The sequence below is a fragment of the Pseudonocardia sp. ZF1 genome, from assembly GCF_056835605.1.
On sequence record NZ_JAJNBY010000001.1, the window covers coordinates 4658628 to 4773970 of the forward strand.

Sequence of the window (115343 nt, forward strand, 5' to 3'; positions counted from 1 at the left end):
CGCCCCGTTCCAGCTCAGCGAGCGGACGTCGGCGCCGGACACCGGGGTGGCGGTGAGCTCCCCGCCCAGCGGGCCGGTGAGCAGCCGCTGGGTGCCCGTCGACTCCCGGGACACGACGGCGATCCGCCCGCTGCGCGCGGACGCGGCGGCCTCGGTGATGTCGAACGAGCCGTTCCCGGCCTGCCCGGCGACCGGTGCCGCCACGCCGGTCGCGCTGAGCTGACGGACCCGGCCGGCGTCGACGACGTAGGGGAACGCGGGGGCCCGGCCGGGGCCGGCGACGAGGTCGGCCTGGTCCGCGGCCGACACCGTCGGCGTGGCGGGGACCAGCGGTCCGCCGTCGGCCAGCAGCTCCACCCGCGGCACGCCCACACCGCCGAGGGTCTGCGCGACCTGCGCGGCGAGCAGCTCCCGGTCCTGCGGGGACAGCCCCGACACCCCGGTCAGCTCGATCGACGCGGTGCCCGCCGCGGGGTCGGTCGTGGCCGAGCGGATCCGCGCGGTCGCCGGGAACATCGTCACCGCCGCCCCGGCCAGGCCGGTGGACGGCCCGCGCAACAGCACGTCGACGGCGTCCATCGCGAGCTCACCGGGACGCCCGCCGCGGATGTAGTGCCCGTCGGGCAGCAGCATCCGGCGGACCGGGTCGACGAACCAGGCCTGCAGCTCGCGGTAGTGCGAGCGGAAGTCCGACAGCCGGACCATCACCCCGGGCGGTGGCCGGTCGATCCGCCAGCGCTCGCCCTCCCGGACGACGCCGACGTCGACCTCGACCCGCTGCGGGGAGGACTCGAACGCCCCGTTCGGCCCGACCGTGCCCAGCCGGGTGCCCCGCACCCGCACCGTCATCCGGTCCGGGCCCGGGGTGCCGTTGTCCGGGGACACGACGGTGTCGAACCGCTCGTCCAGGACGGTCAGCGACGCCGCGTCGTCCCAGCCCGACGCCGACGCCGACAGGTAGCGGCGGGCCTGCGCGTGCCGGTCGTCGGGCGAGCCGGAGCGGTAGACGAACCCGCGGACCAGGCCGAGCGGCTCGTCGTCCTCGATCGGGCCGCTCAGGTTCTGCTCGGCGGCCTGCTCGCCCTGGCGCAGCACCTGCACGTCGGACTGCTGGGGCACCGTCGCGCACCCGGCGACGACGGCGGCGGCGACCGTCACGACCAGCGCCGCCAGTGCACGGCGGGCGGTCACCGGTCGCCGCCCGGGTCGATGATGGCGCGCTCGGCGGGCTGCATCGGCGCGTGCTCCTCGGGGCGCAGCCGCCACAGGTCCTCCTCGCGCAGGTCGCGGCCGATCCCCTGCGGCGGGGTCGGCACCGAGCTGCCGTTGCGCCGGTCCCCGGCCGCGGCGGCGGGCGGGCCGAGCGGCAGTGGCGAGGCGCTGATGTGCCCGCCCACCTCGCGCGGCAGGGTCAGCCGGAACGCCGAGCCGTTGCCCGGCTCGCCCCAGGCCTGCAGCCAGCCGCCGTGCAGCCGGGCGTCCTCGATGCTGATCGACAGCCCGAGCCCGGTGCCGCCGCTGCGCCGGGCCCGCGACTCCTCGGCCCGCCAGAACCGGTTGAACACCAGGTCCGCCTCGCCGGGCCGCAGCCCGACGCCGTGGTCGCGCACGACGACGGCGACCGCGGCGTCGTCGCCGGCCACCGTCACCTCCACCGGGCGGCCCTCGCCGTGGTCGATCGCGTTCGCGACGAGGTTGCGCACGATGCGCTCCACCCGGCGCGGGTCGGCCTCGATCAGCTCGCCCGCCGGCAGGTCCAGGACGAGGTCGGTGCCGGCGTCGGCGGCGATGCCGCGCACCGCGTCGGTCGCCCGCCGCACCACCGCGGACAGGTCGACCCGTTCGGCACCCAGCTCGGCCACGCCGGCGTCGAGGCGGGAGATCTCCAGCAGGTCGGCGAGCAGCTCCTCGAACCGGTCGAGCTCGGTGACCAGCAGCTCGGAGCTGCGGCGCAGCGCCGGGAGCAGCTCGTCGCGGGAGGCGTAGAGGACGTCGGCGGCCATCCGCACGGTGGTCAGCGGCGTGCGCAGCTCGTGGCTGACGTCGGAGGTGAACCGCCGCTGCAGCGCCCCGAACTCCTCGAGCTGGGCGATCTGCGCGGCGAGGCTGCCCGCCATCTCGTTGTAGGACTCGGCGAGCCGGGCGACCTCGTCCTCGCCGCGCACGGCCATCCGCTCGTCGAGGTGTCCCCCGGCGAAGCGTTCGGCCACGTCGGCGGCGTGCCGGATCGGGCGGACCACCTGCCGGGTGACGAGACTGGCGATCGCGGCAAGCAGCACCAGCAGCACCAGCCCGCCGACGATCAGCGTGCTCTGCACCAGCCCGAGGGTCAGCTGCTCACCGTTGAGCGGGAACAGCAGGTAGAACTGCAGCTCCCGGCCCGCGGTGGCGATCTTCTGCCCGATGACGAGGTTCGGGACGCCGTCGACGGTCGTGTACTGGCGGTTCAGGCTGTCCAGCGACCCGCGGGCGGTGATGTCCTGCTGGCGCGCGGTGATCTGGCCGACGTCGCCGGCGGACACCTCGGGCCCGTTCGCCGACCCGGTGGTCAGCGCGGCGCTGAACTCCCCGGCCGTCCCGGCCCGGCCGGGGCCGGTGGTGTCGGTCAGCCGTTCCAGGGCGGTGTCCAGTGTCTCCTGCACGCCCTCGCGGTCCGGGTCGACGCTCGCCAGCTGCCCCTCGAGGACCTGCCGGTTCGCGTCCGACTGGGAGATCGCGGCGTCGAGCTTGCTCTGCAGCAGCCGTTCGGCGATCTCGCTCTGCAGCACCAGGCCGAGCACCAGCACGACCGCCGACGACAGCGCCAGCGTCGAGGTGACCACCCGCAGCTGCAGCGACCGCCGCCAGGCCGCGGCGATGAGCATGCCCAGCTCGTGCGCCTGCACCCGCAGCGGGCCCAGCCCTCGGGCGACCCGCCGGGCGCCGGGCAGCCGGGCGAGCCGGGTGCGGAGTCCGCGGCGCCGCGTCACCACGGCCGGTGCACCCGCGGCGCGCCGGTCACGGAGGACCGGCCTTGTACCCCACCCCGCGGACGGTCAGGACCACCTCGGGGCGCTCCGGGTCGCGCTCGACCTTCGACCGGAGACGCTGCACGTGCACGTTCACCAGACGGGTGTCCGCGGCGTGCCGGTAGCCCCACACCTGCTCGAGCAGGACCTCGCGGGTGAACACCTGGCGCGGCTTGCGGGCCAGCGCGACGAGCAGGTCGAACTCGAGCGGGGTCAGCGCGATCGGCCGGCCCTCCCGGGTGACCTGGTGCGCGGGCACGTCGATGTCGATCTCGCCGATGGACAGCTGCTCGGCGGGCTCGGCGTCGTTGCGGCGGACCCGGGCCCGGATCCGCGCGACGAGCTCCTTGGGCTTGAACGGCTTCACGACGTAGTCGTCGGCGCCGGACTCCAGCCCGAGCACGACGTCGACGGTGTCGCTCTTGGCCGTCAGCATGACGATCGGGACGCCGGACTCCGCCCGGATGGCCCGGCACACGTCGATGCCGTTCATGCCGGGCAGCATCAGGTCGAGCAGCACCACGTCCGGCTGGGTGTCCCGAACGGCGGGCAGTGCCCGCGTCCCGTCGGACACGACCGCTGTCTCGAAGCCCTCGCCCCGCAGCACGATGGTGAGCATCTCGGCCAGGGCCGGGTCGTCGTCGACCACCAGTACGCGCGACTTCATGGACGTCACTATCCCAGCCCCGTGATCAGCACCGGTGCAGCAGGGCGGGCACGAGGGCCGACGGTGCCGCGGCGGGGTCGTCGAGCACTGTCCAGCGGCTCAGCCAGGACCGCGCCGCCAGCTCCCGGTAGACGGCGTCGGTGCGGGCCTGCAGGCCGTCGTCGCTCTCGTAGGCGTCGCGGGCGCGGCCGGGCTCGGTGGCCGCGCGCGACCTCGCCCGCTCCGCGGCGACCTCCCGGGGCGGTGCCAGCAGCAGCTGGTGGCCGGGCAGCGGGATGCCGAACCGGTCGACCTCCAGCGCCCGGACCCAGCCGACGACCTCGCCGCCGGCGTCCTGGCCGAGCCGGGCGGCGCTGTAGGCGGCGTTGGAGGCGACGTAGCGGTCCACGAGCACGACGTCGTGTGCGGCGAGCGCCGCACGCAGCCCGGCCGCGGCGGCCCGGCGGTCGAGCGCGAACAGCACCGCCATCGCGTGCACCGAGGAGGCGAGGTCGCCCATCCGGCCGTAGAGCGCGTCGCGGGCCAGCTCGGCGTGCACGTCGTCGTCGTAGCGGGGGAAGGCCGTCGTGGTGACCGAGGCGCCGTGTGCGCGCAGCCCGGCGACGAGCTCCGTGGTGAACGTGTGCTTGCCCGCACCGTCCAGTCCCTCGACGACCACCAGTTCCCCCACGGCGGTCGAGCCTAGGTCAGGCACCCAGCTCCGAGACGGTGGGCCAGGTCGTCGCGAAGCCCGGGTGCAGGTCCAGCTCACCGAGCCGGTCGGTGCGCACCCAGCGCAGCTCGGTGCTCTCCGCGCCGCGCACCCGGACCGGCGGCGCGTCCGGCGTCCGCACGACGACCGTGGTGTAGCTCCAGCCGCCGTGGTCGTCGACGAACTCCTCCACCGGCGCCAGCCCGGCGACGGCGAGGGTGCTCTCCTCGGCCGCCTCGCGCAGCGCCGCCCGCACCGCGGACTCCCCCCGGTCCCGGGCACCGCCGGGGATCCCCCAGGTGCCGCCGTGGTGGCTCCAGGACGCCCGGTGCTGCAACAGCACCCGGTCGACGCCCGCCGGGTCGGCTTCGTCGCGGTGGCGCACGAGCAGCCCGGCCGCGCCGAACAGACCCCAGTGCCGGTGCCCCCGGGCGCAGTGCACCCAGCCGTCACCCGACCCGATCTCGATCGTCATCCCGACGGTGACCCCCTGGTACGCCGACGGCGCGGCGCCCCGGGAAGGGGCCACCGCGCCGTCGGAACGGAGAACGCGGTACCGATGCGCGATCCGCGAGCTTCTCGCTCAGTAGCGGTAGTGCTCCGGCTTGTACGGACCCTCGACGTCCACGCCGATGTACTCGGCCTGGTCCTTGGTGAGCTTGGTCAGCTCGCCACCGAGGGCCTGCACGTGGATCCGCGCGACCTTCTCGTCCAGGTGCTTCGGCAGCCGGTAGACGTCCTTGTTGTACTCCTCGTGCTTGGTGAACAGCTCGATCTGGGCGATCACCTGGTTCGAGAAGCTGTTGGACATCACGAACGACGGGTGGCCGGTCGCGTTGCCCAGGTTCATCAGGCGGCCCTCGGACAGCACGATGACCGAGTGGCCGTCCGGGAAGATCCACTCGTCGACCTGGGGCTTGATGTTGATCTTCTTGATGCCCTCGACGCGGGACAGGCCCGCCATGTCGATCTCGTTGTCGAAGTGACCGACGTTGGCGACGATCGCCTGGTGCTTGGCCCGCTTGAGCAGGTCGACCGTGAGGATGTCCTTGTTGCCGGTCGCCGTGACGATGATGTCGGCCTGCTCGATGACCGAGTCCAGGGTCGCGACCTGGTGGCCCTCCAGCAGCGCCTGCAGCGCGCAGATCGGGTCGACCTCGGCGACGATGACGCGCGCGCCCTGGCCCGCCAGCGCCTCGACCGAGCCCTTGCCGGTGTCGCCGTAGGCGGCCACGACGGCCACCTTGCCGCCGAGCAGCACGTCGGTGGCCCGGTTCAGGCCGTCGATCAGCGAGTGGCGGATGCCGTACTTGTTGTCGAACTTCGACTTGGTGACCGAGTCGTTGACGTTGATCGCCGGGAAGAGCAGCTCGCCGCGCTCGGCCAGCTGGTACAGCCGGTTGACGCCGGTGGTGGTCTCCTCGGTGACGCCGCGGATGTCGGAGTTGATCGTCGTCCAGCGCTGCGGGTCCTCGGCGAGGCTGCGGCGCAGGGTGTCGAACACGACCCGCTCCTCGTCGGAGACCGACAGGTCGTCGTCCTCGAAGCTCGGCACGACGCCGGTCTTCTCGAACTCGACGCCCTTGTGCACGAGCAGGGTGGCGTCACCGCCGTCGTCGAGGATCATGTTCGGGCCGACGACGTTGCCGTCGGCGTCACGGAACTTGAACAGCTGCTCGGTGCACCACCAGTAGTCCTCCAGCGACTCGCCCTTCCAGGCGAAGACCGGGACGCCCTGCGGGTTCTCCGCGGTGCCGTGCGGGCCGACGACGGTCGCGGCGGCCGCGTAGTCCTGGGTGGAGAAGATGTTGCAGGACACCCAGCGGACGTCGGCGCCGAGCGCGACGAGGGTCTCGATGAGGACCGCGGTCTGGGTGGTCATGTGCAGCGAGCCGGCGATCCGCGCGCCGGTCAGCGGCTTGGACTCCCCGTACTCACGGCGCAGGTCGATCAGGCCCGGCATCTCGTTCTCGGCGAGCCGGATGTCCTTGCGGCCGTACTCCGCCTCGGAGATGTCGGCGATCGCGAAGTCCAGGCCGCCGGCGTGCTGCAGCTTCGGGTGATCGGTCATGGGGTGGGTGCGCCTCCTCAGGCGTAAGAGTCGTACTCGTCGGCACGACGGGTGCGGTCCGGCCGGGAGGAGGAGCGGCGTACACGGGTCACGGCGTCCTCCCTCCTCGTCGGAGACAGGCGCCCTTTCTCGTCCGTGCCGGCCGGGCCCGAGCGTGGCGGCCGGTGACGGCCGCTGCAGCGCCTCTCGGCGCCCGGCGATGTCGCGACCTCCATGGTTCCGAGCCACCGCGGGGGTGTCAACTCAGGGGTGATCAGCCCGTCAGGTGCTCGGCGAGCAGCCCGCCCGCCGCGACCTCGCGGCCGTGCGCGGCCAGCAGCCCGGCCGGGGCCAGCACGGACTCGCTGTCGACCCGCACCTCCGCCCGGGCCAGCAGCGGGGCCAGGACGGCGTCGTGGCGCACCGTGCGGGCCGCCGCGGCCAGCCCGGCCGCGTCGCGCTGGCGGAACACGCCCCCGGTGAGCACGACGAGACCGATCTCACCCGCGTCGACGGGGGTGTCCGGGCCGGTCCCGGGGTGCGCGGGGTCGGCCAGGACGCCGGTGTGGCGCAGGTGCCTGCGCAGCGCGACCACCGCCGCGATCGCGGCCAGCCTGCGGTCCTCGGCGGCCGCGCCCCGGTCGGCGGGCACGGTGGCCCGCGACTCCTGCAGCGCGGCGACGGCCGGGCCGAGCAGGTCGGCCTCCACCGGGTCGACGACGCCCTCGGCCTGGGCCTCCGTCAGGACGCCGACGGCGCCGTCACGCACCCCGAGGTCGCCCTCCACGGTCGCGGCCCCCGGCCCGGGCCCGGGGCCGCCGCGGTGCACGTCGGTGGTCGCCGACCCGACGTCGACGACGAGCACCCCGGTCCCGGTCAGCCGGGCCAGTACCCCGGCCCCGGCGCCGACCGCGGCGTGCGTGGCGGAGTGGACCAGCGCGCCGAACCGGCCGGTGCCCGCACCGAGGACGTGCCGGGCGTAGAGCGCGGCGACGGCGTCCCGCGCGGGCCCGGCGACGATCCGGCCCGGCTGCGGCGTGACGTTGGGGCAGGTCGTGACGGCCCGCCCACCGGCCAGCAGCAGGCCGAGCGCGTCGGCGCGGGCGTCGTCGTCGTCGACCGAGAGCAGCACCGGCCAGTGCCCGCGGGTGCGGGCCAGCCTGCCCGCGTTGTGCAGCAGCACCGCCGGGTCGGCACCGTCGGCACCGCCGAGCAGCAGCACCGCCCCGGGGCGGCGGCTCGACAGCTCCAGCACCGCGTCGGTCTCCAGCGGTCCGGGGTGCACCCCGACCACCCGGGCCCCCGCGGAGCGGCAGACCCGATGCCCGGCCTCGGTGGCGATCAACGTCTCGGCCCCGACCACGGCCAGGCGCAGCGCCCCGCCCGCCGAGGAGCAGGCCAGCACCCGCGGCGCCGCACGCCTGCCCCGGCCCGCGGCGGCCGCCGCGGCGGCGACGGCCGCGTCGACCCCGGTGAGCACGTCGGGCGTGGTGGGGTGCTCGGCGAACCCCGCCGGGGTCCCGTCGGGCAGCACCAGCACGGCCTTGGTCCAGCAGGAGCCGACGTCGAGGCAGACCGCGGGCGAGTGCGGGTCGTCCGGCGACGCGTCGGTCATGGACGGCGAGCGTACCGAGGTCGGGCGGTCACAGGGAGTGTCCGCGGCAGATCCGTTGCGACCCGCACCTGCCCGAGAGGTGGGTGATCGCGGTCACCCCCGCCGGTAGGTTGATCGACGTGCTCGGACTGATGCAGGACCGCCCGCTGACCCTGCCGCACGTGTTCCACCGTGCGGAGCAGCTGTTCGCGCGCAAACGGATGGTGACCGCTCGGCCGGACGGCACCGAGGACGTCGTCACGGTGGCCCAGTGGGCCGAACGGGTACGGCGGCTCGCGACCGTCCTGGACACCCTGGGCGTCTCCGCGGACGGCCGGGTCGGCACGTTCTGCTGGAACACCTCGCGGCACCTGGAGCTCTACCTCGCCGCCCCGTGCACCGGCCGGGTGCTGCACACGCTCAACATCCGGCTGCACCCCGACCAGCTCGTCTACGTCGCCGAGCACGCCGGCGACGAGGTCGTCTTCGTCGACCGGTCCCTGCTGCCGCTGTTCTGGCCGCACGTCGACCGGCTGCCCGGCGTCGCGCACGTGGTGGTGCTCGACGACGGCGCCGACGTCGCGGTCCCCGACGACCCGCGGATCCGGTCCTACAAGGAGCTCCTGGCCGCGGCCGAGCCCTACGCGGGCCGGTTCGTCGTCGACGACGAGAACACCGCCGCCGCGATGTGCTACACGTCCGGGACCACCGGGAACCCGAAGGGCGTGGTCTACAGCCACCGCTCGACGATTCCGACGACGAGCTCGCCGCCGCCCGCGTCCGCCAGGGCAGGCCGATGCCGCTGGTGGAGATGCGGATCGCCGACCCCGAGACCGGCGAGGAGATGCCCTGGGACGACCACGCCACCGGTGAGGTGCAGGCATCCGGGCCGTGGATCGCGAAGGAGTACTACCGCGGTGAGGGCGGCGGCGCCCAGTTCACCGACGACGGAAGGCTGCGGACCGGCGACGTCGCCACCGTCGACCCGTACGGCTCGTTGCGCCTGGTCGACCGCACCAAGGACCTGATCAAGTCCGGCGGCAAGTGGATCGGCACCGTCGAGCTGGAGAACGAGATCATGGCGCACCCGAAGGTCGCCGAGGCCGCGGTGATCGGCGTCGCGCACCCGCAGTGGGTGGAACGGCCGCTCGCCTGCGTCGTCGTCGAGCCGGGCGCGACGCTGACCCTCGACGAGCTGCGGGACTTCCTCACCGACCGGGTGGCGAAGTGGTGGCTGCCCGACGCACTGGAGCTGGTCGACGAGGTGCCGAAGACCAGCGTCGGCAAGTTCTCCAAGAAGTCCCTGCGCGAGCGGTTCGCCGTCTACGAACTGCCCTCCTGAGGACCCTCCCCGGACACGACGACCTCCAGCCAGGTGTACTCGGTCGTCGAGTCGTGCACCGTGACGCGGGCACCGTCGGGCACCGCCAGCTCCCGGCCGGGGACGACGACGAGGCTCGCGGTGACGGTCGCGCCGTCGTCGTGCAGGCCGAGCACGATCTCCCGCGCCGGGATGCCCGCCAGCGCGGGACGCAGCAGCGCCGCGACGCGACCCGGTTCGACGCACAGCCCGGCCGACGGCTGCAGGACGACCCGGCAGCCCTCCGCGCGGGCGGCGTCGAGAGCGGAGCGCAGGCCGTCGTCGAGCACCTCGGGCAGGTGCAGCTCGTCCCGGATCGCGGCGTCCAGTCGCAACGCGGTGTCCCTCCGGGTCTCGGCCTTCTCGGTCCCCGCGGCGACCGCGGTCAGGAACGGGCGCACCTCGCGGTGCAGCGACTCGATCCGGCGGTCCCGCACCGCGCGCCGCACCCGGTCGACCACCGCGTCGGCCTCGACGCGGGTCCGCCGGTCGTTCGCCTCGATCGTCGCCCGGCCGAGTCGCCGGACCGTCCGCCCGATCAGCCACGCCATCAGCGTCCCCAGCGCGGGGGCGACGAGCATCGGCATCGCGAACAGGACGACCGTCACCAGCGGTTCGGCGGCCAGGGGTCCGACGGCGAGCGCGGCGACGATGCCGACCTGCGCGGCGACCACAGCGAGCAGCGCCTCGCCCGAGCGCCGCACCGTCACCAGAACCATGAGCAGCGGCGTGGTCGCACCGATCGGCCACGAGGCGAAGGTCAGCAGGTCCGCCACCGGTACCACGAGGACGGTGGCGACCGCTCCCGCGACCGCGACGAGGGCGGCGCTCGCCGAGAGGGCCGCCCCCACGCCTCGCGCGGCCCGGACCACCAGCACCGCCGCCAGTGCGCACACCACCGCGTACCACGCCAGGAACCATCGCGACTCCGGGACCTGGTCCGGCTGCAGGGCCGCCACCAGCGCGTTCATCGCGAGGTATCCGACCAGCAGCGCGTAGAGGGGCCGGCGCACGTCTCCCGTGGCGGCGGCGAAGGAGGCGATCCGGTCGACGGATACGGGAGCAGGTGGCGGGCCGACCGGCTCCGGGGGACGCTTCAGGCACACCGTGGTCCCGTGTCCGGGCACGCTCGTGAGCGTCGCCGTCCCGCCGACCGCCCGCATCCGCCCGACGATCGACTCGTCGATGCCGGCCGACCTGCCCAGCGCCCCGGGATCGAAACCACGGCCGTCGTCGACGACCGTCACCCGGATCCCCGGCCCGTCTGCGAGTTCGATCCGTGCCTCGTCCGCGGCGGCGTGCCGGTCGACGTTCCGCAGTGCCTCGCGGACCGCACCGCGGACGGCGGCGACCACCTCGACCGGGGCGACGACCGGCTCACCGGGCAGCTCGATCCGGCACGGGGTCCGACCGTCCAATCCATCGAGCGCCGAACGGACATCGGTCTCCCGACCGGTCGACGGTGTCGGCGCGGATCCGTCGAGCGCCGCCGCGGCGCGGCGAGCCGCCGCGCGCCGCTGCGTCCCGTCCACGCCCCTGGTGGCGGCTCCCCGCAGCGCGGCGGACACCTCGTCATGCAGGACCCGGGCGAACTCCGCGGCCGCCTCCCGTTCGGCTGCCGCGGCGTCGGCAGCGATCCGGGCGGCGCGTTCGGCCTCTGCCGCGGCGTCGGCCCGGGCACCCGCGGTCCGCAGCACCGGTGCCACGACCGCGGCGATCGCTCCGCTGACGACCAGCGACCACACCCCCAGCAGCGCGGCGGGCAGCCCGTCGGTCGGAGTGCTCGTCGCGACCTGCAGGACGACGAGACCGCCGGTCCCGGCAACCGCCCACCGCGGCGTGGCCAACGTCAGCAACGGGACGATCGCGGCCACGACCGGCTGGCTGCGGTAACCGACGACCAGCCCGGGCGGCGCCTCCAGGAGGTATCCGACCTGCACCAGCGCGGCGACCAGCACGACGACGGCGGCGTCGACCGGGCCGAGCCGGGTCCGGACGCCGCGGACCGCCAGGACCGTCGCCGTCGTCACGAAGGCGACCGCCGCCGCCGTCGACACGGGGGCCCCGGCGGTGGGACCGGTACCGGTCGCACCCCGGAACGCGATCGCCGCCCAGCCGACGGCGAAGAGCACCAGCAGCGCCGCATAGGCACGCTGCAGACCGACCTCGACCCCCGACCGGAAGCTCATCCCGGATCCAGGTCGAGGTGACCGTCCGCGTAGGCACGCCACGGCAGTTCGGTGGAGTCGTCGAACACGACCCCACGGGCCGCGTAAGCCGCCAGCGCCCGCTCGCGGTAGGTCTGCAGCGTCCCCGGCGTCACGAACAGCTGCTCGGCGATCGAGCGGCGCGGCACGCCGCGCGCCATCAGCCGCAGCACGTCGAGCTGGCGCTCGGACAGCCGGACCCGGCCGGCCGGATCGTTGACGATCTGATGGGCGAGCTCACTGGAGACGTAGGCCGTGCCGCTGCCGGCGCAGCGGACCGCCTCGACCAGCACGTCCTCCGGGTCGCCCTTGAGAACCAGTCCCGACGCCCCTGCCTCGATACCCCGGCGGATCGGCGCCGGGCGTCGCTCGGTGGTGAACAGCAGGACCGCCGCGCCCCACTCACGTAGGCGGGCGACGTTGTCGGCCACGTCGCTGCCGTCGGCGAGCCTGACGTCGAGCAGCACCACGTCCGACGGGTCACCGGCGGGCAGGTCGTCGACCGTCGACGCCGCCGCGGCCCAGACGATGTCGTCCCCCGCCGTTTCCAGGTGCGCTCGCAGCCCGGTGAGGACGATCGGGTGGTCGTCGACGCCGGAGACTGTGAGCGAGGTCATGGGCCGATCCTGCCAACCCCTCCGTGGCAGGACCGACCCGCCCGACACGCTCATCCCACGTCCGGTGCGAAGCGCTGGACCAGCCAGCCGCGGTCGACGTCGATGTCCCAGGTCAGGTAGAGGTCCGGGCCCTGGGCGGTCGTGATGTACCCGGCCGCCTCCCCCGACGACACCACGTCGTACCGGAGGTCGAACGCCTCTTCCGCCGGGGAGGAATCCAGGAGGTTCTCGACGAGCGGACGCCCGAACGTGTCGGTGGCGTCCGATGCGCTCAGCGCGCGCATCGCGGCCGCGTCGCGCGCCCGCCACGCCGCCAGGAACGCGGCCGCGCTCTCCCGGAAGTGCTGCTCCTGCAGGGCGTCGCGCCGGGCGCAGGACCCGCCGTCGTCGCCGGGGGTGCCGCGGCAGAGGTCGTTGGCCTCGTTGCGGGCCCGCCAGAGCGCGTCGAGGTCCCCTCCGGCAGCCGACGGCACGGTCTCGGTCGTGGTGAACAGGCTGATCTCGCGGGCTCCCCGGTCGAGCAGCAGGGTGGTGGTGAGGTCCGGCAGCACGAACCCGGCGTACTCGACGACGGCCAGGTGACGCATCCACTTCTTCAGATCGGTCGTGGCCCGCCGGACGCCCTCCGGAACACCGCCGGCCGCCGCACGCCACGGTGCCAGCACCGTCTCCGGGCTCTCCAGCACGCACCGGGCCGAGGCGGCGAGCACCGCCGCGAGGCCGTCGTCATCCGACGTCGGCAGGCACGCCATCGCGACGAGGTACTCCAGCCCGACGGGTCCGTCGTCGAGCAGCTCGATCGCGAGATTCGTGATCACCCCGAACGCCACCCCGGTCGTGGTGTAGGAACCGGACAGGGTGAACGGGATGTCGCCGGTACCGCGCACGGTGTCTTCGGTGAGTCCCAGGTGCAGCTGGTCGCCGGGCTGCACCAGCCAGGTCCGGTCCTGTTCGACCGGCCCCTCGGCGACGCGGTCGAGGACCTCGGCGACCAGCTCGGGGGCGATGTCCTGCATGGAGCCGTACCGCCGCTCGGAGTAGGCCCAGCTCGGGGCGGCCGGGGACCGGACCACCAAGGTCGCCCCCCGGTTGTTCGCGATCTTGACGACGGCGGTCGCGGCGTCGGCGGAGTCGGCACCGACGCAGGTCAGCAGCGGGGCGTTCGGATCCCCGTCGAGGAAGACCACGTCGTCGACCCACGGCGGTCGCTCGCCGGCGCAGGTGGGCGGGTCCGTGCGCTGGTCGAAGAACCTGCCGACCGCGGCGGTGGTCGCGCCGGTGAACTCCTCCAGCCACTTCCAGCTGAGGTGCCCCACCGGGAAGACCGCTTCGGTCCGGTCGGCATTCCACACCGCCGGGATCACGTCCTCGGCCGGGATCTCCCCGGGTGCGGCCGCGCGCTGGGAGACGAGCACGACGACACCGTCGTCGGGGCGCGGGGTCGGCGGTCGCCACACCAGCGTCCACGGGGCGGTCGGCTGCCCGGACGACAGACGGAGATCCAGCGCGGGTGAGACGAGGGTTCCGAGTGTGTCGACGGTGACCGGGGCGATGTCGAGCCGCGCCCCCTCCCGGGGGACGCCGTCGGCCGGGACCCGCAGCGTGAGGTCGTCGGCGAGCCGGACTTCGGTGGGGACTCCACCGGGCAGCTCGACGCTGCTCGATCCCGTCTCCTCCGGTGCCGATCCGCCGGACACGTACCACCAGCCGAGCGCCGAGCACCCGGCCAGCAGCACGGCGACGACGCCGACGAGCGCTGCACTGCGCGTTCGTGTCACGATCCCGGCCCGTTCACATCCGCCCGGGTGCCGAGCCCGCCTCGACGGCCTGCAACCGCCGGAGAGCGCCCTCCGCGATCGGGATGCCCTTGGAGCGCAGATGTGCGCGACGCAGGCTCACCCACATGATCACGTCGAACGGGGTGTGTCCGACGACGCGTAGCAGCACGTCGCGGACCGGGCCGCGGTCCTCGATGTGGATCTGCACCGCCCACCCGCCGAAGTGCCGCGTCACGCTCGCCACGGCGGCGAACGTCGGGTCCGTCTCGAACGGGTCCGTGGTCGGGTCCAGAGGCTCCAGGAGCACCTTGCGCGACTGTGCCGACACGTACTCGTGGAAGGCGCGCTTGATCACCTCCACCGGCAGCGGGGTGGTGAACGTGATGTCGTGGACACGTGCCTTGACCATCGCCATCGCTGCTCAGCGCCCGTCGAGCAGCCGTCGGGCCCGGTTGCCCCGGGAGCCGGACTCGCGCGCCATCCGGGCGAGCAGCAGCCGTTCGGCTGCGTTCAGCGAGCCCATCCCGGTGATCTCGCCCTTGTCCAGCACCCGCTCGTACTCGTCGGCGTTCGCCACGTCCCACCTCTGCTCGTCGCGCTGTCGATCATTCGAGGAGATCGTGTCGCGAACCGACCTCCGGTGGTGTCGGTGATCGATCGGACACCGGTCCGCGGCGACAGGTCCGGCCTCGTCGTCATGATCGATCTGCGCCACTGAACGTCTACGCCCGCAAACCACGAAGACCTTCCGCGGTCAGCTCATCTCCCGCAGGCGATCCCGCAGACGGTCCAGAGCCCGAACCCGGGCGGCATCCCCGCCGACACCGGCCACCAGACGAGGTCGCAGCTCGTCGAGCTCCTCGATCGCCCGGTCGTGTTCGCCCAGCCCACCGAGAAGCTGGGCGATGAGGAACCGCGCGTCGACGACGTCGGGTTCGGAGAGCGTGTCCGCCTGCCCCACCGCCAGCCGCAGGTGCGGGAGCGCCTCCGCCGCGCGGCCGAGTTCGGCGTAGACGTAGCCGGTCTGGAACGCGAGATCGACCAGGATGTGCGACGGGGTCTTCTCGAACCGGCGGTACTCCTGCGCGACGGCGACGAGCAGCGGGGCGGCCCGCGACAGCCGACCCGCTTCGACGAGTGCGCCGGCGAGCATGTGCCGCAACTGCAGGTGGTGATACGGACGGCCGACGCTGCGGACGACGCCCTCGTCCAGCGCGCGGACGGCCCGGTCCGGCTGGTCGGCGTCCAGGAGCGCCGCCGCGTTGCCGACGAGTTCCTCGTACTCGGCGTCGCCGAGCGGCGGCAGCTCGTCGCGTTCGGCCGCATCGGCCGACGGAGACAGCAGCGGGCTGCGGAACGGTCGGAGAGGGTCCCGATCCCCGCCGCCCGCGGTGTCATCCGGGCCTGCCGTGTGCGGCAGCAGTCCCGTGTAGACCTCCGCCGCGGTGGGGCGTTCGGTCGGTTCCTTCGCGAGCATCGCCTCGACGAGCCGGGCGAGTTCCTCGGGGATCTCGGGGCGGCGCTCACGAACCTGCGGCACGGGCGACTGGAGATGGTGCACGCGCAGCGGCCTGTCCGCGGTCGCGTGGAACGGCAGGTCGCCGGTCAACATCTCCACCAGGAGGCAACCGAGCGAGTACACGTCCGACGCGGCGGTGACGACGATCCCGAGGCACTGCTCGGGCGACATGTACGGCGGGGTGCCGATGGTGCGGTCGACCTGGGTGAGGCGGGGCAGTGCGCCGGCGCCACGCAGGATCGCGATGCCGAAGTCGAGCAGCTTGACCAGGCCGCCGTCGACCAGCATGACGTTGGCCGGCTTGAGATCGCGGTGGACGACGTCGACCCGGTGCACATCGGCCAGCACCGCGGCGAGCTGGGCGCCGATGGCCGCCGCCCACGCGACCGTCGGCGGATCGTGTTCGAAGTCGAGGGCGTCGATCACGGCTTCCAGCGTCGAACCGTGCAACAGCTGCATCACGACCCACAGCTCGTGCACGCCGTCCGGTCCGGGCTCGACGCCGGTGTCGTAGACCGCGGGGGCGCCGGCCAGCTCGAGGCGAGCCGTCGTGCGGATCTCGCGCAGGAACCGCTTGCGGTCCCGGTCGAGGTCCTCGGCGATGTCGGCTTCCTCCGGGGTCGTCGGCGGGTTCGGCACCGACCGGGACTGGCGGAGCACCTTGATCGCGACGCGGCGGTCGAGCCGTTCGTCGTAGCCGTGGAAGACCTGGCCCATACCGCCGCGGCCGAGGACGCCGTCGACGCGGTAGCGGCCGCCGAAGTACCGCGCACCGTCCGCCGTCAAGGGAGCTCCGCGAGACCGTCACGCATGGTCGGGATCGTCCCGCCCCCGTTCGATCTCCGTCAACGCCCGGAGATCGTCGATCTCCTGTTCGGTCGAACGGCGGGACTCCTGTGCTCGCCGTCGGGTGTCGAACTCGCCGTAGCGCTCGGCGCTGACCGCCTTCGCCTGCTCGGTGGACACGGTTCCGCTGCCGCGGAGCACCGTCTGCTCGTTGAACACGAGGAACCGGTCGGCCTGGGTGACCCAGTCCTGCATGAGCGTCTGCTTCCGCATCTCGGCGCGGTTCTCGGCGAAGTCGAGGAACATCGTCGTGAGCCGGTTGAGATGGGTGACCTCGGACTCGGTCAGGTAGTTCTTCGCGGTGTCGACGTCCTTCTTCCTGACCCGTGCACCGGACCAGGTCGTGAGCCCCAGGTTGACGGCAGCGGGATCGCAGCGTTGTAGGACCAGCTCACCTGCGGTCCGCCCGGTGACCGCGTAGATCAGCTTGTTCTGGATGGTCGCGAAGAAGACGCGGGCGGTGTCGGTGTCCTTGTCGTAGTCCGCGCTGGTGGCGGCGAACACGTCGCACACCTTCTGGTAGAAGCGCTTCTCCGACGCCCGGATCTCCCGGATCCGTTCGAGCAGCTCGTCGAAGTGGTCGAACCCGCTGGGGTTCTTCAGTCGGGGGGTATCGAGGACGAACCCCTTGACCAGGTACTCACGCAGGGTCGTGGTCGCCCACTGACGGAACTGCACGGCGCGGGAACTGGTCGCCCGGTATCCGACGGCGAGCACCATGTCGAGGTTGTAGACCTTCACATCCCGACGCACCTGGCGAGCACCTTCGGCGCGAACCATTGACTGTGAGTCAATAGTTGCCTGGGTCACCTCACCGTCGTCGAGCACCCTCCGCATGATGTGAGCGATGTTCGAGACCGAGGTGTCGTAAAGCTCGGCGATCTCAGCCTGAGTAAGCCAGATCGTGCCATCCACCGCCCGCAGCTGAACGTGCGATCGGCCGTCGTCACTGCGGTAGACGACGATCTCCCCGCCCGGCTCGATCATCCGCCGGTCTCCCGTTCCATCTCCGCCCGCAGCGCGGCCATCGCCTCGTCACGCGCCGGCTCCCGGATGATCCGGTAGGCGCGCTTGCGGGCCGCCTCCTTGATGGCCTTGGAGAACTGGTCGTTGTCGAAGTAGAGCTTCATGAAGTCGGTGTTGCGCTCGGCGTTCTCGGCGACGATGTCGTCGAGCCGGTCGTCGGCGACCTGACCGAAACGCTCCTCGTCGTTCATCAAGGCAATCTGTTGCATCCCGGTGTCGGCGACGAGGCCGAGGACCTGCTGGTAGACGAGCACCTGGTCGGACGTACCGAGTCCGAGCCCGAAGCGGTCGTTCAACTCGGCGATGACCTCAGCGAGCGGCACCATCTCCGGCTCCCGTGCGGTGGCCCCGTCGGCGGCATGTCCGCGCACGGTGTGGTCGCCGCCGTCGGACAGGGACACGTTGTGGGCGCCGGTGAACTCCAGCCGGAAGTGGGTCAGGTCGGAGTCGCCGATGTCGACGGTCACCACAGGCCGCCCGGGCAGGCGCAGCAGGAGCAGCCGGCCGTACTGGTAGAGCCGTTCGAGGTCGGGGTCGCCCCAGTCGATGACCTGGGCGAGCACGCTGTAGGCGTTGACGTAGCCCTGGAGGGCCTTGCGGAACAGCTCCTGCTCGTCGGTGTCGAGCGCAGCGAACCGGTCGAGCGCCGGGACGAGGTACCCGTGCAGCTTCGCGTGGAGCTTCTTCTCCGCCGCCGGCGCCTGCCGCCCGGGTGGGGCGTCGGCGAGCACCCGGACCAGGTTCTCCATCTCGGTGACGTCGAGCAGCCCGAAGTCCATCACCTCGCGCTGCTTGTCGTAGAGCAGGTTGGGGTCGCCCTCGGTGGTCAACGTCCGCTCGAACCAGGGCGCGAACGACTCACTTATCGCGTCGGCGGAGTTGGCAAAGTCGAGGATGCGGACGTCGTCCTGGGTCTTGAGCGGGTGGGTGCGGTTGAGCCGGGACAGCGTCTGTACCGCGGCGACACCGGTGAGCAGCTTGTCGACGTACATGCCGCAGAGCAGCGGCTGGTCGAAGCCCGTCTGGTACTTGTCGGCGACGACGAGCAGCCGGTACTCCTCCTGGCCGCGTGCGGCGGCGTTCGGGTCGTCGGCCCGGGTGTAGGCGAACCGCTCGGGCAGTCGGGCCTCCGGGAACCCGTTGAGCTGGGCCTCGGTGTACTCCAGTTCGGAGTCGGCGTCGGTCAGCTTCCCGGAGAACGCGACGAGCACACCGATGTCCGGGCGGTCGGCGACGTCCTGCACGAAGTGGATGATCGCCTGGTAGAGCGACAGCGCCTCCTGACGGCTGCCGGTCACCACCATCGCCTTGGCGCGGCCGCCGAGGCGCGGCGCGACGGACTCCAGGAAGTCCTCGACGATCAGCTTCGCCTTCTGCTTCACCGCGGTGGGGTGCTGCTCGGCGAGCTTGACCAGCGCGGCCTTGGCCTTGCGCTCGTCGACATCGGGATTGGACGTTCCGGACTGCTGTTCGACGGCGGCGTTGCGCAGCCGCCACTTGGTCTCGTAGGTGAGGTAGTTGGCGAGGACGTCGAGGATGTAGCCCTCCTCGATGGCCTGGCGCATCGAGTACACGTGGAACGGCTCGTAGACACCGGGCTCACCGGAGACGGGGTCGATCCCGCGCTCGTTCCACGTCCCGAACGTCTTCAGCGTCGGCGACTTCGGGGTGGCGGTGAAGGCGAAGTACGACAGATTCGGCTGCTTCCCCCGCGCCCGGGCCAGCGCGGCCACCGGGTCCTCGCCGTCTTCGGCGGTGGCGTTGGAGCCGAGCGCCTGCTTCAGCCGGGTGGCGGCGTCACCGCTCTGGGAGGTGTGCGCCTCGTCGATGATGACGGCGAAACGACGGTCGCCGAGGTTGCCGTCGGCGAGCTTCTGCAGGACGAACGGATACTTCTGCAGCGTCGAGATGACGATCTTCGACGACGAGTCGGTGAGCGCCTCGGCGAGCTGGGTCGTGTCGTCGTCGATCTTGCGTACGACGCCGGGGACATGGTCGAACTGGTAGATCGTGCGCTGCAGCTGCCGGTCGAGCACGACCCGGTCGGTAATGACGACGGTCTTGTCGAACACCGGCCGGTTGTCGGCGCCGTGCAGGTTCGACAGCCGGTGCGCGAGCCAGGCGATGGTGTTCGACTTCCCCGAGCCCGCCGAGTGCTGGACCAGGTAGTTGTTCCCGGCGCCGTGGGCGCGGGCGTGGTCGATCATCGTGGTGACGGCGTGCCACTGGTGGTAGCGCGGGAAGATCCGGTCCGCGGTGTGCGGGTTGAGCCGCTTCCCGGTCGAGTCGGCGCCCTGTACGTGCACGAACCTCTGGATGATCTCCAGCCAATTGTCGCGCTGCCAGATCTCGCGCCACAGATAGGCGACGGCGTACTCCCCCGCCGGCGGCCGCGGGTTGCCCGCCGAGCCGCTGACCCCGGGCCCGTTCGTGCCGATGTTGAACGGCAGGAACCGGGTGCTCCCGCCGGCGAGCCGGGTCGCAACCGCGGCCTGATCGGGGTCGACGGCGAAGTGGACGAACGCACGCTTGGCGAACAGCAGTTCGCGCGGGTCGCGATCACGGTACTGGGCCTTCGCGTGCTCGATGCCCTGGCCGGTGTTGGGGTTCTTCAGCTCGATCGTCGCGGTGGGCAGGCCGTTGACCAACAACACGACGTCGACCGACAGCGTCGCCTGCTTCGTGCTGAAGTGCACCTGCCGGGCGACGGTCAGGACGTTCGCCTCGTACTCGGCCAGGGCGTCCTTCGCGATGGTGTGACCGGGGCGGAAGAAGCACAGCTCGATCTGGACACCGCGGTCCTTCACGCCCTGGCGGAGCACGTCGAGCGTTCCGCGGGAATCGATCTCCATCGCGACGCGCTCGGCGAACTTGCGCTGTGTGGTGTTCTGGTCGCCGCCGTGCAGCTCGACGAGCCGATTCCAGGGCTTGATCTGCGTGGAGGCGATGAACTCGAACAACGCGCCGGTGTCCAGGCCGAGGTCGGGGCGGTAGAAGCCCTTCGACGCCCGCACCCAGCCGGAGTGGGTGGTCAGCTCGTGCTCGACGGCGTTCTCGAACGCCAGCTCGGTGTGGGCTCCGGGGTTCATAGATCGACACCTCGGGAAGTCGCGACGTCGAGCCGGCCGGTGACGGCAGCCGAGATCATAGCCTGACGCCGCTCCCCGATCAGACGAATCTGGCGTTCAACGGCCTCCCTGAGAACTGTCCGATCTCGACTCCGCGCATCAAGTTTCGCAATAATTCGATCCTGCATGACCGGATCCGGAAAGGGGAATCGTTGAGATTTGAGCTGCTCGCCAGTGAGATGCGCAATTGTGGTGAGATTCCCCTGTCCCGCAAAAACATTCATGTAGCTGGCCGCCTTCAGGCAGTAGTATAGCCACCTCTCCCGACTCCCACCTCGCGAGCGCACACGGTGTAGAGCCTTCTGGTAGTACATCTCAGTCGGACTGTCGCCCCAAATCGCTGCTCGCCCCGGTTCACCACCCTCACATACCAGAAGATCACCCGGTAGTACCCGATATCTACGACGCTCCGGTGGAGGAAAGTCCATCAGCAGAAGGTCGGTGGTATCTATGCGATCCCATTGGACATTCGTGTTTCGAAGATACTGACGAAGGTGTCGACCCTGAGTCCGAGCTGAGTTAAGCATCTTCCCTAATGCAACATCGTACTCGTAAGAAACTGCTGCAATTCGAGTTTCTGCTGCGACATCGCCGAGCCAGGCGAGACCACTCGGGCGCATGCCGACATCAAGATCCAAGCCACGGACGGATTCGACTATCTCAGCCGCTTCAAGTTCAGCGAGAGTGCTCAGTTGCGCCTCTCGCATCCGCAGAAAGGAGTCTATCTCAGCACAGTGACGGTCCAGGAAGTTCGCGATAGAATTCTGCTCGTCGAGCGGCGGCAGAACGATCGGAAGTCTTCGGAGTTCGTCGTTATCGATCTCCAACTGACCCGGCCGAACACCCCGCGATCGGCGAGCATACTCGTATCGGTATACGTCTGACCGCAAAAGCCAGTTCAAGAATCTTGAGCTCTCATGATGCTTCGGCCGAAAACAAACATAATGCCCAGAAACGATTCCCCGAAAAGGGGATACTCCCACAGAACCTTGCCATGCCTTCATTCGATTAAAAACAAGCCACGAATCATCAACGAGCTGGTAGATGCTCCGATCTTCGGCGGTCTTGTTCAGGTTATCCGAACGAGAATCCTTGACTACGACTCCGTAGTCCCGATAGACGCTGAGCATCTGCTCCGCTGGGTGATTGACATCCTTCACGCGATCGAACAGTGACCAGAGCGGAACGCTCCGCCAGCCCACCGGCCAACTCACTGAGGTGATCATGGAATGGCCGATCACCGAACAACCGCAGAGAGAAGTTCGCGGATCCGAGCTTCGATGCCCACGAGCTCCGCATCGATCTCCGCGAGCGGCCTAGGTGGGGTGTAGACGTGAAAACTTTGCAAGACCGGAATCTCGTACCCGACCTTAGTATTGCCCCGGTCAAACCATGCGTCCGGCGCGAACGGCATGACTTCTCGCTGAAGATACGAGTCGGGGTCCTCGTCAAGCGGCACGTTCTCGTAGTCCCGCAATTCCGGGTCCGGCACCCGTTCCCCCTTGACGAGCTGGTACTCGCCCTCCGGATCCGAGACCCCGACCGCACCCCAGATCGCCTTGAGAACCGACTGTGTGCTCGGCCAGAGCACCCGGGTCCCGGCGAGGATGTCCCGCAGCCCGACTCCGGCCTCCTTCTTCGTCGGCCACACCGTCCCGACATGGCCGCGCAGCGCCTCGATGAACGCGTCCCGATCCGCCCACTTCGCGAGCGGCTTCGCGTACTCCAGCGCGACGAGCGTGTCCTCGGTGATCTCGAAACGTTGCCGTAGCGGCCGCTCCACGGTGATCCGCTGGTACCCGAACTCACGGGTCCCGAAGACCTTCACCTTCGCGTGGTCGGGGTGCTCCGGATCGGCGGCGACGTCGACGGCCTTGTCGTACAGCTCGGTGATGTGCTTGATCTGGTCGGCGCTGATCTCCTTGCGCTTGTCCCCCAGAGACTTGCGCATCTTCACCCACTGGTCCCGGGCGTCGAGCAGGATGACCTTGTCCTTCAGCGCCGGGCGCTTGCGGTTGGACAGGATCCAGAAGTAGGTGGAGATCCCGGTGTTGTAGAACAGCTGGTCGGGCAAAGCGACGATGCCTTCGAGCAGGTCGCTCTCCAGGATCCACTGCCGGATTCTCGACTCCCCGGAACCGGCGGCGCCGGTGAACAGCGGGGACCCGTTGAACACGATCGCGAGCCGTGAGCCCTTGCCGTCGGCGGGCTCCATCTTCGAGATCATGTGCTGCAGGAACAGGAACGAGCCGTCGTTGATCCGGGGCAGGCCCGCCTCGAAGCGGCCGGCGGGGCCGAGCTCGGCCTCGACCTCGACGTCGTCCTTCACCTTCTTCCACTCCACGCCGAACGGCGGGTTCGCCAGCATGTAGTCGAACTTCCGGTCCGCGAACGCGGGCTGGGAGAACGTGTTCGCCAGGTCGATGCGGCCCGGACGATCGCTCATGAGCATGTCGGCCTGCCCGATCGCCCACGACTCGGGATTGACCTCCTGGCCGAAGAGGTAGACCTCGGCGCGCGTGTTCATCGAGCGGATCGCCTCGTCCGCGGCAGTCAGCATCCCGCCGGTCCCGCAGGCCGGGTCCAGGATGTTGATCACCTGGCCCTCCTCGCTGATCCGGTCGTCCGGGGCGAACAGCAGGTTCACCATCAGCTTGATGACCTCGCGCGGGGTGAAGTGCTCACCGGCCGTCTCGTTCGAGTCCTCCGCGAACTTGCGGATGAGGTGCTCGAAGACGTACCCCATCTCGTGGCTGTCGAGCTTCTCCAGGCCGTGGAACTCGTTGAACTTCGCGACGACCTGGTAGAGCAGCTTGTTCTCGGCAAGCTTGGTGATCTTGTTGTCGAAGTCGAACGCGGCCAGGATCTGCCGGATGTTCTCGGAGAACCCGTTGACGTAGTCGCGGACGTTCTTCGCGACCCCGGTCGCGTCACCGGACATCGTCGTGAAGTCCTGCTGCGAGACGTTGTAGTACGGCAACCCGGACGCCCGCACCAGCAGCGGCTGCTTGTTGCGCATGTCCCCGAGCTGCGCGTCGCGCTCGCGGACCTTGGCCCGGGTCGGGGCCAACTGCGCATCGAGGCGGCGCAGCAGCGTGAACGGCAGGATCACCCCGCCGTACTCGTGGCGCTTGTAATCACCACGCAGCAGATCGGCCACCTTCCAGATGGCGCCCGGCATATCGGTGAAGGTGAGTCCGGAGGTCACGGGGTCTCGCTTTCGCTCGGTTCGGTGACGATGGTCTCGCGGTCGGTGATGGCGGCGGGCAGCAGGGCTCCGGCGGTCAGGCCGTGCAGGGTCTGCTCCAGCACCCCCTGCCCGAGACCGGCCAGTGCGGCCATGGCGGCCTGCAGGTCGACGACGTGGCGGAAGTGCGCGCCGTAGCGGCGCTGCTCGGCCGACGGCATCCGGGGGATCCGACACCGGCGCAGGTCGTCGCGGCTGATCGCGCCGTGGGTGTTGGACACCGGGAGTGCGGCGACCTCGGCCCGCAGGAACAGCGCTAGGAAGTGCGCGTCGAGCTTCCCGGGCGCGATCTCCACGACCTGGGCGACGCCGCGGTCGTCGTCGGCCGTGCCGGTCGCGACGACCGGTGGGCGCCCGAGAACCCGCAGAAGCACGTCCCCGGCCCGCGGGGTGGTGTCCCGCGCGCGAACGCGTAGTGCCCCGGCCCGTTCGAGTTCGGCGATCGTGACCGTCGACCGCTCCCGGCCCCCGGGGGACCCCACGGGGTCGGGGATCGCGTCGCTCACACCGACGAATGCGGCACGCAGTCGTCGCACGATGTCGGTGAACTCGTCGGCGGGTCCGATCCCGACGTCGTCGACGTAGCGGCGCGGCGACAGGTCGACACCGTCATCGAGCAGGTCCAGCCGCGGGACCATTCGGACCCGCTCCGGGCCCGCATCGGCGATCAGGTGCTCCCACCCGCGGTCGTCGGTCGGCAGATCGGCCGGCTCGGCGAGGTGGTCGAGCGCAACCATCCGGACCGGACGGTCATCGACCGGGGGCCGACGCAGGACCCAGAGGTGCAGCATCGACCCGGTCGCACCGGTCAAGGTCGCCGGGAGCGCGACCACGGTCCGCAACGTCCCACTCCGGACCAGCTCGGCGCGGAGATCGCGCCCCGAGCCCAGGGCTGCGATCGTCGGAGGGACCGCGACCACGGCCGTCCCCCGGGGGCGCAGCAGGGACAGGGCGTAGCCGATCCAGCCGAGGTCGTGCCGCGGCGCGTCGTCCCGATCGTCGGTCGGCCGTGGAGCGGGTCGGGTCAGCGCCGGTCCCAGACAGAGGACACCGGCAGCCCGGCCCCGGTACGGGGCGAGCCGGTCGTCGCCACCGCGCTCGGCGGACAGGACCGCATAGGGCGGGGCGTGCGGGTGGGAGCGGAGCCGCTCGGCCGCCGTCCGCGCCACCGCCTCGTCGCCCTCATGGCCTACCAGCAGGGCATGGTCGCCGAAGCGGTCCGCGACGGCCGAGAGCAGCACCCCGCCGGCACACGACGGGTCCAGTACGACAGGGGGCTCGCCGGAGTCAGGGGTGCCACCTGCTCCGGGGTCACCGAGATCGTCGGGGAACGGGAGGAGCGCGGCCATCGTCCGTGCCAGCAGCTCGTGGTCACCGAGTCCGTCCACGGCCCGTTCCTGGGGGACGACGGCGACCCCCGCGATCGAACCGGCCACGACGCCGTCGAGCCGCTGAGTGCCGGTGTCGGTCTGCCCGGCGACGGCGAGCTGGTCGGCCTTGCCCGTCGCCCGCAACCACCGCAACACCTCCGGCCAGAAGTACAACCCGCCCCGGGGGCGGGGGAAGTCGGGGTACCGCTTCCGCCAGTTGGACACGGCAGCTCTGCCCACTCCGGCCCGGCGCGCGATGGCGGCGGCCGTGACGAGATCGTCCGTGTCGGTGCTCACGAACGAGACAGTAGCGTTCACAACATCACGAATCAAGTTTGTGAACACAGTGGCGAGCGCACACAAATGCCCTTACGGTTGCGCCACGTCCACCGTCAGGAGGCCAACCGTGCGCCACCACCGTCTCGCCCTCGCCGCCGAACGCGCGCTCTGCTCCCCGGTCGTCCGGGAGAGGTCCTGCGGAAAGCGCCGCTTCCGTGATCGGATCGCCGCCGACCTGGCCCTCGCCCGGATCCGCTGCTCGGGCGCCGCCCGGCACCGCGACCCGGTCCGCTCCTACGCCTGCCCGACCTGCGACGGTTGGCACCTGACCTCCCGCCGGACGTGGACCACCGTGCCCGTGCCCCGTCGCCCACGGGAGACCTGACATGACCTACGGACCCGACGAGCAGCGCACCCCGGTCGCCCCGCCGGACCCCCTGGAGATCGCGGCGGACCTGCCCGGCGGCCGGTGGTCGGCCGACGCCGACGCCGCTGTCGCGGCCGCGACGGACCTGCTGGACGTCCTCACCGGCACCGTCGTCGCCGACCTCGAAGCCGAGCGGTCCACCACGAACCCGGATCCGGTGCGCCTCGACGCGCTCCGGGCGGAGCTGGAGCACTACGCCGCCGAGCGACAGCGGCTGTCCCTGCGGGACCCCCGCCACGTCGAGCAGGTCCGGCGCCACTACGGCCCGATCGTCCGACAGCGGTCGGCCGAGCACCGGGACGACGCCCGGGACGGACACCCCGGACCGTCCTGACACCCCGACGGCGGCGGTGTCCCACGACCTCCGGTCCGCACCGTCGGCCGTCGCCGGGGACGGCCGGCACGGGTGGGGACGGCGTTCCGGGTCTCCGAACGGGAACGGCGGCGCCCCCGGACGATCCCGGGGACACCGCCGTCGTCGGGCAGGGTGGGGTGTCAGTCGGAGGACGTCGCCTGGGCGGGCAGGTCGCCGCGCTCGCGGCGGCCGAGGATCGAGTTCTTGCGCGAGTACGCGAAGTACACGATCACGCCGATGACCATCCAGATGACGAACCGCAGCCAGGTCTCGACGGACAGGTTCAGCATCAGCCAGACGCAGGCGAGCACGGCCAGGATCGGCACGAGCGGCACCAGCGGGGTGCGGAAGCCGCGGGGCAGCTCCGGCCGGGTCCGGCGCAGGACCACCACGCCGATCGAGACCAGCACGAACGCGAAGAGCGTGCCGATGTTGACCATCTGCTCGAGGTCCTGGGCCGGGAAGAACGTCGCGACCAGGGCGATGACGACGCCGATCAGCCAGGTGGCGCGGCCCGGGGTGCCGAAGCGGTTGGTCCTCGCCAGCGCGGTCGGCAGCAGCCCGTCGCGCGACATCGCGAAGATGACGCGGATCTGGCCGAGCATCAGCACCATGACGACCGTGGTGAGGCCGAGCAGCGCGCCGACGGCGATGATCGTCGCCGCCCAGTTGATGCCGAGCGAGGCGAACGCCGTGGCCAGGGTGGCGCGGGTGCCGTCGGGCTTCGTGGCCAGGTCGGTGTAGGGCACCATGCCGGTGATCACCAGCGCGACCGCGACGTAGAGCACGGTCACGATGGCGAGCGAGCCGAGGATGCCGCGCGGCAGCGCCTTCGACGGGTTCTTGGTCTCCTCCGCGGTGGTCGCGACGGCGTCGAAGCCGATGAAGGCGAAGAACACGATCGCGGCGGCGGCGAACACGCCGTAGACCCCGAACACGCTCGACGAGGCGCCACCGAAGAACGACAGCAGTGACTGCTGGATGCCGGTGCCGGTCTCGACGGTGCCGGGCGTGGGCTCCGGGACGAACGGGGTGTAGTTCGCCGCGTTGATGAAGAAGGCGCCCAGGATGATCACGAACAGCACGATCGCGACCTTGATCGTGGTGATCACCAGGCTGACCCTGCTGGACAGCTTCGTGCCGCGGTAGAGCAGGAACGCCAGGACGACGACGAGCAGCAGCGCACCCCAGTCGAAGGAGAAGAAGCTCCCCAGCTCGAACGAGGTCGAGACCTCGATGCCGATCAGGCCGAGGGTCTGGGCGAGGTACTCCGACCAGCCCTTCGACACGTAGGCCGAGCCGACCGCGAACTCCAGGACCAGGTCCCAGCCGATGATCCAGGCGATGAACTCGCCCAGGGTGGCGTAGGAGAAGGTGTAGGCGCTGCCGGCGACCGGCACCGTGGAGGCGAACTCCGCGTAACAGAGGGCCGCCAGACCGCACGCCACCGCGGCGAGCACGAACGACAGCGACACCGCGGGACCCGCGATGTTGCCGGCCGTGCTGGCCGCGAGGGTGAAGATGCCGGCGCCGATGACCACCGCGACCCCGAAGACGATCAGGTCGATCGTCCCCAGGTCCTTCTTCAGCCGGGTGTCCGGTTCGTCGGTGTCCCGGATGGATTGCTCGACCGTCTTGGTGCGGAACATGCCGCCACCACGGCTCGTGACCGTCATGGGCGGTGAAACTACGTCCGCGATGCGGTCTGCGTCACGCCATGCAACGCGGATTTGAGGTCACGATGCGGTTGCGCAAGGACACGTCCGGCCTCAGACGGTCCCGCGCTCCAGTCCGTGGGCCTGCGCGACCTCCTCGGAGAGCAGCACGCCGTGATGGGTCGACAGGCCCGCGGCGAGGTGCGGGTCGGCCTCGGTCGCGGCCCGCCAGCCCTGGTCGGCCAGGCGCAGCACGTGGGGCAGCGTCGCGTTGGTGAGGGCGCGGGTCGAGGTGTGCGGCACCGCACCGGGCATGTTCGCGACGCAGTAGAAGACGGTGTCGTGCACCCGGTAGGTCGGGTCGGCGTGGGTGGTGGGCCGCGAGTCCTCGAAGCATCCGCCCTGGTCGATCGCGATGTCGACGAGGACGGCGCCGGGCCGCATCTGCGAGACGAGCTCGTTCGACACCAGGGTGGGCGCCTTGGCCCCGGGCAGCAGGACCGCCCCGATCACCAGGTCGGCGGTGGTCACCGCCTCGCGCACGGACAGCGCGGTGGAGTACTGGGTGCGCACGGCTCCGGCGTACTGCTCGTCGATCACGCGGAGCTTGTCCACGTCGACGTCGAGCACCGTCAGCTTCGCGCGCATGCCGGCGGCGATGGCGATGGCGTTCGCCCCCGCGACCCCGGCACCGAGCACGACGACGTCGGCGCCCGGCGCGCCCGGGACGCCGCCCAGGAGCATGCCGCGCCCGCCCGCCGAGCGCATGAGGTGGTAACCGCCGGCCTGCGGGGCGAGCCGGCCCGCGACCTCGCTCATCGGGGCGAGCAGCGGCAGCCGGCCACGGGAGTCGGTGACGGTCTCGTAGGCGATGGAGGTCGTCCCCGCCGACAGCAGTGCGTCGGTGCAGGCGCGCGACGCGGCCAGGTGCAGGTAGGTGAACAGCGTCAGGTCCGGGCGCAGGTGGCCGTACTCCGAGGAGATCGGCTCCTTCACCTTGAGCAGCAGCTCGGCCGAGCCCCACACCTCGGCGGTGTCGGACACGATCTGCGCCCCGGCCTCCTTGAAGTCGGCGTCGGAGATCGCGGACCCGGCGCCGGCGTCGTGCTCGACGACGACCTCGTGCCCCCGCCCGACGAGCTCGTGCACCCCGGCGGGCGTGAGCGCCACCCGGAACTCGTTGTCCTTGGTCTCCTTCGGCACTGCGACGCGCATGTCGCTCTCCTCCACTCGGCCCGCCAACTGCGTCAATGGTGAAGAAACATCGATAGGCTGCCAACAGAACTGAACAAGATTCTCGGAGGGTTCTCATGAGCGATGATTCTTCGGAACCGCGGCGGATCAGGCCGTCACCGTCGAACCCTGTTCGGCTCGACGGGGTCGACCGGGCCCTGCTGCGCCAGCTGGAGCGGGATGCCCGCACACCGAACAACTCACTCGCCGCGGGCGCGGGGATCGCGCCGTCGACGTGCCTCGGCCGCATCCGGGCGCTGCGCGAGCGCGGGGTGATCCGCGGCTACCACGCCGACGTCGACCCGGCGGCGACCGGCCACCCCCTGCAGGCCATGATCTCGGTCCGCCTGCAGTCCGACGCCCGCGACCGGCTCGCCGAGTTCGTGACCCGGGTGTCCCGCCGCCCCGAGGTGCGCGACGTGTACTTCCTCGCCGGCGACGACGACTACATGATCCGGGTCGCGACCGCCGACACCGTGGCACTGCGTGACCTGGTCGGGACGCTCAACGCCTGGGCGGAGGTCGCGGGCACCCGGACATCGCTGATCTTCGAGCACCACCGGGCGCCCGACACCTACTGAGCCCCGTCGTAGCCGTGGCGGAGCAGGGCGAACGCCGCGTCGAGGTGCTCGCGGGCCCGGCCCGCCTGCTCGCGCAGCAGCGGCGGGATCCCGACGACGTGCGCCAGCACCCGGTCCGCCGGCGCCGGTGGGCTACAGCGCGTCGCCGGACAGGAAGACCGTGGCCCCGTCCTCACCGGTGGTCAGCACGGCGCCGCTGTCGGCCGCGGAGAGGAACACCGCCCGACCGCGGGGCAGCTCGACGGTGACACCGCCCGCGTCGACCGCGGCGTCACCGTCGACACACAGCAGGATGCGGGCGCCGGTGCCGGGGACGTCGAGCTTGTCCCGGCCGTCGGTGACCGCGCGGCGGAGCAGGAACTCCTCGACCGGCACGTCGTAGCGGTGCCAGCCGTCGGCGCCGGGGTCGGGGACCGGGGCGCGGACCGGCGGCGGCGGGGCGGTGAAGTCGAGGACGCGCAGCAGCTCCGGCACGTCGACGTGCTTGGGCGTCAGCCCGCCGCGCAGCACGTTGTCGGAGTTGGCCATCACCTCGATGCCCGCCCCGGACAGGTACGCGTGCAGGTTCCCGGCCGGCAGGTACAGCGCCTCGCCGGGGGCCAGGGTGATCCGGTTGAGCAGCAGCGCGGCGAGGACGCCTGCGTCGTCGGGGTAGCGCTCGGACAGGTCGAGCGCGGTCTTCGCCTCGCCGGTCCACTCCTGGGCGGTGCCGCGCTCCAGCAGCCGGACCGCACCGTCCTGCAGGGCCGGGACGAGCCCGTCGAGCACCGACTGGGGCAGCGTGATCCAGGTGGTGAACAGCGCGCGCAGCCCGTCCGGGCACGGCTGGCCGGCGAGCAGCTCGGTGTAGGCGGCGAGCTCGGGGACGTCCAGGGCGCGCAGCAGCTCCACCGTGCGGGCCGGCTCGCGGAACCCGACCAGCGCGACGAACTCGGTCAGCGCGCAGATCAGCTCCGGCTTGTGGTGGGCGTCGCGGTAGTTGCGGTCCGGCGCGTCCACCGCGATCCCCGCGGCGTTCTCCCGCTCCCAGCCCTCGCGGGCCTGCTCCAGGCTCGGGTGGGCCTGCAGGCTCAGCGGCTCCTCGGCGGCCAGCACCTTCAACAGGAACGGCAGCCGTCCCTCCCAGCGGTCGCGGCCCGGGCCCAGCGCGGCGAGCGGGTCGGCGGCGATGAGCTCGTGCAGCGGGCGGGTGCCCCCGGCGACCGTCGACGGGGCGGCCGGGTGCGCGCCCAGCCACAGCTCCGCCTGCGGGTGCGGTGACGGGACGGGCTCGCCGAGCAGCTCGGCGATGACCGTCCGCGAACCCCAGGCGTAGGTGCGGATCGGGTTCTCCAGCAGTTCCACGGGTCTCCCGGTGTCAGGTGCGCGGGGTCAGGTGATCAGGGTGGCGCCGGTCGCCAGGCCGAGGTACACGGCGGCGATGTCGGCGCGCAGGGCGAGCACACCGGCCCGCAGCAGCGCCGCGTCGCGGGTGCCGCGCGGGATCTCGTCGACCGGGTGCGCCAGATCGGCGTTCGGCCACTCCCGGCCGAGCACCCGGCGGCTCACCGACTGCGGGTCCTCCTCCCCCGTGCCGAGCAGCACCAGCCGCGGCGGCGGCGCGTCGCCACCGGGGGCCGGGTCGTCGAACGGGTCGTGGAAGATGTCGCCCCCGCCCCGCTCGGACAGGTCGACGGCGACGCGCAGACCGGCCAGGGTGCCCGCCTGCGCGAGCCCGTCGGCGTGCGCGACGACACCGGCGTGGGTGGCCAGCGCCAGCGCGCCGTGCCGGGCCACCGCGGCGGCGGCCGGGTCCACGCCCCACAGCAGCGGCGTCCGCTCGGCCAGCCGCAGCGCGAGCGCCTTCGCCGGGTTCACGAACGGCTCGTGCGCGGGCTGGCAGCGCTCGGCCTCGGCGTCCAGCGCGTCGGCCAGCGCCTCGAGCCGGGCCGGGACCTCCTCGCTCCGCATCCCGGGCAGCAGGTCCAGCTCGGCGACGGCGACCAGCGCCACCGTCAGCGCCTGGGCGAACCCGAGCCCCTCCGGCAGCGGAATGCGCGGCTCGACCAGCCGGGCGCGCCCGGCGCCGGCCTGGGCGACCGGCCCGGAGTCCGGCGCGGACAGCACGACCTCGGCGCCGCGGTGCACCGCGACGGCGACCGACTCGGCCAGCTCCGGGTCGGTGGGGTCCGCGGAGTGCGCGACGACGACGTCCAGCGGCCCGATCCAGCCCGGCATCCGCTCGGCGGCCACGACCGGCACCGGACAGCGGTCGGTGAGCAGGGCCGTGACGAGGTCGGCCACCACCCCGGAGACACCGGGCCGGTGCAGCAGCACCAGCGCGCGCGGACGGTGCCCGCGCAGCCGGTCCAGCCCGGCCTGGCCCGCGGTGTACAGCGCGGAACGGACCTGGGCGCCCGCGGTCGCGGCGGCCCGCAGGACGCCCGTGGTGTCCCGCGCCGCCAGCCCCTCGGGATCGGCCAGCAGCGTGTCGTCGAGCACCCCGTTCACCCGTCGTCCCGTCCGTCCCCCGCCGGCCCGGTCCCGGGCAGCGCCTCGTCGAGGAGCAGCACCGGGATCCCGTCGGTCACCGGGAACGCGCGACCGCACGTCGTGCAGGTCAGCCGGTCCTCACCCGGGGTCAGTACCGCGTGCGCGTCGCACGGGCAGGCCAGGATCTCCAGCAGCTGGGGGTCGAGCTGTAGGGCCACGGTTCTCCTCGTCGTCATGTCGCGCTCTCGATGCTGCCACCCGGTACCGACACTCCGCGGCAGCCGACCGGGTACGGACGCCATCACCGCAGGTGTGCGGGGCCGCGCGATCAGGCGCGCACGACCGCCAGCACCTCGTCCACCAGGGCACGGACGGCCGCGTCGTCGGCCGCCTCGACGTTGAGCCGCAGCAGCGGCTCGGTGTTCGAGGCCCGCAGGTTGAACCACGATCCGTCCGGCAGCGAGACGGTCAGGCCGTCGAGCCGGTCGAGCTCGACGCCGTCGCGCGGGCCGAAGACGCCCTCGATCTCGGCGACCCGCGCGGCCTGGTCGTCGACCGTCGAGTTGATCTCCCCGGAGGCGGCGTAGCGGTCGTAGCCCGCCATCAGCCCGGACACCGTCGCGCCGGCGGCGGCCGCCCGGTGCTCGCCGAGCGCGGCCAGCAGGTGCAGCGCCGCGAGCATGCCGGAGTCGGCCTTCCAGAAGTCGCGGAAGTAGTAGTGCGCGGAGTGCTCGCCGCCGAACACCGCGCCGGTCTCGGCCATCGTCTGCTTGATGAACGAGTGGCCCACCCGGGTGCGGACCGCACGACCGCCGTGCTCGGCGACCAGCTCGGGGACCGCCCGCGAGGTGATCAGGTTGTGGATGACGGCGACGTCGGACTCCCCCGCCGCGTGCGCCCGGGCGAGCTCACGGGCCGCGACCAGCCCGGTGATGGCGCTGGGGCTCACCGCCTCGCCCCGCTCGTCGACGGCGAAGCAGCGGTCGGCGTCGCCGTCGAAGGCCAGGCCGAGGTCCGCGCCCTCGGCGACGACCCGCTTCTGCAGGTCGACCAGGTTCGCCGGGTCCAGTGGGTTCGCCTCGTGGTTCGGGAAGTTCCCGTCGAGCTCGAAGTACAGCGGCACGACGCGCACGTTCAGGCCGTCGAACACGGTCGGGACGGTGTGCCCGCCCATCCCGTTCCCGGCGTCGACGACGACGGTCAGCTCCGGGGAGGCGTCCAGCGAGGTCAGGTCGACCAGGCCGCGCAGGTAGCGCGCGTAGCCGGTGAGCATGTCCTCGGTGCGCACGGCACCCGTCGACCGGACCTCGGGGACCCCGGAGTCGAGGAAGCGGCCCGCCTCGTCGCGGATCGTCGCGAGGCCGGAGTCCTGGCCGACCGGGACGGCACCGGCGCGGCACAGCTTGATGCCGTTGTAGGCGGCCGGGTTGTGGCTCGCGGTGAACATCGCGCCGGGCAGGTCCAGCGTGCCGGAGGCGTAGTAGAGCATGTCGGTGCTCGCGAGCCCGATGTCGACGACGTCGAGCCCCTGCCCGGTCACCCCGTCGGCGAACGCCGCCGCGAGCGCGGGCGAGCTGTCCCGCATGTCCCGCCCGACGACCACCGCCGACGGCGCCGGGTCGTCGCCCGCCACGAGCCGCGCCGTCGCCGCACCCAGTGCGCGCGCGGTGGGCTCGTCCAGTTGGTCGCCGACGACACCGCGGATGTCGTAGGCCTTCACGATCGCCGAGAGGTCGGGCACGACGCACGACCCTAGCGCAGCCGTGTCACCCGTCCGCGCAGGTCTCCTCACCCCGTGGGGCTGCTCAGCCGTCCTCGAGCTTCGGGAGCACCCGCAGGTGGCCGCGCCGCCCCGTGCCACCGGGCCGTGCGACCACCTCGACCGGCCGGTCCACCCGGCCCGCCTCGCGGACGGCGTCGGCGAGCGCGGTGAGGTCCTCGCCGCTGTGCTGGGGCTGGGCGAACTCGCCCTCGAACCGGACGACCTCCCACCCGCGGGGGGCGGTGAGGTTGTGCGCGTGCCCGGTGCAGAGGTCGTAGGAGTGCGGCTCGGCCTGCGTGGCCAGCGGGCCGACGACGGCGGTCGAGTCGGCGTAGACGTAGGTGAGCGTGGCGACGGCGAGCTCGGTGCAGCCCGTCCGTGAACATCTCCGCACACTCAACACATCGCCGACGATAGCCCGTCACGGGCCCGCCGCCGTACTGCGACGCGCACCCCGCTCGGCGGACGGTCCGCCCGCCGCGGTCGCGGGTCACCCCCGGGTGGGGCGCGGGGGTCCTAGAATGCCCTGGTGCCCACCGCTCGTCCCCAGAACGACCGCCGGTCGCCGCGCAGCCCGCGCCGGCGGGACCGGCGAGGACGCGGCCTGCGCGGCCTGATGTACCCGGTGTCGACGCCGGCCTTCCGCACCCGCGCCGAACGCTTCGACGCGAAGGTGCTGGAGGCGCTCGAACCGATCGAGGCGCGCTGGGGCCCGGAGCTGGTCGACCTCGACCTCGCCGTCGACGACGTGCCGTCGGTCGACCGCACCTCGCCCGACGAGATCGTGTGGGGCACCGGGGTGCTGGCCGACGTCGGCGTCCCGCTGGCCCACCTCGTGCCGGCCGGGGTCGACTCCGCCGGGATGCCGACCCGGGCGCGGATCGTGCTCTACCGCCGCCCGCTCGAGGCCAGGGCCCGCAACGGCGAGGACCTCGCCGACCTCGTGCACGAGGTGCTCGTCGAGCAGGTCGCGGAGTACCTCAACATCGAGCCCGACGCCGTCGACGGTGGCTGAGGCCCCCGCGGCACGACACGGCCCGGGGACGACGACGGGCCGGTCACCGTGACGGCGACCGGCCCTCGTGTTCCTGTTCCCCCGCGGAGTCTCAGACGGCGGCGCGGCGGAGGCGACGGCGCTCCCGCTCGCTCAGCCCGCCCCAGATGCCGAAACGCTCGTCCTGGGCCAGCGCGTACTCCAGGCACTCGGCCCGGACCTCGCAGCCGGAGCAGATGCGCTTGGCCTCACGGGTGGAGCCGCCCTTCTCGGGGAAGAACGCCTCCGGGTCGGTCTGCGCGCAGAGCGCACGCTCCTGCCAGTCCGGCACCTCCTCGGAGGAACCGTCGTCCAGCAGGCCCTTCAGGTCCAGGATCTGGGCGACCTGGTCGTAGTCGGCCATCTCGTGATCGGGCCGTTCGACCGTGCCCATCGGCTCGGCCCCCACCGGCCGCAGCATCCGCATGAACCCCTCGACGTCGTCCACTCGCCCACCTCCCCGCAACGCACTGGCGAATGACACCGCTGTAAGTACAGCGCTGACACTCGCTCTGTGCAAGCCGGCTCTGCCGATTGAGTGAAGGGTCGCGCGCGGGCGTTTCCTCCGACATGGAGTATGGGTACGTGCCGTCCCTGACACGCCGCATCAGCCCCTGGTTCCTGCTGATCCTCGGCGTCACCCTTCTCGGTGGTGTCCTCGCCGCCGCCGCCGTCCCCACCCGATCGGGGGTCCTGGCGACCTCCGGGATCTTCGTCCTGGTACTCGGCGGCTGGGTGGTGTCGCTGTGCCTGCACGAGTACGGGCACGCCGTCACCGCCTATCGCGGCGGGGACACCTCGGTCGCGGCGAAGGGCTACCTGACCCTCGACGTGCGGCGCTACGCCGACCCCGGCCTGTCCCTGGTGCTGCCGCTGATCATCCTGCTGATCGGCGGGCTGCCGCTGCCCGGCGGAGCGGTGTGGATCAACCAGTGGGCGCTGCGGTCGCGGGCCCGGCGCAGCGCGGTCTCGCTGGCGGGCCCCGCGGCGAACCTGGCCCTCGGCGTCGTGTTGATCATCACGGTGGCCGCGTTCCCGGGGATGCCGCTGCCGGTGGCGGCCGGGCTGTCCGCGCTCGCGTACTTCCAGATCATCGCGTTCGTGCTGAACATGCTGCCCGTGCCCGGCCTCGACGGCTGGGGGGCGCTGGAGCCGTACCTGTCCGCGTCGGCGCGGAGCCTCGGCGAGCGGGTCCGGCCCTGGGCACCGTTCGTGCTGCTCGCCCTGCTGCTGTTCGTACCCGGGGTGAGTGCGCTGTTCTTCGCCGCCACCCAGCTGCTGTTCGGCGCCGCCGGCGGGGACCAGGAGCTGTTCCGGCTCGGCTACTCCGCGATGTTCTTCTGGCGCGACCTCTGAGCCCGGCTCAGCGGGCGGCGGCGACCATCGTCGCGACGGTGTCGTCGTCGGCGGGCAGCGCGTCCACCGGCCACCACCGCAGGTCCAGCGACTCGTCGCTGATCCGCGGCGTCGCGCCCGCGGGGGCGCGCACCAGGTAACGCACGTCCAGGTGGCGGGTCGGGACCCCGAGCGAGCAGGTGACGGGGTGGACGTCGACGTGCAGCGGGTGCTCGTCGATCTCCAGGCCGTCGATCCCGGACTCCTCGGTGGCCTCGCGCAGCGCCGCGGCGCGCAGCGAGTCGTCGCCCGGCTCGCAGTGCCCGCCCAGCTGGATCCAGCGGCCCACCCGCGGGTGCAGGGTCAGCAGCGTGTGGTCCCCGCCCGCGTCGAGCAGCAGCGCCGACGCGGTGAGGTGCCCGGGCACGCAGGAGCGGTCGCAGGCGTCGTCGGGGCGCGCGTCGAGGAAGGCCAGCAGCGCGTGCTGCAGGGCCCGCTGGCCGGGGTCGCGCGGTGTCCAGGCGCCCAGCTCGCGGGCGGCCGTCGCCGTGGCCACCACGGGCTCACAGCTCCAGCAGGCCGTCGCCGGCCGGTCGGGGAGCGCGCGGGGCGATCGGCTCGGCCGGCACGCCGACGGCGACCGCACCGAGCGCCGCCCAGTCGTCGGGCAGGTCCAGGACCCGGCGGGCGACGTCCGCGGCGAAGATCGTCGAGCCGACCCAGCAGGACGCCAGCCCCTCCGCGGCCAGCGCGACCAGCAGGGACTGCACCGCCGCCCCGCCGGCGACGGTGAACATGTCCCGCTCGGCGGCGTCCCGGGCCGGGTCCGGGTAGCCGTGCATCCCCGCGGTGGACCGGAACGCCAGCACCAGCTCCGGGGCGCGTCGCAGCAGGTCCCCGCGGGCGAGGCGACGCTCCACCTCGTCGGCCGGGCGCCCGTCGGCGACCAGGTCGGCGCGCCAGCGCTCGCGCAGCGCGTCGAGCACCGCGGTGCGCCGCGCCGCGTCACGCAGCCACACGAACCGGAACGGGGTGCTGTGGTGCGGCGCGGGCGCGGTCAGCGCGACGCCCACGGCGCGGCGCACGGCGTCGTCGTCGACCGGCTCGTCGGCGAAGTCCCGGGTGCTGCGACGCAGCAGGACCGCCTCGCTGCGCCCGCGGGCGATCGCCTCCTCGGTGCCCAGCCAGAACAGGTCCTCCTCGATGGGCCGGATCAGGTCACGGGCGGTCGAGCCGTCGTCGGGCAGGGCCGCGCCGCGCAGCACCGCGACCGGCAGCCCGCCGAGCTTGCCCTTCACCAGGTCCGCGGCCGCGGCGATCTCGTCGGCGACGGCGATCTCGGTGACGACCAGGTCGTTGCCCTGGCCGTCGACGGCGCCGGAGTAGCCGTGCAGCACCGGCAGTCCGGCCGAGCCGATCGCGATGTCGGTCTGGCCGACCCGCCAGCTGCGCCCCAGCGTGTCGGTGACGACGACGCCGACCTCGACCCCGAGCCGCTCCCGCAGCCCGGCGCGCAGCCCGGCCGCGCTGGCGTCCGGGTCGGCCGGCAGCAGGGCGAGCTCGTCGCGGCGGACGTTGGAGCCGTCGATGCCCGCGGCGGCCTGCACGATGCCGAGCTTCCCGGCCACGATCAGCGTCCGGCCCTTGCGGGCCACCACCCGCTCGGTCTCCTGGTCGACCAGCCTGCGGCGCAGCGCGTCGCGCTCCTCCTCGTCGGCGGGGGCAGGCACCAGCCTGCCCTCGACCTTGGAGAACACCTTGCTGGTGACCACCACGACGTCGCCGTCGCGCAGCCAGGTCATCCGCTCGGCCAGCGCGGCGGTGAGGTCGTCGCCGGGGCGGAACTCCGGAAGCCCCGGGACTCCGATGATCTCCAGCCGCTGCGACGCGTGGTCGGGGAAACCCTCAGACACCGACGCCCGCCAGCTCGAACGCGGCGCGGGCCATGGCGGCGGTCGCGTCGTGGTCGGTCATCAGCAGCGGCACCTCGCGCACGGTCGCGCCGGGCACGGTCGCGGCGTCGCCGGTGTGCACCAGGTAGCCGTCGAGCAGTCCGCCCTCGCCGCGGCCGCCGTAGTGCCGGCCCACGCCCTCGGCGCTGGTCTCGACGCCGATCGCGGTCAGGCAGGCGTCGGCCATGCCCCGCACCGGCGCCCCGCCGACGATCGGGGACAGCCCCACGACCTTCGCGGGCGTCGCCGCGAGGGCCTGGGCCATCCCGGGGACCGAGACGATCGTGCCGATCGACACCACCGGGTTGGACGGGGCGACGAGCACGACGTCGGCCCCGGCGATCGCGGCCCGGGCGTCGGGCAGGATCGCGGCCTGGTCGGCGCCGACCGAGGCGAAGCGGTACGCCTTCGGGGCGGCCCGGTGCCGGATCCACCACTCCTGGAAGTGGATCGCGACCTGCGGGGTCTCCTCGACCGCGGCCGGGTCCGGGTTGTCGATCACGACGTGGGTCTCGACGCGGTCGTCGGAGGCGGGCAGCACCCGCACCCCGGGCTGCCAGCGGTGGCAGAGCGCCTCGGTGACCTGGGACAGCGGGTAGCCGGCACGCAGCATCCGGGTGCGGACGAGGTGGGTGGCGACGTCGCGGTCGCCCAGCCCGAACCAGGTCGCCTCGGCGCCGTAGGCCTCCAGCTCGGCCTTGACCGACCACGTCTCGTCCGAGCGGCCCCAGCCCTTCTCGACGTCGATGCCGCCGCCGAGGGTGTACATGACGGTGTCGAGGTCCGGACAGACCCGCAGCCCGTGCAGCCAGATGTCGTCGCCGACGTTGACCACGGCGGTGACCTCGTGCGCGGACTCGCCCGACCCCACGGGGGGCAGTCCGAGCGCGTGCTTCACGCCTTGCAGGAAGCGGGCTCCGCCGACGCCGCCGACCAGAACGGTGACCTTCACACGGCGACCCTACGTCGGTCAGAACGAGCGGTAGTCGCGCGGGGAGAACCGGGGCCCGAACCGGGGACGGCGGAACCCGGACGCCTCGATGTAGCGGACCGCGCGCTGGCGCTGCGGCACGTAGGGAGCGAGCACCTCGAGCATCCCCGCGTCGTCGAGGTCGTGCCCGAGCAGCGCCCAGCCGACGGTGTTGGGCACGTGGAAGTCGCCGAAGCTGACCGCGTCCGGGTCGCCCCAGGCGCGCTGGGCGATCTCCGCGGCCGTCCACACCCCGATGCCGCGGACCCGGCGCAGCAGCACCCGGCCCTGCTCCCCGCCCAGCTCGGCGGCCCGTTCCAGCCGGTGGGCGACGACGGCGGCGTGCAGGATCGCCGTCCGCCGGGCGTGGTCGACGCCGGCCCGGTGCCACTCCCACTCCGGCACCGCGCGGATCTGCCCGGGTGTCGGCGGCACCCGCATGCCGGCGGGCACCACCCCGGCCGGGCCCGGTGCGGGCGACCCGAACCGCCACGCGAGCTCGCGGAACGAGCGGTGCGCCTCGGTGCCGGTGACCTTCTGCTCCAGCACCGCGGGCAGCAGCGCGTCCCACACCCGGCCGGTGGAGCCCAGCCGCAGCCCGGGACGGCGCCGGTGCGCGTCGGCGACGAGCGGGTGGTGCGCCACGAAGGCCGACGGGTCGTCGTCGGCCCCCAGCAGCGACGGCAGCCGGTCGACCTCCCAGGCCGCGCCCGGCCCCCAGCCGGTCGCGCGCACGGTGCCGTGCGGACCGCCGTCGGCGCGGCGGCGGATCGCGACGGTGGCGGGGCCGGCCGGCGTCGTCGAGACCCGCCAGATCACGGCACCGTCGACGGCGGTGCGCCAGGTGGGGTCGCCGCGGCCGCGGCGCAGCGGGGCGAGGACGCCGTACAGGTCGAGCGGGAACGGCGGCCGCCATTCCCGGTCCACCACCACGGCGGCCGTGTCCACGCCCCCGATGGTCACACGTCGGGCGAGAACCGGACCCCGTGGGGCGGCAGCGTGACGTCCGGCCACACCCGCATGTTGTGCCGCAGCTCGCAGTGCGCGCCGATCACGGCCCGGTCGCCGACCACGGTGTCGCGGACGCTCGCGCCCTCCTCGACGACCGCACCGGCCCCGATCACCGAGTTCTCCACGACCGCGCCCGCCTGCACCATCGCGCCGTCGAACAGCATGGAGCCCTCGACCCGGGCGCCGGAGCCGATCCGGGCGCCACGGCCGACGGTCGTCCCGCCGAACACGAACGCGTCGGAGGCCACCTCGGCCCCCTCCAGCACCATCGACTCGCCGGTCGGCCCGGGCAGCGCCGCCGAGGGCGCGACCCCGCGGACCAGGTCCGCCGAGCCGTGCACCAGGTCGCCGGGGGTTCCCATGTCGCGCCAGTAGGCGACGTCGACGTGGCCCTGCACGTGCGCCCCGGAGGCGAGCAGGTCGGGAAACGTCTCACGCTCCACCGACACCGGCCTGCCCTCGGGGATGGTGTCGATGACCTCGCGGCGGAAGACGTAGCACCCGGCGTTGATCTGGTCGGTCGGCGGGTCCTCGGTCTTCTCGAGGAACTCCAGCACCCGGCCGGTCGGATCGGTGGGGACGCAGCCGAAGGCCCGCGGGTTCTGCACCCGCACCAGGTGCAGCGTGACGTCGGCACCGGTGCTGCGGTGGGTGTCGGCGACGGCGGTCAGGTCGGTGCCCGCCAGCACGTCGCCGTTGAAGATCATGACGTGCTCGGCGGAGAGCTTGCCGGCCACGTTGCGGATGCCCCCGCCGGTGCCCAGCGGCTCGGTCTCGGTGACGTAGGTGAGGTCCAGCCCCAGCGACGAGCCGTCGCCGAAGTGCTCCTCGAAGGTCTCGGCCAGGTAGCTCGTCCCCAGCACCGCCCGCCGGATGCCCGCCTCGCGGATCCGCGACAGCAGATGCGCCAGGAACGGCACCCCCGCCGTCGGCAGCATCGGCTTGGGCGCCGACAGGGTCAGTGGCCGCAGCCGGGTGCCCTTGCCCCCGACCAGCACGACCGCCTCGACGTCCTGCAACGCAGGTTCCCCCTCAGGTTCTTTCTTCTCGTTCGCGCTCAGCCGGTCCGCCGCAGCAGACCCGAGCGCACGGCCAGGCCGGCGCGCAGGGCCGCACGCAGCGGCGCGTGCACCGGACCGCGGTGGCGGTCGGCCAGGTAGCGGTAGGCGCTGCGGTGGTGCTCGGCGAGCATCCGTGCCGACACCTCCGGCTTGCCCGTGGACGCTCCGCCCACGTGTACGACATCGGCGCCGGGGACGTACACGTTTCGCCATCCGGCGAGACCGAGCCGCATCCCCAGGTCGACGTCCTCGAAGTACATGAAGTAGCGCGGGTCGAAACCGTCGACGGAGTCGAACGCGGTGCGCCGCAGGAGCAGGCACGACCCGGACAGCCAGCCGGCCGCGCGTTCCGTCAGGTCCTCCCGGCTGCGCCGGTAGGCCGCCGTCCAGGGATTGCCCGGCCAGACCGGGGCCAGCACGGCGTGCGCCGCCCCGGCCGTCAGCGACGGCACCTCGCGCGCCGAGGGGTAGACCTCGCCGGACGGCTCGCGGATCAGCGGGCCGAGCGACCCGGCCCGGGGGTGGCGACGGCCGGCGTCGAGCAGGATGTCCAGCGAACCGGCACCCCACTCCAGGTCCGGGTTGGCGACGACGACCCAGCCGTATCGGTCGGGCAGCGAGGCCACGCCGCGGTTGGCGGCGGCACCGTAGCCGACGTTCTCCCCGATCGGCAGGACCGTCACGTGGTCGCGCTCGCGGGCCGCGCGCTCGGGGGCGCCGTCGACGGATCCGTTGTCGGCCAGGACGACCGGCACGTCCGTGCGGGTCGTCGCGCCCCGCAGCGAGTCGAGGAAGGTGTCCAGCAGCGCGCCCGGCGAGTAGGTCACCGTGACGACGGCGACCCCGTCGCCGTAGGACCGTGCGTCGTCGGTCACGTGGCCTCCCCGTCCTTTTCGTCCACCCCGCGCATGTCCCGCAACCTAGTCAGCACGGGCACACCCGCGCCCGGCGGCTCCGTCCGGCACCGCCCGTTCGCGCCCGCGAAGATCACACTCCGTCACCGCGACCATGATCGCGATACCCTCACTCCAACGTTCGGACCGTCCCCGAGCAGCGACGACACGCCGTACCCGTGTGTCACCCTCAAGTCCCGACCCCCTACGACGACCGGGCGAGCAACCCGACACGCAGGCCTGTACGACCCACCGCGGGGGCCCGGATGCTGCACCCTGGTCCCCGACCGGGGTGTCCGGTCCCAGAGACGCACGAGCCGTGCTCGGGTTCACCGGACTCCCCCGTCCGGGTGAGACGCAGCGGCGCGGACGAGACGGACCCCGAGGGGAGCGAGCATGGGCGAGGGCTACCGGGACCGCTCCCGCCCGTCGGCCGCCGAGCGCGCCGCGGCGCGACGGTCCGGCCGCCCCGCCGCCCCCGGCGACCGGTCCCGCTCGCCCCGGGTCCGCCCGGACACCGGCGCCGCACGCGGACGCCCCGCGGGCTCCGCGGGCTGGAGCCGGGCCGGGACCGCGACCGGCCCCGACGAGCACCCCCCGTACCCGGCGCGGGGCGGGCGCACCGGCGGAGGACCGCCCCGGGCCCGCGGGCTGCTGGCCCGGCTGCGGGTCGCCGTCGCCGTGCTGTCGGCGCTGACGGTGCTGCTCACCGGCGCCGTGTGGACCTTCTACCGCGACGTCACCGGCGGCATCACCACGACGAACCTGCTGTTCGGCGGCTCCGCGGGCGGCGAGCAGAACATCCTGCTGGTCGGCGTGGACAGCCGTACCGACGCGCAGGGCAACCCGCTGCCGGCCGACGTCCTGGCCCAGCTGCGCAGCGGCGCCGAGTCCGGCGTCCTCAACTCCGACACGATCATCGTCGTGCACCTGCCCGCCGACGGCGGCAGCGCGACCGCGTTCTCCATCCCGCGCGACTCCGAGGTGTCGATCCCCGGGATCGGCCGCAACAAGATCAACGCCGCCTACCCGCAGACGAAGGCGGAGACCGCGTCCCGGTTGGTCGCCGAGGGCGTGCGCGACCCCCGGCAGATCGACCAGGACTCGTCGCAGGCCGGTCGGCAGGCCCTGATCGACACCGTGCAGGACCTCACCGGGCTGGCCATCGACCACTTCGCCGAGGTCAACCTGCTCGGCTTCTACAACCTCACCAACGCCGTCGGCGGCGTCGACGTCTGTCTCAAGGCCCCGGCCAGGGACGAGTTCTCCGGCGCCGACTTCCCCGCAGGCCCGCAGACGATCTCCGGTGCCGACGCGCTCGCGTTCGTCCGGCAGCGGCACGGGCTCGCCGGCGGGGACCTGTCGCGTATCAACCGTCAGCAGGTGTTCCTCGCCGCGGTCGCCAACAAGGTCCTGTCCTCGGGCACGCTCACCGACCCGACCAAGCTCGGAGCGCTCATCGAGGTGATCCAGCAGTCGGTCGTCATCGACAGCGGCTGGGACCTGCTCGGCTTCGCCCGCGAGGCGTCGTCGATCGCGGCCGGGAGGATGGACTTCCTGACCATCCCCACCGGCGGCCCGGAGACCACCCGCGGCAAGGACGTGCTGCTCGTCGACCCCGCCGAGGTCCGCGACTTCGTCGCCCACCACACCGACCCCGAGCCCGAGGAGGCGCCCGCGACCTCCACGGAGGCGGCGGCGCCGGTCGTGGCCGACGTGGCGAACGGGTCCGGGGTGACCGGGCTGGCCGCGCAGGTCGCCGACACCCTGGGCCGCACCGGGTTCACCCCCGGCGAGGTCGGCAACGCCCCGGACCGCACCACCTCGGTGGTCCGCTACAGCCAGGCCGACGGCGACGCCGCCGCCCGCCGGGTCGCCGAGGCGCTGGGTGGCATCGGCGTCGAGCAGTCCGACGCCGTCGCCCAGGGCCGGGTCCAGGTGCTGCTCGGCACCGACCGCGCGAACGGCGGCCGGTCGACCTCCGCGGCGGCCGCGCCCGCCGCCGCCCCGGCTCCCTCGACCCCGCCGATCACCGCGGGCGGGGTCCCCTGCATCGACTGACGTAGCGTTCCGGCGTGATGGACACCGTCTTCGGCTCCGGCCTGTTCCTCACCGACGCGCTGCTCGGCCCGGCGCTCGGCGCCGCCGCCCCGCGACCGCTGGTCACCCACTACGACGACGCGACCGGCGAGCGGACCGAGCTGTCCGGCACGACCACCGCGAACTGGACAGCGAAGGCGGCGAACCTGCTGCGCGACGAGGTCGACGTCGAGCCGGGCACCCGGGTCGCGGCGCTGCTGCCCGCGCACTGGCAGACCGTCGCCGCGCTGCTGGCCGTGTGGTCCTGCGGCGCGGAGCTGATCGGCGACCCGGCGGGCGCGGACGTCGTGCTCGCCGACGCGGCGCGGCTCGACGTGGCGCTCGCGGCCGGGGCGGGCACGGTCGTCGCGTTCTCGCTGGACTTCTTCGGCCGCGGCCTGGGCGACCTCCCCGGTGGCACCGTCGACTTCGCGACCGAGGTGCGGGTGCACGGCGACGAGTTCGTCCCGTGGGACCCGGTGGACGGCGCGGCCCCGGCCTGGGACGGCGCGAGCGGAGAGCAGGTCCTGGCCGCGGCCCGGGAGCGTGCGGACGCACTCGGCATCACCGCGGGCGCCCGGGTGCTGTCGAGCACCGGGTGGGACAGCGCGGACGGCCTGCGCGACGGGCTGCTCGCCGTCCTCGCGGCGGGGGCCTCGCTGGTCCAGACCGTGAACGCCGCCGAGGACCCGGCGACCCTCGACCGCCGCGCGGAGTCCGAGCGGGTCACCCTGCGCCTGGGGTGAGCGGCGACCCCGTGCGGGGGTCATGACACCCTGGTCGACCGTGACCCCCTCTGTGAGCGCCCGGGACGTCGACGACGCGGCGGCCCGGCTCCGCGCCGTCATCGGCCCGACCCCGCTGCAGCTCAACCCCCGCCTGTCCGACGCGCTCGGCGGCGAGGTCTGGGTCAAGCGCGAGGACCTGCAGCCGGTCCGTTCGTACAAGATCCGCGGCGCCTACAACCTCATCGCGCAGCTGCCCGAGGCCGACCGTCTCGCCGGCGTCGTCTGTGCCAGCGCCGGCAACCACGCCCAGGGCGTCGCGTTCGCCTGCCAGCGCCTCGGCGTGACCGGGCGGGTGTACCTGCCCGGCACGACCCCGCGCCAGAAGCGGGACCGGGTCGCGCGGCTGGGCCGCGACGCCGTCGAGGTGCGGGTGGTCGGCAACACCTACGACGAGGCCGCCGCGGCCGCCCGCGCCGACGCCGATTCCACCGGTGCCACCCAGGTGCCCGCCTTCGACGACCCGCGCACCGTCGCGGGCCAGGGCACGATCGCCCGCGAGATCGTCTCCCAGCTGGCCGACCCGCCGGATGTGCTGGTCGTGCCGGTCGGTGGCGGTGGACTGCTCGCCGGGGCCATCACCTACCTGCGCGAGCACGCGCCGTCGACCCGGATCGTGGGCGTCGAGCCCGCCGGGGCGGCGAGCATGGCGGCCGCGGTCGCCGCGGGCGAGCCGGTCGACCTGGGATCGCTGGACCCGTTCGTCGACGGCGCCGCCGTGCGCAAGGTCGGCGCGGCCACCTTCGACGTGGTGCGCGACGCGGGCGTGGAGTTGCTCGCGGTGCCCGAGGGCCGGATCTGCGTCGAGATGCTCGCGCTCTACCAGTCCGACGGGATCATCGCCGAGCCGGCGGGCGCGCTGTCCCCCGCGGCGCTGGACCGGCTCGACATCCCCCGCGACGCGACGACGGTCTGCCTGCTCTCGGGCGGCAACAACGACGTCTCCCGCTACGCCGACATCGTCGAGCGCGCCCTGGTCTTCGAGGGCCGCAAGCACTACTTCCTCGTCGAGTTCCCGCAGGAGCCGGGCGCGCTGCGCCGGTTCCTCGACGACGTCCTCGGCCCGGACGACGACATCACCCTGTTCGAGTACACCAAGCGCTCCAACCGGGAGACCGGCCCGGCCCTGGTCGGCATCGAGCTGGGTTCGCCGGACGACCTGCCCGCGCTGCTCAAGCGGATGCAGGAGGCTCCCCCGCACATCGAGCCGATCCCGCCGGACAGCCCGCTGTTCGGCTTCATCCTGTAGACGCCGCGCGCAACACGGCGGCAATCCGGGCCGCCTACCGTGCACGACCGTGCCCGAGATGATGTTCGACGTCCGCTGGCCGGACGGCACCGAGGTCAGCTACTACTCGCCGTCGCTGGTGGTGACCGAGCACCTGGACACCGGCACGACCTACCCGGTGGCCGAGTTCGTCACGCGCAGCCGCACCTGCATGGAGATCGCCGACGCGCGGGTGCGGGCGAAGTACGGGTTCGGCTGCGCGCAGTCGGCGCGGACGATCGCGCTCATCGACGCGGCCGCGGGGCGGTTCGCCCCGACCGACGAGGTGCGGGTGGAGAGTTTCCGCCGCTGACGCCGCCGGGTCCTGCGGTGATGTGGCGGCTGCGGCGCGGCGTCACGCGGCGGCCCGGCGCCGCCGCAGCACCAGGTGCAGCGCCACCCCGGCGAGCAGCCCCCAGAACGCCCCGCCGATCCCGGCGATCGTGACCCCGGCCGCCGAGACCAGGAACGCGGCGGCAGCGGGCACCCGCGCGACGGCCGGGTCCGGCGCCGGGTCGGTGACGGCGAGGGCCCCGGCGAGCGCGGCACCGAACGTCCCGAGCAGCGCCAGCCCCGCGACGGACTCCACGACCCCGGGCGGCGCGGCCGCGACCAGGGCGGCCATCGTCGTCGCGAGCGGGGCCAGCAGCAGGCAGGCGACGCCGTTGGCCTGGCAGGCGACCCAGCGTCGCGCCGGGTCCGGGTGGGACTCGGGCGAGGCGGGCAGCGCGGCGGTGATCGCGGCCAGGTTGATCGCGTGCGCACCGGCCGGGGCCCCGAGCACCGTCCCGGCGCCGGTGAGCACCATCGCGTACCGCCAGGGGACGGGGTAGCCCGCCGCGGCGAGCACCGCGACGCCGGGCACGTTCTGCGAGGCCATCGTGACCACCCAGAGCGGCAGCGCGACCCCCACCAGGGCCGCGACCGAGAAGGCCGGGGCGGTGAGGGCGATCTCCGGCGGGCGCAGCCACGACCAGCCGTCGGCGAGCACGACGACGATCACCAGCGCCAGCCCGAACGCGGCCGGGGACGCCCAGCGCGGCGCGAACCGCGACAGGACGACCCACAGGACCACGATCGGCGCCACCAGCAGCGGCCGCTCGACCAGCGCACGGACCGGCGCCAGGCACAGCGGCAGCAGCACACCGGCCAGCATCGCCTGCGCGATCGGCGCCGGGATCGCGCCGACGAGCCGCCCGAGCGGGCGCACGAGCCCGGTCGCGACGATCAGCAGACCGCCGACGACGAACGCGCCGACCACGGCGGGCCACCCACCCGCGACGGCTCCGGTGGAGGCCAGCAACGCCGCGCCGGGAGTGGACCAGGCGACCATCAGCGGGCGGCGGAACCGGCGGGACAGCCAGATCGTCGCCACCCCCATCAGCGCGGTGAGCACCACCAGCCCGGACGCGGCCTGCGCCGGGTCGGCACCGGCCGCCGTCAGCCCGGCGAGGACGACGGCGAACGAGCTGGTCACCCCGATCACCGCGGAGACGACACCGACCGACACCGGTTGCGCCCAGGAACGATCCACGGCGCCACCCTAACCGCGTCGTTCTGTAAACAGAACTCGCCGCGGGCGGTAAGCAGGATGTTCTGCAGCCGATACACGGGGAGCCGCCGACCCGACCAAAGATGACCGAACCGTGTCGTCCGGAAAACAGGCGGTGACGTCCGGTCCGCCGATCTTGGTACGGCCACCTGCCGCGGCCCATCCTGCGTGGGCCGCCGCACCCGCCGGGCGCGGCTCTACCGGAAGGCCCGTCTCATGAAGCTGCCCGTCGCTCTGGCCCTGGTGATCGGCGTCGCCGGGGCGGTGATCGCGTACCTCTACCTCGGTCCGCTCTCCGGGCTCGGCCTGTTCGTACCGGCGACGTTCCTGGGCGCCGCGACGTTCTTCGCGGCGGGCGGTGACCGGCCCGCGCTGGTCACCGCTCTGGCCACGAACGTCTGGGGCATCGTCACCGGCACCGTCATGCTGGTCCTGGCCGGCCTCACCACGAACCCCGCCCTGCTGGGCCTGATCATCGGCGGGATGACCGCGGTGTTCATCCTCGGTGCGCTCGTACCGGTGCTCGGGTTCGTCCCCGGCGCGGTCGTCGGGTTCGCCACGACCGCGGCGTTCGGCCTGCTCAGCGGGGCGTCGGGCACCGACTTCTCGCTGCCCACCGGCCCCTTCACGGTGATGCTGCTGTCGTTCGTGGTCGGCTCGGTCGTGCTGGGCTACGGCTGCAGCCTGGTCGTCGGCCGCCTGACCGCCCGCTCCGCGGCACCCGCCGCGGCCTGACCGGCGGCGGCGCCCGGTGCGACTGGTGACCACCGGCGAGGCCGCGACCAGACTGGCCCTGAGCCCGCGGGCACTGCACCGCTGGGCCAGGGCCGGCCTGGTGACACCGGCCTTCCGGGAACCGGACGGCCGTGACCTGTGGGACGTGGAGGATCTGCGGGACCAGGTCACGGCGCTCCCGGCCCGCTTCTCCGCGGCCACCGCGGTGCGCGACCCGGGGACGCCCGTGCCGCGGCCCGGCCCGGACGCGCCGGCGGGGTAGCCCGCGCTCCCCCGCCGCGGGCGTCCACCTGTCCGGACGGGCCGGGCTACAGTCGCCCGGTGGACGACGGGGGGCTGCGCACGGCCGTCGGCGCACGGCTGCGGACGGCCCGGGCCGCACGCGGCCTGTCCCTCGGAGCGCTCGCGGAGCGGGCGGGGATCGGCAAGGGCTCGCTGTCGGAGATCGAGAACGGCAGCCGCAACCCCACCCTGTCCACCCTCTACGCGCTCGCGGACGCCCTCGGCGTACCGCTGTCGCGGCTGCTCGCCGAGCACCCCGGGGCCGAGGTCGCCGGCCCCGGCATCACCGCGCGCCTGCTGGACACGGCCACCGACGACCACGGCACCGTCGAGGTGTACGCCCTGGCCCTCGTCCCGGAGGCGGTGCACGTGTCCCCCGGGCACGGTCCGGGCGTGATGGAGCACCTGCTCGTCACCCGCGGTGCCGTCCGGGCCGGACGCAGCGGGCGCGAGGCCGACCTCGGCACCGGCGAGGCCACCCGCTGGCCCGCCGACGGCGAGCACACCTACACCGCCCTCGCCGGGGAACCGGCCGCGGCCGTGCTCGTCATCCGCACCCCGCCGGGTCCGTGATCGTCGGCACCCCGGCGCTGCGCACCCGGCCCCGGACCGCGGCCCGGGTACCGACTCCTCAGGCCGCCGCCTCCCACCAGGCGAGCACCCGGGTGGCGTACAGGGTCAGCCACGGCGACGGCTCCCCCGGCGGCACGTCCACCTCGAACCACATCTCACCCGGGTCGCGGACGCCCTGGACCCAGCGCCCGTCCGGCCGCCGCGACGCGCGCAGCGCCGCGACGGCGTCGCCGAGCCGCGGGTCGGGCGGGACCCCGTCGAGCGCGGCGGCGAGGCGGAAGTACTCCGTGCCGCGCAGCACGTCGTGCCGCCAGCGCAACGGGTAGGCGAGCTCGGCCGGGTCCCGTTCGAGCTCCACCGGCTCGCCGGTCGAGAGCCGGTACAGCAGACCGCGGGTCAGCAGGTACTCCTCACCCGACCGGCGGGCGGCCCGCGTCGCGACGGTCCCGCCGGTGGCCCGCTCGTGGGCGAGCAGCCCGTACAGCGCGTTCAGCGTGGAGTGGAACGACGACCGCTGCGCGCCGTCCACCCAGAAGCAGTTCCAGCCGCCGTCGGCGAGCCGGTGCTCGGCGAACCAGGCGGCGAGGCGTCCATGTCACGGCCGAGCCACAGTCCGTTGGCGACGGTGAACGCGTTGATGCAGGCGTCGACCTCACCGTCCCAGTAGGGCAGGTCGTCGTACTCCCAGCGGCACGACTCGAGCTTCTCCGCGGTGCCCGCCAGCGCCGCCGGGTCCAGGCCCCACTCGCGCAGGGCGTTCAGCGACCAGGTCGTCGCCGTCCAGGGCTGCCCCTCCACCGTGGACGGTGCGGCCGGGAAGTACGCACCGCCCGCCCAGGTGCCGTCGGGGTCCTGGCGGGCGAGCAGCCGCGCGCCCATCCCCTCGGTCGCGACGCGGGCGCGGGTGGCCTCCCAGACCTCGGGAGGCGCACCCGCCAGGTCGCGCTCGACCTGCCAGCGCAGCGCCGGATCGGTGTCGAGCAGCCGGTCGAGCAGTGCGCGGTCCACGACGGCCCCGTCCATGGGGCGTCAGGGTGTCACCTGAGCAGCGAACGCGCCATCACCATCCGCTGGATCTGGTTGGTGCCCTCGTAGATCTGGGTGATCTTCGCGTCGCGCATCATGCGCTCGGCCGGGAAGTCGCGGGTGTAGCCCGCGCCGCCGAGCAGCTGGACGGCGTCGGTGGTCACCTGCATCGCGGTGTCGGAGGCGAAGCACTTGGCGGCCGAGGAGATGAAGCCCAGGTCGGGCTCGTTGCGCTCGGCGCGCGAGGCGGCCACGTAGCAGAGCTGGCGGGCGGCCTCGACCTTCATCGCCATGTCGGCGAGCATGAACTGCAGACCCTGGAACTCGGCCAGGTGCCTGCCGAACTGCTTGCGCTCCTTCATGTACTGCGTCGCGACGTCGAGCGCACCCTGCGCGATGCCGACGGCCTGCGCACCGATGGTCGGACGCGTGTGGTCCAGCGTGCGCAGCGCGGTCTTGAAGCCGGTGCCCTCGGCGCCGATGATCCGGTCGGCCGGGATGCGGCAGTCCTCGAAGTGGATCTCGCGGGTCGGCGAGCCGTGGATCCCGAGCTTGCGCTCCTTGGTGCCGACGACGAAGCCCGGGTCGTCGGAGTGGACCACGAACGCCGAGATCCCGTTGGCCTTCTTCTCCGGGTCGGTGACGGCCATGACCGTGTACCAGGTCGACTCGCCCGCGTTGGTGATCCAGCACTTGGTGCCGTTGAGGACCCACTCGTCGCCGTCGCGGCGGGCGCGGGTCTTCATCGACGCGGCGTCGGAGCCCGCCTCCCGCTCGGAGAGCGCGTAGCTGACCATCGCCTCGCCGGCGGCGACCGACGGCAGGACCTGCTTCTTCAGCTCGTCCGAGGCGGACAGCAGGATCGGGGTGAGCCCGAGCCCGTTCACCCCGGGGATCAGCGAGGACGACGCGCAGACCCGCGCGACCTCCTCGATCACGATGCAGCCGGCGAGCTCGTCGGCGCCCTGGCCGCCGTACTCCTCGGGGATGATCACGGCCTGGAAGCCGGCCTTGACCAGCGCGTCGCGCGCCTCGACGGGGTACCGGCCCTGCTCGTCGACGTCGGCGGCGTGCGGGGCGATCTCCTTCTCCGCCAGGTCCCGGACCGCCTCGCGGAGGGCCGTGTGCTCGTCGCTGAGCCGGTAGCTGTCGAACTCGCTGTTCATGCCGACCATGCTAACGGCACTCCGTGCCACATGTCACGGGACCTTGCTACCCTCCGTGCCATGACGACCAGCACGCGGCGCGGGCGTTCCCCCGAGGGGCGGGCCGAGGTGCGGCGGGAGCTGGTGGCGGCGGCCGCGCGGCTGTTCACCGAACGCGGCTACGACGACACGACCGTCGACGACATCGCCGCCGCCGCGGGCGTCGGGCGCCGCACCTTCTTCCGCTACTTCCGCGGCAAGGAGGACGCGCTGTCCCCCGACCACGAGCGCGGGCTGGCCCGGATCGGCGAGGTGTTCGCCGGCGCGCACCCCGACGAACCGCTGCCGTCACTGGCACTGCGTGCCGCGGAGACGGTGTTCGAGCTCTACACCGAGGACCCGGAGGTCGCCCGGCTGCGCTTCGCGCTCGTCGGCTCGGTGCCCGCGCTGCGCGACCGCGAGGCCGCGTCGGTGCACCACTACCGACGGCTGTTCACCCGCGAGCTCACCGCCCGGCTGGGCGACCGCCCGGACGGCGAGCTGCGGGCCGCGGTGACGGCGGCGGCGCTGGTCGCCGCGCACAACCAGGCGCTGCGCCGGTGGCTGGTCGAGGGCGCGCGTGACGCCGACCTGCCCGGCACCGTCGACCACTTCCGCCGGGTCGCGCCGATGCTGCCGCTGGAGGACGCGGGCGAGCCGGCCCCGGCACCCGACCTGGAGGACGTGACCCGGCGTCTGGAGCGCGCGGCGCGGACCCTGGAACGGGAGTCGACCCGGCGCACGGGCTGAGCCCGGCCCCGGGGCGTCCGGCCCCGGACATGCGTGATCCCCGGGCCGCACCGGGGTGCGTCACCGAACCGGACAGAGTTCGAACCCGGGGATCACGGGTGACCGTCGGGAACTCGCCGGCACCACACCGGCTTCCACGACCGCCTCTCCGACGGGTTCTCCCCGCCGGAGCAGAACGTGGTGCTAGCTGACGGCCACCTCACGTGTCCTGCTGTAGCTCATCTGCTGGACCACCTCCTCTCCCGTGTACCGACACCGTACGCACGGGATCGAGCGGCGCGCCACCGGAAAATCGCGGCCCGGTCCTCAGCCCTCGCGGGCGGCCACGCGCAGCGCCGCGTCCTTGTCCAGGACGCTGCGCTCGAGGTCGGCCTGGTACTCCACCATGGCCTGCCGGAGCCGCTCGTCGCCGGCGCCGAGGATGCGCACCGCGAGCAGTCCGGCGTTGCGAGCGTTGCCGACCGCGACGGTCGCCACCGGCACGCCGGCGGGCATCTGCACGATCGACAGCAGCGAGTCCAGGCCGTCGAGGTACTTCAGCGGCACGGGCACGCCGATGACCGGCAGCGGCGTCGCGGCGGCGACCATCCCGGGCAGGTGCGCGGCGCCACCGGCCCCGGCGACGATCGCCTGCAGGCCGCGGTCGGCGGCCGAGGCGGCGTAGTCGAGCATCCGCTGCGGGGTGCGGTGGGCGGAGTAGACGCCCACCTCCCACGGCACGCCGAACTCGTCGAGCGCGGCGCCCGCGGCGCCCATCACCGGCCAGTCGGAGTCGCTGCCCATGATCACGCCCACGCGCGGGGAGCCGGTCTGCGTCATCGAGGTCCTTCCGGGGAGTGCGGGGAGCGGGGATCGCCGGTGTGGGCGGACCAGCCGTCCGCCCAGGTCGCGGTGGCCAGCCAGCCCGCGGCGAGCTCCGCGCGGGTGCGCACGTCGGCCTCGTCGCGGCCGAGCACCGTCACGTGGCCGATCTTGCGGGCCGGGCGGCCGTCCTTGGCGTAGAGGTGCACCTTCGCCTCGGGGAAGCGCGCGAAGCAGTGGTGCAGCCGCTCGTCCATGCCCATCGCGGGCTCCTGCGCCGCACCCAGCACGTTCGCCATCACCGCGACCGGGGCGACCGGGGCGGTGGAGCCGAGCGGGTAGTCCAGCACCGCGCGCAGGTGCTGCTCGAACTGCGAGGTGACCGAGCCCTCGATCGTCCAGTGCCCGGAGTTGTGCGGGCGCATCGCCAGCTCGTTCACGACGACCTCGCCGGGCGCGGTCTCGAACAGCTCGACCGTCATCAGCCCGACGACGCCGAGCTCGGCCGCGATCCGCAGCGCCAGTTCCTGGATCCGGGCGGCGTGGTCCGGGTCGAGCCCGGGGGCGGGCGAGGTGACCCGGGCGCACTGGCCGTCGACCTGCAGGGTCTCGACGACCGGCCATGCGGCGGCCTGGCCGAAGGGCGAGCGGGCGACACTCGCGGCCAGCTCGCGGGTCATCGGGACCGCGGACTCGACGAGCAGCGGGGTGCCGGCGTCGAGCAGGTCGGCGACCAGCCGGTCGGTGTCGTCGCCGCCGGCGCGCAGGAACCAGACGCCGCGGCCGTCGTAGCCGCCGCGGGTGGCCTTGAGCACGACCGGCCAGCCGTGCCCTGCCCCGAACGCGGCGACGTCGCCGGGCGCCGCCACCTCGGCGAACGCGGGCACCGGCAGCCCCATCTCCGACAGCCGTCGTCGCATCACCAGCTTGTCCTGCGCGTGCACGAGCGCCGAGGGCGGCGGCCGCAGCGGCAGCCCGGCCTCGGCGAGCGGGACCAGCACCTCCTGCGGGACACCCTCGTGGTCGAACGTGACGGCCGAGCAGCCCGTCGCGAGCTCCCGCAGCGCGGCGGCGTCGTCGGGGTCGCCGATGACGACGTCCGGCGTCGCCCGGGCCGCCGGATCGTCCGGCGACGCGGCCAGCACCCGCAGGGTCTGCCCCAGCGCGACGGCGGCCTGGGCGGTCATCCGGGCCAGCTGGCCACCGCCGACCATGCCGACGACGGGCAAGGCGGCCTTCTGCGCGTCAACCCTCTCCACGAGACCGGGAGCCTAATCTGGCACGATCGATCCCGTGACGGTGGTGGAGGCGACGCTCGCCAGGATCCCCCAGCCGTACCGCGACAAGGCGATCAAACACCGCGAGCTGATCAAGTTCCTGATGGTCGGTGGCAGCACCTGGGTCATCGACACGGTGGTGTTCCTGGTGCTGAAGGCCACGGTGCTGGCCGACAAGCCGGTGACCGCCAAGGTGGTCGCGGTGCTGGTGGCGACGATGGTGTCCTACGTGCTGAACCGCGAGTGGTCCTTCCGGACCCGCGGCGGGCGCGAGCGGCACCACGAGGCCCTCCTGTTCTTCGTGATCAGCGGGGTCGGGGTCGGGGTGTACTCGGCGCCGCTGTGGGTCTCGCGCTACGTCTTCGAGCTGCAGGTGCCGTTCGTCTCGCTGGTCGCCCAGGAGTCCGCGGACTTCGTGGCCGGCCAGATCGTCGGCACCCTGGTCGGGATGGCCTTCCGCTGGTGGGCGTTCCGCCGGTTCGTGTGGCCGGACCAGTTCGTGCGACGCCAGCCCCCGCCGGTCCCCCCGGCCCCCGGGGACTGAGCGACCGGGCCACCGGCTACCGCGGGCCGGTGCGGTCGGGCACCGGGGCCGCCGCGGCGACGTCGTCGGTGCGGGCCGCGGGCAGGTACAGCCGGAACACCGGCGGCCGGGCCCGGGACAGCTCCAGCCTGCCACCGTCGGCCTCGACCAGCGTCCGGGCCAGCGCCAGCCCCAGCCCGGTCGAGGACTGCGCCGAGATGCCCCGGTCGAACACGTGCGGCACCAGGTCCTCCGGCACGCCGGGCCCGGTGTCGGACACCTCCACCAGCAGCGCGTTCTCCCCGGTCCGCGCGGAGATCGTGACCGGTCCGTCGCCGTGCTGCAGCGCGTTGTCGACGAGCACCCCGATCGCCTCGCGCAGCCGTGCCGCGGTCACCCGGGCGAGCAGCCCCTCGGGCACCCGCACCTTGAGCGACCGGCCGGCCGCGGTGAGCGGGCCGCGCCACTCCCGCTCGGCGTCGGCGACGGCCTCGGCCAGGTCGACCGGTTCCGCCCCGACCGCCCGCGCGGCGCGCGCGGACTCCAGCAGGTCGTCGAGGACGGCGGTGAGCCGCTCGGTCTGCTCCAGCGCCGCGTTGGCCTCGCGGCGGGCGTCCGGGTCGGGGTGGCAGGCGAGCTCGTCCAGACGCAGCTGCAGCGCGGTGATCCGGCTGCGCAGCTGGTGGGACACGTCCCCGACCAGCGACCGCTCGCGGTGCAGCAGCTGGGACAGCGCCGTCGCCGAGGAGTCCAGGACCTCCGAGACGCGGTCGAGCTCGGCGATGTCGTAGCGGGCCGGGGACCGGCGGAAGTCGCCCGCACCGAGGCGGGCGGCGCGGGCCGCGAGGTCGCGCAGCGGGTCCGACAGCCGGCGCGCGGTGTACACCGCGACCCCCGTGCCGACGGTGACGGAGAACCCCACCAGCAGCACGACGACGGCCACAACCTGGGTCTGCTGGGACCGCATCACCGAGGTCGGCTGGGACAGCTCCATGATCCCGCCCGGCCCGAACGGCAGCGACTCGGTCACCGGGTCGTCGACCCGGTCCACGCCGTAGACGATCGGGTCGGAGTCCGGCGGCACGACCACCAGCCGGGAGTTCGGCGGGATCGCCGCCTCCACCAGCCGTTGCGACTGCGGCCCGGTGCCGTACTCCTCGACGGTCTCGGTGACCTGCTCGAGGCGCTGGGTCAGCTCGGCACGGGTGAAGTCCTCGACGAGCTGCCAGGTCGCGAGCGCGAGCGGGCCGCCCAGGAACAGCGCGGTCAGCGCCACCGTCAGCAGTGTGGAGATCAGGATCCGGCGGCGCACGGCGACCTCAGTCCGAGTTGTACCGGAAGCCGACGCCGCGGACGGTGGCGATCCGCTTCTCGCCGCCGATCTTGCGGCGCAGCCACGACATGTGCATGTCCAGCGTCTTCGACGACTTCATGTCCGCGTCACCCCAGACCGCGTGCAGGATCTCCTCGCGCGTCACGACCTGGCCGGCGTGGATCATCAGCACGCGCAGCAGCTCGAACTCCTTGTTGGCCAGGGAGATCTCGTCGCCGTCGAGCAGGACGCGGCGGCCGGACAGCTCCATCCGCAGGCCGTCCACCTCGACGACGTCCTGGGTGCGGCGGCGCAGCAGCGCCCGCACCCGGGCCAGCAGCTCGGCCAGCCGGAACGGCTTGGACACGTAGTCGTCGGCGCCGGCGTCGAGCCCCACGACGAAGTCGACCTCGTCGGTGCGGGCGGTGAGCATGAGGACGGGCAGGTCCGGCAGGGTCGCACGGACCCGCCGGCAGACCTCCAGGCCGTCCATGCCGGGCAGCCCCAGGTCGAGCACGAGCAGGTCGACCTGCGCACGGGTGACCCGGTCGACGGCGCCGACGCCGTCGGCGACGACGTCGACGTCGTACCCCTCGCGCTGCAGGGCCCGCGACAGCGGCTCGGCGATGGCCGCGTCGTCCTCGGCCAGAACCACGGTGGTCATCTCACCGAGCATAGGGCTCCGGGCCCCGGGCACGGTGGCGGTGCGAGCTGGCATGCTCGCCCAACGTGAACCCCGACCGATGCGTGCCCGCCGAACCCGGTGATCTGGATCTCGCCCTGCGCCTGGCGGACCTCGCCGACGCGATCACGCTGCCCCGTTTCCGGGCCGCCGACCTGCGGGTGGAGCGCAAGCCGGACCGCACCCCGGTGACCGACGCCGACACCGCCGCCGAGGACGCGATCCGCGCCGCGCTGGGCCACGAGCGCCCCGCCGACGCGATCCTCGGGGAGGAGCGCGGCGGGTCCACCGACACCGCGCACGGCCGCGGCTGGGTGATCGACCCGATCGACGGGACCAAGAACTTCTCCCGCGGGGTGCCCGCGTGGGCGACGCTGATCGCGCTCGTCGTCGACGGTGTGCCGACGGTGGGTGTGGTGAGCGCGCCGGCGCTGCACCGGCGCTGGTGGGGCTCGGCGGGGGCCGGGGCCTGGGCGCGTGACCTGCCGTCGGGGACGCCGAAGCGGATCGCGGTGTCGGGGGTGGCCGACGTCGCCGACGCCTACGTCTCGACCACCAACACCGAGACCTTCCGCACCGACCCGTCCCCGGCGTCGCGGGAGGGCTGGATCGCGCTGACCGAGGCCTGCTGGGAGTCCCGCGCGTTCGGCGACTTCTGGCAGCACGTGCTCGTCGCCGAGGGGGTCGTCGACGTCGCGGTGGAACCCGCCGCGAACCCGTGGGACCTGGCGGCGCCGGCCGCCGTCGTCGCCGAGGCGGGCGGGCGGCTGACCGACCTCGCCGGGAACCCGACCTGGTCCGGCGGGCACGGCCTGACCAGCAACGGTCTGCTGCACGACGCCGTGCTGGAGGTGCTGCGTGGCTGAGCTGTACTTCGACGACCTGCCCCCGGGGACCGTCGTCGACCTCGGTACGACCGCGGTCGACCGCGACGAGATGGTCGCGTTCTCGGCCCGCTTCGACCCGCAGCCGTTCCACCTGCACGAGGCCGATGGCGAGCGGGTGTTCGGCGGCCTGGCCGCGTCCGGCTGGTTCACCGCGAGCCTGTGGATGCGCGCCTACGTCGACACCGTGCTGTCCCGCGCGGCGTCGCTCGGCTCACCCGGAGGCGACGAGATCGCGTGGCCGGCACCGGTGTTCGCGGGCGACGAGCTGCACGCGGAGATGGAGGTCCTCGAGGCCCGCGTCTCGCGCAGCCGCCCGTCGATGGGCCTGATCACGCTGCGCGGGACGCTGACCCGCACCGGCGACGGCGCGGTCGTGTACCGGTCCCGGTTCACCGGAATGTTCGAGGTCAGGCCGACAGCGCCGTGACCACCCGCGACGGCGACGGCCGTCCCAGGTGCCCGGCCATCCACACGCTCGTGTCGACCAGCTTCCGCAGGTCGGCGCCGTGGTCGATGCCGAGCCCGTCGAGCATCCACACCAGGTCCTCGGTGGCGAGGTTGCCGGTCGCGGACCCGGCGTAGGGGCAGCCGCCCAGGCCGCCCGCGCTGGCGTCGACGGTGGTCACGCCGTACCGCAGCGCGGCCAGGGTGTTGGACAGCGCCTGGCCGTAGGTGTCGTGGAAGTGCACCGCGAGCCGCTCGACGCCGACCCCGCGGGCGACGCACGCGTCGAGCACCGCGCCGACGTGCGCCGGGGTGGCGACGCCGATCGTGTCGCCGAGGGAGAGCTGGTCGCAGCCCATCTCCATCAGCCGCGCCCCGACGGCGGCGGCCTGGTCCGGGTCGACGCCGCCCTCCCACGGGTCGCCGAAGACCATCGACACGTAGGCCCGCACCCGCAGGCCCTCGGACACCGCGCGGGTCACGGTGGGCTCGAACATCGCGAACTGCTCGTCGAGCGTGCGGTTGAGGTTGCGCTTCGCGAACGTCTCGGTGGCCGAGGCGAACACCGCGACGTGGTCGCAGCCGGCGTCGATCGCGCGCTGCAGCCCGCGCTCGTTCGGGGTCAGGACGGGGTAGTCGAGCCCGGCGCGGCGGTCGAGCACGGCGAGCAGGTCGGCGGCGTCGGCGAGCTGGGGCACCCACGTCGGGTGCACGAAGCTGGTCGCCTCCAGCGTGCGCAGGCCCGCGTCGGCGAGCCGGTCGAGGAACTCGGCCTTCACCGCGACCGGGACGACGGTCTTCTCGTTCTGCAGCCCGTCGCGGGGGCCGACCTCGTAGATCTCGACGCGCTCCGGGAGCGCGGGGTCGCGCACCGTCGTGGGAAGACCGTTGCTCACAGGGACGCCCTCTCTCGCTGCGGTGCGGGAGCCTCCATCCTGCCCCGCACGGCCGCGTCGGCGTGACCACGGCGGGCCGTGTGCTCGCTCTCCTTCTCGTTGCTGCGGCGCCGCTCGGCGAGCCGGCCGATCTCCCGGTGCAGCCGGGCCTGCACCCGTTCCACGCCCGCGACGTCGGTGAACCGCAGCCGCTCCCCGGCGACGTCGAGCAGCAGGGTGCCGCAGCCGAACAGCCGTCCCCCGGCGCCGGTCCGGACGCGGACCGAGTCGATGCGGTCGATCGGCACGTCGAGGCCGTCGCGGACGAGCAGGCCCTCCCGGACGAGGAACCGCCGGTCGGTGACGACCAGCAGGGTGGCACGCCAGCGGGCGATCGGCAGCAGCGTGAACCGCACCGCGACGAGCGCGGCGAGCACCCCGAGCACGAGCCAGGCCCACGGCGCCCACGGCTGCAGCCGGACCACGGCGGCCCCGAACCCGGCGACGGCGCTGACCCCGACGAGGACCGCGGCCGGGCGCAGAGCCAGCCGCCAGTGCGGGTGCCCGACCAGCACGACGTGCTCGCCCTCGTCGAGAACCCGGTCCAGAGCCCGGTCCAGAGCGCTGTCGGGGAACGCCATACCTCCCACGGTAGGGCGCCGGGCGCCGACCGCCCACGCGACGCGCGGGGGCTGCGTCGCAGGTCAGCGCAGTGGGTGATTCAGGACTGGTCGGCCGCGCGCAGATGGACGATGTCCCCGGCCGCCACCGCGACGCGGGCCCCGTCGTCCGGGTGGACCAGCAGCCGGCCCTGCGGGTCGACGTCCTCGGCCGTCCCGACGAGGTGGTCCCCGGCCGGGCGCTCCACCCGCACCCGCGAGCCGAGGCTGGCGCAGGCCGAGCGGTAGTCGCGGCGCAGGCCGCAGACGTCGGCGTCGCCGCGGGCGTCGCGCCACTGCGCCTCGCGCCGGTACAGGTGCCCCAGCAGTACGGTCGCGGTCTCGGCGCGGGTCGCGGTGAACCCGTGCGCGGCCAGCGAGGTCGCACCCCACGGCAGGTCGGTGGCCGGGGTGGAGATGTTGAGCCCGATGCCCAGGACGATCCCCGGCCCGCCGCCGGAGACCGCGGTCATCTCGGCGAGGATCCCCGCGGCCTTGCCCCGCGCCGGCCCGACCAGCAGGTCGTTGGGCCACTTCAGGGCCACCGGCACGTCCGGGGCGAGCTCGGTGATCGCGTCGGCCAGCGCGACGCCCGCGAGCATCGGCAGCCAGCCCAGCCGGTCGGCGGGCACGCCCTCGGGGCGCCACAGCACCGACATCGTCAGCGCCGCCCCGGGCCGCGAGATCCAGGTCCGGTCGAGGCGGCCGCGGCCGCGCACCTGGTCCTCGGCGATCAGCACCGAGCGGTCCGGCGCACCGCGCCCGGCCTCGGCCAGCAGGTCGGCGTTCGTGGATCCGGTGGAGGCGACGACGTCGAGCGCCGTCCAGCCCCCCGCGGGACGGAGCACGGCCGTCCGCAGGGCGTACGGGTCCAGCGGGGTCCCGTCGCCGTGATTCGTCCCGGTCGTCATCACCGCGCACCGTAACGGCCCCGCGACGCGCCGGGGACCGCGGAGGGTGAACGGATCGGTAACGGTGTCGGCGGGACGGCCACCCGGTCGGCTGCGTCGGACGTCACGCCCGGGCCGAACCTACTTGCGGGTTAAGCTCCGACCTCATGAGCGCCGCAACGGAGCCGATGGCGACCCCGGACAGTGGTGGGGCAGAGCCGGACATCCACACCACGGCGGGCAAGCTCGCCGATCTCTACCAGCGTTTCGAGGACGCGGTCCACGCCGGTTCGGCGTCCGCGGTCGAGAAGCAGCACGCGAAGGGGCGGCAGACCGCCCGTGAGCGGATCGACCAGCTGCTCGACCCGGGCTCGTTCGTCGAGCTGGACGCGCTGACCCGGCACCGCTCGACGAACTTCGGGATGGACGCCAAGCGCCCGTTCGGCGACGGCGTCGTGACCGGCACCGGCACGATCGACGGCCGCCCGGTCGCCGTGTTCTCCCAGGACGCGACCGTCTTCGGCGGCGCGCTCGGCGAGGTCTACGGCGAGAAGATCGTCAAGGTCATGGACGTGGCCGCGAAGATCGGCTGCCCGGTCGTCGGCATCAACGACGGCGGCGGCGCCCGCATCCAGGAGGGCGTGGTCGCCCTCGGCCTCTACGGCGAGATCTTCACCCGCAACGTGCAGAGCTCGGGCGTGATCCCGCAGATCTCGCTGATCATGGGCCCGTGCGCGGGCGGCGCCGTCTACTCCCCCGCGATCACCGACTTCACCGTGATGGTCGACGAGACCAGTCACATGTTCATCACCGGCCCGGACGTCATCAAGACCGTCACCGGCGAGGACGTCGACATGGAGGAGCTCGGCGGCGGCCGGGCCCACAACACCAAGTCCGGTGTGGCGCACTACCTGGCGGGCGACGAGGCCGACGCGCTCGACTACGTCAAGCAGCTGCTGAGCTTCCTGCCGTCGAACAACCTGTCCGAGGCGCCGTCGTTCCCGGCCACCGAGCCCGTCGAGGGGTCGATCGAGGACGGGATCATCGACTCCGACCGCGAGCTCGACACCCTGATCCCGGACTCGGCGAACACGCCCTACGACATCCGCGAGGTCATCAACCGGGTCGTCGACGACGAGGACTTCCTCGAGGTCCAGGAGCTCTGGGCGCCGAACATCGTGATCGGCTACGCCCGCGTCGAGGGCCGCAGCGTCGGCATCGTCGCGAACCAGCCGACCCAGTTCGCCGGCTGCCTGGACATCGACGCCTCGGAGAAGGCCGCCCGCTTCGTGCGGACCTGCGACGCGTTCAACATCCCGGTGCTGACCTTCGTCGACGTCCCGGGCTTCCTGCCCGGCACCGAGCAGGAGTGGAACGGCATCATCCGCCGCGGCGCGAAGCTGATCTACGCCTACGCCGAGGCGACCGTCCCGAAGGTCACCGTCATCACCCGCAAGGCCTACGGCGGCGCCTACGACGTCATGGGCTCCAAGCACCTCGGCGCCGACGTCAACATCGCCTGGCCGACCGCGCAGATCGCGGTCACCGGCGCGCAGGGCGCGGTGTCGATCCTGTACCGCAAGGAGCTCAAGGGCCTGGAGGGCGACGAGCTCGCCGCCAGGCGGGCGGAGCTGCAGCAGGACTACGAGGACACCCTCTGCAACCCCTACATCGCCGCCGACCGGGGCTACATCGACGCGGTCGTGCCGCCGTCGCACACCCGCGGCTACGTCGGCCGGGCGCTGCGGATGCTGTCCACCAAGCGGGAGCAGGGCCCGACCCGCAAGCACGGGAACATCCCGCTCTGATGGCCGCCGAGGAGTCCACCGAGCAGACCCCGGAGGAGCGCCGCGCGCTGTTCCGCGTCGTGCGGGGCACCCCGGACGACCACGAGCTCGCCGCGCTGACCGCCGTCGTCGCCGCGGCGGCGAGCGCCGGTGGGCCGCCCGCCCCGCCGCGGACGCCGGACCTGTGGTCGCACCCCGCGACCCAGCTCCGCGCCCCGCTGCACGCGGGCCCGGGCGCCTGGCGCGCCTCCGGCCTCCCCCGCTGACCTCGGAGGTACCACCGACCGACGCCCGGTCCCCGGCACACCACGTCGCCGGGGCCGGGCGTCGTCGCGTCCGGCCCCCGGGGCGGCGGTCCACCCGGGGGTGGAGGGTGCGGGTCCACCCGGGATCGACCCCGGCGCCGACGCGACGACCGGGCCCGCGGGGAGATCGTTCTCCCCATGGACGCCACCTCACTCGTCATCACGGTCGCGATCGTCGGCCTGGTCCTCTACAAGCAGTTCCGCGGGCAGTTCGTCGGCGGGCGACGCGACGTGACGCTCCCGTTCGTCGCGATCGGCATCGGGGTGCTCACCCTCGCCCAGGCCCGCCCGGAGGTCACCGCGGCCGGGGTGGCACTGCTCGCCGCCGAGCTGGTGCTGGCGGCCGGGCTCGGGGTACTGCGCGGCTACGCCTTCCGCCTCGGCACCCGCGACGGGTGGGCCTACCGCAGCGGCTCGGCCGCGCTGCTGGTCGCCTGGGTGCTGACCATCGGTGTGCGGGTCGGCGCCGGGGTGCTCGGCGGGGCCGTCGGTGCCGGACTGCTGCTGTCGACGTCGTCGGCGCTGGTCTTCGGCGGCAGCCTGCTGGTCCAGAGCCTGGTCCTGCGACGCCGGGTGACCGCGGCCGGGCTGCCGGTCCGGCCGGACGAGGCACGCCGTGCCCGCGCGGCGGCCTGAGCGTCCCGCCCGGCCCGGCCGCTGTGTCAGAGTGAAACGGTGAGCACGCCCGCCGCCCGCACGGCCCGCCGCGTCGAGCACGACCGGTCGCCGCTGCTCGGGGTGCCCCGGCGGCTGGTGTCGCTGCTGTGGCTGCCGATCGTGCTGTTCCTGCTGTTCTGGTCGCCGGCCCAGCAGGTCTCCCCGACCTGGCTCTACGCCGGGCTCGTCCCGGCCGTCGCCGGGTGGGTGGTCTTCGCCCTCCACCGGAGCATGCCGCCGGTCGCGACGATCCTGACCAGCATCGCGCTCGCCGGGGGCGGGATCGCCCTGCTGGCCGGGTCCGACGGCTGGACCACCTCGGCGGCCTTCCCGATGATGGCGGTGTTCGTGGCCGCGCTGCGGCTGCCGTACCGGACCGCGCTGTTCGTCGACGTGCCGGTCATCGCCGCCACCACGATCGTCGTCGGGCCCTACACCTCGCTGTGGGACGCGCTGCTGGTGGTCGCCGCGCTGACCGCGATGGTGCTGTTCGGGATCGGCCGCCGCGACTCCGCCCGCCGGATCGAGGAGCACGAGCGGACACTCGTCGCCGACGCCAGGGCCCGCGAGGAGCACGCCCGCGCCGAGGCCATCGCCGACCGCGCCCGGGTCGCCCGCGACGTGCACGACGTGCTGGCCCACTCGCTGTCCGCGCTGGCCGTCCAGCTGCAGGGTGCCCGGCTGATGGCACTGCGCGACGGGGCCGCGCCGGACACCATCGCCCAGATCGAGCGGGCCCAGCGGCTCGCCTCCGACGGGATCACCGAGGCCCGCCGGGCCGTGCGGGCGCTGCGCGAGGGACCGGCGCCGGTCGACGTCGCCGGGGAGCTGCGCGAGCTCGGCCGGGCGCACCCGGACGCGACCGTCGAGGTCGCCGACGGGCTGCGCCTCGGCGCGCGGGAGGGCGAGACCGTGCTGCGCACCGCGCAGGAGGCGCTGTCCAACGCCCGCAAGCACGCCCCCGGCGCCCCCGTGACGGTGCACCTGCGCCGCGACGGCGACGGCGCCGAGCTGGAGGTCGTCGACGTCGCGGGGGCCCCGCCACCGCCCGGCGACGGCGAGGGCTCCGGCCTGGCCGGGATGGCCGAGCGGGCGGCGCTCGTCGGCGCCGAGCTGCGGACCGGCCCCACCCCCGACGGCTGGCGGGTCCGGCTCCGGCTGCCCGCCCGCTCCCCGGACCGCGAGAGGATCACGACGTGAGCGACCTGCGGGTGGTGCTGGCCGACGACCAGCGGATCGTGCGCGACGGCCTCGCCACCGTCCTGGGCCTGCTCGACGGCATCGAGGTCGTCGGCACCGCGTGCGGCGGCGACGAGGCGGTCGCCCGGGTCGCCGAGCTGGCGCCGGACGTGCTGCTCACCGACCTGCGGATGCCCGCGGGCGACGGGGTCTCGGCGACCCGCCGGGTCCGCGACGGACACCCCGGCACCGCCGTCGTCGTGCTCACCACCTACGTCGACGACGACGCCGTGGTCGACGCGATCGCCGCGGGCGCCTCGGGCTGGCTGTCCAAGGACGCCGACGCCGAGGCCATCGGCCGGGCCCTGCGCTCGGCCGCCGACGGTGTGTCCACCGTGGATGCCGGCGTGCTGTCCCGGCTGGTCGCCGCCCGCGCGTCGACCGTCCCGGCGGCACCGGTCGACCCGCCGGACGGGCTGACCCCGCGCGAGGTCGAGGTCCTCGGCCTGATCGCCGAGGGGCTGTCCAACACCGAGATCGCCCGGCGCCTGGTTGTCGGAGAGGCGACGGTGAAGACCCACGTCAACCACCTGTTCGCCAAGACCGGGCTGCGCGACCGCGCCCAGGCCGTCGGCTACGCCTACCGCCACGGCCTGGCCGGCCGCTGACGCCGGCCAGGCGGCCCCACAGCGTCCGGCGAGCGCCGCGGCGACCCGTAGCGTCGCCCGGCACCCGCCGCGCGGGTCGCCGCACCCCGTCACCGGTCGCCACGCACACCCGGCTGCCGGTGTCGTGGACACGGCGGGGCGGGTCGGCGGTGACGAGGTGTCGATCCGGCCGGGACCCCGCGGCTCAGTCGGCGGTGGGGGGTTTCGGGCTGGGAGCGGGCGTGGGGGTGTGCCCGTGCCCGTGGCCATAACCGTGTCCGTGGCCGTGGCCGTGGCCCTGCTTGGCCGCCACGCCCGCGCCGGGCAGGGGGGCGGTGCCGCCCAGCTGGATGTCACCGGCCCGCAGCGGGGCGTCGTGGTACTTGCCCTCGTGCGCCAGGATCGGCCGCTGGTCCCCGGCGATCTCCGGGTACTTCTCCTCCAGCCTGCGTCGCTGGTCCCAGGTCCGGCGCATCGAGTCGATGTACTCGGAGTTCCCGTTGTAGACCCCGCGCCAGGTCTGGGGCATCTCGTCCTTGGACAGGCCGGGGCTGGCCTGGCCGCCGAGCGCGAACCCGGCGGGGACCTTGGTCGTCGCGCCGTCCCCGCAGAGCGGGCAGGGCGGGGTGGCCGCGTCCGACATGGACGCGAGGTGCTCGAAGCGGGCTCCGCACCCGCAGCGGAAGACGTAGATCGGCATCGTGCCGCCTTCGATCGGGGCGGCCGGCGGCCCCGGAGGACCACCGGCCGCGACGGTCACCAGTTCTCGACGGACTTCGTGAGGATGTCGGCGATGTCGTCCTCGGTCGGGGTCCGCGGGCAGGTCGCGAGCAGCCGCTGCTGCTTCATCGTCCCGGGGACCAGGTCCGGCACGTCGGCCTCGGTGTAGCCGACGCCGCCGATGCCGTTCGGGATGCCGATGTCGCGCATCAGCCGGGTCAGGACCCCGGGCAGCTGCTCGCGCGGGTCGTTCACCTTGTCCGCCCGCGGGTCCATCAGCTCCGCCGCCCGCAGGTGCCGCTCCGGCGCGGAGTCGAAGGAGAACCGGAACGCCTCGGGCGCGGTCAGCGACACCGACTCCCCGTGCGGCACCATCGCCTCGTCCTGCGGGTAGCCCTGCGGCCGGTAGTCCTTGACCATGCCCGCGATCGGGTAGGCGTTGGCGTGCGGGATGTGCACGCCGGAGTTGCCGAACCCCATGCCCGCGAAGGTCGCGGCCATCATCATGTCCGAGCGGGCCTCGACGTCCTCGGCGCCGCGCTCGACGGCGGCCCGGAACGACTTCGCGAGCAGTGACATCGCCTTCTCGCACCACAGGTCCGAGACCGGGTTGGAGCCGCAGTAGGTGACCCGCTCCTCGGGCTTCTTGCGGTCGAAGGTGGTGTAGTACCGCGCCGTGTAGCTCTCCAGCGCGTGGCAGGTGATGTCCATCCCGGCCGCCGCGGTGACCTGCGGCGGCAGCGTCATCGTCAGCAGCGGGTCGATGACGGCCAGGGTCGGGCGCAGCCGCCAGTGGCTGATCCCGGTCTTGACCTTCATGGACAGGATGTCCAGCACGCACATCGCGGTGGACTCCGAGCCGGTGCCCGCCGTCGTCGGGACGGCGATCAGCGGCTTGAGCTGCCCGGGCGGCACCTTCGCGCCGCCGATCGGCTTGTTGATGTAGTCCATCAGCTCGCCGGGGTGGCTGGTGAGCAGGTTGATGGCCTTGGCGGTGTCGATCGCCGACCCGCCCCCGACGGCGACGAAGCCGTCCCACGGACCCTGCGCGCGGGCGTACTCGGTCGCCTTGTTCATCGAGTCGTCGGTCGGCTCGACGTGCACGCCGTCGAAGATCTCGGACTCGATGCCGTAGCGGGACAGGTTGTCGGCCAGGCGCTGCGGCGCGCCGAGCGCGTTCACCCCCGGGTCGGTCACGATCAGGACCCGGGACACGTCGTAGGCCGACAGCTCGAAGCCGACCTCGTCGATCGCGCCCGCGCCGAACTTCAGCGGCGGCGCACCCCAGGTGAAGATCGTCTCCTCGGTGTACTCGGGAACCTCGAACGTCATCAGGTGTACGACCCCTCCGGTGCCTTGCGCAGCTGGTGGATCTGCTCGGCGTCGTGGCCGAACACCATCTGCGCGTTCGTCTGCTCCTGGATGCCGCGCAGCTTCTCCACCGAGGAGAACCAGTCCTCGAGGTTGTTGACGATCGCGGCGGGCGCGGCGGGCGGGCCGTAGCTCTCTCCCATGTAGACCGCGTCCGAGGTGAAGATCATCGTGCCGGTGTCGGGGAGGTCGACACGCATCGACATGCAGCCGGGGGTGTGTCCCGGGGTCTGGATCATGCTGACGCCGGGGAGCAGCTCGACGTCGCCGGAGACGATCTCCCAGTCGATGCCCTCGTAGTCGGCCTTGAGGTGGGCGCCGTTGAACGGGCCCTCGAAGCCGAGCGCGAACTCCTTCTCCTTGTCCGAGCAGATCATCTTCGCGTTGGTGTTCTTGAACATCTGGGCGTTGCCCGCGTGGTCGAAGTGCAGGTGCGAGAGGACGACGTAGTCGATCTCGTCGAGCCCGACGCCCATCTTGTGCAGCTGCTTGTCCAGGTACTCGTCGTCGGCGACCTGGTCGTAGGGGAAGAACTCCTGCAGACCGGTCGGCGCCCAGCGCGTCTCCCAGTCCGACGGACAGCTGGTGTCCCACAGCAGCTTGCCCTCGTCGGTCTCGACGAGGACGCAGTGCGTGGGCACCTCCACCCAGTCGATCGGGGCGTCCTTCTCGGACCGTGGCTTGATGCTGACACCGGGCTTGAGGAGCAGGAACGGGAGATTGGCGTGCATCGCCCCGCAGGGGATGACGCTGAGCTTGTTAGCCGTGGCCATGAGGATTCCCTTCGTCGCTGGAGGGTTCTGGCAGTTGGTCGCCGGGCCAGTCTCGGGAAGCCCGGGGCGGACGTCCATGGTCGTATGCGCCTGTCTTGATCGCAGGACATGGCGCGGACAGACATAGGGTCGGGCGCATGAAGCCGGCTCCGCCGTTCCCCGAGCCCAGCCAGGACGCGATCCTCCAGGCCGTCGGGCAGACCGCGCTGGACCTCGCGAACGTCGGCGACCGCGACGTCATGCTCGGCGCCGTTCTGCGCCGCACCCGGGCGCTGCTCGGCGCGGACATGGCCTACTTCAGCCTCAACGACCTGCACTCCGGTACGACCTACATCGAGCTGACCGACGGTGTCCGCACGCCGGAGTACCGCGCGATCCGGATGCCGTTCGGCACCGGTGTGCTGGGGCGGGCGGCGGCCGGCGCGGGCACGGTCGCCACCGCGGACTACCTGGCCGACCGCGCGCTCAACCACCTGTCGGGGATCGACACGATCGTGCGCGGTGAGGGGGTGCGGGCCATCGCCGGCGCCCCGATGCGCCTGGGCGGGCGGGTCGTGGGAGCGCTGCTCGTGGCCCACCGCGGACCCCGCACCCTCGGCCCGGCCGCCCGGACCGCGCTGGAGCACATGGCCGTGCAGGCCGCCGTCGCGCTGGAGCAGACCCGGCGCGGCGAGGAGATCCGGCGCCTGCGCACCACCCGCGACGACGGTTCCGACCCCGGCGCCCGGCTGCGCCTGGAACACCTCCTGCACCTCGACGAACGCCTCATGGGGGCGATGGCCGGCTCCACCGCCGAGGCGGCCGGGGTGTTCGCCGTGCTCGCCGAGTCCGTCGGGCACCCGCTCTCGCTGCACGACCCGTCCGGGGCGCTGCGCACGGGACGACGGCTGCTCACCCCCGAGGAGCTGGCCGGGTGGCGGCTGCGGTCGGCGGTCCGCACCTCCCAGCAGGCCGGTGGGGTCGCGATCGCGCACCTGCCCGGCGGCGGGACCTACGCGCTGCTCGCGATCACCACGGCGGGGGAGCACCTGGCGACCCTGGTCATGGAGGGCGCCGACGACGACGCCGTCGCCCGGCTGGCGCACGCCTCGGCGTTCATGACGGTCGCGCTGCTGGTCGAGCGGGCACTGGCCCAGGCCGACGAGACCGCCCAGACGACCCTGGTCGAGGAGCTCGTCGACAGCCGGGTCCCGCCACGGCCGACGCTGGGGACCCGGCTCGCGCAGTACGGCCTCTCCCCCGACGCCCCGGCGACGGTGCTGGTCGTCGACGTCGACCCGGCCGGTGCGGTGACCGCGGCGCGGGCGGTCCGGGGGCTCGACGGGGCGGGCCGCTGGCTGGTGTCGGTGCACGACGGGCACGTGTGCGTGATCGCCGCCGGGACGACCGGCCCCGGCCCCGCGGGGACCGGGGCGGCACCGCTCGTCGCCGAGGGGCTCGCCGCGGCCGGGACGCCGTCGCTCGTCGGCGCCGCGCACAGCCCCTCGGGCGGGCCGTCGGACCTGCGCCGCGCGCACACCGAGGCCGCCGACGTCGCCGCGGCGGCCCGTGCCCTGGGCCGCACCACCGGGCACGCGGACTTCGCCTCGCTCGGCGCGGTCGGCGCGGTGATCCGGGACCGGACCGGCACCACGTCGCGGGAGATCGTCGGGCGCCACCTCGGCCCGGTCCTCGACTACGACCGGCGCCGGCGCACCCGGCTGGCCGAGACGCTGTGGCACTGGTTCGCCGCGGGCGAGCTGCTCGCCCCGGCCGCCGACGCGCTGTCGGTGCACCCGAACACCGTGCGCCAACGCCTCGAACGCGTCGACGACCTGCTCGGACCGGACTGGCGCACCCCCGAGGGCCGCTTCCACCTGCACCTGGCGCTGCGCCTGCACCGCGTCGCCGGGCCGGACCGGACCACCGACGCGGTGGCGGACCACGGCTCCGCCGTGGCGGGCCGGTAGCGTCCGACGTCGTGCGCCTGGTTCTCGCCTCCGCCTCCCCCGCCCGCCTGTCGGTCCTGCGCGCCGCCGGGGCCGACCCCGCCGTGGAGGTCTCCAACGTCGACGAGGACGCCCTGCTCGCCGCGCACCCCGACGCCGACCCCGCGCGCAAGGTGACGCTGCTGGCCGCGGCCAAGGCCGCCGCCGTCGCCGGCCGGCTGACCGGTGACGGCGTCGTCGTGGGCTGCGACTCCATGCTGCTCGTCGACGGTGAGCTGGTCGGCAAGCCGCACGACGCGGAGACCGCGCGGCGCCGCTGGAAGGCCATGGCCGGGCGTACCGGCGAGCTGCTGACCGGGCACGCCGTGCTGCGCCTGGCCGGCGGAGCGGTCGCGCAGGAGGCCGAGGGGCACGCCGGGACCGGGGTGCGCTTCGCCGAGCCGACCGACGCCGAGCTGGACGCCTACCTCGCCACCGGCGAGCCGCTGGAGGTCGCGGGCGCGTTCACCCTGGACGGGCTGGGCGGCTGGTTCGTCGAGGGCATCGACGGCGACCCGTCCAACGTGATCGGGATCAGCCTGCCGCTGCTGCGCCGCCTGCTGGGCGCGGTCGGGGTGTCGGTGGTCGATCTGTGGACGCCACGGTCCTGACCGCCGTGTGGGTGTCGGGGCACGCGGTTACCCTGCGGCCATGACTGTCGGACACGACCCCGACCCGAAGCTCGCCGAATACGCGCACCCCGAGCGCCTGGTCACCACCGCCTGGCTGGCGGAGCACCTGAAGGACCCCGGTCTGGTGGTCGTGGAGTCGGACGAGGACGTCCTGCTCTACGACACCGGGCACATCCCCGGCGCGGTGAAGGTCGACTGGCACACCGAGCTCAACGACCCGGTCACCCGTGACTACGTCGACGGCACCCGCTTCGCCGAGATCATGTCCGAGCGTGGCATCGGCCGGGACACCACGATCGTCGTCTACGGGGACCGGAACAACTGGTGGGCCGCCTACGCGCTGTGGGTGTTCTCCCTGTTCGGCCACACCGACGTGCGGCTGCTCGACGGCGGCCGGTCCAAGTGGGTCGCCGAGGGCCGCGAGATGGTCACCGACGCGCCCACCCCGGCCCGGGCCGACTACCCGGTCGTCGAGCGCGACGACTCCGGCATCCGCGCCTTCAAGGACGACGTCCTCGCCCACCTGGGCAGGCCGCTGGTCGACGTGCGGTCCCCGCAGGAGTACACCGGCGAGAAGCTGCACATGCCCGACTACCCGCAGGAGGGCGCGGTCCGCGGCGGGCACATCCCGGGCGCCGCGAGCGTCCCGTGGGCCCGCGCCGCCGCCGAGGACGGGTCCTTCCGGAGCCGTGCCGAGCTGTCCGCGATCTACGAGCAGGAGCAGGGGCTGTCGGCCTCGGACGACGTCGTCGCCTACTGCCGGATCGGCGAGCGTTCCAGCCACACCTGGTTCGTGCTGACGTACCTGCTGGGCTTCGACCGGGTCCGCAACTACGACGGCAGCTGGACCGAGTGGGGCAACGCCGTGCGCGTGCCGATCGTGCAGGGCGAGGAGCGCGGGTCCGCGTGAGCTCCACCGACCCGGGCACCCTGCCCCCCGATCTCGCCGAGCTGGTCGACGACTTCGCCGCGGTCGGCCCGAAGGACCGTCTCCAGCTGCTGCTGGAGCTGTCCCAGGAGCTGCCGGACCTGCCCGAGCGCTACGCCGACAGCGCGGACACCATGGAGCAGGTCCACGAGTGCCAGTCGCCGCTGTTCCTCGCCGTCGAGGTGGAGGACGGCGGTGAGCGGCCGGTGCACCTGTTCTTCTCCGCACCGAAGGAGGCGCCGACCACCCGCGGGTTCGCCTCGATCATGGTGACCGGGCTGGACGGGCAGCCCGCCGCGGCGGTGCTGGCCGTGCCGGACGACTTCTACACCGACCTCGGCCTCGCCGAGGCCGTCAGCCCGCTGCGGCTGCGCGGCATCGCGGCGATGCTGGCGCGCATCAAGAACCAGGTGCGGGCCGCGACCGCCTGAGCCCGCACACTCACTCCCGCGACAGCCGGGGTCACCGTCGGTGACCCCGGCTGTCGTCGTCCGCGCTCCTTCCTCAAGTCCACCTCAAATCGGTCACCCGGTCGGGGTGAGCGGGCGCACACTGCTTCGAACGACGAAGTGTCGCTCAGCGCAGGGGGTGGTGGAGATGGGCACGAACCTCACCGGGGACACCTGGGGCATCCCGGGTCAGACCTTCCTGGTCGCCTACGTCGTCGCGCTGGTCCTGGTCTCCGGGATCGTGCTGCGCCGGCGGCGGACGATCGCGCAGGGGGATCCGCGCGGCGTCCGCACCCTCGACAGCAGACCCGAGGACGTCGCGTACCTCAACGGCGGCCCCGAGCTGGCCGTGTACGCGGCCCTGTCTGCCATGCACGTCGACGGCAGCCTGGTCACCTCCGGCCGCACCACGGGCCAGGTGCGGGCGGGCCGGGTCCCCGGGCACGGCGCGTCGGCGCTGCAGCGGGCGATCCACCGCTCCGCGCAGCGGCTGACCCCGGGCCGGATGCTGGGCACCCACGAGCCGGTCCGCACCGAGCTGGCCCGGGCCGCGCAGCGGCTGGAGACCGCGGGGCTGCTGCTGTCCCCGTCCGACCGGGTCCGCTACCGGGCGACCGCCTGGCCGGTCGGGGTGCTCGCCCTCGCCGGTGCGGTACGGATCGCCGCCGGTCTGGGCGGTGGGCGCCCGGTCGGGTTCCTGTTCGCGCTCGTCGCCGCCACCGCGGTGTTCGCCACGGTGCTCGCGACGCGGGTGCCCGACCGGACCCGGGCCGGGGACGCCGCGCTCGCCGTCGTCCGGTCCCGGAACGACGCGCTGTCGCCGTCGATGCGGCCGGACTGGACTGCCGTCGGGCCCGCCGCGGCCGCGCTGTCGGTCGGCGCGTTCGGGGTCGGCGCGATGCTGGCCGCCGAGCCCGCCTTCGCCGAGGAGCTCGCCGCGCAGAAGCTCGCCACGCTCGGTGGGGCGCCCGCCGCGACCGGGGGCGGCTCCTCCGACGGCGGTGGCGTGGTCGGCTGGTCCGGCGGTGACAGCGGCGGGAGCAGCTGCGGCGGAGGCGGCGGGGGTTGTGGCGGAGGCGGCTGCGGCGGCTGAGCCCGCGCGGGGAACCGGATCTGCCGTCCCCGCAGCTGCACCGTGGGGGGTGTGAAGCTGCGGGGACGGGCTCGTACGGGCGGAGGTGGCGACATGACGGGTGTCCCGGGCGGGACCGGGGTCGGCTGGCGCAGCGGAATCGCCGCCGTTCTCGACGACGTCGACGGTCTCGCGTTCCACGAGGTCATCGCCGAGCCGCTGCGCCCGGACGCGGTGCCGGCGTCGCTGCTGCGCAGGCCGGTCGTCGTGCACGGGGTGCGGCTGTCGCCCGGCTCGCCCGAGGGCGTCGACCCGGGGCGGGTCGCCCACCTCGCGGCCTGTGCCGCGGCGACGTGTGCGGCGCTGGTCAGCGAGCACATCGCGTTCACCCGGGCCGGCGGGATCGAGGCGGGGCACCTGCTGCCGCTGCCCCGCACCCGCGAGGCGCTCGACGTGCTCGTCGCCAACGTGACGGCGACCCGCGCGGAGCTGGACGTCCCGCTGGCGCTGGAGCCGATCGCGGCCCTGTTCGACTGGCCCGACGACGAGTTCGACGAGGCGGGCTTCCTGCACCGGCTGCACGACCGGACCGGGGCGCCGCTGCTCCTGGACGTCGCGAACGTGTTCGTCAACGCCCGCAACCGGGGCCGTGACCCGCGGGCGGACGTCGACGCGCTGCTCGCCGGGCTGCCGTCCGGGGCGGTGGCCTACTGCCACGTCGCCGGGCATGCCGCCGACGCGGCGGGACTGCTGCACGACACCCACACCGACCCCGTCCCGGACGCGGTGCTGGCGCTGCTGACCCACACCGTCGCCCAGCTGCCGGTGCCGCCACCGGTGATGCTGGAACGCGACGGCCGCTACCCGCCCGCCGCGGTGCTGCGCGCGGAGCTGGACGCCGTCGCGGCCGCCGCCGGGCACGCGGCGCCGTGCCGGGCGGGTGCGGGCGCCGGGCACGGGGCCGGGCCGGTGGCGGCGCCCGCCGCGGACGGGCCGGGCCCGACGTGAGCGACGGGCTCGCGCGACGACAGGCCGAGCTGGTGGCGGCGCTCGTCGCCGGCGGGACGGACCCGGCCGGGTTCGACGCGGCGCGCCTGGCCGCGACCCGGGCGGCGCTGCTGCGCAAGCGGGCCGGGCTCGCCGCCGCGGCGTGGCCGCTGCTCGCCGCCGACGCCGGGGCGGACTGGCAGGCCCGGTTCGGCGCCCGCTTCGAGGGCGTCGCCCCCTACGGCCCGGAGCGGGAGGGCTGGGACCTGGCCCGCGAGCTCGCGGCCGCCGGGCGGCTCGGTGCGGGCGCACGGCGCGAGCTGGCCGCACGCGAGGCGGCGCTGCACTACGACGGACGCACCGCCCCGCGCCCCCGGAACCGCCTGTCCCGATGGTGGTACCGGTCACGACCGGAGCGATCGGGGTCGAGGTCGGGGCCCTCGGACGGGTGACGACGTTGCCATCGCCACATTCCCCGCCGGTAACTTCCGGCGGCTCTGCTCTTACACTCCGCCTAACCCTGCGCCGGAGCATCGGGCCGGCGCCGTGACCGGAGGAGTTCGACCGTGCCCGCACTGCGCAAAGTGCTCGTCGCCAACCGGGGAGAGATCGCCGTCCGCGTGATCCGAGCAGCGAAGGACGCGGGACTTCAGAGCGTCGCCGTCTACGCGGACCCGGACCGGGACGCGATGTTCGTGCGGCTCGCCGACGAGGCCTTCGCGCTGGGCGGCTCGACCGCCGCCGAGTCCTACCTCGACATCGAGAAGGTCATCGGTGCCGCGAAGCAGGCCGGTGCCGACGCGATCCACCCCGGCTACGGCTTCCTGTCGGAGAACGCCGACTTCGCCCAGGCCGTGATCGACGCCGACCTCACCTGGATCGGCCCGTCGCCGCAGTCGATCCGCGATCTCGGCGACAAGGTGACCGCGCGTCACATCGCCCTGAAGGCCGGCGCCCCGCTGGTGCCGGGGACGAAGGACCCGGTCAAGGACGCGGACGAGGTCATCGCCTTCGCCGACGAGCACGGCCTGCCGGTCGCGATCAAGGCCGCCTTCGGCGGTGGCGGGCGCGGCATGAAGGTCGCCCGCGAGCGCTCCGAGATCGCCGAGCTGTACGAGTCCGCGGTCCGTGAGGCCACCGCGGCGTTCGGCCGCGGCGAGTGCTTCGTCGAGCGCTACCTGGACAAGCCGCGACACGTCGAGACCCAGGTGCTGGCCGACCAGCACGGGAACGTCGTCGTCGTCGGGACGCGGGACTGCTCGCTGCAGCGCCGCTTCCAGAAGCTCGTCGAGGAGGCGCCCGCGCCGTTCCTGAGCGACGAGCAGAAGAAGACCCTGTACGACGCCTCGAAGGCGATCTGCAAGGAGGCCGGCTACTACGGCGCCGGGACCGTCGAGTTCCTGGTCGGCCAGGACGGCATGATCACCTTCCTCGAGGTCAACACCCGTCTGCAGGTCGAGCACCCGGTCTCGGAGGAGACCACCGGGATCGACCTGGTCCGCCAGATGTTCCGGATCGCCGAGGGCCACGAGCTGGACTTCGACGACGACCCGCAGCCGCGCGGGCACGCGATCGAGTTCCGCATCAACGGCGAGGACGCCGGGCGCAACTTCCTGCCGGCGCCGGGCACCGTCGAGCGGATCTGGTACCCGGCCGGCCCGGGCGTCCGGATGGACGCGGGCGTCGAGGACGGCTCGGTCATCGGGGGGCAGTTCGACTCGCTGCTGGCCAAGCTGATCGTGTGGGGCAGCGACCGGCAGCAGGCGCTGCAGCGGGCCCGTCGCGCACTGGGCGAGTTCACGGTCGAGGGCATGGCGACCGTGCTCGAGTTCCACCGTCTCGTCGTCGAGGACCCGGCCTACGCCGCCGAGACCCTCGAGGACTTCACCGTGCACACCCGCTGGATCGAGACCGAGTGGGACAACACCGTCCCGCCGTTCGAGGGCGGCGCGGGTGCCGAGGACGAGTCCGGCGAGCGGCAGACCGTCGTCGTCGAGGTCGGCGGGCGACGCCTGGAGGTCTCGCTGCCCGGTGACCTCGCCCTCGGCGGCGGCGGCAACGGCAACGGCGGCGGCGCGGCCAAGGCGGCCCCGCGCAAGCGCGGCGGCAAGGGCGGCGGCGGGGCGAAGGCCTCCGGCGACGCCGTCACCGCGCCGATGCAGGGCACGATCATCAAGGTCGCAGTCTCCGAGGGCGACACCGTCGAGGTGGGTGACCTGATCGTCGTCCTCGAGGCGATGAAGATGGAGAACCCGGTCACCGCGACCAAGGCCGGCACCGTGACCGGCCTGGACGCGGAGCAGGGCGCCTCGGTCACCCAGGGCACCGTCATCTGCGAGATCAAGGACTGAGTCCCCTGGACCAGGTGCCCGTCCCCGCTACCGGCCCGGTGCTCGACCCGGTCGAGATCAACGCCGGGACGTGGTACCTGCGCGGACCACGGCACGACGGCCGGGTGGACGACCGCCCGGCCGTCGCCGCGTCCTGCCGGGACCCGGAGATCCGGCGCTGGCGCAACCGTCCGGACCCGGCCGCCCCGGACTTCGACGAGCAGGTGACCGCGCACGTCGCGGACCGGATCGACGGCTGGGCCCGCGGCACCCGCTGTGCCTGGTCCGTCGCCGAGCCGACGACCGGGGAGATGCTCGGCGAGATCACCCTGGAGCACCTGGACATCGCCCACGGCACCGCCGAGCTGCGCTGCTGGACGTTGCCCGGCGCCCGCGGACGCGGCCTGGCCCGCACCGCGGCCGGGGCGGTCGTGCGCTTCGCCTTCGGCGGGCTCGGGTTGCACCGCGTCACCTGGATGCACGCCGAGCCGAACCGGGCCTCGGCCGCCGTCGCCGCGGCGCTGGGGTTCGTGCCGGAGGGGCGGCTGCGGGAGGCGTGGACCGTCGACGGCGAGCGGGTCGACGTCGTCGTGCTGGGGCGGTTGGCGGGCGAGGGCTGAGGCGGTCCGCCCGGCCCCGTCGCCCGCACGTCGACAGCCGCGTTCCGCGGAACGCGAAGTGCCGACCGGGTCACCGCCCGTTGACCGGCACGTCGCGCCGTTCTAGCGTTCCCGGCGTGTCGCGCACGCCGTCCGGCGCCCGCGGCACGCAACGTCACAACTCCACAGCCGACCCGTGTGCCCGATCCACGGGGCCCGGAACTACCGCCACGCGGAGTACCGCGCCGCGGATCCGCTCACCACGCAGGCCCTGCCGCGCCGTGAGCCGTCCCAGTTCGACCGAGACGTCACAGGATCCGTCATGCCCCCAGAGCTCGACATCGCGCCGACGACGTTCCATGTCACGACGCACGTCCACACCGACGGCCCGATCCCGGGCCCGCACTCCCTGCTCACCCTGGCCTCCTCCGCGTACGGCGCGGACGGGGTCCTGATCGGCACCTTCACCGCCAACCTCCGGGAGCTCCCGGGGGCCACCCTGCACCCGACCGCGCTGGCGACCTGGCGCACCCGGGCGGAGGACTGGCTCCTGACCCGGCGGGCCTCGCGCCCACCGGGGCAGGTGGCGAACGACTACGCAGCCTGGGTCACCGACCTGGGCGAGCGTGCGCTGTTCGTCTCCGACCCGGAGGAACCGGACCACCTGTTCGTCTACTGGTACCTGCAGCGTTTCGCAGGCCGGTGGCCGTTCGCGGGGACCGTTCCCGCCCTCGGCGGGACGCCCCGGTCCTGGGCCCCACCGCCGTGCCCGCTGCGCGGGTGCGCCCCGGTCGAGGTCCCGGAGCCGGCCGAGGTGACGGCGGCCTGACCGCGACACACACCCCCGTCCGCGCCGGTGACCACCGGTGCGGACGGGGGTGTCGTCGTGTGCGGGCTTCGCGATCGCGACCGTTCCGCGGCGAACCGCCGCGGCGACGGCCGGTGCGGGCCTAGCGTGCGCCCGTCCGTGATCCGCCCGTCCGCACCGGAGGCCGACGTGCCCGACATCCACCCGGACCTGCGTGTCGACCCGGCCGCCCCGGCCGGGGCGGCGGAGGCGCTCGACCGGGCCGCGTCCCGGCTGGCCGTCGCGCTCCGCACCCTCGACGCCGACGCCCGCCGGGTCGAGCCGTGGCTGGGGGATCCGGCCAGCGCCGAGGCCGCCGCCCGCTACGCCGTCCACGCCGCGGACGGCCCCGACGCCGCGATCGGCCGGCTGCGCACCCTGCACGCGGAGCTGCTGCGGGCCCGCGACGCCGCCGGTGCCACCGGGCGTGCCTACACCCGCACCGAGGAGTCGACGACGGACGCGCTGAACCGGGGTGCCCGGTGACCGCGCCGCGCTGGGCGGGACTGAGCCACGCCGAGATCGTCGCGATGGTGGCGGCCGGTCCGGGCCCCGCGGCGTCGGCCGGGGCGGAGCGGGCGTGGCGCGACGCCGCCGCCGCGCTCACCGACGTCCACCGCGAGCTGTCCGGGCAGGTCCGTGACCTGCCCGGAGGATGGTCCGGCGGCACCGCGGACGGCGTCACCGCGGCGTTCGCGTCGCTGGACGGCTGGGTCGTCTCCGCCGCCGCCGACGCGGGCCGCACCGCCGACGCGCTGGCCGCCCAGGCCGGGCTCGCCGCGGACCTCCGGGCCCGGATGCCTGCCGCCGCGGCGCCGACGCCGCCCGAGACCGCACCCACCGGCCCGGCCCTGCTCGACGACTGGGCGGCCGCCGACCTCGCCGCGGGCAACTCGGCCGGCCGGGCCGCGGAGCTGATGGTCCGTTACGACGACGACACCCGTGTCACCGGTGCCCCGTGGGCCGGGTGGGGTGCGTCCCCGGTCGTCACCCACGAGGGCACCGTGAGCTCCCGGCCGGCCCCGTCGCCCGGCGGGCCCCGCCCGGCGGCGACGCGGACCCGGCCCCGGACCCGGCGGGCGGCGCCGGGACGGGGACGACGGTGTTCGCGGGGATCGGCTTCGGCGGGATCACCGCGGCGGTGCTGACCGGGAACGGACGGGCCGGGGTGCCCGGGGCGCGGCCGATCGACGTCGGCGGGCCCTCCTCCGGGCCGGCTCCCGCGACCGATGCCCCCCGCGCCGGCACGCCCGGCACGGACACCGGCCCCGGCACCGGTGAGCTCCCGGCCGGTCCGGCGTCCCCCGCGGGCGCGGGCGTCCCGGACGGCGTCGGCGGCGCGGACCCCGGCGGCGGCAGCACCGCGGTGACCGCCGCGGTGCTCGCGGGCGGGGCGCTCGGCGGGGCCGGGATCCTGGTCGGCGCGACGATCCGCCGGGAGCGGCAGGCCCGGGACGGACGCGGGTCCGCCGGGGACGGCACGCCGCCCGGGCACCCGCGCCCCGGCGGCGACGCCACCCCCGCTGAGGGCCCGCGGCCCGGCGACGCGGTCGGCCACGGGACACCGTCCGGCCGTGTCGCCCAGGAGGCGCCGGGTGACGGACCGCCGAGCGGGGCCGAGCACCGCCCGCCGTCCGGCGACGCGACGACCAGCGGCACCCGCGCCCCCAGCGGCGCCCCGGCCGCCGACGGTGGGGCGCCGCCGACGCCCGGTGACCCCGCCCCGGACGGCGCCACCGGGAACACCGCGCCCGACGGCGGTCCCGCGCCACACGCAGGCCCCGCTCCCGGTGCGACCACGAGCGACCGACCGTCCCCGGACGGAGCGGGCGGCGGTGCCGCCCCCGAAGGCCCCGACGGTCCCCGGAGCCCGGTCCACCACGGCGTCACCACCGGCGACCTCGCCGTTCCCCACCCCGACGGCCCGGCGCCCCACGGCGCCGTCACACACGCCCGCCACGCCCCGCCGCCGACGCCGGCACCGGGCGAGCCGGCCGTCACCCCCGCCGGGGTACCGGTGGGCGCGGTCCCGGCCGCCCCGCTCCCGGCCGCGGCGACCGTCGGCGCGCCCGCCGACCCCCGCACCCCGGCCTGGCGCCTCGTCGCCGACGAGCACGCCGCCCCCGACGACCCCCCGGAGCAGCCCGATGCCCGACCGGACCCCGGCGTCCTGCGCCCCGACGCCCGCTGGAGGGGCCGTGGCTGAGCCCGCGCCCTGGACCCCGTCGGTGCCGTTCGTGCTCATCGGCGCCGAGTTCGACGTCGTCTGGGAGCACCTGGGGCTCGGCCCCACCCCGGTGGCGCTGCGGCTGCCCTCCCCCGGGCGCACCCGCGAGGAACGACGCCGGGTCGTGGCGGCCGGCGTCGGCGGGCTGCGCGCCCGCGGCCTCGCCGGTCCGGCCGGACCCGACCCCGCGCTGGTACGGCTGCTGGCCCTGCTCGCCCGTCCCGACCGTCACCTGGAGGTGCGCGGCCGTTTCGACGACGGGCCGCTGCGCGCGGTCGCCGCCGAGCGCGACGGCGACGGCGTCCTCGCCGTCCACACCGGCGGAGCCGTCACCGTTACCGCGGCGGGCTCACCGGCGCACGCCGCGGTGTCGGCCCTGCCCCGGCGCGCGCCGGGGCCCGGGCCCGCCGTGGCCCTGCCCACCGCCGAGCTGGCCCGCCTCCTCGACGCGGACGTGCACACCGACCCCGGCACGGACAGCGAGCAGCGCGCCCGGCTCGCGCCGCTGCTCGCCGGGCCCGCGCACCGGGCACAGATCTGTGCCGTCCGGCACGACCGCTGGGGCAGCCCGTCGCGGCTGCCGGGGCACGTCGCCGTCGTCGACACGCCGCGGGGGCGCTACCGGCTGACCCGCGGGACCGGCGCGCACGGCGGATCCGAGTGGTCCACCCTCGCCCCCGCGGGCGACGGCGAGCTGCGCGACCGGTTCGCGGAGCTGTTCAGTCCAGGTCGGAGTGCTGCATGAGCTGACGGCCCGCCTCGGTGATCGACCCGGACAGCGACGGGTACACCGAGAAGGTGTGGGCCAGGTCGTCCACACCGAGCCCGTTCTGGACCGCCATCGCGATCGGCAGGATCAGCTCGCTCGCGACCGGGGCGACCACGACACCACCGATGACCACGCCCGACGCCGGGCGGCAGAACAGCTTCACGAAGCCGCGGCGCAACCCGCGCATCTTGGCGCGCGGGTTCGTCGACAGCGGCAGCATCACCGTGCGGGCCGGGACCTCACCGGAGTCGATCGCGTTCTGGCTGATCCCGACGGTCGCGATCTCGGGGCGGGTGAACACGTTCGCCGCGACGGTCCGCAGCCGGATCGGGGACACGCCCTCGCCCAGCGCGTGCCACATCGCGATCCGGCCCTGCATGGCCGCGACCGAGGCGAGCATGAGCACGCCGGTGCAGTCGCCGGCCGCGTAGACGCCCGGCTCGGAGGTGCGCGAGACCTTGTCGACGGGGACGAACCCGCCGCGGTCGGTCTCGATGCCGATCTTCTCCAGGCCGAGGTCGGCGGTGTTCGGGATCGACCCGACGGTCATGAGGGCGTGCGAGCCCTCGACGACCCGGCCGTCGGACAGCGTGACGCGGACGCCGTCGCCGGTGTTCTCGACCGAGTCCGCGCGGGCGTGGGCGAGGATCTCGACGCCGCGCTCGGCGAAGACCTCCTCGAGCACGGCGGCGGCGTCGGCGTCCTCGTGCGGGAGGACCCGGTCCCGGCTGGAGACCAGGCTGACCCGGCACCCGAGCTCGACGTAGGCGGAGCAGAACTCCGCGCCGGTCACGCCCGACCCGATCACGATCAGGTGCTCGGGCAGCTCGTCGAGGTCGTAGAGCTGGCGCCAGTCCAGGATCCGGTCGCCGTCGGGGCGGGCGGAGTCCAGCACCCGCGGGGTGGCCCCGGTCGCGATGAGGACGACGTCGGCGACGAGCTCCTCGACCGTCCCGTCGGCGTGGGTGGCGGTCACCTCGTGCGCGGCGCGGGCCGCGGCGGGCCCGGCGAACTGCGCGGTGCCGGCGATGATCCGGACGCCCTCGTCCTCCAGCCGGGCCCGCACGTCGGCGGCCTGGGCGAGAGCGAGGGACTTGACCCGCTCGTTGACCGCGGGCAGGTCGACCGCGGAGTTGCCGCGGTCCACCAGCACGCCGAGGTCCTCGGCACGGTGCAGGTCGACCCGGACGGCCGCGGAGGAGATGAAGGTCTTCGAGGGGACGCAGTCGTAGACGACGCAGGCGCCGCCCATCCCGTCCCGCTCGACGACGGTCACCTCGCTGCCGTGCTGTGCCGCGACGAGTGCGGCCTCGTAACCGGCCGGTCCGCCGCCCATGATGACGATGCGGGTCACGGGAGATCCCCCTGGAGAAGTCGGTGGTGGTGGACCGGCAGGCGGTCCCGCCCGCCGGCGTCGACGGGGCTCACAGTACGCGTGTCCCATCGTTACGACCGGGCGGGTCGAGGCCCCGCCGGGCTCCCCATTACCCTGCACGCGTGCCGCTGTATGCCGCGTACGGGTCGAACATGGACCCCGAGCAGATGAAGGAGCGCGCCCCGCACTCGCCGATGGCCGGGACCGGGTGGCTCCAGGGCTGGCGGCTGACGTTCGGCGGCGAGGACTACACCTGGGAGGGCGCGCTCTCCACCGTGGTGGAGGAGCCGGGCTCGCAGGTGTTCGTCGTGCTCTACGACGTCCCCGAGCACGACGAACGCCAGCTCGACCGCTGGGAGGGCGGCGAGCTGGGCATGCACAAGAAGCTGCGGCTGCGGGTCGCCACCCTCGACGGCAGCGTCCTCGCGTTCATCTACGTGCTGAACGCCTACGAGGGCGGGGACCCGTCGGCCCGCTACCTGGGCGTGATCGCCGACGCCGCGGAGACCGCGGGCGCCCCGGACGACTACGTCAACGAGCTGCGCAGCAGGCCCAGCCGCAAGTCCTCCCCCGGCAACCGGTCCTGACCGGCCGCACCGGCTGACGAGGACGGCCCGGCCCCCGCGAGGGGACCGGGCCGTCGTCGTTCACCGCGGGAGACGGTGGTTCAGGAGGCCGCCTGCGCCAGCGCGGACAGCGCGGCCTGCACCAGCACCCGCGACCCGAACGGCAGGGCACGCTCGTCGAGGTCGAAGGTCGGCTGGTGGATGTCCCGCTGCTTGCCGGTGCCCGACCACACCCCGAGCCGCGCCATGGCGCCCGCGGAGTGCTCCAGGTACCAGGCGAAGTCCTCGCCGCCGGAGGACTGCTCCGTGGACGCGTCGGCGACCTCGCCACCGACGGTCACCGCGGCGTCGCGCAGCATCCCGGTGGACACCGCGTCGTTGACGACCGGCGGGACACCGCGGACGTGGTCGAGCACGTAGCCGACACCGGTCGGGGCCAGCACGGACGCGACGAGCGCCCGCAGCTTCTCCTCGAGCTCGGTCCAGGTGGTGTGGTCGGCGGTGCGCAGGGTGCCGCGCAGCAGGCCGGACTGCGGGATCGCGTTCGCCGCGTCCCCGGCGTGCACCGCACCCCAGGTCAGGACGGTGCCCGAGCGCGGGTCGACGTGGCGGGTCAGCAGCAGCGGCACCTGCGTGGCCAGCAGCCCGAGCGCCTGCACGAGGTCGGCGGTCAGGTGCGGGCGCGAGGTGTGCCCGCCCGGGGAGGTCAGCCGGACCTCGATGAGGTCGCAGGCCGAGGTGATCGGCCCGACCCGGGTTCCGAGCCGTCCTACCTCCAGGCGCGGGTCGCAGTGCAGAGCGAAGATCCGCTGCACCCCCTCCATCACGCCCTGCTCGACGGCGTCGAGCGCGCCGCCCGGCTGCACCTCCTCGGCCGGCTGGAACACCAGCCGGACCCGGCCGGGCAGCGACGGCGCGGACTGCAGCGCCAGTGCCGCGCCGAGCAGCATCGCGGTGTGCGCGTCGTGCCCGCAGGCGTGCATGACGCCGGGCACCTCGGAGGCGAACGGCAGACCGGTCTGCTCCTGCAGGGGCAGCGCGTCCATGTCCGCGCGCAGGGCGACCAGCGGCTCGCCGTGCCCCACCTCGCAGACGACACCGGTGCCGCCGCGCAGCGTGCGCGGCTCCAGACCGGCCCGCAGCAGGGTCTCCGCGACCCGCGCGGTCGTGAGGTGCTCGCGACGGGCCAGCTCGGGCTGGGCGTGGATCGCGCGGCGCCAGCCGACGATCTCGCCCTTGTGCGCCCGCATCCACGACTCCAGCCAGGCCGGACCCGTGCCGGAGCCGAGATCGTCGACCGCGGGATCGGTGATCTCCGGGAGCTCGGTGCGGGTCTGCAGCGCAGTCACCTTGTCCTCCTCGTACTGGCCCTCGGCGGGAACGGCCCGCGTGTCCGCGGTCGACGCGGACGGCGTTCGGTCGTCTCCCACCACCCATGATGGTGCTCACCCGTCCGGCGGTGTTCCAGTCGAAATCGTCCGTTCACGCCACGGGGCGGCAAGGGGTCGGCGAGCTGCTGCCAGCGGGTTCACCGCTCCAGGTGAACGGCCGCGTGCGACCGTTCCTCCCGTCGGCGAACGGCCGTCCTCGCCGTTCACCGGCGGTTCGGACGCCCGTCACGGGGAACTCCCGGGACGACGACACCGGCCCGCGGCCGGAACGCCACCGGACCGTGACCGTCCGCACGCCCGGCCCGCCGCGGCGGCCGTCCGGCGTCCCGGAACGACCAGTGTCGTCACGCACCGTCACCAGTGGGCACCGGCGGTGACGATCCCGGCCGGGAACGGTGTGCGGGGACGGGCCGCGCGGGCACGATGGAACAATCGGCGGCGTGTCCGTTCCCGAGGGCGAGGTCCAGCGCCGACAGTTCGCCGGGCGGTACCGCGTCGACGGTCCGCTCGGGAGCGGCGCGATGGGCACCGTCTGGTCGGGTTTCGACGAGGTCCTGCACCGCCGCGTCGCGCTCAAGGAGCTGAAGATCCCCGACGGCATCCCGGCCGGGGAGAAGCTGGAGCTGCGGGAACGCATCATGCGGGAGGCCCGGGCACTGGCCGGGCTGTCGCACCCCAACGTCGTGACCGTCTTCGACGTGCTCGACTCCGGCGGCGACGAGCCGCTGGTGGTCATGGAGCTGGTGCCGTCGAAGAACCTGGCCGCGGCGATCACCGAGCTGGGCAGGCTCGACGCCGCGCAGGCCGGCGTCGTCGGGCACGGCACCGCGGCGGCGCTGCGGGCCGCGCACCGGGCCGGGATCACCCACCGCGACGTGAAGCCCGGCAACGTCCTGATCTCCGACGACGGCCGGATCAAGCTCACCGACTTCGGCATCGCCCGCAACGAGTCCGACGCGCCGATGACCTCCGCGGGTCTCGTGCTCGGCTCGCCCGCCTACATCGCGCCCGAGGTCGCCGCGGGCCAGCCGGTCACGCCGGCCGCGGACCTGTGGGGCCTCGGCGCGACGCTCTGGGCCGCCGTCGAGGGCCGCCCGCCCTACGACGTCGACGGTGACCCGGTCCGCACCATCACCGAGGTCGTCGACGGTCCCGTCCCCGCGCCGACGGTCACCGGCCCCCTCGCCGAGGTCATCGCCGGGCTGATGGTCAAGGAGCCGTCGGGCCGGATGCCGCTCGACGAGGTCCGGGCCCGGCTGCGCCCGCTGCTCGCCGACCCGGACGACCCGATCTTCCCCGGCTCCCCGGACGTGCCGACCGTGATGGCGCGGGTGCCCGCACCGACCGGCCCGGCACCGGCACCGACACCGGCACCGCCGCGGGTCGCCGCACCGCCCCCGCCCGGCCCGGTCGGCCCCACCGGCACCGGCGCCTACGGCCGCGTCCCGGTCACCGACCCCGTGCCCGCGCCGGCTGCGCCGCCCGCCGGGCCGCCGCGCCCCCGGCAGGCCCGCCCGTCGTCGCGGGGGGCGGCGCCCGCCCGTACTGCGGCGGCCGGCCCGACCACCGTGCTCGGCGCCGTCCCGCTGGTGCTCGGCGGCGCCCTGATCGTGCTGCTCGGCGCGCTCGCCGGGTTCACCGGGGTCCGCACGCTGGCCGGGCAGGAACCGCTGTCGACGGTCACCGTCGCCACCGACCGGTCGCTGCGCACCACCTACCCGGACCCGCTCGGCTTCACCGTGCCGGTCCCCGACGGCTGGACCCAGTTCCGCTCGCCCGCCCCCGACGGCTCGGTCGTCGTCCGCTTCGTCAGCCCGGACGGCCGTCAGGAGCTGTCGGTCCGGGCGGCGACCTCGGCCGGGGCCGTCACCGACGCCCTCACCCCCGAGGCGCTGGGCGTCGACCCGGTCGAGGCCGGGCCGGTCGAGCAGCTGCCCGACGGCTCCAGCCAGGTCGCGCTCACCACCGGCAGCGGCAGCGCGCAGCGCAGCACGCTGATGCGCATCATTCCCGGCCGCGACCAGCTCGGCGGGGTCTGGGTACTGCAGCTGACCTCCCCCGCCGGCCGCGCCGAGGACGCCGTCGCGGGCCTGTTCGACGCCGTCGCCTCGGGCTTCCGCGCCACCCCGGGCTGAGCCGGCCACGGCGCCGGCGCCCCCTAGGCTGGCGCGCATGGCCGACACCGCCGACCCCACCGCTCGCGCCCACGCCGCCGCCGCCGAGCTCGCCCGCCGCACCGGCACCGACGCCCACGACGTGGCGGTGGTCCTGGGCTCCGGCTGGCGGCCGGCCGCCGACGTCCTCGGCACCCCGGACACCGAGGTCCCGATGGCCGAGCTGCCCGGGTTCGTCGCGCCGTCCGCGGTCGGCCACGGCGGCACCGCCCGCTCGCTGCGCATCGGCGACACCCGGGTGCTGGTCCTGCTCGGGCGCACCCACCTCTACGAGGGCCACGGGATGGACCCGGTCGTGCACGGCGTCCGCACCGCCGCGGCGGCCGGTGTCCGCACGGTCGTGCTGACCAACGCAGCGGGGGGCATCACCGAGGGTCTGTCGGTCGGGCAGCCGGTGCTGATCTCCGACCACCTCAACCTGCTGGCGCGCTCTCCGCTGCACGGCGCGCACTTCGTCGACCTCACCGACGCCTACTCCCCGCGGCTGCGCGCCGCCGCCCGCGAGCTGGACCCGTCGCTGGTCGACGGCGTCTACGCCGGGCTGCCCGGTCCGCACTTCGAGACCCCGGCCGAGATCCGGATGCTGCGCACGCTGGGCGCGGACCTGGTCGGGATGTCCACCGTCGCCGAGACGATCGCCGCCCGCGCCGCCGGACTGGAGGTCGCCGGCATCTCGCTGGTCACCAACCTGGCCGCGGGTCTGTCCGGGCAGCCGCTGAACCACCAGGAGGTCCTCGACGCCGGCGCCGCGGCGGCGACCCGGATGGGCTCGCTGCTGCGCGACCTCGTCGGCCGCATCTGATGGTGCTGCCGGGGCCGCTGCGCGACGCGGCGCTGCGCTGGATCGCCGACGACCCCGACCCGGGCACCCGGGCCGAGCTGCAGCGCGTGCTGGCCACCGCGATGGCCGGCGGCGACGGTGCCGCGGCGGCCGGCGACGAGCTGGCCGACCGGCTGTCCGGGCCGCTGCGCTTCGGCACCGCCGGGCTGCGCGGGCCGGTGCGGGCCGGGCCGTCGGGGATGAACGTCGCCGTCGTGACCAGGGCGACCGCCGGGCTGGCCGCCCACCTGGCCCGGACCACGGGCACCGGCCGGGTCGTCGTCGGCCGGGACGCCCGGCACGGGTCGGCGGCGTTCGCCGAGGCCAGCGCCCGGGTGCTGACCGGCGCCGGGTTCACCGTGACCCTGCTCGACGGCCCCGTCCCCACCCCGCTGGTGGCCTTCGCCGTGCGCCACCTCGGCGCGGTCGCCGGGATCGCCGTCACCGCCTCGCACAACCCGCCCGCCGACAACGGCTACAAGGTCTACCTCGCCGACGGCGCGCAGCTCGTGGGCCCCGACGACGCCGCCATCGAGGACGCGATCACCGCCGCCCCGCCCGCGGTGTCGGTGCCGCTCGGGCCGCTGCCGGACCCGGCGGAGGTCACCGGCGCCTACCTGGACCGGGTCGCAACGCTGTCGGGGAACACCGGGGCGCCCGCGCCGCGGATCGCGCTCACCCCGATGCACGGCGTCGGCGGCGCGACCGCGGTCGCCGCGCTCGCCCGGGCCGGGGTGCACGACGTCGCCGTCGTCGCGAGCCAGGCCGTGCCCGACCCCGACTTCCCGACGGTCGCCTTCCCGAACCCGGAGGAGCCCGGCGCGACCGACGCGCTGCTCGCGCTGGCCGCCCGGAGCGGCGCGGACCTCGCCGTCGCGCTGGACCCGGACGCCGACCGGTGCGCGCTCGGCGTCGCCTTCGGTGACGGCTGGCGGATGCTGTCCGGCGACGAGACCGGCGTGCTGCTCGGCGACCACGTCCTGCGGACCGGGACCGCGGCGGACCCGCTGGTCGCGACGACCGTCGTGTCGTCGTCGATGCTCGCCCGGGTCGCGGCCGCCCGCGGGGCCCGCTCCGCCGAGACCCTCACCGGGTTCAAGTGGATCGTGCGGGCCGGCGACGGGCTCGTCTTCGGCTACGAGGAGGCGATCGGACTCTGCGTCGACCCCGACGGCGTCCGGGACAAGGACGGCGTCTCCGCCGCCGTCGTCGCCGCGGACCTGGTACGCGGGCTCGCCGCGGCCGGGTCGTCGGTGCCGCGGCGGCTCGACGAGCTGGCGGCGGAGTTCGGCGTGCACGCCACCCGGGGTGTCTCGATCCGGATGGCCCCCGTCGAGCGCGACGCCGCCGTCGCCCGGCTGCGCGCCGCGCCCCCGGCCGGCTGGGAGGCCGACCGCCCGGCCCCCGACGTCCTGCGGCTGCGGCGCCCCGGGACCCGCGTGGTGATCCGCCCGTCGGGGACCGAGCCGAAGCTCAAGGCCTACCTGGAGGTCGTGGAGGACCCCACCGGCGACGTGGCCGCGGTGCCGGCGTCGCGGGCCGTCGCCGCGGAGCGCCTGGCCGCGCTGCGCGCGGAGGTCGACGGGATGCTCGCCGGATGAGCGCGCGCCTGCTCCTGGTCCACCACACGCCGTCCCCCGCCACCGCGGAGCTGCTCGCGGAGGTCCGCGCGGGCGCGGCCGACCCGGACATCACCGGGGTGGAGGTCGTCGCCCGCGCCGCCCTGGCCGCGACGGCGAGCGACCTGCTCGCCGCGGACGCCGTCGTCCTCGGGACGCCGGCGAACATCGGCTACATGTCCGGCGCGCTCAAGCACTTCCTCGACCAGGTCTTCTACGTCTGCGCCGACGACACCCGCGGCCTGCCCTACGGGCTGTGGGTGCACGGCGGCTCGGACACCTCCGGCGCGACCCGCTCGGTGACGACGGTCGCCGGGGCGATGGGCTGGACCGCGGCGGCCGCGCCGGTCGAGGTCGCGGGTCCCCCGGACGCCGCCGCCCGGGCCGCGTGCCGCGAGCTGGGCGCGGTCGTCGCCGCGACCGTCATGCCGGAGGGCTGAGCTACCGGCGCCCGGTGGCGGGCCGCACCCCGAGGTGCGCCTCGATCCGGTCGGCCCACACCGACGCGATCGTGCGGTAGGCGCCCGGTCCGGCGTGCAGGCCGTCCGCGGTCCGCCCGGCGGGGAACAGGGTGGCGGTGTCGACGAACTCCACCGAGTGCCCGGCCGCCCGGTGCGCGGCGGCGACCCGGGGCAGGTACTCGGCCAGCCGCGCCCGCTCGGCCCGTTGCTTCGGCAGCGGCGCCCACACCCCGGCCATGATCACGTGGGTGTGCGGTGCGGCTGCGAACACGCGGTCCAGCAGCCGGTCCAGGCTCGCCGCCGTCGCCCGCGCGCTCGCGTCCTGCAACAGGTCGTTGGTCCCGGCGTGCAGCAGCACGACGTCCGGCTGCGCGGCCAGCACCCAACCGCCCGTCATCGGCACCATCCGGGCCGCCGTCCAGCCGGAGCGGCCCTCGTGGTCGGTGTCGGGCAGCGCGTCCGGCCCGGAGCTGCGGGAGCCGACGTAGTCGATGCGGACGCCGTCGGCGGCCAGGCGCTGCCACAGCGGGAGGCGGTAACCGGCCGTCGCCGGGCTCCCCACCCCGACCGTCGACGACGCGCCCAGCGGCATCACCCGCACCACCCCGGGATCGTCGACGGCGGCGGGCACCTCGGCGTCCTCCGGCCGGTCCGCCGCGGGCAGCGCCGACAGCGCGACCGCGGCCACCGTCGCCACGACCCCGGTGAGGATGCGGCGGGAGGGCCTCACGGCGGACTCAGACCGCGCCGAACTGGCGGTCCCCGGCGTCGCCGAGGCCGGGGACGATGAACGCGGAGTCGTTGAGCCGCTCGTCGATGCTGGCGGTCACCATCCGGACCGGCAGCCCGGACGCGCGCAGCCGCTCCACGCCCTCCGGCGCGGACAGCGCGCAGAGGACCGTCACGTCGTCGGCGCCGCGGCGGGTCAGCAGCTCCACGGTGTGCACCATCGAGCCGCCGGTGGCCAGCATCGGGTCGAGCACGAACACCGGCCGCCCGACGAGGCTGTCGGGCAGCGACTCCATGTAGGGCACCGGCCGGTGGGTCGTCTCGTCGCGGGCCATGCCGACGAAGCCCATCTGCGAGTCCGGGATCAGGTTCAGCGCGGCCTCGGCCATCCCCAGCCCGGCCCGCAGCACGGGGACGAGCACCGGCGGGACGGCGAGCCGGTGACCGACCGTCCGCGAGACCGGGGTGTGGATCCGCTCCTCGGCCAGCGGCGCCGAGCGGGTGGCCTCGTAGACCAGCATCAGGGTGAGCTCGCGCAACGCCGCCCGGAAGGTCGCGTTGTCGGTGCGGGCGTCCCGCATGGTGCTGAGCCGGGCCCGCGCGAGCGGGTGGTCGACGACGATCGTGTCCACGGCCGCACACCCTACGGCGGCCGGGCCGCGCGGAGATCCCCCGTGAGGAGGCGCCCGGCCCACCGATCCGGTGCCGTCGCCCCGCCGGGCCGTGGGACCCGACGGCCGGACGCGCTCCGTGTCCTGCGACGATGCCGTCCCGTGACCGGACGGACACCGGGACGTCATCCCCGGACGTTGACACGGATGCGTGTCACGGTTCACGAAGCGTGAGAAGCACGCGCTCACCGACGAGTGACGCCGGGACCGGCCGGATGCATCTCCTCGCCCTCCCGGGTGAGGCCGCGGACACCCTCGCAGACCTTGCGTGACAGCCGATCCCGGAGCGGAACCGTGATCACCAACGGTTGCCGGTCGGACACGGCCGGTTCCCCGGATCGCGTGATCGACCGCGTGGAGTGCCACGATCAGCACGCGCGGTCGCCGATCTCGCGATTCACCTGACCCGAACGGGTGGTATGGCCGAAACGGTGTCACATCGAGGGTACCGCCGACGCTGTACTAGACGACAAGGAGGTGATCCGATGCCGGAGAACACGACTTCCGAGGAGCAGACGTTGATCGCTGCTGCGGAAAAGCTCACGCAGTGCGACGGATACGTTGTTCTGGCGGTGGACCCACAGACCGGGGAGGTGGACGCGCACGGCCCGTTCGACGGGATGACGGCGACCGTCAAGGCCGACCAGCTGCGACGCGACTTCGACCGGGGTGGACTCGAGGACGTGTCCATCGGAGTGGTCCGACTGCACTCCCAGGCCTGACCCCGCACGACCGTGATCCGCCGGGCCGGCGACACCCGAGGTGGTGGGACCGGCCGGCGGCAGGACGCGACGATAGGCTCGCCCCGTGGCAAGCGACATCGTCCCGATCCGGCTCGCTCTCACCCGGGGCGACGTGGTCACCCTGTGGGCTCCCCCCTGGCGCGAGGACGGCGAGGAGTGGGAAGCCTTCCTCGGCGACGACGAGCACGTGTTCGTCTTCGACGAGGTGGCCGGTCTCGCCGCGTTCGTGCGGACCGCACCCGAGCACGACCTGGCCGACCACCCCGCGTGGTCCGCGGTCCCCGGGCTCGCGGTCGCCGAGCTGACCCCCGACGCCGTCCACCGGTACGACCTGGTCGGTCTGCCGGAGCTGGCCGCCGCCGACCCGGACGCGCTGACCGTGCAGGAGCTGCACGAGACCGTCTCGATCGTCCGGTCGCTGGCCGACGTCTGCGACCTCTCCGCCGTGATCGCCGCGCTCGACGGCGAGCCCACGTTCGCGCTGCTGCGCGAGGGCGAGCAGGCCTTCGCCGGACGTGACGGCGCCAAGCGCTGGACCGCGCTGTCCGAGGCGATCGCGACGCACTGGGACGGGATCGTCGACACCGTCGACGACCTCGTCGCCACACCGGACCTCGACGCCGGGGCGCTGGACAAGGCGCGCGCCGAGGAACAGGAGCTGCGCGACCGTCTCGCCGAACAGCCCCTCGACGACGACGAGGCCCTCGAGGCCGCCGCGCTCGCCGCGGGCACCGAGGACGCCGACACCGCCGCGGAGGAGCCGAACGGCTTCTGGGCCGAGGTCGGCATCGACCCGATCCGCATCGAGGTCGGCGACCGCTCCGTGGTCAGCCTGCGCTGCTACCTCGACGACAAGCCGGTCTTCCTCGGCTCCGACGGCCGGATCGACGTGTTCGGCTCCGAGCGTGCGCTGTTCCGGGCGCTGGCCGACCGGGAGCACCCCGCCGTCGCCGGGACCGACCTGACCGCGGCCGTCACCTTCGCCGAGGTGCTCGACGCGGCCGCCGTCGGCGAGCTCGACGGCGGCGTCGAGGACATGAACACCTACGTGCTGACCGGGATCGGCCCCGACCTCGCCGAGGGCGTGCTCGACCTGGACCCGGTCCAGCTCGACCTGGCCTCGGAGCTGCTGACCGACGTCGGCGAGTGGGCCGGGGACCCCGAGCCCGCCGAGGTCCTCGCCGAGTCCAACAGCCTCGGCTGGCTCGTGTCGTTCGTCGTGCGGCCGGACCCGACGCGGATGGCGCCCAGCCCGCCGTTCACCCAGGAGGCGCAGTCCTGGGGCGAGCTCGTCGCCGGGCTCGAGGCCCGGCTGCGGGAGCACTAGCCCGGTCGGTCCGCGAGGGGCCTGCCCAGGGGTCGGCAGAACCCGCCCTGCGCGACGAGGCGCCCGCCGATGTCGCCGGCTCCCACGGCTTCGGAGCCCGCGGCTGGGCGCGGGAGCACCCCGTGACTACCGGCACGGACGGTCCCGGGTCGCGACGACCTCGGAGACCCCGGGCGTCCCGGGGCGCCCCAGGGTCTGACATACGGCCAGGTATTGTCAGCGCCAGAGACCTGTGATTCGCTTATGTCGTCAGCAGTCATCTCGACAAGGTGGTCGACGGCATGCGCGTTCCCGATCAGGTCCGCACCCGAGCCCAGGCGGCGATCCCGATGCGCCGCCAGATCCAGGCGCTGCATCTGATGCAGCGGGCCAGGAGGCTGGTGGTCGGTGACGGGCAACCACGTTTCACCGAGTCCGACATCGCGGAGGTGTCCGACCTCGATCTGACCGAGATCGACGTGAGCAACCCGTTCCTGTGGCGTCAGCAGCAGTGGCTGCCCTACTTCCGTCGGCTGCGCGACGAGGCGCCCGTGCACTTCCGGGCCGACAGCGCGTTCGGGCCGTTCTGGTCGGTCACCCGGTACGACGACATCGTGCGGGTCGACAAGGACTTCGAGACCTTCTCCGCGGAACCGCAGATCGTCCTCGGTTCGCCGCCGGAGGGTCTGGACATCGAGATGTTCATCGCGATGGACCCGCCGCGCCACGACCAGCAGCGCGCAGCCGTGCAGGGTGTCGTGGCTCCCCAGAACCTCGAGGAGATGGAGGGCCTGATCCGTTCGCGTGTGCGGGAGGTCCTCGACGGGTTGCCGGTGGGAGAGCCGTTCGACTGGGTCGACCGGGTCAGCGTGGAGCTGACCGCGCGGATGCTGGCCACCCTGCTCGACTTCCCGTACGACCAGCGCCGCAAGCTGGTGCAGTGGACCGACCTGGTGGCGACGAGCGCGTCGGCGACCGGCGGCGCCAACGACACCGACGAGATCTACCGCGGCGCCGCCGAGATGGCACGCGCCTTCAGCGAGTTGTGGCACGAGAAGGCGGCTCGTCTCGCCGACGGCGACAAGCCGGGTTACGACCTCATCACGCTCATGCAGCTCTCCGAGGACACCAAGGACCTGATCCACCGTCCGATGGAGTTCCTGGGCAACCTGGTACTGCTCGTCGTGGGCGGCAACGACACCACCCGGAACTCGATGACCGGTGGCGTGCTGGCCCTCAACCAGTTCCCCGAGCAGTTCGACCGGCTGCGTGCCGAGCCGACGCTCGTGCCGAAGCTGGTCCACGAGATCCTGCGGTGGCAGACACCGCTGGCCTACATGCGCCGGGTCGCCACGCGCGACACCGTCCTCAACGGCCAGTTCATCCGCAAGGGTGACAAGGTCGTGATGTGGTACGCCTCGGCGAACCGGGACGAGCGGACGTTCGAGGACCCGGACTCGTTCATCATCGACAGGCGGAACGCACGGCACCACCTTGCGTTCGGTATCGGTCCGCACCGCTGCATGGGCAGCCGGCTCGCCGAGTTGCAGTTGCGCATCCTCTGGGAGGAGTTGCTCGCACGCTTCGACGACATCGAGGTCCTCGCCGAGCCGACCCGGGTGCAGTCGAACTTCGTACGCGGCTACAGCTCGATGATGGTGCGGCTGACGCCCACGGGCGGAGAGCGGCGCGGCGACGGTCCCTACCGCTCCGCCCTGGCCGCCGAGCGGACGACCGCCCCGGCTGCGGTGTCGTCCGGCCCGTCCGTCTCCGAGCCCACCCCCACCTCGACGCCCACGTCGTCGTCCCGGGTCGGGCGGGCCACATCGGGCGGCGCCGGCCTCCTGGATCTGCAGGTCACGACCCGCCGCGAGGTGGCCGAAGGGGTTGTCGAGCTGACCCTCACCGACCCCACCGGCGCCGCACTGCCGGCCTGGGCACCCGGTGCCCACATCGACGTGGTCCTGGACCGCGGGCTGACACGGCAGTACTCCTTGTGCGGCGACCCTGCGCCGGGCTCCCCCTGGAGGGTGGCGGTGCTGCGCGAACCGCAGAGTCGCGGAGGGTCGGCGTACGTGCACGACACGCTGGATGTGGGGCACACGCTGCGTGTCCGGGGTCCCCGCAACCACTTCGCCCTCGAACCGTCGCCTCGCTACCAGTTCATCGCCGGCGGCATCGGCATCACCCCCATCCGTGCCATGGTCGAGTCCGCCCGCTCCGACGGCGCCGACTGGCACCTGCTGTACGGCGGCCGGTCCCGGGCGTCGATGGCCTTCCTCGACGAGCTCGAGGACGACGATCGGGTGACCGTGTGGCCCCAGGACGAGCGCGGGTTGCTCGACCTCGACTCGGTCCTGGGCACCCCGCGGGCCGACACCCTCGTCTACTGCTGCGGTCCGGGCGCACTCCTCGACGCGGTGGAGGACATGTGCGGCACCTGGCCCCGGGACAGCCTGCATCTGGAACGGTTCGTGGCCGCGGTGGTCGACCCGACCACGGGAGGGCTGGACACGTTCGAGGTCGAATGCGCCGCCTCGGGGGTCACCGTGGACGTCGCTCGAGGCACGTCGGTCTTCGACGCGCTGGAGCAGGCCGGTGTGGCCGTGATGGGCTCCTGCATGGAGGGCATCTGCGGCACCTGCGAGGCCGACGTCGTCGAGGGCACCCCCGATCACCGCGACGCGGTGCTCTCGCGGGCCGAGCGGGAGCGGGGCGAGGTCATGATGACGTGCGTGTCACGTGCGCTGACCCAGCGCCTGGTCCTGGACCTCTGAGACGGCTGCCGCCCGGAAAGGCCGGGATTCAGGCGAACCCGCGCACCACGTGCCTGATCCGGTCCACGGCCTGGTCGACCTCCACGGTCGGTTGCAGCAGATGGCTGAGGACGAGCCGGACCACGGTGTCGACCATGGCCTCGGGGGCGGCCGCACCGAGCTGGGAGCCGAGGGCCTGCACGGCGTTGCCGAGCACGGCGTCCGGATGCACGGCGACCAGCTCCAGAAGACCGTGGTCGTGGCCGGGACGCAGGACCGCGGCGAGGACCGCGTTCTCCCGACCGTGGTCGAGCGCGTGGCGCGCCGCCGCGGCGATCGCGTCCTCCAGCGAGTCGGGATGGGCTGCCAGTCCCTCCTGCACCCGCGCCAGGAACCGTTCCACCTCACGGTCCACCACGGCGCGGCCGAGTTCGGCCTTGGTACCGACCTCCTTGTGCAGGCTCTGCCGCGGCACTCCGGAGCGCTGGGCGACCTTGGTGATGCTGAGCCGGTCCCAGCCCTCCTCGGTGATCAGCTCGACCGAGGCGTCCAGCACCCTCTCGAGCCGCAACGCGCGCAGTTCGGCGTAGAAGGCAGGAGCACTCATGCGACGAGCGTAGGACAGCGGTGACGCGCGACGCCGCACCCTCGGGCAGGCCCGGACACCGGAGGACGGCCGCCCGGCGGCGCCCGACCACCACCTGAGCTGCGACGCCGCCGTGCAGCCCGTGGGACCCGGTGGCGGCGTGCCCGCTCACGGGTCCACGGCCGTCGGTGGTCCGTCGCAGCTCGCACCCGAGGGCTGCAGATCCGCACTCGATGCAGGGACCGCCGGGCCACCACGATCATGTCCATCGGGACGAGCAGCGTCGGCCGGGCCGGCACGACTAGCGCGACAAGACCTCGTAGCCGGGCTTGATGACGTCCTCGATCAGGGCCAGACGCTCGTCGAACCCGATGAACGCGGACTTCATCGCGTTGACGGTGAACCAGCGCAGGGTGTCCCAGCCGTAGCCGAAGGTCTCGGCCAGGTCGTACATCTCGCTGGTCATGGTGCAGCCGGACATCAGCCGGTTGTCGGTGTTGACCGTGACCCGGAACCGCAGGTCGGTGAGCAGCCCGATGGGATGCTCGGCCAGCGACGACGCGGCGCCGGTGTGCACGTTCGAGGTCGGGCACATCTCCAGCGGGACGCGGCTGTCGCGGACCCAGGCGGCGAGGCGGCCCAGGTGCGGGCCGTCGTCGGTGACGGTGATGTCGTCGACGATCCGGACGCCGTGTCCGAGCCGGTCGGCGCCGCACCACTGCACGGCCTCCCAGATCGACGGCAGCCCGAACGCCTCACCGGCGTGGATGGTGACGTGGGCGTTCTGCTGACGGACGTACTCGAACGCGTCGAGGTGGCGGGTGGGCGGGAACCCCTTCTCGGCGCCGGCGATGTCGAACCCGACCACGCCGGAGTCGCGGTGGCGCACGGCCAGCTCGGCGATCTCCCGGGACCGGGCGGCGTGCCGCATCGCGGTGAGCAGGGTGCCGACCCGGACGGTGTTCCCGGCCGCCGCGGCGCGGGCGGTGCCGATCCGGAACCCGTCGAGGACGGCCGCGATGACGGCGTCGAGGTCCAGACCGCCCTCGACGTGCAGCTCGGGGGCGAAACGCACCTCGGCGTAGACGACACCGTCGGCGGCCAGGTCCTCGGCGGCCTCGGCCGCGACCCGGGTCAGCGCCTCCCGGGTCTGCAGCACGGCGACGGTGTGCCCGAAGGTCTCGAGGTAGCGGACCAGCGAGCCGGAGTGGGCGGCACCGAGGAACCAGGCCGCGAGCTCGCCGGGGTCGGTGGTGGGGAGCTTGTCGTAGCCGTACTCGCGGGCCAGGTCGACGACGGTCCCGACCCGCAGGCCGCCGTCGAGGTGGTCGTGCAGGAGCACCTTGGGGGCGCGGCGGACGGTGTCGCGGGTGACCGGGACGGGAGCGGTGGGATCTGCCACCCGGGCACGGTACCGAGCGGCGTGGCGCGCGACGACCGGCGCCCGGACCTGCCATGATCGACCCGATCCGGGCGCGGAGACATGCCCCGGACGGCCGAGCGCAACACCGTCCGTCGACCCTCGTACGGCGGTCGCTACCCTCTGGGCACTCCCCACTTGGCTCAGAGGAAGCGCAGCAGGTGCCATGAGCGACACTTCGAACCTCTCGTTCGACCGGATGCGCGGCATGCTCATGCGAGCGGCCGAGATCCGTGACAGCGAACAGCAGCAGATCTTCGACTCCCTCGACGAGATCCACGCCCGGCTGGCGGCCCTGGACGCCATCGGCACCGTGCGCAAGAAGCTCACCGAACTCCCCGACCGGACCGAGCTGAACGTCCTGGCCGAGCGCCTCGACGAGACCGTGTCCAAGCTGGACAACACCGAGATCGTGCTCGGCGCGATCACCCGGGCCATCGAGTCCCTGCCGGACAAGCTGGCCAAGCCGATCGCCCAGCTCGACGGGCGGCTCGACGGCATGGGCGGGCGCCTCGAGGGCGTCTCGGGCCGGATGGACGGCCTGGACGACCGCCTGGGCGGCCTGCACAAGCGCCTCGACGACCTCGACAACCGCCTCGACCGGCACGAGATGCGGCTCGACGCGATGCCGAACGCCGTCGCCTCCCCGATCAAGGAGCGGGTCGACGGCGTCGAGCGTCAGGTGCGCGAGCAGCTCGACGCGGCCGTGCACTCCTTCGAGGAGACCGGCGAGGGCCTGCGCAATCTGCTGGGCGACACCTCGGTGGGCCTGCACCGCCGCCTGGAGGACCTGGCCCAGCGCCCGGCCGTCGACCCGGCCCCGGCGTTCGACGCCCTCACCGAGCGGCTGGAGGCCCTCTCCGCCCGCCTGGAGGAGGTCGGCAACCGGCTCGACTCGGTCGAGTCCGGTCTCGACGGCAAGCTGACCGACCTGGACGGGTCGGTCAAGGAGCGGGTCGGCAAGCTCGGCGGGTCCCTGAAGGACCGCCTGGGCGAGCTCGACGGCTCGGTCACCGAGCGGCTGTCGTCGCTGTCGGAGGCCGTGGACGGCCGGTTCGACGCGCTCGGCGAGAGCGTCGACGGGAAGCTCGACAAGCTGACCGGCGACGTCGACGGCCGCCTCGACAAGCTGACCGGGGAGGTCGACAGCCGCCTGGAGAAGCTGTCCGGCGACGTCTCGACGCTCTCCGCGGGCGTCGACGACCGGCTCGCCGGCCTCGACACCGTGCTGCGCGACCGTCCGGACACCGGCTCGGTCAGCGACCTGGTCACCAAGGCCAACGCCGAGTCCGAGCGCCGCAACGCCAGCCAGCTCGACGAGGCCATGGCGACGTTCGCGGAGCTGATCATGGGCCGGGGTGGGCAGTACGCCCAGCAGGCCCCGCCGCCCCCGCCCCGCCCGGCCCAGCGCCGCGGGCGGGCCAAGGTCGCGGTGAAGAGCCAGAACGGTGCCTCCGCCGCCGACCTGGTCGGCGACGACCCGGACGACTGAGCCGCCGGTTCTCCTGACGGACGCCGCGCCCCGCACGCCGGGGGCGCGGTGTTCGTGCGTTCCGGGCCCTTGCACCGGCCGGTGACAACCGGCCGCGACGGTCCCATCGTCTCCGCACCGCTGCCGGTGGACGGAGGTCGTCGTGGATCCTGCCCTCAGCTCCGCCCCAACCGCGCCCCGCACGCCCCGGCGGGGGTGCCCCCAGGGGAACTCTCGTAGCGCTCTAAGCCACGAAGGTTCCCCTGGGGGCACCCCGCGGGGGGCGACGCAGGAGGGTCAGCGGCGGGCGAGGCGGCGGAAGACGGCGTCGAGCTCGGACACCTTCAGCACCCGCATCCCGGCGACGGCCAGCGGCAGCGCGATCAGCGCGCCCCCGACCAGCAGGGTCCAGGCGCGAGCCACGTCCGGCCAGTCCTCCAGCACCGGGCCCAGCAGCCGGGTGAGACCCCAGGCGACGGCGGCGGCGACCGCGGAGGCGGACGCGACCTTGGCCAGGCACACCAGGACCTCGCCGGAGCGGGCCCGCCCGAGGCGGCGGCGCAGCAGCCACTGCCCGAGCACCGCGCCCCCGACGAACGAGACCCCGTTCGCCGCGGCGAGGCCGAGCACGACCTGCTCCGGCGGGAGCAGCAGCGGGCACGCCAGCAACAGCGGGATCTTGACCCCCACCATGCCGACCTGGATCAGCGTCGGGGTGCGGGCGTCGGTCATCGCGTAGAACACGCGCATCTGCAGCATCGTGACCGCGTAGGGCAGCAGCCCGAACGCCGACCAGGCGACGGCCTGACCGAGGCGCTCGGCCCCGGTCCCGCTGCCCGCCCCGACGGAGAACAGCGCGGTGCCCAGGGACGGGCCGAACGCCGTCATGACGGCCGCGATCGGGACGAGCCCGACGGTGGACAGGCGCGCGCCGAGCGAGAGGTCGGTGACGACCTGGTCGACGTCGCCCTTGGCCGCGGCGCGGCTCATCCGCGGCATCAGTGCGGTCAGCAGCGACACCCCGAGCACCCCGTACGGGACCTGGAGCAGCAGCCACGCGTTCATGTAGGTCGCGACCGACCCCTCGGACGCCGACGCGGCGACCCGGGTGGTGACGATGTAGCCGGCCTGCCCGACAAGCACGTAGGCCACGATCCACAGCGCCATCCCGCCGGCCAGCGACAGCCGCGGGTCCCAGCCCCACACCGGGCGGTAGCGGAACCCGATGCTGCGCATGAACGGGATGAGCACCAGTGCCTGGACGACGATGCCGAGCGTCGTCCCGACACCCAGCACCAGCAGCTTCGGGTCACCCATCCGGACCGGGTCGACCGAGATCTCCCCCGGCACGAGCACGTAGACGACGAGCACACCCAGCAGGACCAGGTTGTTGAGCACCGGCGCCCAGGCGAACGGCCCGAACACCTGTTTCGAGTTCAGGACCGCGCCGAGCAGCGCGCCGATGCCGTAGAAGAAGATCTGCGGCAGCAGCAGCCAGGCGAACGCCGTGGCCAGGGCCGGGTTGGCCTGCCCGGTGTCCCCCGAGCCGAGGTAGAGCCTCGTCAGCAGCGGGGCGGCGGCCATCGCGATCAGGGTCGCGACCAGCAACGCGGCCCCGACGACGGTGAGCAGACGCCGGGTGAAGCGTTCGCCGCCGTCGGCGTCCTCGGCCTGGGCGCGGACCAGCACCGGGATCATCACGCTGGTCAGGACCCCGCCGAGCAGCAGCTCGTAGACGATGTTCGGCAGCGTGTTCGAGATCGTGTAGGAGTCGTTGACGACCGCGAAGCCCAGCACCGCGACCAGCGCGAGGTTCCGGACGAAGCCGGTGAGCCTGCTGACCAGGCTGGCGATCGCGATCATGCCGGAGGAGCGGACGAGCGAGCCGGTGTGCTCCGCGCCGCCGGACGGTGTGGTCCCGGCGGGGTCGTCCCCGGACGTCCCCGGGGCCGGTGCTCCGCCGTCCCCGGGCGTCTCCCCCGCCGGCGCGGTGCCGTGCGAGGGCGTCCCCGGACCCGCGGCGGCGCCGTCCGGGCGCGCCGGGGGTGTGGGACGGCCGGGCGACGCGCCGGCCACCGGTCCCAGCGGGGTGGTCGGCTCCCCCGGGTCGGGGATCCGGCCGGGCCCGAGCGGACGGGTCACCTCGGCGGCCCCCTCCGGGGGCGTCCGCGGGGTCCGCCGGGCGTCGGGGCCCATCACCGGTCGGGGCAGCAGCTGGTGCCGCACCACCGCGGGGTGGGGCGCCCGCTCCGCCGCTCGTCGGTCCTCACGCATCGTCGTCCATCGTGCCGGATCGGAATCGTCGTGCCGACGCCCGCCCGGCACCGCGCCGTCACCCACCGGTGGGCGCACCGGCCCGGCGTCACGGCGCAGCGGCGGGCGTGTCACGGATCCGCCCGTCCCGGCGGCGCCCGCCGGCCACGGCCCGGCTCCGGCCGGCGGGCGTCGGCCGGGGGCCGGGGACGCGGCTCAGCGGGACGGCGTACCGGGCCCGGGCCGCTCCCGCCCCGGGCGCAACTGCGGGTCCCGCCCCGGGGCGGCCGGCGGCCGGTACGGACCCGCCGGCTGGCCGCCACCGGGCCGGGCGTCGCGCCACGGCCCGCCGTGGGGGCGTCCCGTGCGGAGAGGTGCGGCGGCACCGTCCGGCCGAGCGGTACGGGCCGCCCCACCGTCCGGACTCCGGTGCGGCGCGGGCCCGGCCGGGCCTCGGTGCACCGCGGGACCGGCCGGGCCCGGGTGGGCCGCAGGACCGTCGGGGCGCGGGTGGGCACCGTGACCGGCGGGGTCTGGGTGGGCTCCGTGACCGGTGGGGACCGGGGTTACGCCGTGACCGGCGGGGGCCGGGTGGGCACCGTGGCCGGTGGGGAGCGGCGCCGGCAGGCCCTCGGGCACCGCACGTTGCAGTCCGGCCCCGGTCAGCGCCCGGACCGACATCTGCGCATGCCCGGCGGCGTCGGGGCGTTCGCGGCCCAGGACGGAGCCGAGGTAGCCGAGCAGGAAGCCCGCCGGGACCGACACCAGGCCCGGGTTCGCCAGCGGGAACCACGCGAAGTCGAGGTCGGGCAGCATCGCCGTCGGCGCCCCGGACACCGCGGGCGAGAACACGATGAGTGTCAGCGTGACGGTGAGGCCGCCGTACATGCTCCACAGGGCACCGGTCGTGGTGAACCCCTTCCAGAACAGCGAGTACAGCAGCGTCGGCAGGTTCGCCGAGGCGGCCATCGCGAAGGTCAGGGCGGCCAGGAACGCGATGTTCTGGCCGTTGGCCAGGATGCCCCCGGCGATGCCGACGAGCCCGATGACGACGGTGGTCAGCCGGGCGACGCGGACCTCCTCGGCCGCGGTGGCCTGCCCGCGGCGCAGCAGCTGGGCGTACACGTCGTGGGCGAACGCGGCCGCGGCGGTGATCATCAGACCGGCGACGACCGCGAGGATCGTCGCGAAGGCGACCGCCGAGACCAGCGCCAGCATCACCGGCCCGCCGATCTGCAGTGCCAGCAGCGGCGCCGCCGAGTTCACCCCGCCTGGCGCGGCGAGGATCGCCTCCGGCCCGACCAGCGCCGTGGCGCCGTACCCGAGCGCCAGTACCAGCAGGAAGAACGCGCCGATCAGCCAGATCGCCCACACGACCGACTTCCGGGCCTGCCGGGCGTCGGGGACGGTGTAGAAGCGCATGAGGATGTGCGGGAGCCCGGCCACACCGAGGACACCGCCGACGGCCAGTGACAGCAGGTCCAGGTTGGCCGTCAGGCCACCGCCGTACAGCAGCCCCGGGGACAGCACGGCCTCGCCGCGCGGGTGGTTCGCGACCGCCGCGGTCAGCAGCGCGGGCAGGCTCAGACCGGTCGTGCCGAGCACGAACGCGGCCATGATCATCCCGGTCGCCAGCAGCAGGACCGCCTTCACGATCTGGATCCAGGTCGCGCCGCTCATCCCGCCGATCAGCACGTACCCGATGACCACGGCCCCGACCCCGGCGATCGTCGCGGACTGCCCGGCGCGGTCGGTGATGTTCAGCAGCAGCGCGAGCAGGCCGCCCGCGCCCGCGAGCTGGCCGAGCAGGTACAGCGTGGAGATCACCACCGCCGAGGTCGCGGCGGCCGCGCGCACCGGGCGCTGCCGCAACCGGTAGCTGAGGACGTCGGCCATCGTGTAGCGACCGGTGTTGCGCAGCATCTCGGCGACGAAGAACAGCGCCACCAGCCAGGCGACGAAGGCGACGACGGCGTAGAGGAACCCGTCGGGACCGGCGACGGCGACCGCGCCGACGATGCCGAGGAACGTCGCGGCCGACAGGAAGTCCCCGGACAGGGCCAGGCCGTTCTCCGGACCGGTGAAGCCGCTGCCCGCGGTGTAGTAGTCCCGGGCCGCCGACGAGCGCCGCCGCACCCGCAGCACCAGGACGAAGGCCAGGAGGATGAACGACGAGAAGACCAGGATGTTGAGCAGCGGGTCCCCGGGGGCCGGGGACACGGCCGCGACGGCTGCGGTCACCGGTGGCCCCGCTCGAGACGCTCACGGATCTCGTCGGCGAGCGGGTCGAGCCGGCGGCCGGCGTACCGGACGTACAGCGCGGTGATCGCGAACGTCGTGACGAACTGCCCGATGGCCAGCACCAGCGCCAGCGTGAGGTCGCCGAGCACCCGGGTGCCGAGCAGCCCGGGCGCCCAGGCGCTGAGCCCCACGAACAGGAACAGCCAGCCCAGGAAGCCCGCGGTCGCCGGCAGCACGAAACGCAGCAGGCGCGCGCGGAGCTCGCGGAAGTCCTCGCTCGCCTCGGCCGTGGTCCAGACGTCGGGGCCCGCCGTCACCCCCGCGCGGTCCGGTGACACGGGGACGTGGCTGGGGGACGGCATCGTCGCCGGCGAACGGTTCACACTGTGCGTAACGGACGGAGACACCGAGAGTTACGTTTCGTCACGAATGCGGCACGCGGACGCAGGAAGATCTGTCACGTCCCGTCAGCCACCTGACGCCGTTCGGGATCGCATGCGACCCCGGCCGGGCCGGGTCAGCTGCCCCGGCGGACGTCGAGGACGAGGTCCCGCTCGGGCGGCGGGTCCGTGGTGATCATCAGTGCCGCTCCCGCGAGCAGCCGGCGGGCGGTGGGGAGCCGGGCGTCGTCGTCGGTGTGCAGCTCGGCGAGCGGGGTGCCGGGACGGACCTCGTCGCCCGGGTCGACCAGCAGCCGGACCCCGGCCCCGGCCTGTACCGGGTCCTCCTTGCGGGCGCGCCCGGCTCCGAGCCTCCAGGCCGCCGTGCCGACGGCGAGCGCGTCGGCCCCGGCGAAGATCCCGGACCGCTCGGCGACGACCGTCTCGACGTGCGTGGCCACCGGCAGCGGTGCGGACGGGTCCCCGCCCTGCGCGGCGATCATCCGCTCCCACACGTCGTACGCGGCACCGGAGGCGAGCACGGCGGCCGGGTCGGCGTCGGGCAGACCGGCGAGGGCGAGCATCTCCGTGGCCAGCGCGACGGTGAGCGACACCAGGTCGGCCGGTCCCCCACCACGCAGCACCTCGACCGACTCGGCGACCTCCAGGGCGTTGCCGACGCAGCGGCCCAGCGGGCGGGACATGTCGGTGAGCAGCGCGGTGGTCGGGAGGCCGTGGGCGGCCCCGATCGCGGTCATCGCGTCGGCGAGCTCCCCGGCGCGCGGCAGGGTCTTCATGAACGCGCCGGACCCCACCTTCACGTCGAGGACCAGCCCGCCGGTGCCCTCGGCGAGCTTCTTGCTCATGATCGAGCTGGCGATCAGCGGGACGGACTCGACGGTGCCGGTGACGTCGCGCAGCGCGTAGAGCCGCTTGTCGGCGGGGGCGAGCGTGGGCGTCGTCGCGCAGACGACCGCGCCGACCTCGCGCAGCTGCGCGGTGATCTCGTCGGTGGTCAGCGAGGCGCGCCAGCCGGGGACGGCCTCCAGCTTGTCCAGGGTGCCGCCGGTGTGGCCGAGCCCGCGTCCGGACAGCTGCGGCACCGCCGCCCCGCAGGCCGCGACGAGCGGCGCCAGCGGCAGCGTGATCTTGTCCCCGACGCCGCCGGTGGAGTGCTTGTCGACCAGCGGGCGTCCGACGTCGCCGAAGTCGAGGACCTCGCCGGAGTCGATCATCGCCTGGGTCCAGTGCGCGATCTCGCCGGGCTCCATGCCGTTGAGCAGGATCGCCATGGCCAGCGCGGCCATCTGCTCGTCGGCCACCTCGCCGCGGGTGTAGGCGTCGACCACCCAGTCGATCTGGGCCCTCGACAGGGTGCGGCAGTCGCGCTTGGCCGCGATGACCTCGACCGCGGAGAAGCTCACGGGAGATCCTCCGGGCCGAACGCGTCGGGCAGCACCTCGGTGAACGGCAGCACCCCGCGCGGGGTGTCGCAGAGCAGGGCGGCGCCGCCGAACTCGTGGAGCACCTGGCGGCAGCGTCCGCACGGCATGAGCAGGTCGCCGTCGCCGGAGCGGCAGGCGACCGCGAGCAGCCGTCCGCCGCCGGAGAGGCGCAGCTGCCCGGCGAGGGTCACCTCTGCGCAGACGCCGAGACCGTAGGAGGCGTTCTCGACGTTGCAGCCGGTGACCACCCGCCCGTCGTCGACGAGTGCGGCCGCGCCGACGCGCAGCCGGGAGTACGGCGCGTACGCCCAGGCCGCGGCCTGCACCGCGGCGGCCCGCAGGGCGTCCCAGTCCGGGACGGGCGCGTCGGGCCGCATCATGTCCGCGCCCGCTCCGGACGGTCCCCCGCCTGCCATCTAGCGTCCCTCCCCGCGCCGGTACGGCTCGCCGAGCCGGGCCGGTGGTCGTAGTCGTTGCGAGGCCGCCGCGAGCACGATCAGCGTGACGAGCTGCGGGGCGTAGGAGGCGAACTCGCTGGGCACGGTGTCGACCGACCAGTAGACCGCGTACACCAGCAGCCCCGCGACGAGCGCGACGGCGGCGGCGGTCCACATCCGGCGGATCGCCCACAGCACCGCGACGACGACCGCGACCAGCGTCGCGCCGTAGAGCAGCGCGTGCACCGCCTCACCGCCGGCACGCAGCTGCAGGCCGTCGACGTAGCCGAACAGCGCCGAGCCGACGAGCAGCCCGGCGGGCCGCCAGTTGCCGAAGATCATCGCGGCGAGGCCGATGTACCCGCGGCCGCCGACCTGGTTCTCCAGGTAGCCGAGCTGGCCGGGGTTGAGCACCAGGGCCGCACCGCCGAGCCCGGCGAGCGCGCCGGAGATCGTGACCGCGACGTACTTGTGCAGCACCACGTTCACGCCGAGCGACTCCGCCGCGACCGGCGACTCGCCCGCGCTGCGCAGCCGCAGCCCGAACGCCGTCCGCCACAGCACGAGGTAGCTCACCGGGACCAGCGCGACCCCGATGACCAGGATCGGCGTCAGGCCGGTGACCAGCCCGGACAGCAACCCGGCGAGGTCGGAGACGAACACCCGTTGCTGGGCCTCCAGCGCCGCGAGGCCCTCGGAGACCCCGGGGATCGAGAACTCGGTGAAGCCCTCCAGCCGCGGGGACTGGCGCGGGTTCTGCGAGACCGGGGTGAAGACCAGCGTCGCCAGGTACTTCGTCAGCCCCGTCCCGAGCAGGGTGATCGCGACGCCGGAGACGATGTGATTGACGTTGAACGTCACCGTCGCGACGGCGTGCAGCAGCCCGCCGAGCGCGCCGAACACCAGCCCGCCGAGCATCGCCGCCCACGGCCCCCACTGGTAGCCGGCCCAGGCCGCGCCCCAGGTGCCGAGCACCATCATGCCCTCGAGGCCGATGTTGATGATCCCGGCGCGTTCGGCCCAGAGGCCGCCCAGGCCGGCGAGCAGGATCGGCAGCCCCAGCCGCACCGCGGCGGACGCGGTGCCACCGGAGGTCAGCTGGATCTGGCCGGTCAGCGTCACCGTGACGGACAGGACGGCGACGAGCACGGCCGCGATCAGCGCCGACCGGGCCCAGCCGGGCAGAGACCGCGCACGATCCAGCACCGCGGTCACGACGACACCTCCGCGGGTTGCGGTGCGGGGGCCGCCGCGGCGACCCGCCGTTGCTCGGCCCGGCGCTCGACCCGGCGGACGACCTCGTAGGCGACGACCACCGACAGCACGATCAGGCCCTGCATGATCAGTACGATCTCCCGCGGGATGCCGACGACGTCGAGCGCCACCGCGGACTTGTCCAGGAACGCCCACAGCAGCGCGCCCAGCGCGATGCCGACGGGGTGGTTGCGGCCCAGCAGCGCGATCGCGATGCCGGTGAAGCCGTAGCCCTGCGGCGAGGACAGCGTGTAGGCGTGGTCGCGCCCGAGCAGCTCGGGCAATCCGACCAGCCCGGCGACCGCACCGGAGAGCAGCAGCGCGACGACGATCGTGCGGCGCGCGTTCACCCCGCCGGTCGCGGCGGCCGTCGCCGACTCGCCGGAGGCGCGCAGCTCGAAGCCGAACCGGGTGCGTCCGAGCAGGAACCAGTAGCCGATGCCCAGCGCGGCCGCGACGAACACCATCCCGAAGATCGCGCCGTTGCCGACCGGGATACCGGGGAACCAGCCCGACTCGGGGATCGGCGGGGTGGTGATGTTGTTGCCGCGCAGCTCGCCGAAGGTCTCGGCGCGGATCAGGTAGGCGATCAGCCCGGTGGCGATCGCGTTCAGCATGATCGTCGAGATGACCTCGGAGACGCCGCGGTAGGCCTTGAGCAGCGCCGGGATCGCGACCCAGGCGGCGCCGGTCAGCAGCGCCACCACCATGATCAGCACGGTGTGCAGGACGGGCGGGAGCGCCACCGTCCCGCCGACGATCGCGGCGACGCAGGCGGCGACCCGGAACTGGCCCTCGACGCCGATGTTGAACAGCCGCATCTGGAAGCCGATCGCGACGGCCAGGGCGGCGAGGTAGTAGACGGCGGCGGAGTTCACGGTGTCCACGACGACCGTGCCCGACCCGACCTGCGCGAGGATGGTGGTGACCGCCGTCCACGGCGACGCCCCGCTGATCACGAGTGCGACCCCGCAGAGCAGGGCGGCGACCGCGATCGCGAGGACGGGCGCGACGACGGCGCCCCGCAGCCGGCTCACGTGGCGGCTCCGGTCATCTTGGTACCCAGCTCCTCGGGGGTCACGGTCGCGGGATCGGCGGTGCCGACCAGCCGCCCGCCGGAGATGACGGCGAGGGTGTCGGACAGGCCGATCAGCTCGTCGAGGTCGGCCGAGACCAGCAGCACCGCGAGCCCGGCCGCGCGGGCGCGGCGCAGCTCGGCCCAGATGCCTGCCTGTGCGCCGACGTCGACACCGCGGGTCGGGTGGGCCGCGATGAGCAGCACCGGGTCGCCGGACAGCTCCCGTCCGACGACGAGCTTCTGCTGGTTGCCACCGGACAGCGCGGCCGCCATGACGTCGATTCCGGGGGTACGCACGTCGAAGTCGCGCACGATCCGCTCGGTGTCGGTGCGCGCGGCGGCGGTGTCCAGCAGCCCGCGCCGGGCGATCGGCGGCCGGGACTGGAACCCGAGGATCCGGTTCGCCCACAGCGGCTGCTCGCCGAGCAGGGCGTGGCGGGACCGGTCCTCGGGGACGTAGCCGATGCCGGCCTCGCGGCGGGCCATCGTGGAGTTCGCCGAGATGTCGGTGCCGTTCAGCAGCACCCGGCCACGGGCGTGCCTGCGCATCCCCATGACCGTCTCGACGAGCTCGGTCTGGCCGTTGCCCTCGACGCCGGCGATGCCCAGCACCTCACCGGCGTGCACGACGAGGTCGACGCCGTCGAGCAGGTCGCGGCCGCCGTCCGGGCTCGTCAGCCCGAGGCCCTCGACGCGCAGCACCTCGCGGTCGGTCACGGTCGACTCGCGGGTCTCCGGCGAGGGCAGCTCCGAGCCGACCATCATCTCCGCCAGCTCGCGGTTGGTCACGGTCAGCGGGTCCGCGGTGCCGACCGTGCGGCCGCGGCGGATCACGGTGATCCGGTCGGCGACGGCGCGGACCTCGTCGAGCTTGTGCGAGATGAACAGGAACGTGTAGCCGTCGCCCTGCATCCGGCGCACGGTCGCGAACAGCTCGTCGACCTCCTGCGGGACCAGCACCGCGGTCGGCTCGTCGAGGATCACCGTGCGGGCGCCGCGGTAGAGCACCTTCAGGATCTCGATGCGCTGCCGGTCGGCGACGCCGAGGTGCTCGACGAGCGCGTCCTGCCGGGCGGCGAGCCCGACGGTCGCGGACAGCTCGGTGATCCGCGCCCGGGCCGCCTTCCCGATGCCGTGCAGGCGCTCGGCGCCGAGCAGCACGTTCTCGGCGACGGTCAGGTTGTCGGCCAGCATGAAGTGCTGGTGGACCATCCCGATCCCCGCGGCGATGGCGTCGGCGGGGCTGCGGAAGTGCGTGTCCGCCCCGTCGACGACGATCGTGCCCTCGTCGGGCGTCTGCATCCCGTAGAGGATCTTCATCAGGGTCGACTTGCCGGCCCCGTTCTCGCCGCAGAGGGCGTGGACCTCACCGTGGGTGACGGTGAGGTCCACGCCGTCGTTCGCGACGACGCCGGGGAACCGCTTGGTGATCCCGCGCAGTTCGACCGCGTGGCGCTCGTCGGTCACTTCGTGGACGTGACGTCGATCTGTCCGGCGATGATCGCGGCCTTGTACGCCTCGAGCTGCGGGACGATGTCGTCGACCTGGCCACCGGAGGTGGAGTAGCCGACACCGTTGTTGGCGAGGTCGAATCGCGCCGGGAGCGTCGCGACGGCGTTGCCCGCGACCGCGTTGATGTACTCGTAGACCGCCACGTCGACCCGCTTGATCATCGACGTCATGATCGTGTCGCGGACCTGCGTCAGCTGCGGCGAGTTGTACTGGTCGGAGTCGACGCCGATGGCCTTCTTCTGCGCGGTCTGCGCGGCCGCGAAGACACCCTGGTTCGACTGGCCCGCCGCGGCGAAGGCGATGTCGGCGCCGCCGTCGTACTGGCCGGATGCGATCTCGGTGGCGCGGGTGGCGTCGTTGAAGCCGGTGAAGTCGCCGGCCGGGGAGATGTAGGCAGACTCGACGTCGATCTGCGGCGCGACGGCCTTGGCACCCTGCTCGTAGCCGGCGTCGAACTTCTGGATCAGCGGGTTGTCGACGCCGCCGATGAACCCGACCTTGCAGGTCGAGGTCTTCAGCGCGGCCGCGGCGCCGACCAGGAACGAGCCCTGCTCCTCGGCGAAGACCAGCGGCTTGACGTTGGGCAGGTCGACCGTGTCGTCGTCGACGATGGCGAACTGGATGTTCGGGAACTCGGTCGCGACGGTCTTCACGCCGGTGGCGTAGTTGAAGCCGACCGCGACGATCGGGTTGAACCCGCCCTGGGCGAGCTGGCGGAGGCGGTTGGTGCCCGCGTCCTCGCTCTCCCCCGCCTGGGCTGTCGCCTCGCGCGTGTTGGCCTTCTGGAGCCCCAGCTCGGCGACGGCGCGGTCGAGGCCGGCGGCCGCCGCGTCGTTGAACGAGGCATCGCCACGGCCGCCGATGTCGTAGGCCAGCCCGACCTTGAGCCGGCTCGCGTCCGCCTTCGGAGCCTCCGGCGCCGGCTGGGCCGAGGCTGCCGGGACCGACGGCGGCGCGACGCGCTCGCACTCCCCGGCCTGGGCGCCGTCGCCCCCGCCGGTGTCGCGGGCACAGCCCGCGAGCGTGAGTGCCGCCGCGGCCACGAGCGCGATCGCGGTCGCGTACCGGCCCCTGCCTCCGATGCGCTGGTTGATCCGCACGAGGTGACCTCCCCCTCCGGCGCCACCGCTCGGCGGCGCATGTCCGGACGGGACGGTAACCGCTGGACAACGGTTTCGGCAGAACTCGAAACACGGCCGTGACGCGGAATCGTCGAGCGGTTGACGGACGGTACCGTCCGCACACCCGGACGATCTTGTACCCGGGAGGTGACGCAGTCTCGGAGGAGGATCGATGGATCGCGCGGAACGTACGGTGCAGGCCCCGCCGGAGCGGGTGTGGGAGCTGGTCTCGGACATCACCCGGGCCGGTGAGTGGAGCCCGGAGGCCACCGGGGGACGGTGGCGCGGCGACGCGACCGGGCCCGCCGTGGGCGCGAGGTTCACCGGGGGCAACCGGCACGGACGGATCCGCTGGTCCACGCACTGCCGCGTCACCGAGTGCGAGCCGGCCCGCCGGTTCACCTTCGTCGTGACCGAGTCGCGCACGGCCTGGGGCTGGGTCCTGGAGCCGGCCGGGGACGGGGCGACGACCGTCGTCGCCTGGCGGGAGAAGACCGGCGAGGCGGCGCTGCCGGTACGGCTGCTGCAGCGCAGCGGGATCCTGGGCCGGGACCGCGAGGCCCTGATGCGCGACGGGCTGGAGCGCAGCCTGGACCGGGTCAAGGAGATCGTCGAGCGCTGACCGTGCCGCGGGGCGCGGTCCGTGGTGCCGGGCCCGCAGCGGGCGGCCCGTTCCGCCGGGCCGTGGGTCATGCTGCAACGGTGACGACCCCCGCCGGCCCGGGCTCCCCGCGCCGACCCGCCGCCCGGCTGCTCGTTCCCGTCGTCGTGGCGCTCGCGCTGGCCGGGGCGGCGGGCACCGCGCCGGTCGCCTCCGCCGCTCCGGTCGCGGTCGCCGCGGGCTGCCCGGGGCAGGAGGTCCCGCCCGGCCCGCCCGCGCGGGAGGAGACGGTGCCCGTCCCCCCGCTGCCGGTGCCGTCGCCACCGGTCGGCGGGCTCGGCGGCTGCGGTGACACCCACGCCGGGCCGGCGCCGCCCCCGCCGGTCGGGGTCGCGTCGTACGTCGTCGCCGACCTCGACTCGGGTGCGGTGCTCGCCGCCCGGGCCCCGCACGCGCGGCAGCGTCCGGCGTCGACGATCAAGCTGTTGCTCGCGCTGGTCGTCGACGAGCGGCTGCCGATGGACCGGGTGGTCGTGGGCACCGCCGAGGACGGAGATGTCGACGGCAGCCGGGCCGGGATCGGTCCCGGCGGGCGCTACACGGTCGACCAGCTGCTGCACGGGCTGCTGCTGTCCTCGGGCAACGACGCCGCGAACGCCCTGGCCCGCGAACTCGGCGGGGTCCCCGCGACGCTGGCCGCCATGCGCGACGAGGCCCGCCGCCTCGGTGCCCTGGACACCCGTCCCGCGACACCCTCCGGCCTCGACGGCCCGGGGATGTCCGCCTCGGCCTACGACCTGGGCCTGCTGCTGCGCGCCGCACTGGAGCGCCCGCGGATCGCGGCCGCGCTGACCACCCGGAGCATCCCGTTCCCCGGGTTCGCCGACAAGCCCGGCTTCCTGCTCGGCAACGACGACCGGCTCCTCGGTGCCCCCGGCTTCCTCGGCGGCAAGAACGGGTTCACCGACGCCGCCCGGCACACCTTCGTCGGCGCGATGGAGCGCGACGGGCGACGGCTGGTCGTCGCCGTCGTGCGCGGCGAGCCCCGGCCGGTGCTGATGGTCGACCAGGCCCGCGCCCTGCTGGACTGGGGCTTCGGCGCCCCGGCCACCGGGATCGGGACGCTGGTCGAGCCGGGCACCACGGGCTCCGCCGACGGCTCGGACACGCCCCCGGGCGCCGCGGCCCCCGCGGGCGGGGCAGGCGGCGCGGACGGCGCAACGGGATCCGGGGGCGCGGACGGGGCGACGCGAAGCGCCGACGGGGCGACGGCGACCGGCGCCCCGGATCCCGCGGGTGCTGCGCCGGTCCCCGCCGCGGTGCTGGTCGGCGGGGTCGCCGCGCTCGCCGGCGTCGGGGCGCTGGTGGCCGCGCGGCTGCGCCGGCGCCGTTGACCTGCGGCAGACGCCCGGGAAACCCGACCGGGTCGGCGTCGGCTCGCCCGGTGCCCGAGGGCAGGGGTGCACCCTTCTGGGAATCCGCTTACCGGGTAAGCGGATTCGTCGGACGACGTCCCCGGATCTCGGGTCCGCGGGACCGTTCACGGGGCGAAGGAGTTCGTCGGGGCCTGTACCGGGAGAACCGGCCGAGACGGCACAGGCTCACCCCTGCGCCCGAGGGCCGGGCCACACCCTCCTGCGAACTCGCTTACCGGGTAAGCGAATTCGTCGGGATCACGTCCTTCGAGATCGGGGCGGGACGGCGATCCGGGTCAGCGCCGCCGGCGCCCCAGGGCCCGCAGGCCGAGTGCCCCGCCGATCAGACCCGCGGTGACCAGGCCCGCCGACGCGAGCGCGCCCGGGCCGTCCCGGACGACGTACTGCGGCCGGATGATCGCCGGGGCGGGCAGGTCGCGGTAGCCCAGGTCGTTCTCCTCGGCGCTGGCGGCCCAGGCCGTCACGAACAGCAGGAACCGCGAGGTGAAGAAGATGAAGACCAGCAGACCGAGGATCGATCCGAAAGCCGCACCGGCCGCGGAGTTCGTGACCGAGCCGAGGTAGATCACCATCACCCGCTGCAGGATCGCGAACCCGATCGCGCCGATCAGCGCGGCCCTGGCCGCGCTGCGCAGGGACACGGGCTCGCGCGGCAGCCGGGCGATCACCCAGAGGAACACCAGCCAGTTCCCGGCGAGCACGAGCAGGAACGAGGCGATGCTCAGCAGCACGCGTGCCCACGTCGCCTCGCCGAGGCCGACCAGGTCGAGCAGGAACCTCCCCGCCGCGCCACCGATCGAGGAGATCGCGAACGACAGCACCAGGGCCAGCCCGAGCCCGACCAGGGCGAGCAGGTCGAACGCCAGCCGCTTGATCATCGGCGGGGCATCGTCCCGCTGGCCCCACTGCTCGGTCAGCGCCTCGCGCAGGTTGCTCATCCAGCCGATGCCCGAGTACAGCGCGCCGACCAGACCGATCAGACCGATCGCCCCGGCCCGGTCGATCGCGGTCTGCACGATCCCGCCGAGCAGTTCGCCGATCTGGCCCGGCGCGGCCGACTGGATCGCCTGGCGCAGGGAGTCGAGGAGCTCAGGGTTCCCGCGCAGCACGAACCCGGCCGCCGCGAACCCGACCATCAGCAGCGGTACCAGCGCCAGGATGGAGAAGTAGGTGATCGCCGCGGCGTAGTGGTCGCCGTGGTTCTCGGTGTAGCGCTCCCCCGCCCGGACCAGGTGGTCGAGCCACGGATGCTTCTCCCGCTGGCGGTCGAGGAAGGTCTCGGTCTCCTCCTCGTCGGTCTCCAGCCGGTGCGCGATCGTGGCAGCGCGGTTCTCGGCCATCATTCCCCCGGTTCGGTGGTTCTCCCCGCCCCGGGAGCGTCGCTCAGGCGGGCGGGAGGAACCCGATCCTCTCGTGAACCGCGGCCAGTGTCGCGCCGGAGACCTCACGCGCACGGGTGGCACCGCGCGCGAGCACCCGGTCGAGCTCGGCCGGATCGGCCAGGTAGCCGTTCACCTTCTCCGCGAACGGCTCCGCGAACGCGGCGACGATCTCGCCCAGGTCCTTCTTCAGGTCGCCGTAGCCGCGGCCGACGTACTCGGCCTCGACCTCGGCCACCTTCCGGTCGGTCATCGCCGCGTTGATGGTGAGCAGGTTCGCGATGCCCGGCTTGTTCTCCGGGTCGAAGCGGATCTCGCGCTCGTTGTCGGTCACCGCGGAGCGGATCTTCTTGGCCGAGGTCCGCGGCGGGTCGAGGAGCTCCACGATCCCGCTGGGCGACGACGCCGACTTGCTCATCTTCGCCGTCGGGTCCTGCAGGTCGTAGATCTTCGCCGTGGCCTGCGGGATGTGCGGCTCGGGCACCCGGAACGTCTCGCCGAAGCGGTGGTTGAACCGCTGCGCGAGATTGCGGGTCAGCTCCAGGTGCTGGCGCTGGTCCTCGCCGACCGGGACGCGGTCGGCCTGGTAGAGCAGGATGTCCGCGGCCTGCAGGATCGGGTACGTGAACAGCCCGACCGTCGCCCGGTCGGTGCCCTGCTTGGCGGACTTGTCCTTGAACTGGGTCATCCGGCCGGCCTCGCCGAAGCCGGTGATGCACTCCAGGATCCAGGACAACCGCGCGTGCTCCGGGACGTGCGACTGCACGAACAGCGTGCAGCGGTCCGGGTCGAGCCCCAGCCCGAGCAGCTGCGCGGCCGCGACCCGGGTACGCCGGGCCAGCTCGGCCGGGTCGTGCTCCACCGTGATCGCGTGCAGGTCCACGACGCAGTAGAACGCCTCGTGGTCGTCCTGCAGGGCCACCCACTGCCGCAGCGCACCCAGGTAGTTGCCGAGGTGGAACGAGTCGGCCGTGGGCTGGATCCCGGACAGCACGCGGGGACGGTGGGCGTCGTTCATGCCCGCCATCGTTCCCTACCGTCCGTCATCTCGGGCGCACCGGGGACACCGAGTCCCGGGCGAACGCCCGCCCGCACTGCTCGCAGTCCAGCCGCACGCAGAGCGGCTGCCCGCAGGCCCGGTGGCGGATCGTGAGGTCGATCG

111 protein-coding genes and 1 pseudogene (2 of these 112 cut by a window edge) are annotated in these 115343 nt (G+C 73.9%); 48 read left to right on the top strand and 64 right to left on the bottom strand.

From position 1 onward, the window contains the following. The 7 genes from ZF1_RS22380 to ZF1_RS22410 form a co-directional block, all read right to left on the bottom strand. Positions 1–1191 carry the 5' portion of an LpqB family beta-propeller domain-containing protein gene (locus tag ZF1_RS22380; protein ID WP_346106780.1) on the bottom strand. Its footprint begins 534 nt before the window's first position, so only the first 1191 of its 1725 coding nucleotides appear in the window; the start codon lies at positions 1189–1191; its stop codon lies beyond the left edge, outside the window. Further along, complete coding sequence (gene mtrB / locus ZF1_RS22385) at positions 1188–2864, bottom strand: MtrAB system histidine kinase MtrB (protein WP_168172252.1); 1677 nt, start codon at positions 2862–2864, stop codon at positions 1188–1190. Before mtrB ends, ZF1_RS22380 begins: the two co-directional genes overlap by 4 nt. A 133-nt stretch (positions 2865–2997) precedes the next feature. Next, on the bottom strand, positions 2998–3675 hold the full coding sequence (mtrA, locus tag ZF1_RS22390) for an MtrAB system response regulator MtrA (protein ID WP_020622190.1): 678 nt from the start codon (positions 3673–3675) through the stop codon (positions 2998–3000). A 25-nt stretch (positions 3676–3700) separates the two neighbouring features. Further along, positions 3701–4345, bottom strand: a complete 645-nt coding sequence (locus tag ZF1_RS22395; protein WP_482638270.1) for a dTMP kinase — start codon at positions 4343–4345, stop codon at positions 3701–3703. 16 nt (positions 4346–4361) lie between these two features. After that, entirely contained in the window at positions 4362–4841 is a 480-nt protein-coding gene (locus ZF1_RS22400; RefSeq protein WP_482638271.1) for an NUDIX hydrolase, read from the bottom strand. 108 nt (positions 4842–4949) lie between these two features. After that, a complete protein-coding gene (gene ahcY, locus ZF1_RS22405) occupies positions 4950–6437 on the bottom strand; it encodes an adenosylhomocysteinase (RefSeq protein WP_482638272.1) in 1488 nt (495 codons plus the stop codon). A gap of 253 nt (positions 6438–6690) precedes the next feature. Then, the gene (locus tag ZF1_RS22410) at positions 6691–8031 is read right to left on the bottom strand and encodes a glutamate mutase L (protein WP_482638273.1); all 1341 of its coding nucleotides are present in this window, start codon (positions 8029–8031) and stop codon (positions 6691–6693) included. Between the two features lie 119 nt (positions 8032–8150). Here ZF1_RS22410 and ZF1_RS22415 point away from each other — a divergent pair, with 119 nt between their 5' ends. Both ZF1_RS22415 and ZF1_RS22420 read left to right on the top strand, forming a co-directional pair. Further along, on the top strand, positions 8151–9038 hold the full coding sequence (locus ZF1_RS22415) for an AMP-binding protein (RefSeq protein WP_482638274.1): 888 nt from the start codon (positions 8151–8153) through the stop codon (positions 9036–9038). Then, the gene (locus ZF1_RS22420; protein WP_482638275.1) at positions 9008–9352 is read left to right on the top strand and encodes an AMP-binding enzyme; all 345 of its coding nucleotides are present in this window, start codon (positions 9008–9010) and stop codon (positions 9350–9352) included. The genes ZF1_RS22415 and ZF1_RS22420 overlap by 31 nt, the downstream gene beginning before the upstream one ends. Here the strand turns inward: ZF1_RS22420 and ZF1_RS22425 are convergent. From ZF1_RS22425 to ZF1_RS22475, 11 genes are all read right to left on the bottom strand, one after another. Beyond that, the gene (locus tag ZF1_RS22425; RefSeq protein WP_482638276.1) at positions 9334–11559 is read right to left on the bottom strand and encodes a sensor histidine kinase; all 2226 of its coding nucleotides are present in this window, start codon (positions 11557–11559) and stop codon (positions 9334–9336) included. The genes ZF1_RS22420 and ZF1_RS22425 overlap by 19 nt on opposite strands. Next, on the bottom strand, positions 11556–12194 hold the full coding sequence (locus ZF1_RS22430) for a response regulator transcription factor (protein ID WP_476652542.1): 639 nt from the start codon (positions 12192–12194) through the stop codon (positions 11556–11558). Before ZF1_RS22430 ends, ZF1_RS22425 begins: the two co-directional genes overlap by 4 nt. Before the next feature lie 50 nt (positions 12195–12244). Then, complete coding sequence (locus ZF1_RS22435) at positions 12245–13972, bottom strand: hypothetical protein (protein ID WP_482638277.1); 1728 nt, start codon at positions 13970–13972, stop codon at positions 12245–12247. Positions 13973–13985: 13 nt separating this feature from the next. Then, positions 13986–14381: a hypothetical protein gene (locus ZF1_RS22440; RefSeq protein ID WP_482638278.1), complete on the bottom strand. Its 396-nt coding sequence runs from the start codon at positions 14379–14381 to the stop codon at positions 13986–13988. Positions 14382–14393: 12 nt separating this feature from the next. After that, a complete protein-coding gene (locus ZF1_RS22445; protein ID WP_482638279.1) occupies positions 14394–14549 on the bottom strand; it encodes a hypothetical protein in 156 nt (51 codons plus the stop codon). A 177-nt stretch (positions 14550–14726) separates the two neighbouring features. Further along, positions 14727–16277 (bottom strand): protein kinase domain-containing protein, encoded by a 1551-nt coding sequence (locus ZF1_RS22450; RefSeq protein WP_482638280.1) that lies wholly within the window; start codon positions 16275–16277, stop codon positions 14727–14729. 18 nt (positions 16278–16295) lie between these two features. After that, a complete protein-coding gene (gene rhuM, locus ZF1_RS22455; RefSeq protein ID WP_482638281.1) occupies positions 16296–17324 on the bottom strand; it encodes a RhuM family protein in 1029 nt (342 codons plus the stop codon). Then, positions 17321–20452: a type I restriction endonuclease subunit R gene (locus tag ZF1_RS22460; protein ID WP_482638282.1), complete on the bottom strand. Its 3132-nt coding sequence runs from the start codon at positions 20450–20452 to the stop codon at positions 17321–17323. Before ZF1_RS22460 ends, rhuM begins: the two co-directional genes overlap by 4 nt. Further along, a complete protein-coding gene (locus ZF1_RS22465; RefSeq protein WP_482638283.1) occupies positions 20449–21732 on the bottom strand; it encodes a restriction endonuclease subunit S in 1284 nt (427 codons plus the stop codon). The genes ZF1_RS22460 and ZF1_RS22465 overlap by 4 nt, the downstream gene beginning before the upstream one ends. Then, entirely contained in the window at positions 21729–23699 is a 1971-nt protein-coding gene (locus ZF1_RS22470) for a type I restriction-modification system subunit M (RefSeq protein WP_482638284.1), read from the bottom strand. Before ZF1_RS22470 ends, ZF1_RS22465 begins: the two co-directional genes overlap by 4 nt. Then, entirely contained in the window at positions 23696–25405 is a 1710-nt protein-coding gene (locus ZF1_RS22475; protein ID WP_482638285.1) for a hypothetical protein, read from the bottom strand. The genes ZF1_RS22470 and ZF1_RS22475 overlap by 4 nt, the downstream gene beginning before the upstream one ends. Positions 25406–25514: 109 nt before the next feature. Here ZF1_RS22475 and ZF1_RS22480 point away from each other — a divergent pair, with 109 nt between their 5' ends. Both ZF1_RS22480 and ZF1_RS22485 read left to right on the top strand, forming a co-directional pair. Beyond that, positions 25515–25772 (top strand): hypothetical protein, encoded by a 258-nt coding sequence (locus ZF1_RS22480; protein WP_476652557.1) that lies wholly within the window; start codon positions 25515–25517, stop codon positions 25770–25772. Between the two features lies 1 nt (position 25773). Further along, entirely contained in the window at positions 25774–26148 is a 375-nt protein-coding gene (locus ZF1_RS22485; protein WP_476652558.1) for a hypothetical protein, read from the top strand. 161 nt (positions 26149–26309) lie between these two features. On the opposite strand, the gene ZF1_RS22490 is transcribed toward ZF1_RS22485, so the two are convergent. Next, on the bottom strand, positions 26310–27845 hold the full coding sequence (locus tag ZF1_RS22490; RefSeq protein ID WP_482638286.1) for an amino acid permease: 1536 nt from the start codon (positions 27843–27845) through the stop codon (positions 26310–26312). A gap of 93 nt (positions 27846–27938) precedes the next feature. Then, positions 27939–29039, bottom strand: a complete 1101-nt coding sequence (gene ald / locus ZF1_RS22495; protein WP_482638287.1) for an alanine dehydrogenase — start codon at positions 29037–29039, stop codon at positions 27939–27941. Positions 29040–29134: 95 nt separating this feature from the next. Between ald and ZF1_RS22500 the strand changes: the two genes are divergently transcribed. After that, positions 29135–29638: an Lrp/AsnC family transcriptional regulator gene (locus tag ZF1_RS22500; protein WP_251784298.1), complete on the top strand. Its 504-nt coding sequence runs from the start codon at positions 29135–29137 to the stop codon at positions 29636–29638. Positions 29639–29770: 132 nt separating this feature from the next. Here the strand turns inward: ZF1_RS22500 and manA are convergent, their stop codons facing one another. The 5 genes from manA to ZF1_RS22525 form a co-directional block, all read right to left on the bottom strand. Beyond that, positions 29771–30982, bottom strand: coding sequence for a mannose-6-phosphate isomerase, class I (gene manA, locus ZF1_RS22505; RefSeq protein ID WP_208821688.1), 1212 nt, complete (start codon positions 30980–30982; stop codon positions 29771–29773). Between the two features lie 27 nt (positions 30983–31009). After that, positions 31010–32128, bottom strand: coding sequence for an SIS domain-containing protein (locus ZF1_RS22510; RefSeq protein ID WP_139282868.1), 1119 nt, complete (start codon positions 32126–32128; stop codon positions 31010–31012). Beyond that, the gene (locus ZF1_RS22515) at positions 32125–32328 is read right to left on the bottom strand and encodes a Trm112 family protein (RefSeq protein ID WP_073576344.1); all 204 of its coding nucleotides are present in this window, start codon (positions 32326–32328) and stop codon (positions 32125–32127) included. Before ZF1_RS22515 ends, ZF1_RS22510 begins: the two co-directional genes overlap by 4 nt. A 110-nt stretch (positions 32329–32438) precedes the next feature. Further along, positions 32439–33851: a phosphomannomutase/phosphoglucomutase gene (locus tag ZF1_RS22520; protein ID WP_073576345.1), complete on the bottom strand. Its 1413-nt coding sequence runs from the start codon at positions 33849–33851 to the stop codon at positions 32439–32441. Positions 33852–33915: 64 nt separating this feature from the next. Beyond that, complete coding sequence (locus ZF1_RS22525) at positions 33916–34266, bottom strand: DUF3499 domain-containing protein (protein ID WP_217266917.1); 351 nt, start codon at positions 34264–34266, stop codon at positions 33916–33918. Positions 34267–34401: 135 nt separating this feature from the next. Between ZF1_RS22525 and ZF1_RS22530 the strand changes: the two genes are divergently transcribed. Further along, entirely contained in the window at positions 34402–34887 is a 486-nt protein-coding gene (locus ZF1_RS22530; protein WP_174525520.1) for a metallopeptidase family protein, read from the top strand. Between the two features lie 91 nt (positions 34888–34978). Here the strand turns inward: ZF1_RS22530 and ZF1_RS22535 are convergent, their stop codons facing one another. Continuing rightward, positions 34979–35269 carry a WhiB family transcriptional regulator gene (locus ZF1_RS22535; protein WP_083658828.1) on the bottom strand — a complete coding sequence of 97 codons (291 nt, stop codon included), beginning with the start codon at positions 35267–35269 and terminating at the stop codon, positions 34979–34981. Between the two features lie 221 nt (positions 35270–35490). Between ZF1_RS22535 and ZF1_RS22540 the strand changes: the two genes are divergently transcribed. Continuing rightward, positions 35491–36261 carry a site-2 protease family protein gene (locus ZF1_RS22540; protein WP_224401501.1) on the top strand — a complete coding sequence of 257 codons (771 nt, stop codon included), beginning with the start codon at positions 35491–35493 and terminating at the stop codon, positions 36259–36261. 7 nt (positions 36262–36268) lie between these two features. On the opposite strand, the gene ZF1_RS22545 is transcribed toward ZF1_RS22540, so the two are convergent. The 6 genes from ZF1_RS22545 to ZF1_RS22570 are packed head-to-tail and all read right to left on the bottom strand — an operon-like array spanning position 36269 to position 42109. Beyond that, entirely contained in the window at positions 36269–36799 is a 531-nt protein-coding gene (locus ZF1_RS22545; RefSeq protein ID WP_073576348.1) for an NUDIX hydrolase, read from the bottom strand. A gap of 4 nt (positions 36800–36803) precedes the next feature. After that, complete coding sequence (locus ZF1_RS22550; RefSeq protein WP_073576349.1) at positions 36804–38153, bottom strand: coenzyme F420-0:L-glutamate ligase; 1350 nt, start codon at positions 38151–38153, stop codon at positions 36804–36806. Next, on the bottom strand, positions 38146–39144 hold the full coding sequence (cofD, locus tag ZF1_RS22555; protein WP_073576350.1) for a 2-phospho-L-lactate transferase: 999 nt from the start codon (positions 39142–39144) through the stop codon (positions 38146–38148). The genes ZF1_RS22550 and cofD overlap by 8 nt, the downstream gene beginning before the upstream one ends. An 18-nt stretch (positions 39145–39162) precedes the next feature. Continuing rightward, complete coding sequence (locus tag ZF1_RS22560; RefSeq protein ID WP_301548999.1) at positions 39163–40110, bottom strand: DNA-3-methyladenine glycosylase family protein; 948 nt, start codon at positions 40108–40110, stop codon at positions 39163–39165. Positions 40111–40121: 11 nt separating this feature from the next. After that, complete coding sequence (gene manB / locus ZF1_RS22565) at positions 40122–41192, bottom strand: mannose-1-phosphate guanylyltransferase (protein ID WP_073576351.1); 1071 nt, start codon at positions 41190–41192, stop codon at positions 40122–40124. Between the two features lie 38 nt (positions 41193–41230). Further along, positions 41231–42109: a glycosyltransferase family 2 protein gene (locus tag ZF1_RS22570; RefSeq protein WP_073576352.1), complete on the bottom strand. Its 879-nt coding sequence runs from the start codon at positions 42107–42109 to the stop codon at positions 41231–41233. Positions 42110–42523: 414 nt separating this feature from the next. Between ZF1_RS22570 and ZF1_RS22575 the strand changes: the two genes are divergently transcribed. Genes ZF1_RS22575 through ZF1_RS22590 form a run of 4 tightly spaced genes read left to right on the top strand, consistent with a single transcriptional unit; the run spans position 42524 to position 46571 of the window. Further along, positions 42524–44188 (top strand): LCP family protein, encoded by a 1665-nt coding sequence (locus tag ZF1_RS22575; RefSeq protein ID WP_083658764.1) that lies wholly within the window; start codon positions 42524–42526, stop codon positions 44186–44188. Between the two features lie 17 nt (positions 44189–44205). Then, positions 44206–44952 (top strand): TIGR03089 family protein, encoded by a 747-nt coding sequence (locus tag ZF1_RS22580; RefSeq protein ID WP_083658765.1) that lies wholly within the window; start codon positions 44206–44208, stop codon positions 44950–44952. A gap of 22 nt (positions 44953–44974) precedes the next feature. Next, positions 44975–46240 (top strand): threonine ammonia-lyase IlvA, encoded by a 1266-nt coding sequence (ilvA, locus tag ZF1_RS22585; protein WP_073576353.1) that lies wholly within the window; start codon positions 44975–44977, stop codon positions 46238–46240. A gap of 58 nt (positions 46241–46298) precedes the next feature. Continuing rightward, positions 46299–46571, top strand: coding sequence for an MSMEG_0570 family nitrogen starvation response protein (locus tag ZF1_RS22590; protein WP_482638745.1), 273 nt, complete (start codon positions 46299–46301; stop codon positions 46569–46571). A 42-nt stretch (positions 46572–46613) separates the two neighbouring features. On the opposite strand, the gene ZF1_RS22595 is transcribed toward ZF1_RS22590, so the two are convergent. Next, positions 46614–47792 carry a benzoate/H(+) symporter BenE family transporter gene (locus ZF1_RS22595; protein ID WP_482638288.1) on the bottom strand — a complete coding sequence of 393 codons (1179 nt, stop codon included), beginning with the start codon at positions 47790–47792 and terminating at the stop codon, positions 46614–46616. Between the two features lie 234 nt (positions 47793–48026). Between ZF1_RS22595 and ZF1_RS22600 the strand changes: the two genes are divergently transcribed. From ZF1_RS22600 to ZF1_RS22610, 3 genes are read left to right on the top strand one after another with little or no spacing between them, the layout of a single operon-like run. After that, the gene (locus tag ZF1_RS22600; RefSeq protein WP_251784309.1) at positions 48027–48545 is read left to right on the top strand and encodes a DUF1097 domain-containing protein; all 519 of its coding nucleotides are present in this window, start codon (positions 48027–48029) and stop codon (positions 48543–48545) included. Between the two features lie 25 nt (positions 48546–48570). Beyond that, the gene (locus ZF1_RS22605) at positions 48571–48807 is read left to right on the top strand and encodes a helix-turn-helix domain-containing protein (RefSeq protein ID WP_062397580.1); all 237 of its coding nucleotides are present in this window, start codon (positions 48571–48573) and stop codon (positions 48805–48807) included. A 59-nt stretch (positions 48808–48866) separates the two neighbouring features. Next, positions 48867–49400, top strand: coding sequence for a helix-turn-helix domain-containing protein (locus ZF1_RS22610; RefSeq protein ID WP_482638289.1), 534 nt, complete (start codon positions 48867–48869; stop codon positions 49398–49400). Between the two features lie 58 nt (positions 49401–49458). Here ZF1_RS22610 and ZF1_RS22615 read toward each other — a convergent pair whose 3' ends face one another. Genes ZF1_RS22615 through ZF1_RS22625 form a run of 3 tightly spaced genes read right to left on the bottom strand, consistent with a single transcriptional unit; the run spans position 49459 to position 51592 of the window. Beyond that, positions 49459–49929: a hypothetical protein gene (locus ZF1_RS22615; RefSeq protein ID WP_482638290.1), complete on the bottom strand. Its 471-nt coding sequence runs from the start codon at positions 49927–49929 to the stop codon at positions 49459–49461. After that, positions 49890–50423 carry a hypothetical protein gene (locus tag ZF1_RS22620; RefSeq protein WP_482638291.1) on the bottom strand — a complete coding sequence of 178 codons (534 nt, stop codon included), beginning with the start codon at positions 50421–50423 and terminating at the stop codon, positions 49890–49892. The genes ZF1_RS22615 and ZF1_RS22620 overlap by 40 nt, the downstream gene beginning before the upstream one ends. Before the next feature lie 14 nt (positions 50424–50437). Beyond that, the gene (locus ZF1_RS22625; RefSeq protein ID WP_208821713.1) at positions 50438–51592 is read right to left on the bottom strand and encodes an acyl-CoA dehydrogenase; all 1155 of its coding nucleotides are present in this window, start codon (positions 51590–51592) and stop codon (positions 50438–50440) included. 60 nt (positions 51593–51652) lie between these two features. Between ZF1_RS22625 and ZF1_RS22630 the strand changes: the two genes are divergently transcribed. Then, positions 51653–52360 (top strand): TetR family transcriptional regulator, encoded by a 708-nt coding sequence (locus ZF1_RS22630; RefSeq protein WP_208821716.1) that lies wholly within the window; start codon positions 51653–51655, stop codon positions 52358–52360. Positions 52361–52666: 306 nt separating this feature from the next. On the opposite strand, the gene purE is transcribed toward ZF1_RS22630, so the two are convergent. Next, positions 52667–53179: a 5-(carboxyamino)imidazole ribonucleotide mutase gene (gene purE / locus ZF1_RS22635; protein WP_178376051.1), complete on the bottom strand. Its 513-nt coding sequence runs from the start codon at positions 53177–53179 to the stop codon at positions 52667–52669. Beyond that, positions 53176–54420: a 5-(carboxyamino)imidazole ribonucleotide synthase gene (locus ZF1_RS22640; RefSeq protein WP_308215835.1), complete on the bottom strand. Its 1245-nt coding sequence runs from the start codon at positions 54418–54420 to the stop codon at positions 53176–53178. Before ZF1_RS22640 ends, purE begins: the two co-directional genes overlap by 4 nt. Before the next feature lie 34 nt (positions 54421–54454). On the opposite strand from ZF1_RS22640, the gene ZF1_RS22645 reads away from it, so the two are divergent. Beyond that, complete coding sequence (locus ZF1_RS22645) at positions 54455–54982, top strand: GtrA family protein (RefSeq protein ID WP_179761869.1); 528 nt, start codon at positions 54455–54457, stop codon at positions 54980–54982. A 16-nt stretch (positions 54983–54998) separates the two neighbouring features. On the opposite strand, the gene ZF1_RS22650 is transcribed toward ZF1_RS22645, so the two are convergent. Next, the gene (locus ZF1_RS22650; protein ID WP_208821719.1) at positions 54999–56273 is read right to left on the bottom strand and encodes a sensor histidine kinase; all 1275 of its coding nucleotides are present in this window, start codon (positions 56271–56273) and stop codon (positions 54999–55001) included. A gap of 7 nt (positions 56274–56280) precedes the next feature. Next, a complete protein-coding gene (locus ZF1_RS22655) occupies positions 56281–56937 on the bottom strand; it encodes a response regulator transcription factor (RefSeq protein WP_062397592.1) in 657 nt (218 codons plus the stop codon). A gap of 65 nt (positions 56938–57002) precedes the next feature. Here ZF1_RS22655 and ZF1_RS22660 point away from each other — a divergent pair, with 65 nt between their 5' ends. Further along, complete coding sequence (locus tag ZF1_RS22660; RefSeq protein WP_224401492.1) at positions 57003–57821, top strand: inositol monophosphatase family protein; 819 nt, start codon at positions 57003–57005, stop codon at positions 57819–57821. Further along, positions 57814–58269, top strand: coding sequence for a MaoC/PaaZ C-terminal domain-containing protein (locus tag ZF1_RS22665; protein ID WP_208821725.1), 456 nt, complete (start codon positions 57814–57816; stop codon positions 58267–58269). The genes ZF1_RS22660 and ZF1_RS22665 overlap by 8 nt, the downstream gene beginning before the upstream one ends. On the opposite strand, the gene ZF1_RS22670 is transcribed toward ZF1_RS22665, so the two are convergent. The 3 genes from ZF1_RS22670 to ZF1_RS22680 form a co-directional block, all read right to left on the bottom strand. Further along, positions 58250–59182, bottom strand: coding sequence for a hydroxymethylglutaryl-CoA lyase (locus tag ZF1_RS22670; RefSeq protein ID WP_251784314.1), 933 nt, complete (start codon positions 59180–59182; stop codon positions 58250–58252). The two genes, ZF1_RS22665 and ZF1_RS22670, sit on opposite strands and share 20 nt — an antisense overlap. Next, on the bottom strand, positions 59179–59802 hold the full coding sequence (locus ZF1_RS22675) for a PH domain-containing protein (RefSeq protein WP_346106738.1): 624 nt from the start codon (positions 59800–59802) through the stop codon (positions 59179–59181). Before ZF1_RS22675 ends, ZF1_RS22670 begins: the two co-directional genes overlap by 4 nt. Positions 59803–59882: 80 nt before the next feature. Further along, entirely contained in the window at positions 59883–60731 is an 849-nt protein-coding gene (locus ZF1_RS22680; protein ID WP_482638292.1) for a biotin--[acetyl-CoA-carboxylase] ligase, read from the bottom strand. A 146-nt stretch (positions 60732–60877) separates the two neighbouring features. Here ZF1_RS22680 and ZF1_RS22685 point away from each other — a divergent pair, with 146 nt between their 5' ends. The 5 genes from ZF1_RS22685 to ZF1_RS22705 all read left to right on the top strand — a co-directional run bounded on the left by ZF1_RS22685 (position 60878) and on the right by ZF1_RS22705 (position 65306). Further along, positions 60878–62518: an acyl-CoA carboxylase subunit beta gene (locus ZF1_RS22685; protein ID WP_073576369.1), complete on the top strand. Its 1641-nt coding sequence runs from the start codon at positions 60878–60880 to the stop codon at positions 62516–62518. Continuing rightward, positions 62518–62763, top strand: coding sequence for an acyl-CoA carboxylase epsilon subunit (locus tag ZF1_RS22690; protein ID WP_482638293.1), 246 nt, complete (start codon positions 62518–62520; stop codon positions 62761–62763). Before ZF1_RS22685 ends, ZF1_RS22690 begins: the two co-directional genes overlap by 1 nt. Before the next feature lie 177 nt (positions 62764–62940). Further along, positions 62941–63438, top strand: coding sequence for a hypothetical protein (locus ZF1_RS22695; RefSeq protein WP_482638294.1), 498 nt, complete (start codon positions 62941–62943; stop codon positions 63436–63438). A gap of 39 nt (positions 63439–63477) precedes the next feature. After that, positions 63478–64659: a sensor histidine kinase gene (locus ZF1_RS22700; protein WP_482638295.1), complete on the top strand. Its 1182-nt coding sequence runs from the start codon at positions 63478–63480 to the stop codon at positions 64657–64659. Next, entirely contained in the window at positions 64656–65306 is a 651-nt protein-coding gene (locus tag ZF1_RS22705) for a response regulator (protein ID WP_224401486.1), read from the top strand. The genes ZF1_RS22700 and ZF1_RS22705 overlap by 4 nt, the downstream gene beginning before the upstream one ends. Positions 65307–65490: 184 nt before the next feature. On the opposite strand, the gene ZF1_RS22710 is transcribed toward ZF1_RS22705, so the two are convergent. From ZF1_RS22710 to ZF1_RS22720, 3 genes are read right to left on the bottom strand one after another with little or no spacing between them, the layout of a single operon-like run. Further along, the gene (locus tag ZF1_RS22710) at positions 65491–65985 is read right to left on the bottom strand and encodes an FmdB family zinc ribbon protein (RefSeq protein ID WP_482638296.1); all 495 of its coding nucleotides are present in this window, start codon (positions 65983–65985) and stop codon (positions 65491–65493) included. A gap of 56 nt (positions 65986–66041) precedes the next feature. Beyond that, complete coding sequence (locus tag ZF1_RS22715; RefSeq protein ID WP_208821752.1) at positions 66042–67337, bottom strand: hydroxyacid-oxoacid transhydrogenase; 1296 nt, start codon at positions 67335–67337, stop codon at positions 66042–66044. Continuing rightward, positions 67337–68149, bottom strand: coding sequence for an N-acyl homoserine lactonase family protein (locus ZF1_RS22720; protein ID WP_062397615.1), 813 nt, complete (start codon positions 68147–68149; stop codon positions 67337–67339). Before ZF1_RS22720 ends, ZF1_RS22715 begins: the two co-directional genes overlap by 1 nt. A gap of 137 nt (positions 68150–68286) precedes the next feature. Here ZF1_RS22720 and ZF1_RS22725 point away from each other — a divergent pair, with 137 nt between their 5' ends. The 14 genes from ZF1_RS22725 (at position 68287) to ZF1_RS22790 (ending at position 80932) form a co-directional block, all read left to right on the top strand. Next, positions 68287–70098, top strand: coding sequence for a helix-turn-helix domain-containing protein (locus ZF1_RS22725; protein WP_482638297.1), 1812 nt, complete (start codon positions 68287–68289; stop codon positions 70096–70098). Positions 70099–70109: 11 nt separating this feature from the next. Next, positions 70110–70727 (top strand): Maf family protein, encoded by a 618-nt coding sequence (locus ZF1_RS22730; RefSeq protein WP_482638298.1) that lies wholly within the window; start codon positions 70110–70112, stop codon positions 70725–70727. 40 nt (positions 70728–70767) lie between these two features. Next, positions 70768–71658, top strand: coding sequence for a sulfurtransferase (locus ZF1_RS22735; protein WP_482638299.1), 891 nt, complete (start codon positions 70768–70770; stop codon positions 71656–71658). Further along, a complete protein-coding gene (locus tag ZF1_RS22740; protein WP_208821761.1) occupies positions 71655–72107 on the top strand; it encodes a SufE family protein in 453 nt (150 codons plus the stop codon). Before ZF1_RS22735 ends, ZF1_RS22740 begins: the two co-directional genes overlap by 4 nt. 166 nt (positions 72108–72273) lie before the next feature. Next, positions 72274–73218: a TIGR04222 domain-containing membrane protein gene (locus ZF1_RS22745; RefSeq protein WP_253069395.1), complete on the top strand. Its 945-nt coding sequence runs from the start codon at positions 72274–72276 to the stop codon at positions 73216–73218. A 93-nt stretch (positions 73219–73311) separates the two neighbouring features. After that, entirely contained in the window at positions 73312–74205 is an 894-nt protein-coding gene (locus ZF1_RS22750) for an MbnB/TglH/ChrH family RiPP precursor modification enzyme (protein ID WP_482638300.1), read from the top strand. Then, positions 74202–74636 (top strand): SCO6045 C-terminal-like domain-containing protein, encoded by a 435-nt coding sequence (locus tag ZF1_RS22755; RefSeq protein WP_482638301.1) that lies wholly within the window; start codon positions 74202–74204, stop codon positions 74634–74636. Before ZF1_RS22750 ends, ZF1_RS22755 begins: the two co-directional genes overlap by 4 nt. A gap of 114 nt (positions 74637–74750) precedes the next feature. After that, positions 74751–76535: an acetyl/propionyl/methylcrotonyl-CoA carboxylase subunit alpha gene (locus ZF1_RS22760; protein ID WP_482638302.1), complete on the top strand. Its 1785-nt coding sequence runs from the start codon at positions 74751–74753 to the stop codon at positions 76533–76535. Positions 76536–76549: 14 nt separating this feature from the next. Further along, on the top strand, positions 76550–77134 hold the full coding sequence (locus tag ZF1_RS22765) for a GNAT family N-acetyltransferase (protein ID WP_482638303.1): 585 nt from the start codon (positions 76550–76552) through the stop codon (positions 77132–77134). Positions 77135–77435: 301 nt separating this feature from the next. Further along, positions 77436–77942 (top strand): hypothetical protein, encoded by a 507-nt coding sequence (locus ZF1_RS22770; protein ID WP_251784327.1) that lies wholly within the window; start codon positions 77436–77438, stop codon positions 77940–77942. Between the two features lie 138 nt (positions 77943–78080). Next, positions 78081–78446: a hypothetical protein gene (locus ZF1_RS22775; protein ID WP_253069370.1), complete on the top strand. Its 366-nt coding sequence runs from the start codon at positions 78081–78083 to the stop codon at positions 78444–78446. Next, a complete protein-coding gene (locus tag ZF1_RS22780) occupies positions 78443–79108 on the top strand; it encodes a PPE domain-containing protein (protein ID WP_482638304.1) in 666 nt (221 codons plus the stop codon). The genes ZF1_RS22775 and ZF1_RS22780 overlap by 4 nt, the downstream gene beginning before the upstream one ends. Continuing rightward, complete coding sequence (locus ZF1_RS22785) at positions 79063–80166, top strand: hypothetical protein (protein WP_482638305.1); 1104 nt, start codon at positions 79063–79065, stop codon at positions 80164–80166. Before ZF1_RS22780 ends, ZF1_RS22785 begins: the two co-directional genes overlap by 46 nt. Continuing rightward, on the top strand, positions 80159–80932 hold the full coding sequence (locus tag ZF1_RS22790; protein WP_482638306.1) for an ESX secretion-associated protein EspG: 774 nt from the start codon (positions 80159–80161) through the stop codon (positions 80930–80932). The genes ZF1_RS22785 and ZF1_RS22790 overlap by 8 nt, the downstream gene beginning before the upstream one ends. On the opposite strand, the gene ZF1_RS22795 is transcribed toward ZF1_RS22790, so the two are convergent. Continuing rightward, positions 80907–82310, bottom strand: a complete 1404-nt coding sequence (locus tag ZF1_RS22795; RefSeq protein WP_482638307.1) for an NAD(P)H-quinone dehydrogenase — start codon at positions 82308–82310, stop codon at positions 80907–80909. The two genes, ZF1_RS22790 and ZF1_RS22795, sit on opposite strands and share 26 nt — an antisense overlap. Before the next feature lie 143 nt (positions 82311–82453). Between ZF1_RS22795 and ZF1_RS22800 the strand changes: the two genes are divergently transcribed. Then, positions 82454–82918: a gamma-glutamylcyclotransferase family protein gene (locus ZF1_RS22800; RefSeq protein WP_208826265.1), complete on the top strand. Its 465-nt coding sequence runs from the start codon at positions 82454–82456 to the stop codon at positions 82916–82918. Between the two features lie 80 nt (positions 82919–82998). On the opposite strand, the gene ZF1_RS22805 is transcribed toward ZF1_RS22800, so the two are convergent. Further along, positions 82999–84246 carry an amidohydrolase gene (locus ZF1_RS22805; RefSeq protein WP_208826274.1) on the bottom strand — a complete coding sequence of 416 codons (1248 nt, stop codon included), beginning with the start codon at positions 84244–84246 and terminating at the stop codon, positions 82999–83001. A gap of 482 nt (positions 84247–84728) precedes the next feature. Here ZF1_RS22805 and ZF1_RS22810 point away from each other — a divergent pair, with 482 nt between their 5' ends. Genes ZF1_RS22810 through ZF1_RS22825 form a run of 4 tightly spaced genes read left to right on the top strand, consistent with a single transcriptional unit; the run spans position 84729 to position 89341 of the window. Continuing rightward, complete coding sequence (locus tag ZF1_RS22810; protein ID WP_482638308.1) at positions 84729–86423, top strand: serine/threonine-protein kinase; 1695 nt, start codon at positions 84729–84731, stop codon at positions 86421–86423. A 37-nt stretch (positions 86424–86460) separates the two neighbouring features. Further along, a complete protein-coding gene (locus ZF1_RS22815; protein WP_208826263.1) occupies positions 86461–87264 on the top strand; it encodes a purine-nucleoside phosphorylase in 804 nt (267 codons plus the stop codon). Then, on the top strand, positions 87264–88883 hold the full coding sequence (locus ZF1_RS22820; protein ID WP_482638309.1) for a phospho-sugar mutase: 1620 nt from the start codon (positions 87264–87266) through the stop codon (positions 88881–88883). The genes ZF1_RS22815 and ZF1_RS22820 overlap by 1 nt, the downstream gene beginning before the upstream one ends. After that, entirely contained in the window at positions 88880–89341 is a 462-nt protein-coding gene (locus ZF1_RS22825) for a flavodoxin family protein (RefSeq protein ID WP_062397648.1), read from the top strand. The genes ZF1_RS22820 and ZF1_RS22825 overlap by 4 nt, the downstream gene beginning before the upstream one ends. A 1-nt stretch (position 89342) precedes the next feature. Here ZF1_RS22825 and ZF1_RS22830 read toward each other — a convergent pair whose 3' ends face one another. Further along, entirely contained in the window at positions 89343–90092 is a 750-nt protein-coding gene (locus tag ZF1_RS22830; RefSeq protein WP_073576389.1) for a GDSL-type esterase/lipase family protein, read from the bottom strand. Positions 90093–90099: 7 nt separating this feature from the next. Then, on the bottom strand, positions 90100–90723 hold the full coding sequence (gene upp, locus ZF1_RS22835) for a uracil phosphoribosyltransferase (protein WP_073576390.1): 624 nt from the start codon (positions 90721–90723) through the stop codon (positions 90100–90102). Between the two features lie 524 nt (positions 90724–91247). Here upp and ZF1_RS22840 point away from each other — a divergent pair. The 3 genes from ZF1_RS22840 to ZF1_RS22850 all read left to right on the top strand — a co-directional run bounded on the left by ZF1_RS22840 (position 91248) and on the right by ZF1_RS22850 (position 95588). Beyond that, entirely contained in the window at positions 91248–91484 is a 237-nt protein-coding gene (locus ZF1_RS22840) for a hypothetical protein (RefSeq protein WP_073576391.1), read from the top strand. 85 nt (positions 91485–91569) lie between these two features. Next, complete coding sequence (locus tag ZF1_RS22845) at positions 91570–92832, top strand: primosomal protein (RefSeq protein ID WP_350590562.1); 1263 nt, start codon at positions 91570–91572, stop codon at positions 92830–92832. A 281-nt stretch (positions 92833–93113) separates the two neighbouring features. Then, positions 93114–95588 (top strand): cytochrome P450/oxidoreductase, encoded by a 2475-nt coding sequence (locus ZF1_RS22850; RefSeq protein WP_208826253.1) that lies wholly within the window; start codon positions 93114–93116, stop codon positions 95586–95588. Positions 95589–95616: 28 nt separating this feature from the next. On the opposite strand, the gene ZF1_RS22855 is transcribed toward ZF1_RS22850, so the two are convergent. Beyond that, positions 95617–96174: a TetR/AcrR family transcriptional regulator gene (locus ZF1_RS22855; protein WP_208826251.1), complete on the bottom strand. Its 558-nt coding sequence runs from the start codon at positions 96172–96174 to the stop codon at positions 95617–95619. Positions 96175–96454: 280 nt separating this feature from the next. Next, entirely contained in the window at positions 96455–97555 is a 1101-nt protein-coding gene (locus ZF1_RS22860) for an adenosine deaminase (protein ID WP_482638310.1), read from the bottom strand. A gap of 184 nt (positions 97556–97739) precedes the next feature. Here ZF1_RS22860 and ZF1_RS22865 point away from each other — a divergent pair, with 184 nt between their 5' ends. After that, complete coding sequence (locus ZF1_RS22865) at positions 97740–99065, top strand: PA containing protein (RefSeq protein WP_482638311.1); 1326 nt, start codon at positions 97740–97742, stop codon at positions 99063–99065. A gap of 276 nt (positions 99066–99341) precedes the next feature. Here ZF1_RS22865 and murJ read toward each other — a convergent pair whose 3' ends face one another. The 9 genes and pseudogenes from murJ to ZF1_RS22910 all read right to left on the bottom strand — a co-directional run bounded on the left by murJ (position 99342) and on the right by ZF1_RS22910 (position 110744). Then, positions 99342–101318 carry a murein biosynthesis integral membrane protein MurJ gene (gene murJ / locus ZF1_RS22870; RefSeq protein ID WP_357436812.1) on the bottom strand — a complete coding sequence of 659 codons (1977 nt, stop codon included), beginning with the start codon at positions 101316–101318 and terminating at the stop codon, positions 99342–99344. A gap of 615 nt (positions 101319–101933) precedes the next feature. Next, positions 101934–103538: pseudogene (locus ZF1_RS22875) on the bottom strand (solute symporter family protein); the annotation flags it as partial. Then, the gene (locus ZF1_RS22880) at positions 103535–103900 is read right to left on the bottom strand and encodes a DUF485 domain-containing protein (RefSeq protein WP_083658832.1); all 366 of its coding nucleotides are present in this window, start codon (positions 103898–103900) and stop codon (positions 103535–103537) included. The gene ZF1_RS22880 and the pseudogene ZF1_RS22875, both read right to left, overlap by 4 nt. A 155-nt stretch (positions 103901–104055) precedes the next feature. Further along, the gene (locus ZF1_RS22885) at positions 104056–105342 is read right to left on the bottom strand and encodes a thymidine phosphorylase (protein ID WP_350590638.1); all 1287 of its coding nucleotides are present in this window, start codon (positions 105340–105342) and stop codon (positions 104056–104058) included. Further along, positions 105339–105740, bottom strand: a complete 402-nt coding sequence (locus ZF1_RS22890; protein ID WP_073576845.1) for a cytidine deaminase — start codon at positions 105738–105740, stop codon at positions 105339–105341. Before ZF1_RS22890 ends, ZF1_RS22885 begins: the two co-directional genes overlap by 4 nt. Before the next feature lie 39 nt (positions 105741–105779). Next, positions 105780–107015, bottom strand: a complete 1236-nt coding sequence (locus ZF1_RS22895; RefSeq protein ID WP_100878700.1) for an ABC transporter permease — start codon at positions 107013–107015, stop codon at positions 105780–105782. Then, positions 107012–108091, bottom strand: a complete 1080-nt coding sequence (locus tag ZF1_RS22900) for an ABC transporter permease (RefSeq protein WP_062397669.1) — start codon at positions 108089–108091, stop codon at positions 107012–107014. The genes ZF1_RS22895 and ZF1_RS22900 overlap by 4 nt, the downstream gene beginning before the upstream one ends. After that, the gene (locus tag ZF1_RS22905) at positions 108088–109599 is read right to left on the bottom strand and encodes an ABC transporter ATP-binding protein (RefSeq protein ID WP_073576401.1); all 1512 of its coding nucleotides are present in this window, start codon (positions 109597–109599) and stop codon (positions 108088–108090) included. Before ZF1_RS22905 ends, ZF1_RS22900 begins: the two co-directional genes overlap by 4 nt. Further along, a complete protein-coding gene (locus tag ZF1_RS22910; RefSeq protein WP_161151581.1) occupies positions 109596–110744 on the bottom strand; it encodes a BMP family lipoprotein in 1149 nt (382 codons plus the stop codon). Before ZF1_RS22910 ends, ZF1_RS22905 begins: the two co-directional genes overlap by 4 nt. A 193-nt stretch (positions 110745–110937) precedes the next feature. On the opposite strand from ZF1_RS22910, the gene ZF1_RS22915 reads away from it, so the two are divergent. Both ZF1_RS22915 and ZF1_RS22920 read left to right on the top strand, forming a co-directional pair. Beyond that, positions 110938–111387 carry an SRPBCC family protein gene (locus tag ZF1_RS22915; protein WP_482638312.1) on the top strand — a complete coding sequence of 150 codons (450 nt, stop codon included), beginning with the start codon at positions 110938–110940 and terminating at the stop codon, positions 111385–111387. A gap of 80 nt (positions 111388–111467) precedes the next feature. Continuing rightward, positions 111468–112760, top strand: a complete 1293-nt coding sequence (locus ZF1_RS22920; RefSeq protein WP_482638313.1) for a D-alanyl-D-alanine carboxypeptidase family protein — start codon at positions 111468–111470, stop codon at positions 112758–112760. Between the two features lie 317 nt (positions 112761–113077). Here the strand turns inward: ZF1_RS22920 and yhjD are convergent, their stop codons facing one another. The 3 genes in view from yhjD to ZF1_RS22935 are tightly spaced (at most 43 nt apart) and all read right to left on the bottom strand, a layout consistent with a single transcriptional unit that may run on beyond the window. After that, positions 113078–114142 (bottom strand): inner membrane protein YhjD, encoded by a 1065-nt coding sequence (gene yhjD, locus ZF1_RS22925; protein WP_251784343.1) that lies wholly within the window; start codon positions 114140–114142, stop codon positions 113078–113080. 43 nt (positions 114143–114185) lie between these two features. Beyond that, positions 114186–115199 (bottom strand): tryptophan--tRNA ligase, encoded by a 1014-nt coding sequence (gene trpS, locus ZF1_RS22930; RefSeq protein ID WP_062397676.1) that lies wholly within the window; start codon positions 115197–115199, stop codon positions 114186–114188. Between the two features lie 25 nt (positions 115200–115224). Continuing rightward, a protein-coding gene (locus ZF1_RS22935) for a winged helix-turn-helix transcriptional regulator (RefSeq protein ID WP_251784345.1) crosses the window boundary here: on the bottom strand, positions 115225–115343 show its final stretch. 784 nt of this gene lie beyond the right edge of the window; the window shows 119 of its 903 coding nt (coding positions 785–903); the start codon falls outside the window, past its right edge; its stop codon occupies positions 115225–115227.

What these genes read in the sequence shown, in the direction of transcription:
- mtrB (WP_168172252.1), bottom strand. Translation starts at nt 2,864, where the DNA reads ATGCTCATCGCCGCGGCCTGGCGGCGGTCGCTGCAGCTGCGGGTGGTC.
- mtrA (WP_020622190.1), bottom strand. Translation starts at nt 3,675, where the DNA reads ATGAAGTCGCGCGTACTGGTGGTCGACGACGACCCGGCCCTGGCCGAG.
- ZF1_RS22400 (WP_482638271.1), bottom strand. Translation starts at nt 4,841, where the DNA reads ATGACGATCGAGATCGGGTCGGGTGACGGCTGGGTGCACTGCGCCCGG.
- ahcY (WP_482638272.1), bottom strand. Translation starts at nt 6,437, where the DNA reads ATGACCGATCACCCGAAGCTGCAGCACGCCGGCGGCCTGGACTTCGCG.
- ZF1_RS22410 (WP_482638273.1), bottom strand. Translation starts at nt 8,031, where the DNA reads ATGACCGACGCGTCGCCGGACGACCCGCACTCGCCCGCGGTCTGCCTC.
- ZF1_RS22425 (WP_482638276.1), bottom strand. Translation starts at nt 11,559, where the DNA reads ATGAGCTTCCGGTCGGGGGTCGAGGTCGGTCTGCAGCGTGCCTATGCG.
- ZF1_RS22430 (WP_476652542.1), bottom strand. Translation starts at nt 12,194, where the DNA reads ATGACCTCGCTCACAGTCTCCGGCGTCGACGACCACCCGATCGTCCTC.
- ZF1_RS22440 (WP_482638278.1), bottom strand. Translation starts at nt 14,381, where the DNA reads ATGGTCAAGGCACGTGTCCACGACATCACGTTCACCACCCCGCTGCCG.
- rhuM (WP_482638281.1), bottom strand. Translation starts at nt 17,324, where the DNA reads ATGATCGAGCCGGGCGGGGAGATCGTCGTCTACCGCAGTGACGACGGC.
- ZF1_RS22460 (WP_482638282.1), bottom strand. Translation starts at nt 20,452, where the DNA reads ATGAACCCCGGAGCCCACACCGAGCTGGCGTTCGAGAACGCCGTCGAG.
- ZF1_RS22485 (WP_476652558.1), top strand. Translation starts at nt 25,774, where the DNA reads ATGACCTACGGACCCGACGAGCAGCGCACCCCGGTCGCCCCGCCGGAC.
- ZF1_RS22490 (WP_482638286.1), bottom strand. Translation starts at nt 27,845, where the DNA reads ATGACGGTCACGAGCCGTGGTGGCGGCATGTTCCGCACCAAGACGGTC.
- ald (WP_482638287.1), bottom strand. Translation starts at nt 29,039, where the DNA reads ATGCGCGTCGCAGTGCCGAAGGAGACCAAGGACAACGAGTTCCGGGTG.
- ZF1_RS22500 (WP_251784298.1), top strand. Translation starts at nt 29,135, where the DNA reads ATGAGCGATGATTCTTCGGAACCGCGGCGGATCAGGCCGTCACCGTCG.
- ZF1_RS22535 (WP_083658828.1), bottom strand. Translation starts at nt 35,269, where the DNA reads ATGGCCGACTACGACCAGGTCGCCCAGATCCTGGACCTGAAGGGCCTG.
- ZF1_RS22575 (WP_083658764.1), top strand. Translation starts at nt 42,524, where the DNA reads ATGGGCGAGGGCTACCGGGACCGCTCCCGCCCGTCGGCCGCCGAGCGC.
- ZF1_RS22580 (WP_083658765.1), top strand. Translation starts at nt 44,206, where the DNA reads ATGGACACCGTCTTCGGCTCCGGCCTGTTCCTCACCGACGCGCTGCTC.
- ilvA (WP_073576353.1), top strand. Translation starts at nt 44,975, where the DNA reads ATGACACCCTGGTCGACCGTGACCCCCTCTGTGAGCGCCCGGGACGTC.
- ZF1_RS22590 (WP_482638745.1), top strand. Translation starts at nt 46,299, where the DNA reads ATGATGTTCGACGTCCGCTGGCCGGACGGCACCGAGGTCAGCTACTAC.
- ZF1_RS22600 (WP_251784309.1), top strand. Translation starts at nt 48,027, where the DNA reads ATGAAGCTGCCCGTCGCTCTGGCCCTGGTGATCGGCGTCGCCGGGGCG.
- ZF1_RS22620 (WP_482638291.1), bottom strand. Translation starts at nt 50,423, where the DNA reads ATGGACGGGGCCGTCGTGGACCGCGCACTGCTCGACCGGCTGCTCGAC.
- ZF1_RS22625 (WP_208821713.1), bottom strand. Translation starts at nt 51,592, where the DNA reads ATGAACAGCGAGTTCGACAGCTACCGGCTCAGCGACGAGCACACGGCC.
- ZF1_RS22630 (WP_208821716.1), top strand. Translation starts at nt 51,653, where the DNA reads ATGACGACCAGCACGCGGCGCGGGCGTTCCCCCGAGGGGCGGGCCGAG.
- purE (WP_178376051.1), bottom strand. Translation starts at nt 53,179, where the DNA reads ATGACGCAGACCGGCTCCCCGCGCGTGGGCGTGATCATGGGCAGCGAC.
- ZF1_RS22655 (WP_062397592.1), bottom strand. Translation starts at nt 56,937, where the DNA reads ATGACCACCGTGGTTCTGGCCGAGGACGACGCGGCCATCGCCGAGCCG.
- ZF1_RS22675 (WP_346106738.1), bottom strand. Translation starts at nt 59,802, where the DNA reads ATGGCGTTCCCCGACAGCGCTCTGGACCGGGCTCTGGACCGGGTTCTC.
- ZF1_RS22680 (WP_482638292.1), bottom strand. Translation starts at nt 60,731, where the DNA reads ATGACGACCGGGACGAATCACGGCGACGGGACCCCGCTGGACCCGTAC.
- ZF1_RS22685 (WP_073576369.1), top strand. Translation starts at nt 60,878, where the DNA reads ATGAGCGCCGCAACGGAGCCGATGGCGACCCCGGACAGTGGTGGGGCA.
- ZF1_RS22690 (WP_482638293.1), top strand. Translation starts at nt 62,518, where the DNA reads ATGGCCGCCGAGGAGTCCACCGAGCAGACCCCGGAGGAGCGCCGCGCG.
- ZF1_RS22695 (WP_482638294.1), top strand. Translation starts at nt 62,941, where the DNA reads ATGGACGCCACCTCACTCGTCATCACGGTCGCGATCGTCGGCCTGGTC.
- ZF1_RS22710 (WP_482638296.1), bottom strand. Translation starts at nt 65,985, where the DNA reads ATGCCGATCTACGTCTTCCGCTGCGGGTGCGGAGCCCGCTTCGAGCAC.
- ZF1_RS22715 (WP_208821752.1), bottom strand. Translation starts at nt 67,337, where the DNA reads ATGACGTTCGAGGTTCCCGAGTACACCGAGGAGACGATCTTCACCTGG.
- ZF1_RS22720 (WP_062397615.1), bottom strand. Translation starts at nt 68,149, where the DNA reads ATGGCCACGGCTAACAAGCTCAGCGTCATCCCCTGCGGGGCGATGCAC.
- ZF1_RS22725 (WP_482638297.1), top strand. Translation starts at nt 68,287, where the DNA reads ATGAAGCCGGCTCCGCCGTTCCCCGAGCCCAGCCAGGACGCGATCCTC.
- ZF1_RS22735 (WP_482638299.1), top strand. Translation starts at nt 70,768, where the DNA reads ATGACTGTCGGACACGACCCCGACCCGAAGCTCGCCGAATACGCGCAC.
- ZF1_RS22745 (WP_253069395.1), top strand. Translation starts at nt 72,274, where the DNA reads ATGGGCACGAACCTCACCGGGGACACCTGGGGCATCCCGGGTCAGACC.
- ZF1_RS22750 (WP_482638300.1), top strand. Translation starts at nt 73,312, where the DNA reads ATGACGGGTGTCCCGGGCGGGACCGGGGTCGGCTGGCGCAGCGGAATC.
- ZF1_RS22770 (WP_251784327.1), top strand. Translation starts at nt 77,436, where the DNA reads ATGCCCCCAGAGCTCGACATCGCGCCGACGACGTTCCATGTCACGACG.
- ZF1_RS22815 (WP_208826263.1), top strand. Translation starts at nt 86,461, where the DNA reads ATGGCCGACACCGCCGACCCCACCGCTCGCGCCCACGCCGCCGCCGCC.
- ZF1_RS22820 (WP_482638309.1), top strand. Translation starts at nt 87,264, where the DNA reads ATGGTGCTGCCGGGGCCGCTGCGCGACGCGGCGCTGCGCTGGATCGCC.
- ZF1_RS22825 (WP_062397648.1), top strand. Translation starts at nt 88,880, where the DNA reads ATGAGCGCGCGCCTGCTCCTGGTCCACCACACGCCGTCCCCCGCCACC.
- ZF1_RS22840 (WP_073576391.1), top strand. Translation starts at nt 91,248, where the DNA reads ATGCCGGAGAACACGACTTCCGAGGAGCAGACGTTGATCGCTGCTGCG.
- ZF1_RS22850 (WP_208826253.1), top strand. Translation starts at nt 93,114, where the DNA reads ATGCGCGTTCCCGATCAGGTCCGCACCCGAGCCCAGGCGGCGATCCCG.
- ZF1_RS22855 (WP_208826251.1), bottom strand. Translation starts at nt 96,174, where the DNA reads ATGAGTGCTCCTGCCTTCTACGCCGAACTGCGCGCGTTGCGGCTCGAG.
- ZF1_RS22865 (WP_482638311.1), top strand. Translation starts at nt 97,740, where the DNA reads ATGAGCGACACTTCGAACCTCTCGTTCGACCGGATGCGCGGCATGCTC.
- murJ (WP_357436812.1), bottom strand. Translation starts at nt 101,318, where the DNA reads ATGCGTGAGGACCGACGAGCGGCGGAGCGGGCGCCCCACCCCGCGGTG.
- ZF1_RS22880 (WP_083658832.1), bottom strand. Translation starts at nt 103,900, where the DNA reads ATGCCGTCCCCCAGCCACGTCCCCGTGTCACCGGACCGCGCGGGGGTG.
- ZF1_RS22890 (WP_073576845.1), bottom strand. Translation starts at nt 105,740, where the DNA reads ATGCGGCCCGACGCGCCCGTCCCGGACTGGGACGCCCTGCGGGCCGCC.
- ZF1_RS22915 (WP_482638312.1), top strand. Translation starts at nt 110,938, where the DNA reads ATGGATCGCGCGGAACGTACGGTGCAGGCCCCGCCGGAGCGGGTGTGG.
- yhjD (WP_251784343.1), bottom strand. Translation starts at nt 114,142, where the DNA reads ATGGCCGAGAACCGCGCTGCCACGATCGCGCACCGGCTGGAGACCGAC.
- trpS (WP_062397676.1), bottom strand. Translation starts at nt 115,199, where the DNA reads ATGAACGACGCCCACCGTCCCCGCGTGCTGTCCGGGATCCAGCCCACG.